We start from the raw sequence: 115,343 nt of genomic DNA, 5'->3' as shown, positions 1-115,343 counted from the left end.
TGGAGCAAAAGCAAGTGCAAGTGCACAAGCTGTAATTTCAGAAGCAGAACAATTCATAGGAGTACCATATGTTTGGGGAGGAGAAAGCCCAAGTGGATTTGACTGTTCAGGATTAATGCAATATGTATTTGGAGCTGAAGGAGTAAGCTTACCAAGAACTGCTGCTGCACAACAAGAATGTGGAACACCAGTAGCAAAAGGAGATTTACAACCAGGAGACTTAGTATTCTGGGGAGATCCAGCTTACCACGTTGCTATGTACATTGGTAATGGAGAAATAATAGCAGCACCTCACACAGGAGCTTATGTAACTACAATGCCATTATATCCATATACAAATGCTAGAAGAGTATTATAGTCTATAGGATAATTAGATATTAAAAAAGGCTGTCTCATATGGACAGCCTTTTTAATTAATTTTATAAATTAAATCTTCTTAAAATATTTTTATTAAAAAGTGATTATATTTAAAAATAAAAACAAGTAAAATCTATAAATAAAAATAGATAATTTAATATTACTTATTAATAAGTTTTTTCAGATGTACTAGAAAATGTTACAATTCTTTTAGTAAACATTGAGGATACAACTCTTACATAATCCCCAGCTTCAAAATAAGGTCTATGAGAAGTTGTAAAATGTAATTCTCTTTTATTTTTATAATCAATTACTGTAATTGTCCAGTACTCTAAACCTCTCTTATTAAAACTATAAACTTCAGTGCAATAGCCTTTTGTTTCTGTATAAAGACTAGTAAGATATTCAATTATTGTTATTATAAAATAAACTGAATAAATCATTCCTATTATAGTTATAGTTCTAGCTTCATTTCTGAAAAAGAAAAAAATAATTAATATAAATCCAAAGATATTTGGAGGCAATCTTCTATTCATAGGAAGCTTCACTCTTGGAGAAAACCAAAGCTTATATCTCCAAAAAATATTTCTATCTGCTGATTCTTCAGAAAGCCCAGACATCTTTTTTTGAAATCTAGTTTTATATTCATCTCTTTTAGCTTTAGCAAATTCAAGTCTTTTTAAATGTAAAATTGCATAAAAAGAATATGTCATTATACCAGAAGATATACTTATAATTCGCATATTAGCAAATATAACAAATGTTGAAAGTGTATATAAAACTAAAATTATAAGAAATACTTTATAAGGTAAAGTTTTTTCTTTTGAATATTCTATCTCATCAAAGTTAAATATATTAAGCGGATTTGCAAAAATCATAAAAGTTAATATGATACAAGTAAATAATGTAAAACTAACTATATTATGAATGTTTAATAGTAATCGTGATAAGTTCATTCTCCAAAAAATAGCTAGTATGTTAATAATTAAATTAGGAACAAAAGCAATTAATGGGAATAACATTGATACTCTGTTTTCTTCTTGATAATTCATAATCTTCCCCTTTTATACCTTTTTTTTATTACTTTAATTATAGAATAAATTTCTAAATATTGAAAGTTATAAATAAATATTTAATAATATAAAAATAAGTTGATAAATTAAGAGGTTTTAAAATAAAAAAGATATAGACTTATATATTTTCAGAAAAATTTTCCTTCAAATATAAAACAATTAATTCATTGTTTTTTATTCTAAAAATTTGTTTAATATTTAAAATTTACAAATTTATATATTGTGATAAGATACATTGGGGATTACAATAAAATTTATATATTTTGGGGGAAATATGAATAAACTAAAAAATTTAATAAAAATAATATGTTTTATTATATTTTGGCCTATAGGAATTTTCTTTATTATAAAGTCAAAGTATAAAAAGAAATCTAAGGTATTATTAGGAATTATAAGTTTCTTAATATTTATAATGTTTTGGGGATATATAGCAGGTTCGTCTAATCAACAAAATACAGTTGATAGTGGAAAAGCTACTGTTAATACAAAAGTAGATGAAAATTATAATGTAGCGAATAACTCAAATGATACTAGTAAAAATGCTGATAATAACGCAAATGACAGTAATAAAAATGTTGATAATAATGCTAATGCAAATAGTGATAGCTCAAAGAGTAATGAAAATATAGATAATTCTACTACTACTAAAGTTAATAATGATGTAAAAAATAATGAACCTAAAAAGGCTTCTAATGTAGAACATAAAACGAATCATAATGTTTCTAATGTAGAACATAAAACAAATAATCAAAGTAATGCAGAAAAAGTTCAAGCACAGAAACCAAAAGCACAAGAGCATAAAGAAAATGTTCAAAATCAACCAACAGGTAATTACGGAGTTATAAGTTTTAATAGTAGTACGAAAAAAGCTATATTGCATAGTGGACCAGATAGCCATTCAGGTGATATAGAGCATTTAGATAATGGTGAAAGAGTTGAAATCTTAGGTATGTCAGGAGCTTATTATAGAGTAAAAGCTAGTGATGGAAATGTAGGGTATGTTTCTGATAGATTTGTAAAATAATAAATTGAAAGTATCTAAAAATTATAGATTTTTAGATACTTTTTATTATTTATGTAGAATTTTTTATAAATGATAATATTGAAAAAATAGTAAAATTAACAAATGATACTTTATATTGAAGATATTATTTATATGTAAAAACAATGAAAGTAGATTGAATAGAATATTTTTAAATGGTAAAATAATCTGGAAATACTATAAAAAGGGATTGAGAATTTGTTTATGAGGGGGAATTGTTATTCAAATTTTGTTAGTTATAACATTAATATTTCTTATGATATTAATGGTCATAAGTGTTAAAGATTCTTATAAGTATAAAAAAACTGATATATCTACAATAGCAAAGGTAATTTCTAAAAGAAAAGAAAGTAATAGCTCTAAAAAATCTAAAGATAATAAGGAAATATTAGAAAATGAATATTATATAGTTTTTGAAGATGCAAATGGTAGACAACAAGAGTTTTCTGTTGGAAAAGAAGAGTTTAAGAGATTAAATAAAGGAGCTAAGGGTAAATTAAGTTTTAAAGGAACTGAATTTATTAAGTTTGAAAAAGGTGTTTAATATTAGAGCATAAATGAAGAGAGAAGTTCACTCTCTTTTTTTATTATTTAGATATATTAGTCTTACTAAGAAAAATTTCTTTTAAAATTGAATTAATTATTAATATGTGAATTAAAGTAATTTGAAAAGAATAACATAATTTTTGATAAAGAATTTATAAATGAAATTATACTAAAGATATTTTTATATATAAATTTTTTATTTATATATTTGTATAAATTAAGAACTGAGTTTTTAAAATATTAAAATAATAATTATTGACTTAGAGTTAGCTCCAAGGAGTATACTAAGTTACAGAAAGATAACTTTAGAAATAGTATAGGAGGAAATTATATGACATTAAACGTACTAAATAAAGTAAACGAACCAAAAGACTTAAGAGAACTTAGTAATGAAGAATTAAATACATTAGCAAGTGAAATAAGAGAAGTTTTAATAAAAAAAGTAACTACAACAGGTGGACACTTTGGACCAAACTTAGGTATGGTAGAAGCTACTATAGCTATGCACTATGTATTTAACTCACCAATAGATAAAATTGTTTATGATGTATCTCATCAATCTTATATACACAAAATGTTAACTGGAAGAAAAAATGCTTTTATAAATCCAGAAGAATATAAATCTATTACAGGATATACTTCACAACATGAAAGTCCACATGACTTCTTTACAATAGGTCACACTTCAACTTCAGTTAGTTTAGCTTGTGGATTAGCTAAAGCTAGAGATGTAAAAGGTGGAAATGAAAATATTATAGCAGTTATAGGTGATGGTTCTTTAAGTGGTGGAGAAGCTTATGAAGGATTAAACAATGCTGTAGAATCAGGAAATAATATAATAGTAGTTGTAAATGACAATGATATGTCTATTGCACCAAACTATGGTGGACTTTATCAAAACTTAAAAGAGCTTAGGGAAACAGAAGGAAAAGCTGAAAATAACTTTTTTAAAGCTTTAGGATTTGAATATCATTTTGTTAAAGATGGACATAATATTCAAGATTTAATCGAAACTTTTAAAAAGGTTAAAGATGCAGACCATCCTGTACTTGTTCACATGTACACTGTAAAAGGTAAAGGACATGAAGATGCAGAAAAAGATAAAGAACCTTTCCATTATATAATGCCATTTGATCCAAAAACTAATAAACCAAGAGTTATGACTGGAATTGAAACTTATGCAAGTGCAGCAAGTAAATTTTTATTAGAAAAAGCAAAAAAAGATAAAAAGATTGTAGCAATAACAGCAGCAACTCCTGCTCCATTAGGATTTATTCCTTTTAGAGAAGAGCTTAAAGACCAATATGTAGATGTTGGTATAGCAGAAGAACATGCAGTAGCATTTGCTTCAGCAATGGCTTCACAAGGAGCTAAACCAGTAGCTGCATTCTTCAGTACATTCTTACAAAGATCATATGACCAATTATCACATGACCTTGCTATAAATAATAATCCAGCAGTAATTTTAGTTTACGGTGGAGGAATAACAGGAGCAGATGTAACTCACCATGGATTATTTGATATTCCATTAATATCAAACATTCCTAATATAGTTTATCTTGCACCAACTAACAAAGAAGAATATTTAGCTATGTTAGATTGGGGAATTGAACAAGATAATCATCCAGTAGTAATACGTGTTCCTAATACAGCAGTAGTATCAACTGGAGAGAAAGTTGAAGCTGATTTCTCTAACTTAAATAAATTTGTTAAAGTTAAAGAAGGAAGTAAAGTTGCTATTATAGGACTTGGAAGCTTCTATGGACTTGGAGAAAAAGTTTATAATAAAGTAAAAGAAGAATTAGGAATTGACGCAACATTAATAAATCCTAGATTTATAAGTGGAATAGATGAAGAATTACTAAATGAATTATCAGAAAATCACGATTTAGTAATAACTTTAGAAGATGGACTTCTTGATGGTGGATTTGGAGAAAAGATTTCAAGATTCTATGGTGCTAAAGATATGAAAGTATTAAACTTTGGAGCAACAAAAGAATTTACAAATAGTGTTCCATTAAAAGAATTATATGAACGTTACCATTTAACTGAAGAGTTAATAGTTGAAGATATAAAAAATGCACTTAAATAATTAATTTAAAAGATGTCTAAAAGTAATAATTGCTTTTAGGCATCTTTTTGTATATGCCTTTGATTTAATTTATATATGATATAATATGAAAATAGCAAATTATAAAAAGAGGTATTTATGATAGAAAATCCAGCACTAAAGATTAGTAAGAGAGATAGAATAAAAATTAGTAATTTAAAAGATTTTAAAAAAGCTTTGAAAAATGAAAATTATAACATAAAAGCTACTGATAAAGAAAAATTTAAAGAAGAAATAAAAAAAACCTTTAATATTAATGATGATATTTTTGAAAGATTATATAAATGCTTAAATGAAGATATAGCTTATAAAGTTGATAATGCAGAAGATTTTATTGATTATATAAAAAAGATAATGATTTTTGAAGATAAACATGAAATTATATGTGAAAAATTAAAGAGCATAGAAAAGCTTTATATAAATAGAGAAGAGTATGAAAGAGAAAAAAGCACTAGAGATAATGTAGAACATATAATAGAAGTTATAGAAAAAACTAAAGAAAATGTTTCAAGAAAAATTTCTTTAGAAGAATTAGAAAGGCTTGAAGTTTTAGAAGAAGAATTAGAAGATAAATACCTTTTTGCAAAAGATATAGAATTTTTAAAGAAAATGATTTTAGGCAATTGTAAAAATGTAATTGAAACTTATAATGAAAAAACTAAAATAAAAACGTTAAAAATGAAAATACCAAAGGATATAGATTATATCTACATTAAGGCAAAAGAAGGTTCTGTAGAATATCATCAATATTTAAATAACAACATAGATAGAATGAATCGGTTAATAAAAAGTATAGATAAGTACATAGAACATTATAAAGATGATATTTTTAATATAAATCAAAGCTTAGCCCTTCAAGACTCTATAAATATTGCTTTAGCAACCTTTGATAATAAAGAGTTTAAAGCTATAAGTGGAAAAAATGATATTGAAGATTATTGTAAAGTAATACCTATAGAAAAAAGCAGATTTAAAAGCAGAAAGGTTAATAAACTTGGTGAATTAGGTATTGGTTATAATAGAGTTAATGATAGTGAGAAAAAAATATTAGAAGAAATCCATAAAAAAATAAAAAAGAAAATTTTAAAAGATAGAGGTAAACTTACTTTATATACGAAGTGGGAGCCGTGTCCAAGTTGTTATTTTGTAATTAGTCAATTTTCTGAAATGTATCCCAATATAAATGTTGAGGTTAAATATAATAAAAAGTATGGAGAGTAGTATTATAAATAATATTTTATAAAAATTATATGTGATAAAATTTATGTATATATGAAAATCTATATAAATTAAAAATATTACTAAAATTAGATAAAGAAATTTTAATTAATAAATATTAGAATATAGGGGAGATTAGATATGTATAACATGGATAATATAATATATGATTGCCCAGTAGAGGCGTTATCAAGTCTTTTAGGAAAAAAGTGGGTTGGAGTAATATTATGGGAATTACAAGATAAAAAAATGAGATTTGGTGAATTACAAAGAGCAGTAAAAGGTTGTAGTAAAAAGATGTTATCTCAGCAATTAGATTTATTAATAGAAAATAATATAATAACTAATGATAAAAAAATTGAGAATAACGCTGTAGAATCAACTTATTATTTAACTGAATCAGGACTTTCACTTCTTGAAGTTATGGAGAAAATGATATGTTGGAGTAATAGTAATATTTCTTGTGATAAATAGTGGTTACAAAAAAGTGCCTAATTGAGCAAGTGTTTTTTCCCTGTTATATTGTTTATAAAGATTAACGAATAAATTAAAGAGAGGAATTGATTAATATGATAAACAAATTTGATTCTATAATAATAGGATTTGGAAAAGCAGGAAAAACTTTAGCAGGAGATTTAGGAAATAGAGGAGAAAAAGTAGCCTTAATAGAAAAATCAGAAGAAATGTATGGAGGGACATGCATAAATAAAGCATGTATACCAACAAAATTTTTAGAAAATAAATCTAGCATTGTAAGAAGAGGAGAGATTTCTAATTATAGTGAAAGAGAATTAAAATATAAAGAAGCAATAGAAGAAAAAAATAAATTAACAAAAGCTTTAAGAGAAGCAAATTATAATAAATTAAACAATAATAGTAATGTTAGTATTTTTACAGGTGAAGGTTTTTTTGAAAATGAAAATACAGTAAAAGTAAAAATGCAAAATGGTGAAACTATTGTATTAGAAGGAAAGAAAATATTTATAAATACAGGTTCAAAAGCCTTTATTCCTAATATAAAAGGAATAGAAAATACAAATATAGTTTATACAAATGAAAGCTTAATGAATTTAAAAGAATTACCTAAAAAATTAACTATAATAGGAGCTGGATTCATAGGATTAGAATTTGCAGGAATATACAGTGCATTTGGAAGTGAAGTAACTGTTATAAATAATTTTAAGCAAATATTACCTAAAGAAGATGAAGATGATATAGAAGAAATAGTTAGGATATTAGAAAATAGAAATGTTAAATTCTTAAATGAAATTTCAATTGAAGAAATAAAAGAAGAAGATGGATTAGCTAAGATAATCTATAAAAAAGGTGATAAAGAAGAAAAAGTTGTTAGCGATATAATATTAGTTGCAACTGGTAGAAGCGCAAACACAGATGGATTACACTTAGAAAATACTAATATAGAATTAGATTCTAGAGGATTTATAAAAGTAAATGATAAATTAGAAACTAATGTTAAGAATATATGGGCGTTAGGAGATGTAAATGGTGGTCCACAATTTACTTATATATCTTTAGATGATTATCGTGTAGTAATAGATAATTTATATGGAAAGAAAAAAAGAAGAACTACAGATAGAAAAAATGTTTCAAGTGCATTATTTATAGATCCTGCATTTTCTAGAGTAGGATTAAACTTAAAAGAAGCAAAAGAAAAAGGACATAATGTATTAGTTGCTAAAATGGAAACTAAGTTTATTCCAAGAGCAAAACAAATAGGAAAAACAGATGGGTTTATAAAAATAATCATAGATAAAGATAGCAAAAAAATATTAGGTGCAACTATGATATGCGAAGAATCAAGCGAACTTATTCATTTAATAAGTATTGCTATGGATATGGAGGTTGAATACACATATTTAAGAGATAAAATATATGCTCACCCAACTATGGCAGAATCATTAAATGAAGTACTAGGAGCACAAAATATAAGAGAAGCTTAATTTAATCCAATTAGAATATAATAAAGGCTTAAAAGAAGGTATCGTAATGATACTTTCTTTTTGTATTAAATAATTATTGTTATTGAGCTTAATCTTTTTATTGGTATAATATGGATATATAGTAAAGAAAGGTTATAATATTCATATAAAAGGGTAAAGGGGAGATTTTCATAAAAGTAAATAAACATAAAATTATTATTTTATTCTTTTCGATACTAATAGTAATTGGAGCATTAGTATATTTTAAAGTTTATTATCAAACTTCTGATTTAAAATATTCTAAGGAGTATGTTGTTGGACAAAATAATATAAAAGGAAGTGTTGATATAGACTATTTTTTAGACAGAGGAAAAGAATTTGAAATAGGGGCAAATAAATATGGAGATGCAGTATTAAAAAATCCAACAGAAGCATTTAAAAAATTAAAAACTGATTATAAAGATGGACTAAGAATTATTAGAAAAGAATTTAATTTATTGCCAATAAATCAGTTGAATTATAAGTCATATGGAACTTATGGATGGCAAGTTACTACTGGTTCAAAAGAAGAAATAGAACAGGCTAGATTTATATCTTCATTTATTGATATATATGAAAATAGCTTTAATAAAAACTAAAACAAAGTGAAATAATATTAATTAAATAAGATGAATATTATAATATTAACTAAACAGTTAAGTGGACAACTCTAATTTGTCCACTTTTATTATGCTTACATATAAATTTTAGTTTAGATAATAATTAAAAGATATAAAAAGAGAGGTATTTTCCTCTCTTAAATAATTATATAAGTTATTTCGGTAGTATTTTATTAAACAGTATTTTTTTATAATTTCTTAATTGGGATACACTATGGCTTTCAGAATATATTCCAAAGAAAATTAATGTAAAGCCTAATCCAACACATAATCCTTTCATAAACTCTGGAAGTAAATTAGTACAATTTCCGAATAAAAAAATAACATTAAATAATACTCCGAATATTGTATAGATGTTTGTTTTTTTCATATAAAAACACCTCCATTACAGTGATATATATATATAGTATATACACAAAAAACATTTTTTTACCATTAAATGGAGAATTATATGTTGTAAGAGTATAAATTAAGATAATAATCTATTTTTATTACTAAGATTTATAATTATAGAATTAAATTATAAATTTTTACAATATTGATTTAATAAATAAATAAGATAATCATCTTTACTAAATAATCTTGTGCTATTAGGATTTCCACATTTTTCAGCTAATTTACATAGTGGAACTTCAAAGCTAATTTTTTGAGCTAATGAATTATTGTTTTTATAATTAGATAAAACTTTTTTTACTCCATCTATTTTTAAATTACCTAAATACCACCAAGGGTTAATTGAAGTAATATTAGGATATACATCAAAATCTTTTGTTACATAAAATACTGGTTCTTCTTCTCTTAAATCAATTGTTGATGTATCCTTTAAAAGTTCACTAAATAAAATTTTTTCTTCTATTCCTAATAAAGAGTGAAACTCTTTAGGTATTTTATATAAATCATCAGAAGTAATTCTTATATCATAAAGTTTTTCATTTTCACCATCACAGCTTCCTTGGTGTATAAAAAGTTCAAATGAATTATTTATTTTAAGACATCTTTCTTTAAGTTTCATTTTTTCACTTAATTTTATAACTTCTAAAATTTCATCTAAGTTATCTTTATTTACGAAAATTTGCCATCTAGGAGCAATATTATTTTCTAATAGAATTTCAGTTGCCGTAATTAATTCTTTAAAAGCTCCTTTTCTTCCAATGTAATAATCAGTTTTTTCTTCAAGACCAAAGAATGTTAGTTGACATTTCTTAACTCCAATATCATATGCCCATTTAACATAATCTAAATCTCGATTTATTCTCCAAAAGCTTAATAATTCAAATCTTTTAGGTTTAGTATTTTTGCTTAATTTATTTTCTAAATCCCAAAGTTCTTTATAGTTATCTTTAAAATCAGGTTCTCTGAACCAGCTATAAATTTCAAGATTATCTGTATAAGGACTAAAAGAATCTGCCATATATTTTAAATCTTTTATAGATAAATTTCCATTTGGAGAATGTCCAATCCAACAATGTTTGCATCTATTAGGACATCCAGCCATATCTAAAAGACTGGTTATTTTATTAAAATAAACTCCCATAAATTATACCTCTTTTATTTTAAAATCATAGAAGAAACTTTTCTAAAATCTCCATCTAGTATAGAATAAGTGCTTTTAAGTTCGCTATTAACATCTGGAGAAAGGTTTGAATGAATATAAAGGGAGTCTAGTCCACAATTAAAAGCTCCTTCAATATCACAAAGAAAATCGTTTCCAATCATAATAGAATTTTTTTTATCTAAATTAAATTTGTGAAGTATTGCATTATAAAATTGTCCATCAGGTTTACAGATTCCAAGGTCTGCCGAAAAAATTATTCCATCAAAATATTTTTCTATATCTAAAACTTTCATTTCGTAAGCTGTAAAGAGTGATTGAGCATTAGATAAAAGATATATTTTTTTATTTTTTCTTTTTAATTCTTCTAAAAATTCTATAACTCCATCATAAAGCCTTAAATATTTTATTGATAAAATTCTAAACATATGAGCAGTATCTAAAACTATATCCTTAGAAACTTTTACTCCTTTTTCTTCATATAAAGAAAGAAAAACTTTATCTAATGGAAAGTCAGGAAAATTTGTATTTTTTATTAGAGAAAGTTCTTTTTTTACTTTGTTTTTATAAGACTTTTTTAATTCTTCTTTTGAATATTTTGCTCCTTTAAATGAATAGAACATTGATAATTTATCCCAAAGCATAGGACTATCTTCATCAGTATTTATATCTACTAATGTTCCATATAAGTCAAAAATATAATTATTGTACATAAAAATAATCTCCTTTTCTATAAGAATTTATAAACTTTAAATTTATTTGTTTTAATATAGTAAAATTATAATTTGTAATATATGTTTATTTCTAGAAAAAATTATAAAGTCCTTTAAAAAATATAGCCTTAAAGTATATCTAAAAATTTTTTAAGATATATTTTAAGGCTTATTTTTTAATAAATTATTGTTCAGAAATAATTCTAGTATTTCTTTTTACATTAAAGTTAGTTACTTCCTCATCATGAAAACCTATTTTAGGTACTGATAAGAAGCCTATTATTGTTACAACTATAGATAAAAATATAACTGTATAAATAGCAAAATTTTCATTTATTCCCCATAGTAAACCTATTAAAGCACTTCCAACAAATCCCCCAATATACATAAACGCGTTTACAACACCATTTAATGAACCTCTAAATTCTGGTTTTGCAATTTGATTTGTAATTGTAGGTACTAAGTTAACAAGAATAAAGTAACCTGTAAAAGTAAATACACTTGATATTATAAGTAAAACTAATGAATTTTTAGAGCAAATTAGCATAGCATTTCCTACTACAAATAAAATACCTGAAAATACTGCAAGTTCTTTTGTATAAGATTTTTTTATAAATATAACAGAAATTTTCATAGCTACAAGACCAATTAGCATAGATGGAGTAAAAACCATCCAAAGATTAACTTCACCAACTAATTTGTCTGCATATTCTGGAACTAATACGAAGTCTGCCATAAACATAAATATTGAAAAGAATCCTACAAAGCAAAATCCTAAAAATTTAATATCTTTCAAAAATGACCATATGTATTTTGAAGTTTCTTTAGATTTTTTTTCTATAACTTCTTTAGAAATTTCTTTTATAGAATTACTGCTATTATCTTTAAGTGCGAAAAGAATTATTAAAAATACACAAATAACTAAAAAGGTTGCAATTCCATAAAGTTCTTGTACATTCCAAATGAGTATAAGAAGAGGACCTCCTGCTAAAGCTATAGCGGAAAAAGCTGATACTATTATAGAAGTAAGACCTATAGCATCTGCACGTTTTTCTTCTCCAACTTCACTTGAAATCCAAGAGAAAACTCCAGAAGTTATAGCACCAGTTCCTTGTAAAAATCTAGAGATTATAAAAATATAGGCATTAGTTGATACTGTAGAAAGAGCAAGTCCTAAAATTAATAGAAGCAAGCCTATTAATATCATTTTTTTATTACCAAATTTATCACACCAGTTTCCAAAAGGAATTTGAAAAAAAGCCTGAGTAAAACTAAAACCTCCTAAAGCAATACCACTTAAAGCTATAGTTCCAAATTTAAGACTTAGAGTAAAGTTTGAAATAAAAGGTGCAACAATGCTCATTCCAAGACTTCTAATTCCTAAAGCAACAGCTAATATAATTATAAATGTTAGCTGTTGCTTATTGAGTTGTGTTTTCATATATTTCTCCTTTCAAAATTATAAATAAAATTTTATTTAGTTCCATATTCTAAATATTATAGCAATAATTATGACATAAATAATAGAAATAAAATTAATAATTTGAGAATTATTAGGACAAATTATAAATAATAGAAATTCATAAAATCCTTATAGTATTAAATGATTAATTTAAGTAGGTGAGATTATTGGATAAGAGTAATTTTAAGGTTTATTATTTAGGCGGAGAAGAAATACAAGTTTCTGAAGAAGAAATAAAAAAATGTAATTTTTATTCTATAAAAACAGTAAAAGAAAAAGGAAAAAATATAAATCATCATATTCTACTTTTAGATGTTTCTTTTAGTATGGTAAATGAAATAGAAGGGCTTAAAGAAAGTGTAAAAAAGACTTTAGAAGCGTTAAAAGAAGAAAAAAATAATTATGTTTCTGCAATTATCTATTCAGGCCATGATGAAGCAATTAGAATTTTAAATGGAGTAAAATGTGATGATATTTCATATAAAATGGCAGATGTTTATGGAATAATTGATAAAGAATTATATGCAAGAGGAGTTACTGTTATTTCAGAACCTTTAGAAATGGCTATAGACATAGTTAAGAATCTTAGTAATATTTGTAATAAACATCACATTGCTCTTTTTACAGATGGATTTTTAGTTACTGATAAGTGGGAAATGGAAGAAGAAAAAGAAAAAATATTAAACTTAGCAAGGATATGCAGTGAAAAAGGAATATTTTTTAATGGATTAGGTTTTGGAAAGTATTATGACAGAAAATTTTTAAAGAAAATAGTTGAAGAAGTTGGGACAGGAAGCTTTAATCATATAGAAAAGATAAAGGATTATTATAAAAGCATTTTAGAGTTAACGAGTGAAATAAATAGAAGAAATATTTTTGACTTAGATATAAAAAATAAAGAATATTTTATTTTAGATACTTATAGTAAAGGAAAAGAAGGAAAAATAAGAACTATTGTAGATGGAGAAGAAACTATAATTTGTACTTTTGATGAAGAGATAGATATAGGAAATAATATTTTAAATAATAAAAAGATGAGAGAAAAGCTTCCAAGTGTAAAAGAAGATTTTCTTTATTCATTGGCAATAAATCATATAATAAATGAAGATATAGAAAGTGCCCAAATAGCAATAGCTCAAACAGGTGATGTAGAGGCTTATGAAAGTTTAGATAACTGTTATTCTTTTTTAGAAAAGGGAAGAGCTATATCAAACTTAAAATTTTATCTTAATAATAGAGAAGAAAGATTTAAAAAAGGGAAAAAAGATATAAAAGTAAATACTTTAAGAGAAGAAAGAATATGTCTTTTAGAAATTCTAGAGGATATTATGCTTGATGATGAATCAAGACTTCTTTGGGATTATAGTTATAGATATAAAAGAATTGGGAGAAAGACAAAGTTAGTTGAGGACAAATATGAGTTTATAAAACCTAAAGTTGGATATGGAAAAGTAGTTGATGTTTTAATAGGACGAAAGAAACTTAATGTAGGAGTTCGAGTTAAAGTAGATGGACAAATCTTAGATAAAGAAACTAATTTAAAGATAGATGGTCATGTTTTTAGGCATTTTAATTTAATTTTAAATGGAAATATAAATACTGAATTTATTCCTTGTGTATTATCTGATGAGCTTAAAGAAAAGTTTATGAAAGAAAAGATAGTAAGTGGAATTAATAAATATGGTAGAGAAGAGATAATAACTTTAGATTTAAGAAAATTAAAAACTACAAATAAAAGAATATTTAAATCTTTAGATATGAAAACAATTAGTGAGTATCTTTATAAGATTGAGCAATTAAAATGCAAAGTTTGGGCAATAAATAAAATACTTGAAAACTTAACTAAAGATAAAGAAGAAGAGCTTACTTTAACTGAACAAATTAGAGAAAATTATAGAATAGATGAAACAGGACTTTATAAACCTTTAGGAACAGAATTTGCAGATGAAAAGTTTGAAGTTTATGAAGCGAAAGTTTTAGAATGGAAAATAGAAAAATTTCCAAAGAAAAAAGAATGTGATGATGCTTTAGATTTTTATAGTAACTTTAAAAGCTTAAAAGACGAAGAAAAGATTGAAGAGTTAAAAAAAGAATTGTATAAAGTAAAAAAAGAAAAAGAAAAGCTTAATTATAAAGTTAATTTAGTTAGATTGTCCTGCGGATTAATTTCTAAGTCAGCTTTTGTTTGGGAAAATGAAGAAGAAAAAAGTAAAACAGAAGCAGATAGAGAAATTGGAGCAAATGCTGTTGTAGATAATAAAGTAATTATTTCAAAAAGAAAGATAAACAATATAAATATGAGACAAGACAGATATAATATTTTAACTAAATGCGATTAAATAATTAACCCCATCTTAAAGCTTAAGATGGGGTTATGTGTTTAGGCTATGTATTAAAAACTACAAAGATATAACATCCTTTGTTAATTGTAATTTCGTATTTATTTTTGAGTAATTATGAATAAAAAATATTTTGATAATTAAATATTTTATCTTTGGAGTTTTTAAATTATGATTGAATTATTTTTTGCAAATTAATTATATTCCTTTATTTATTTTAAGTAAAATAGTTAATTTTAATATGTATAATAACTAAATAAATATATAGAAGATAAAAACTAAAGAGAACATAAATACAAATATGTATTAATATTCTAGAGACCATAAGAATACAATTAATTTATAGGACTTTATTGTATGGAGGGGTGTATGGGAACTAGAAAAAATATTATGTTAAAAAAAGATGAGCTAAAGAATTTTTGTACTTATAGATTACTTTTTGGAATTAGCTATAGCTTAATGGTACCAGTTATGCCATTGTTTTTTGATTCTCTTGGAATATCAACTGTAGTTATAGGAACTATAGTTTCTCTTTATGGAATAAGTGAAATGCTTACACAAATTCCTTTTGGAATACTTTCTGAAAGTATAGGAGATACCTTAGCTTTAAACATTGCCATTGCAATAATTATGTTTATTCCTCTTGGCTATACTTTTATAAATAATGGATTTTTAGCAGGAAGTTTATATGTAATACAAGGTGGAATTTTTGGAATGGTGGCACCTGCGACCTTTTCTATATTAGCAAGGTCTGTTGATGAAAGAAGAAGAGGACAGTGTACAGGATTTGCTTCAGCAGTTTTTACTTTTGGAGGGGGAGTAGGAGCAGCAATTGCAGGTTTTATTGTTTCTAAATTAAATAATTATAATTTAGTATTTTATTTATCTTCAATTGGCATATTTATAACTTTAGTATATGTTATGTTTAAAATAAAAAGAGATAAGCCTAGAAGAATGGTAAGAGGTGAAGAGGATACTCTTATAGATATATTTAGAGAAATAAAAAGAAAAAGATTAACATATAAAATTATTGTTATATCTGGAATTGCTTTTTTAGGAGATTATATTTATGGATGTATTATAACTTTATTTCATTTTTATGGGAAAGATGTATTAGGAGCATCAACAGCATATACTTCATCTATTATATCTATATATCTTATTGTTTTTGGACTCGGAGCACCAATTGCAGGATGGGTAAGTGATAAGATAGGAAATAAAAAGCAGATATTATTATCATTTATAATAATGAATTTATCATTGATTGTATTAGTAATAACTAGAGATATTCCTATTTTTACGATATTTGTGATTGTTTATTTTATAGGAGCAACATTTCTTAATGCAGTTTTTCAAAGTTCTCTTTCAGAGTTTGGTAGTGAATATAAAATAAAAGGTTTTGTATTTGGATTTGTAGGAGCTTTAGAATCATTAGGTTTTGCTTTAGGACCATTAATTTCTGCATTTTTATATGATATAAATAAAGCTTTTTTATTTCCAGGATTATTAGCAGTTTCAGGGATTGTAACTTTCTTATATGTTATTTTTATAAAAAAGATACGATTATAAATTGCATAATAAAAAGCAAGTTAAATAATACTAAAGAAAAGAATATATTTAGGAGGTTATTATGAATATAAAAAATAATATCCTATTTAAGAAAAAAGAATTATTTAACTTTTGTACTTTAAGATTTATTTTTGGAATAAGTTATAGCTTTATGATTCCAATAATTCCTTTATATTTTTCATCTATAGGGATAAGCACAATGATTATAGGAATTGTCATGTCTTTATATGGAGTTGGAAAAGCACTTACACAAATTCCTTTTGGAGCTTTATCAGATTGGATTGGGGATAAGTTATTATTAATTATTGCCTTAGGGCTTATGGCTTTTGTCCCAATTGTATACATAATCACTAGTAATAATATTTTTGCAGAGGGAAATTATATTGTACAAGGAGCAGTACTTGGAATTGCAGCACCTCCAACTTTCTCTATTTTATCAAGGTCTTTAGAACCCAGTAAAAGAGGAGAATGTACAGGATATGCTTCAGCAGTATTTACTCTTGGAGGAGGAATTGGAGCTATTATAGGAGGCTTTGTAGCTTATAAATTAAATAGTTATAACACTGTTTTCGCTTTAGCATCTGCAGGTATATTTTTATCATTAATATTTTTAATATTTAAAATAAAGAAAAAAGAAAAATTTATAAAAGAATGTAAAAATGAAAATAAACAAATTCCCTGTAGGTCAAAAGTAATCTTTAATGAGATAAAAAAACATAAGCTTTTTCCAAGAATAATTTTATTAGGATCTATAGCTCTCTTAGGAGATTTTATTTATGGATGTGTAGTTTCAATTTTTCCTTTTTATGGGCAAGAAGTTTTACATGGAACAGATTTTTACACCTCCTGTATAATATCAATTTATCTTTTTGTATTTGGATTGTTTGCACCAGTTGGAGGCTGGAGTAGTGATAAAATAGGAGTTAAAAAACAATTATTTTTATCTTTTATGGTTATGAACATTTCTCTTTTATCCCTATCTATGATTAGAGGTAAAATATTATTTACAGGAATAATTATAATTTATTTTTTAGGAGCCACTTTTTTAAATGCAGCGCTTCAAAACTCTCTTTTGGAGTTTGGAGAAAATGAAAATATAAAAGGAATTGTTTTTGGATTTGTAGGAGCATCAGAATCAGCAGGATATGCTATAAGTCCAATAATTGCAGCTTATATATATGAATTAAATAAAGAAATGTTATTTATAGGTTTACTTTGTATGTCTCTTTTAGTAACCTTTATTTTTATAATTTTAAGAAAGAAAGCTTTTGATAACAAAGAAGAATTCTCTAATTAAATTTAGAGAATTTTTTTTTATTTAAAAGAATAAATATGATAAAGAATGATTAAAAAGAGGGAGAGAAAAATTATGGTTAAAGAATTAATGGAGCTTTATACAAATAGGTTTGATTTCTTTTTAGAACTAACTATAGAACATTTAAAGATAGCAGGCATGGCAATTATAATAGGAACTATTTTGGGGGGATTAATAGGTATTTTTATAAGTGAGTATAAAAAAGCTTCACCATTTATTCTTGGAATTACAAACTTTGTTTATACAATTCCATCAATATCTCTTTTAGGTTTTTTAATTCCTTTTTCAGGAATAGGAAATACAACAGCTGTAATTGCTCTCTCTTTATATGCTTTATTGCCAATGATAAGAAATACTTATACAGGAATAGACAATATAAGTCCAGAGATAATAGAAGTTGCAAAAGGAATGGGAAGTACAAAATTTCAAATTTTATATAAAGTAAAGCTTCCTTTAGCATCAGTAGTAATTTTAGCAGGTTTTAGAAATATGGTTGTAATGACTATAGCTCTTGCAGGAATTGCTTCTTTTATTGGAGCAGGAGGCCTTGGAGTAGCAATTTATAGAGGAATAACAACTAACAATGGAATAATGACTATAGCAGGTAGTTTACTTATAGCTTTATTAGCAATAATTTTTGATTTTATTATAGGAAGTATTGAGAGATTTATAAAAAGAAAATGGAGGCTAGGTTAATGAAAAAATTTATAAAATTAATAGGTGGTGTGTTAGGAGTTATACTTATAGCTTCTTTAGGAGGATGTTTTTCTAAAGAAGAAAAGGAAGTTATAAATATAGCAACCAAACCAATGACCGAACAGTTTATATTAAGTGAAATGCTAAAACAAATTATTGAAGAAGATACAGATTTAGAAGTTGAAATAACAAAAGGAATTGGTGGAGGAACAAGTAATATTCATCCAGCTTTAGTAAAGGGAGATTTTGATATGTATCCAGAATATACTGGAACAGGTTGGAACTTTGTTTTAAAAGAAAAAGATATTCCAGATGATAAAACTTTATATAAAGAGCTTAATGAAAAATATGAAAAAGAATATGATTTAAAATGGGTAGGCTTATATGGATTTAATAATACTTTTGGATTAGTTGTAAGAAAAGATATAGGAGAAAAATATAATATAAAAACATATTCAGATTTAGCTAAACATGCAAATGAATTAACTTTTGGAGCAGAATATGATTTTTATGAAAGAGAAGATGGATATGACGCTTTATGCAAAGCTTATGGATTTAAATTTAAAAAGTCAGTTGATTTAGATATAGGGCTTAAACATAAAGCAATAAATAATAAAGAAATAGATGTAATGAATGTATTTACAACAGATGGACAACTTTCAACTTCTGATGTAATACTTCTTAAAGATGATAAAAATTTCTATAACACATATTATTGTGGAACAGTTGTAAGAAAAGATGTTTTAGAAAAACATCCTGAATTAGAAAAGGCATTAATGAAAATGGAGAATATAATAACAGAAGAAGAGATGGCAAAATTAAATTATAAAGTTGAATCAGAAGGACTAGATGAAGTAAAGGTTGCACAAGATTTCTTAAAAGAAAAAAATATAATAAAATAAAGTTTTTCTAAGGAGAAAGATTAATGAAAAATGATGCTATAGTTTTTAAAAATATTACTAAAAGTTATGGAGAAAAAAATATATTAAAAGATTTTAGTTTAAATATAAAAAAAGGTGAATTCTTAACTATAATAGGAAGTTCAGGATGTGGAAAAACAACTGTATTAAAAATGATTAATGGACTTATAAAACCAAACAAAGGAAATGTTTTTGTTGATGGAAAAGATATTTCAAAAATAAATTTAATAGATATGAGAAGAAAAATTGGGTATGTAATTCAAGGAGTTGGATTATTCCCTCATATGAAAATAAAAAATAATATTTCTTATACGTTAAATCTAGAAAAAAAAGAAAATAAAGAAGAAATTTTAAGCAAAGTAAAAAAGTTAGTAAAAATTGTAGGATTAGATGAAGAGATTATAAATAGATATCCAAATGAGCTATCAGGAGGACAACGCCAAAGAGTAGGAATTGCAAGAGCATTAGTTGGAGAACCAGATATAATACTTATGGATGAACCTTTTGGAGCAGTAGATGAAATAACAAGAAAATTACTACAAGATGAAATATATAAAATATATAAAGAGTACAATGTAACAATAGTATTTATTACTCATGATATTAGAGAAGCATTAAAGCTTGGAACAAGAGTAATAGTGATGGATAATGGAGAAATAGTACAAAGTGGAACTCCAAAAGAAATAAGGGAAAACCCTAAAACAGAATTTGTAAGAAAGTTAATTGGGGGATAAATATTTTATATATTAAAGTATTTGAGGGGATATAAGTATTTTATTTTTATTAAAGTTTATTGTATAAATTAAGAATTATTGTGATGCTATATAAGAAATACTTTAGTTATTAATAAGAATTTAGGATTTATTATATGCTTTAATAAAATTTAATATAAAGTTCAAATTAGTCAATAAAAATTTTATATTGATTTTAATATTTATATTTATAGTAAATAATGTTTCAAAACAAAATCTAAATGTTAAAATTTTTAAAAATAAACTTATAAATTAAAAATTATTTTAGTAAAAAGTGTTTTTTATTGATAAAAATTCAATAAAATAATTACTAAATTAAATCAAATAAGCTTAAATTATGTAATTGAATGATAAAATAATACATTGACATTAGAATTTTCACAAACTATAATCAATATGAAAGTTTGATTTAAATCACTTTCAAAAACATTCAATTGAAAAATTTAATATATTAGGGGAGGCTCCTATATCAGATAAATGCTACTGCTCAGAAACATCGAAAGATGCCAATGAGTCAACAGGTATTGCCGAGTTAAGGCTTTACTTAACGTAGCTGAGTTAAGCTCAAAGCTATATAGTGCTAAAACCATATTACAAGATTTATTATGTTTGTTTTGGGTTTTTAGACTATTTCTAAAAACCCTTTAATTTTGTTTAAATTTATAAAAAACTATTACTAGGAAAAGATATATGTTAGGAGGAATGAGTTATGGACGCAGAAGAAGGTGGTAGTAGCTGAAAGAAAAAAGTAAAGGAGAATGATTTGTTATGAATATGGAAAAATCAATGGTGAACAGAAAATTTGGAGTAATTGATGTACTTATTTTCTTAGGTATTGCAGTTCTATTATATATAGCTTTAACACCAGCTATAAATGGAGATATAAAACCAACTGATGTTGGAAGTAGCATATCTACAAATATAAGTGCTATACCATTATATATGCTAAAATCTGTTGGAAGAATGGCAGCAGCATATTTATTATCTTTAATATTTACATTAATATACGGGCATATTGCAGCTCATAATAAAAAAGCAGAGAGGATAATGATTCCCATACTTGATATACTACAATCAATACCAGTATTATCATTTTTACCTGCTGTTTTATTAGGACTTATGGCATTATTCCCAAAATACAATATAGGAGTTGAACTTGCGAGCATAATTCTTATATTTACAAGTCAGGCTTGGAACATGACTTTTAGTTTTTATAACTCAATAAAATTAATACCTAAAGACCTAGACGAAGCATCAGATGTTTTTAGATTAAATAAGTGGCAAAAATTTAGAAAACTTGAAGTGCCTTTCTCAATGATGGGATTAGTTTGGAACAGTATGATGTCATGGGCAGGAGGATGGTTCTTCCTAATGACATGTGAAATGTTCACAATGAACGGAAAAACTTATGCACTTCCTGGAATAGGTTCATATCTTCAAGTTGCAGCAAATGAAGGAAATATGAAAGCTTTATTTTGGGGAATTATATCATTAATTATAGTAATAATATTATTAGACCAATTAATTTGGAAGCCTTTAAATGTTTGGGCAGATAAATTTAAAATGGAACTTACTCAAACAGAAGTTCCTCATTCAGCATTATTAACTCTTTTAAGAAGATCTGCTGTTATAGGATTTTTAGTTGAAAAAATATTTAAACCTATAGCTTCAATATTTGGAGAAAAACTAGATCAAGTAATAAATAAGAGAAATGTTAAGAAAAAAGAAAAAGTAAATAACAAATCTGGAATTGTTATTAAATGGATTATTAGAATAGTTGCAATAATTGTATTTTTATATGCAGCAATTAATGCAAGTAAGCTTATTATGAAATTATCAATGGATGAGATATTAGAAATATTCCCAGCAGTTGGAGCTACTCTTTTAAGAGTTTTAGCAGCACAAATTATTGCTATAATTTGGACAGTCCCTGTTGGAGTTGCAATTGGATTAAATAAAAAATTAGCAAGAATATTACAACCAATAGTTCAAATAGCAGCATCAGTTCCAGCAACAGCATTATTCCCAGTATTATTATTATTCTTAATAAATAAAATTGGTGGATTAAATATAGCAGCTGTAATACTTATGCTTATGGGAACTCAATGGTATATTTTATTTAATGTTATAGCAGGAGCTATGGCTATACCAGAAGATTTAAAAGCAGCAGCAAAAACTTTTGGTATAACAGGAATAAAGAAATGGAAAGTTTTAATTTTACCAGCAATATTCCCTTACTTAGTAACAGGAATGATAACAGCTGCTGGTGGATGTTGGAATGCAAGTATAGTAGCTGAATATGTTACTTTTGGTGGAAAAACAGTTACTACAGTTGGTCTTGGAGCTTTAATTTCAGAATCAACAGCATCAGGAAATTTTGCAATGCTATTATTATCAACTCTTACAATGGCAATTGTAGTTGTTGCATTTAATAAAATAGTTTGGAACAGATTATATAGATTAGCAGAAGAAAAATTTAAAATGGAATTATAAGAAAGAGGTGTGTAATTATGAAGAACGCAAAAGAATTTATTAAAGTTAATAATATAGTTAAATATTTTGGAGATTCAGAAAAACCAACTTTAGATAATGTAAATCTAACAATAAATGAAGGAGAATTTGTAGCTATTCTAGGTCCTTCAGGTTCAGGAAAATCCACACTTCTTAGAATAACTACAGGTCTTATAAAACCAGATGAAGGAGAAGTTATATTAGATGGAAAAGAGGTTACTGATGTAAGTTCATCAGCTGCAATAGTATTCCAAACATTTGCTTTATATCCATGGATGACAGTTCGTGAAAATGTTGAAATAGGATTAAAAGTAAAAGGATTCCCAAAAGAGTATACAAGAGAAAAAGCAGAAGAACTTATAAGTCTTATAGGTCTTGATGGATTTGAAGAAGCTTATCCAAAAGAGCTTTCAGGTGGTATGAGACAAAGGGTTGGATTTGCAAGAGCATTAGCTGTACAACCAAAACTTTTATGTTTAGATGAACCTTTCTCAGCTCTTGATTATTTAACAGCAGAAAACTTAAGAACTGAATTAGTTGATCTTTGGCAAGAAAAAAGAATGCCAATTAAGAGTATAATAATGATTACTCATGGTATAGAAGAAGCTGTTCTTATGGCTGATAAAATTATAATGCTTAGCAAAAAACCAACACATGTTGCAGGAGAAATAAAAATAGATCTTCCTCATCCAAGAAACAGAAAATCACCTGAATTTGAAAAATTAGTAGATAAGGTTTATAAGCTAATGATAGAAGGTAAGCTTGAAAATAATGATGAAGAGGAACAAGTTGTAACTTCAGAAGATAGAGGTAAAAAGCAGGTTTCAGAAAAGCCAGTTGCAATACCTTATTCACATGTTGGAGTTATGGAAGGGCTTTTAGAGCTTATAGATGATAATGGTGGAAAAATGGATATCTATCAATTAGGGGGAGACCTTTTAATGGAGATAGATGACTTATTCCCTAATATAGAAGGAATATCTATGTTAGGATTTGCAGAAGTTAAAGAAGGGGATATATTTATAACTCCTTTAGGAAAAGAGTTTGTTGAGCTAGATAAAGATGAAAGTAAAGATTTATTTAAAGAGAGAGTTGAACAAATATCAACATTTAAGCTTATATTAAATGTTTTAAATAACAAAGCAAATCATAAAATGAAAGAAGAATTCTTCAAAGAATTATTTAAAAAATATTTCAGTGCAGATGAAATAGAAAAAATGATGGATATAGTAATAGACTGGGGAAGATATGCTGAACTATTCTATTATGACCATGATGCAGAAGAATTATATCTTGAAGAAGAATAAAATATATTTAAAAGAATCAATATTTAATAAAATAAGTTTTAATTTATAAAATTATGTTTTTATTAATAAAGATTATAAGAAGATTAAATAATATTTGATTAATAAAAGAAAAGACTAATTAGGATTTCCTAATTAGTCTTTTTTTAATAAGTCATTTAAAAGTCATAACATAAGCATTTTAAATTCATAGAAGATTTTTATAATAACATCATAGAAAATAAGAGGGAGTTGTTTTTATGAGTAAAAGAAATAAAATGGTTATGTGTATAGTTATTGGGGCTTCAGCTCTTTCATTTTGTGGTGGATTTTTAGGAAATCAATATTTAAATAAAAAAGAAGAAAAAGATATTACAGGTATTAAGTATTCATCACAAATTAATGATGTGAATAATAGTAATGATGAAAAGGAAAGTGCTTCTAAAAATGAAGAGAAAAATTCAAATGAAAGCGATAGTAATGTAAATAAAAATAATGAAAATAATACAAATAATAATTCAAATGAGAATAGTTCAAATAGTACAAGTGGAAATTTAAGCACAGAAGAAATTGTAAAGAAAGTTTCTCCAGCTGTAGTTACAGTCCAAGTTACTACAGGAGGAACTAATAGTTATAGTAGTGTTCAACAAGGAGTAGGAACTGGGTTTATAGTTTCAAAGGATGGAAATATAGTTACAAATTATCATGTTATAGAAGGAGCTAGTAAAGTATCTGTTATATTTAGTAATGGAAAAGAAGTTAGTGCAAAAGTAATAGCAGTTAATGAAAAAGATGATTTAGCTATATTAGATGTAGATGATAGTGTAGAGATGCCAGGAATAGCTAAATTAGCAGAAAATGATAATTTAAATGCAGGACAAGAAGTTATAACAATAGGAAATCCTTTAGGAAAAGAATTTTCAGGAACTGTAACAAAGGGAATAATAAGTTCAACTAGTAGAACAGTTTCTATGAATGGAGAACAAAAAGAGTTTATTCAAATAGATGCTGCAATAAATCCTGGTAATAGTGGAGGTCCTTTAATAAATTTAAAAGGAGAAATAATAGGAGTAAACACAGCAAAGAAAAGTGGAGAAAATATTGAAGGAATGGGCTTTTCAATTAAAATAGCAAAAGTTAGAGAAATGATAAATAATATTGAAAATTATAAAGTAGAAAATAAATCAAATTCAACTGAAAATTATTCAAACAGTGGAGAAAGTGGTGATTATAGTGTTCCAAGTTATGGAGGTCAATATAATGCCCCAAGCTATGGAGAATATAGTAGTCCAGATAGTGATATAGAAGAATACTTAGAAAGATATTTTAGAAATTCTCAAAATAGAAATCAATATAGAGGAACTTATAAGTGGTCTTATAGACAATAAGATTTTGTATATTAGTAGAATTTTTTTATAATTTATAAAAGAGGATTTTTATAATTATAGAATTAAAACTCTATATAAATAGAAGAAATTATTTAAAGATAGATAAAATAACTATTGACCTTATCATTACGTAATCCTTTATTATAAGATTTATAGGAGGTGCTAAGAGTGGAATATACAATCAAAAAATTAGGAGAAATAGCAGGTGTAAGTACTAGAACACTAAGATATTATGACCAAATTGGATTATTAAAACCTTGTAGAATAAATTCTTCAGGATATAGAATTTATGGAGAAAAAGAAGTTAATTTATTACAAAGAATTATGTTTTATAAAGCTATGGATATGAAACTAGAAAAGATACAAGAAATAATTCAAAATCCTAATTTTGATATGGAAAAATCTCTTAGAGAACAACAAAGAATCTTAATTTCTAAGAGAGATGAATTAGATAAACTTATAGAAAATATTGAAAAGACAATTGCTTATAATAAAGGAGAAATAGATATGACAGATAAAGAAAAGTTTGAAGGGTTTAAAAAAGAAAAAGTTAATATTAATGAACAAAAGTATGGAAAAGAAATAAGAGAAAAATATGGAGATAAGGTTGTAGATGAATCTAATAAGAAGTTTCTAAATCTTACAGAAGAAGAGTTTAAATTAATGAATGAAACAGAAAATGAGATGTTTAAAGACTTATTAAAAGTATATGAAAATGGAGATTTAGATTCAAAAGCAGCAAAAAATGTTTATGAAAATCATAAAAAATGGCTAAGTTTTTCATGGCCAACTTACAAAAAAGAAGCTCATAGAGGACTTGCAGAAATGTATGTTATGGATGAAAGATTCTCTAAATATTATAATGATAAAGCGGGAAAAGAAGTTGTTAGCTTATTAAGAGATATAATTTTAAAATATACAAAATAATTTAAGGCACATGTAGAGAGTGATTTATCTATATGTGCTTTTTTATAAGTCATAAATAAGTCATAACTTTTATACTCTATAATCACAATTTTACTATTATATAAAGTTATAATTATATTACTAATACTAAAAAGAAAAATATTATTTTAATGGTTAAATTTAGTTTTAATGTATTTAAATAAGAAATTTTTTAAGTTATTATGTTATTAAAATATTATAATAATGGAGGGAAAGCATGAAAAATAAAACTATTTTAGTTGTTGAAGATGAAGTAAAAATAAATAAAATGATTTGTGATTATTTTAAATTTAATGGATTTAATGTTATTAAAGCAATGGATGGATTAGAAGCAATAGAAAAGTTTAATGATGATATTGACCTTATTATTTTAGATGTTATGCTTCCTGGTATAGATGGCTTTACTGTTCTTAGAAAGATAAGAAAAAAATCTAATGTTCCAGTAATAATGGTTACAGCTAGAGCTTGTGAAGAAGATGTTTTAATGGGATATGAATTAAAGGTTGATGATTATATTAGTAAGCCATTTAGCTTAGAAATTTTACTTGCAAAAGTAAAAGTTCTTTTAGATAGAATTGATTTTATGTTACATGAAGTAAAGGAAAAGAAAGATATTATAGAATACAATGGAGTAAAGATAGATAAGCTTAAAGTTAAGGTTTATATAGATGATGAAGAGGTAGAGTGCGAACTAAAGCAATTTGAAGTTTTAGAGTACTTAATGGAAAATAAAAATATAGTTATATCAAGAGAAAAGCTATTAGAAGAAAAATGGGGATATGATTATTTTGGGAATACGAGAGTTGTAGATGCTCAAATAAAAAAATTAAGAAAAAGCTTAAAACATAAATCCTATTGTATAAAAACTGTCTTCGGTGTGGGGTATAAATTTGAAGTTGAATAAGTTTATAAAAAAAAGTATATCATCTAAAATTTTCTTAATGAACTTAATTGTTTTAATTTGCATAATAGTAAGCCAGCTTATATTTCAAGCTCTATATTTTGAGAAATATTATTATAATGAAGAAAAGAAAATTTTAGAAAATGAAATAAATAATTTTAATAAATTTTTAGAAACAAATAATAATCCAAGAGACATAATGGATTATATACAAAATATAAAGAGAAAAGAAAATGTAGATATTTCATTGATGAATTCTAACTTTAAAACAGAAGTAGGAATGGAATCTTATATGGGAGGTTCATATATTGAAGTAAAAGGAAGTTCTACAGGAAAGATTTATAAAGTGCTATTAGATCAAATTTCTAATATAGAAGTAAAGAAAAATGATAAAATAACTGTCTATGGAATTATAGATAAATATGGATATGTAATTCCACTTGAAATTCATATAAATGGACATGATATTAATTCAAGTTATACACTTATTCCAGAAGTAGTACTTGATAAAACATCATCAATAAATACAAAAAATATTGTAGAGTTAAATGGGACTGTAGAAGATAAAATAGATGAAAGCCCAGGATATTTCACAATTAGTAATTTAGGAATGTATCTAGAAAATGTTGACAAGGGAAATATATATTTAAATAATGAATATATAGGTAAAATAAAAATACCTAATAGTATAAATGAATTCTTACTTGGAAGTAAAAAAATAAATAATGGATATATAATAGCAGTATCACCTTTAGCAGAAGTAAATGCTGTTTTAGGAGTTATGAACAATTATTATTTAATAGTATTCTTAGTAGCATTATTGGTAGTTGTAGTAATTTCATTTATATATTCAAAAATTTTAACAAAACCTTTAATTGAAATGAGTTCAATAGCAAAAAAAATATCTAAATGTAATTTTACAGATAAATATAAAGTTAAAAGTGAAGATGAATTAGGAGAGTTAGGAGGTGCATTAAACTTAATATCTAGCAACTTAGAGGAAAGTTTAAATGATTTAAAAAATGCAAATAAGCAGTTAAAAAGTGAAATGGAAATACAAAGAATTCAAGAAGAAAAAAGAAAAGAGCTTATAAGTAGCATTTCTCATGAATTAAAAACACCTATAACTATAATTCAAGGAAATATAAATGGAATAAAAAGTGGAATGTATTCTGAAAATGTATATAATGATATTTTAGAGGAAACAAACAGATTAAATGAATTAGTTATGGAAATGTTAGAAGTTTCTAAACTAGAATCACCAACATTTAAGCTTAATAAAGAACCTTTTGATTTAGGTGCAGTTGTATTAAAAGAAATAGACAAGTTAAAAGGTATTGCAAAAGAAAAATCATTAACTATAAATCATAATAATTATGATGAATTAGTAGTAATAGGGGACGAAAAAAGAATAACTCAAGTTGTACAGAATTTTTTAACTAATGCTATAAAGTACAGTCCAGAAAATGAAAATATAAATATAGATATAAAAAAAGAAAAAGAAAAATATATATTTAGTATAGAAAATTTTGGAGTTTCTTTAAATGAGGATGAACTTTCAAGAATTTGGGATTCATTTTATAGAAAAGAAAAATCAAGAAATAAAAAGTTTGGTGGAACGGGGCTTGGACTTTCAATAGTAAAAAGAATTTTAGAAATTCATAATAGTAATTTTGGTGTTGAAAGTGGAGTAAATAGTGTTAAATTCTACTTTGATATGGATGAATGGAAAGAATAATTTTAATTTAAGAAGGTGGACACCATTAAGATATCGGATTACAAAAGAGAAATATATGTTAATGGAATAAATATGACATATTATAAAATAGGACAAGGGGAACCACTTATAGTTTTACATGGAAACAGTCAAAATAGTAAAAACATGAAAAAAATCATAAATAGATTTAAAGATAGATTTGAAATTTATGCTATAGATAGTAGGGGACATGGATTAACTAAGCATGAAGGAAAAGAATATACTTTAGAAGATATGAGTAATGATGTTGTTGAATTTATAGAAAAATTAAATTTGAATAATGTAAATATAATTGGTTATAGTGATGGTGGAAATATAGCTTATAGAGTTGCAATAAGAATGCAAGATAGAATTAATAAGATTATATTATTATCACCTAATTATAGTCCTAAAGGAATGAATAAGTTTTTTATGATGTGGCTTGGTATAGCATCTTTTGTGCTAACAATATTTAGTTTTATAAAGTTTGTTAGAGATGTAAAATATAGAGTCTTATTAATAACGAGAGATGAGCATACTAAGGAAGAAGATTTAAGAAAGATAAATTGTGATACTTTATTGATTTATGCAGGAATAGAAATAATATTAAAAGAGCATATTGAAAGCTTTAAAAATAATATTAAAAAAGCACAATTAGAAAGAGTGAAAGTATCAACTCATTTAGATTTATTTAGTAGAACAAAAGCCATAGATAAAATAGAAGAATTTTTAATTAAGAAAAAACCACGATAAGATAAATATCGTGGTTTTCTTTATAAGATTTCTAAAACTTCAACTGTATAATCTTCACCAGGAGCTTCTACTTTAACTACATCTCCTACCTTTTTACCTGATAAAGCTTTACCTAAATCAGATTCAATACTAATAAGCATGTTTTCAGGGTCTAAGTCAAGAGTTGTTACTAAAGTTACTACAACTTCATCATCATCTTCAACAAATTTAATTCTTGCTTTGCTGTTTATTCCAAGAACAGATTTATCTAATGTGCTATCATCAATTACAGTTGCAGTTGAAATCATAGTTAAAAGATATTGTATTCTATTATCATTTTCTCTATAGTTAGCACAAGCTTCTTTGTATTCAGCATTTTCTGATCTATCTCCATGAGCTGCTGCTACTAATTTTTCTTTTGCTATTTCAGCTCTTTTTACAGTCATTCTATATTCTAATTCTTCTCTTAATTTTTTTATATTTTCTTCAGTTAATGTATTATTCATAAAAAAATCCTCCCCGCTAATATATTCTTTTAATATTATATACCATAGAGTAAAAAATAAAAATGCTTTACTATATCTATATAATTATTTAGAATTTTGAACTTCTTTATCTAAGAAATAAGAAATGAGTGTTCTTATAATAACTAACGCACCTAAAACAAGAATATCTTTTAAATCAGGTTTTACAATAGACTGAATTATATCACTAGCTATTAAAATTTCAAAAGATAATAAAATGTATGAAGCAAGTTGATTACGCAAAGTTTTATTATTTTGAGAAAGTAAATTTAAATTTTTAGTTTTTAAGCTTGTTTTAGTAAAATAATATGTAGCTAAAATTACACCAAAAATAAGAATAATAATTGCTATACAATCCATTATTAATATTATTTTTTCCATGATACTATTTATATTCATAAATAAATTTCACTCCAATTTTAATGTTTTAGTTATTGTTAGCAAAATTAAATTTATCTATTCAGTACATTATTTTAATAAATTAGAATACAGAAATTTTAAAAATATAATTTAATTAAAATACAGTCATAATAAATTTTCTATAAGTTAAATAACATTTGTAAAGTAAATTTATATTTATATTAAAAAATTATACATAAGTATATGATAATATTTTTTTAGAAATTTAATAGGCAAACCTTGGGAAACCTTGGGACGCAAAGCTAAAGGGACTAAAGTTTTAAACTATGTCAGCCAGTTGCCGAAAAGTTTTAATCTTTTTGATTAGTAGACTATCTTTCGGGGCTAGTCTATATTTTTTTGCCAAAATGGATTGGAATCTTTAGGGTAATAAATTTTGTATTTAGAATTTTTATTTTAAGGAGATGAAAAAATGAATAAGAAAAAAATAATGTCTGTAATATGTATAGCTGCAGTAACAAGTTATTCAATAACACCTGCATTAAGCAGCTATGCAACCACTTTAAGTAATAAACCAGTTCAAGTAGAAGCTAGTAAAAATGTTAATGTAGAAGCTAACAAAACTATTAATACTGAAGAAAATGTTAGTAAATCAATTCCATTAAAGGATTCTAATATAACTCTTTATGGAAACTGGGGAGGAATATATAAAGTTTTAACTTTAGGATTTAATCCTGATTCTATGAAATTTACTTCAACAACAAGTAGTAATCCAATATATTTTTGTGGTGCAACTTGGGCAGATGTTTATACAGTAACTTTATATAATAATGATGGAACAGTAGAAAGCACAAAAATATTCAAAGGTGCAAATACTAATAACCAATTTAATAGTTATATTAAAGGCTTAACATTTAAATATGGAGATTATTTAAAAATCCAATCTAATGGATTATTTATGAGTTTAAATGGGCAAGAAAAATCAAAAGATACAATATATGTTCAAATTGAAAAAGATGGATTAAAACCGGTAAAAAATGAAACTAAAAATTTAAAGGCAGTGTACGGAACAAATGGAACAGTAGTTACAGGAAACACAGAAGCTAATAAGAAAGTTTATATTATAGCAGATGGAAAAAGTTATAATACAACTTCAAATAGCAATGGAGATTTTTCATATAACTTACCAATCAATATAAAGTGTGGTTCTGATATAGGTATTCAACCAGAAGGAGCTATGGAAGAAACAATTAAATCTGTAATAAATACAAATGAATATAAATTAGCTACTAGTAAGTTAAATATTTATAATTGGTGGGGAACATTATCAGGAATCGTAAGCTTTAATCCTCTAACTAAAGAGATGAGTGTTTCTGGGTATAATCCATATTTAGGTCATACAGAAACACAATGTATGAAAATTTCTCTTTATAATTTAAAAAATTCATCAATAATAAAATCAGAAGTTATAAAAGGAAATGATACAACAAAAACTTTAGATGCTATGTTAAACAATCAAAGCTTTAATTATGGAGATGTTATAGGAATTAGTTTTGATAAATCACAAACAAGAGTTGATGTATTAAATAACAATAATAATATAGGAAATACAACTGGTAATGAAGAATATTTTAAAATAACACAAGATGGATTAGAAAAAGTAAATGGTGATATAACTGTAAATCCATTAAATATTTTAACTTCAAATAAAATAACAGAAACAAATGTTACAGGTAAAGCTAATCCTAATGCAAAGCTAAAAGTAACAGTTAATAATAAAGAATTTTTTGGACAAGCTGATGCTAATGGAAACTATAATATAAAAATAAATGATTCAGAAGGCTTTAATATTAATACAAAAATTATTGTTTCAGAAGAAAACCATATTCCAGTTGAAATTACACCAGGAGTAAGTACAGGACTTCAAATATCAAAAAGCTCTATAACTTTTAAAAATGCAAATAAGAGAAATGCAGTAAAGCTTACTTTTAATCCTATAAATATGAAAATAAATGCAAATGCTGAAAATAGTATATTTGGTACAAGCACATTAAATTATTTCAATATAAAATTAATTGGAAATAAATATGGACAAGCTTTAAAGGATATAAATGTTCAAGAAGGAAAAACTGATGAATTTGTAAAAGAGATTAATAATACAAGCTTTGATTATGGAGATATAATCGCTATTTCAGTTAATCAAGAAGTTGGACTTTCAATAGGAGAGCCAAGTGTTCAAAATGTAAATGGAGCTCTTAAAACAAATTGTGTTGGAAACACAGAATATTTCCAAATAACTAAATCAGGTTTAGAAGAGATACAAAATAAAGATTTAAAAGTAAATCCTATTTTATATACAGGACAAAGCACTACACAAGTAAGTGGTAAGACTACGCCAAACACTAAAGTTAATATTTGGTTTAATAATAAAAATCAAATAGTTCAATCAAATGAAAATGGTGATTTTACTACAACAATACCAACAAGTGATATTACAGTTGGTTCAGTTATAAGAGTATATGTAAATAAAGATAATGCAATGCCAGTTAAGGTTCAATATGATACTAATATTTATAACATTGTAAAAAATAGAATTGAAGTGGTGAATGATACAAATATACCAATGTGTAATATTACATTTGATCCATTACAAAAAACTATTTCAGCAACCAAGGAACCTCTTGATAAAACATATACAGGAACTTTTTATGGAAATGATTTAGATATAAAAATAATTAATCCTAATAATGGGGAGGTTATTTATAATTTCACATCAAATAAAATTGATGATTTAGATGGATTTATAAACAGTATAAATGGAAAAACATTTAATATGGGAGATATAGTTCAAATCTCTTATACTCAAGGATTAATAAAAGCAAATGTTTTTAATGATAATAAACAAATAGGGAATACAACAGGACAAAGGGAAGATTTTGTTATTACAAACAAAGGGTTAGAAAGTATACAAGATAAATTTATCAATGTTAACGGGTTAGATATTTTAGGTGGAGAAAAAGTAACAAGTACAAGTCTTACAGGGAAGGTTAGCCCTAATGAAGATGTTAATGTAACAGTGGATGGAAAAGTTTTTAGTGGAAAAGCAGATGAAAATGGAAACTTTAATATAAAAATAGAATGTAGTAACGGATTTAATCAAGATACAAAAATAATTGTTTCAGCAAAAGGATATATAAATACAATAGTTAAACCAAAATTAGAAAAAGATATAAATTTACAAAAAAGCTCTATAAATCTTTATAACAATGATGGTTGGTACGGAAAAATACAATCTAATATAATATTTAATCCATATACAATGAGAATAGAAGTTAACAATTATACAAATAGTTTTGGAAATGGACAAGAAAATTATTTAAATATAAAATTATATAATTCTAATGGAGAAGAACTTTTATCATCAGAAATAAATAATGGAAGTACAAGCAGTTTACAAGAAGCTTTAGGTGGTAAAAGCTTTAATTATGGAGATATAATTGGAATTTCCTATAATAATAAAATTTCTAAACCAGTAATTTTAAATGGAACTCAGGCTTTAGGAAATATATCTGGAGAATGGGAATACTTCCAAATAACTAAAGATGGATTAGTTAAAGTTAATTTTGGAAAACAAGCGAATACTACAAATGTTTATTGGGATAACGGAAACTTAGTAGTAAATTCTGTTTTAGCTAAAGGACAATCAAAAGATATACTAAATGGAAATAAACAAATTATAGTAAAAGACTCAAGTGGAAAAGTTGTTTATTCAAACGAAACACAAAGCTTAAATGAAAATGGACAAAGTGAACTACAAGGAATTATAAGCTCTAACTTTTTAAATGAAATAAAAGAAGGAGAAAACTATACTATTTTATTAGAAATAAACGGACAAGAATTTAATATTAAAGTTAGCTCAAACACAGAAAGTAATGGAGATTATGTAGTAAGTGCTAATAATGAAAATAATTTAAGCTTAGTAAAAGAAAATACAAGAGCAAATGGAGTAAATTTAACTAATTCAAATGAAATAAGTTCTTATGTAAATGGATTAAATAATAATTTAAATGTAAAAAATATAAATTTAAATAATATAAATGATTTAATAACTGGAAAAGTTCAAAGTTCTTTACTTCAAAAAGAATTAATTGATAGAGTAGGTGTTCAAAACCTTCAAGATTTCTTTAATAAGAGTGAAAGTAATAAGGATTTTATAAATTGGTTATTAAATAATAATACAGCTTTAACAGAATATTTAAATGGACCAAGTCCAGATGGAACAAATCTAGAACCAGGACAAAAAAGAGGAACAGATTTAGATGCTCTACAAGTTTGGTCAAATATTTGGAACACATACACAAATTCTAGAAGTGGATTTAATTTAAAACTTGCAATAGCAGTAGCTTTAGCAAATGCAACTCCAATTCCAGCATGGCCATGTAGTGGATCAGTTGGAAGTCCAGTAGAAAGATACAATATATTTGAAACATTAAGTTCAGAAGGTGGAATGTTACCAATATTTAAAACATTAGATGTTTCACATTTAACTTATATTGTTGACACTAGATTACCAAATTCAGAAATAGCAACTGCAAGAGCAATAATAATGCAAAATCATAATGCTTTTATAAATATAAAGGATATAAATGATATTGCATATACAATACATTACAATATAACTTATGATGGAAAAAGTGTATTCCAAAGTGGATTCTATGGAAAAAATCCAACTATATTAAATGTTTGGCGTAATGGTGGAGTTTGTGGTTCAACTTCTGAATTAGGAAGTATTGCATGTCAAGTATTTGGTTTACCTGCAAGATTAGTTGGACAACCAGGACATGCTGCATTTATTTATTATAATGACAATAAAGTTTGGACTATTGGAAACAATATATTTGGTTGGTCAAAAAGTACTGGATCAGATATGAGTGGTTGGTCAAAAGGAATAGCAACTAGCGGAAATGTAGTAAATTATGATTTATTATATGAAAAAGCAGATGACAATAATTTAAGAAAATCAAATGAATATTTATGGATGGCAAATTCACAAAGCTCAAATGAAAACAAAATGATATTAATAAATAAGGCAATAGAAGTTCAGCCTTTAAATGTTCGTGCATGGTTAGATAAAATAAATTTATTAAAATCAGAAAAAGATACAAATGTAGAAGATTATATAAATGTTAGCAATGGAATAATTAATTCTTTAAAAGATTATCCAATGCCAATGACAGATTTACTTTTACAAATAAAAAATGAAATATTAAATTATGGTAGCCAAAATCAATATAATGATTTTATAGACAATATAAAAAATGCACTTTCTATAAATGAAAGTCCTGACCAAAAAGAAACTGCAAAAAATCTATTAAATAGTTTAGAAGGTTTTGGTTTAATAAAAAATGTTATTTCACAAAAGAATATGTCTATAGCAGGATATTCAACAGAACAAAATGATACAACATATTCAATAAATAATATATTAGATGGAAATCCAGATACTACTTGGCAAAATATTTGGAATGGTTCTGATAAACATCCTTATGTAGAAATAAAATTGGATAAAGAATATAGCTTACAACAAATTTTATATCTTCCAAGACAAACAGGAAATACAAATGGAAATATTCTAGAATATAAACTTTATACAAGTTTAGATGGTAAAAACTTTACAGAAGCTGCAAGTGGAACTTTCGATTATAAAAATGGAGATAGAAGTGTTCAAACTATAAATTTAGATAATGTAAAATGCAAATATATTAAATTAGAAATTGTTAAAGGGGTAAGTGGATTAGCAACAATAGCAGAAATAAATATGGTAGGAACTGAAGTTAATCCTACAGTAGAACCTAAAAAAGAAGTTATAAATACACAAAGCCCTAAAGGAGATTCTACTAAAGCTAATACAGATAATAATATAGAAAAAAATAAAGCAGTATCTAAATCAGAGGCTAAAACAATAGAAAATACCTCAAAAGATTCAAAAGCAACTGAAAATACACAAAATGGAACTAAAGTAGAATCAAAAACAACTGATAGTACATCAAAGGACATAAAATCAGAAGTGAAATCAGCTGATAATACAAATAAAGAAATAAAGCAAACTGAAGGTAACCAAAAGGAATCAAATAAAGTAGAAAATAATAATACTTCAAGCAGTAGTACACAAAGTGGTTTCTTAAATTGGATAATTTCTAAAATAAATAAAATTAAAAATTTTTTTAGTAGCCTATTTTAACACTTAAATATATAAATCATATGAGAAATACATCTTAAATTTTAGGATGTATTTCTTATTTTTTATATAACTACTTTTGGAGAAACTTTAGAGCTAGAAGAATTTAGAATGATGTAAAGAAGTCCTAGGATACACTTTGATGTAGCCTAGGACTTTTTTATGCATATATTAATTAGTGTTAATATTTTAATGGAGAAAAATATGAGAGATATTAAAAATAAATTTAAAAGATATTTAAGAAATATGGCAATAGATAAAACACCAAAACTTTATCCAGCACTTAAAAATACTAAAGAAGGAAACCTTTATGGATATATAGATGAAACAGGAAAGATGATTATAGAGCCTAAGTTTACTACTGCATATGATTTTAATAATTGGGGATTTGCAGTAATTGAAGAAAATAATAAATGGGGTCTTATAAATACTAAAGGTGAATATAAAATTATGCCAATATATGATTATATAAGTGATTTTATAGAAAAGACTGCTTCTTTTAATAAAGGAGAGATTATGGGAGCTATAGATGAAAAAGGAGATATAATAACTAAAAGAAATTATAATTTTGTTGGGAATTTTAATGAAGGTAGAGCAGTTGTTGGGTTACCAACAAAAAATGGTGATTCTAAATATGGCTATATAGATGCTGATGGAAATGAAAGAGTAAAGATAGAACTTATTTTAGCTAATGATTTTAATGAAGGAGTAGCTATTGTTAAGTTTAATGAAGATGAATACAGCTTAATAGATAAAGAGGGAAATATTATTAATAATTATAAATATAGTTTTGTTTCTCAATATGGAGATGGATTAATGGTATTTCAAAATAAAGAAGGACTATATGGTTTTATTGATAAAGATGGAAATGAGGTAATAAAACCTATTTATAAAACTGCAAATGGTTTTGTAGATGGATTAGCTGTAGTCAGTGAAGAAGGAGAGTTTAATGGACCATTTGGGGCAATAAATAAACAAGGGAAATATGTTTATAAACCTATTTTTAGTGATATAAGACAATTAGGAGAAGAAAGAGTAGCATTAGGAATGGGGATAGGAAAAGATGAGAATATAAAAAGAAATATTTATGCTATTGGAGATACAAAAGGAAATAAGTTAACTGATTTTTTATATTTAGATGTAGGAAATTATAAAGATGGATTAGCATATGCATCAGATGAAGAAAATACTTTTTTTATAAATTCTTTAGGGGAAAAAGATATAAGACTTCCTATAGTTAGTGGAAGTGGACAATTAATTATAAAAGATAATCTTATTTATGCAGATATAGATTATTCTCCATATTATTTAGATAAAAATAAAAAAATTATTTATAAGCCAAATGATTTAATTGAGCTCGATAAACAATATAGTGTTCTTAAATTTAAATATAAGCCAAATATTAATTACTTAATTTATGTCCCAGTAATAAAAGGAGTAAAAAATAAAGAAGTACAAAATAACATAAATAAAAAATTAAAAGAGATGTCTCTGTTTATTCCAATTAATGATGAAAAGCAAACAAAAGAGTTAATTATAAATAAAGATGATGTATTAAATTATGATTATTTTGGAGATTTTTCTATAAAATATTTTAATAAAGATTTACTTGTTTTAAATCTTACAGGATATTATTATCTTTTAGGAGCAGCTCATGGAATGCCTATTTTAAAAACTCCAAGTATAAATTTAATTACAGGAGAATTCTATAATTTATCAGATCTTTTTATTCCAAGTATATATTGGGTTTCAGATATAAATAAAATAATTAAAGAAATGATAGATGAAGATAAAAAATATGAATATGTTTTTAAGGATACATTTAAAACAGTAAGATTTGATCAAGGTTTTTATATAGATAAAGAAAATTTATATATTTATTTTCCACCATATGAAATAGGTCCATATTCAGCTGGATTTATAACTTTTAAAATACCATTTTCTAAAATAGACAATATAATAAATAAAAAAGGAAGTTTTTATAAATCATTTAATTAATATAATACAATTAAATATTCGAAATAAAATAAGAAGGCTGTCTATTATATTAGGCAGCCTTTAATACAATTCATTACTTTTTTTCCAAATTAAGTGGAAAAAGATGAACTGTTCTTATATAATTAAGAAAGTTATAATAAAGACAAGGATTTGGTAATGGAAAAACAAGTTATTAAAATCCATAATAGAAGGTGAGTAAGGGTGAGAGAAAAACTAATATTAGATATGCTTAAGTCTAAAGAAAACGTTTGCGTGAAAAGCATGGCTTCAATGCTAAATGTTTCTGATAGAACTGTTAGAACAGAAATAAATTTACTAAACAAATCAGGAGAAATTAATGGATTTAAGGTAATCAACATTAGGGGAAAAGGGTATAGTCTAAAAATTAATAATGATGAGAAATTTAATAAATATATTAAAAAAATGAATAGCTTTTTTGAAGCAGATATTAATTTTGGATTAGAAGAAAGAACAAATAAAATATTAGAAATACTATTGATAAGTAATGATTATATAACTATTGATTATATAGCAGAAGTTATAGGATACAGTAGAAGTACAATAATAAAAGATTTAGAAGCAGTAGAGAAAAAGTTGAAATTCTTAGGATTAGATTTAAAAAGAAAATCTAATTTTGGATTAAAGATTATAAATGATGAAATAACAATAAGAAAATCTTTATCTACTTATTTATATAGTAATAATAGAGATTTGTTAATTGAAAATGAAAGAAACTTACAAACCTTTGGAAAAATAAAAAAGATTTTTATAGAAGAAATTGTTAAAAACAAAATTAAAATTAGTAACTTAGCAATTGAAAATATTTTTTGTCATTTAAAAATTTTAACATTAAGATTCAATAATAAAAATTTTATAAAATTAAATGAGTATGACAAATGTTTAGATTATAGATTTGAAGAAATAGCTTTAAAAATTTGTAATAGTATAGGATCTGATTTTAATATAGAAGTTCCAAAATCAGAAGTAAGTTATTTAGCTTCACAAATATATTATAAATCTAAAGTTGTTTCACAAAATGATGAAATAAAAATGAAGGCAAAACGAGATATAGAAGATATTTTAGAAAATATTGATAAAGTTAGTTATACGAACTTTTCAAGTGATATTGAACTTCAAAATAATTTATTGATTCATTTATGTGCATTAATTGATAGAGCTAGAACTAATACACAATTAAAGAATCCTTATTTTGATGAGGTTAATACAAGGTATTCAGCAATAGTGTCTATAGTAGTTAATTTTACAGATGAATTTTGTAAGAGATGGAATATGAATCTCTTAAAAGATGAAATAGCTTTTATAGCAATACATTTTGCAACTCATTTTGAGAAAGCAAGGCTAAAAGCACTTAAAAATATAAAGAGAATTGCAATAGTATGTCCTAGTGACGGAGGGATAGAATATTTCCTAAAAATAAGACTAGAAGAGGTTTTTGGAAATACAGTTATTGATAATTACACTCCTTTTAATTTAGAAGGAATAATAGAAAATAAATATGATTTTCTAATAACAAATTTAGATTTAAATTTAGATTTAAAATATCCTATCTTTAAAATAAATAATTTATTTGATGAAAATGAATTAGAAGATTTAGTTAGCAAGATTGAAAAAGATATAAGTGTTCAAAAAGGTGAAATAGAAGAAAAACTAGATGATGTTCTTTTTAAAAGAAGAAAAGGCGGAAAAGACATTAATTATAAAAACTTTTTAAGTGAAGAAGCCAAAATGCTTATTAAAATGAATATTGTTCCAGAAGATTTTGAAGAACTTGTATTATTAAGAGAAGAAAAGCTTAGTACAGCTTATAAAAATAATATAGCTGCTCCGCATGGAATTGAAATGAATGCTAAAAAAAATGTGTTAAGTGTAACTGTTTTTGATAATCCAATTGAATGGGTAGACAAAAAGATAACTATAGTAATTCTTATAGCAATGAAAAAAGGAAGTTTAAACTTACACAGAGTAATAGCTAATAAATTATTTAGGTTAATTAACGATGAAGAAGAAAGAAATGAAATTAGTAAATGTCAAAGTAGTGAAGAGTTTATAAAAGCATTTAATATATGATAGGAGAAAGAGATGAACAAGGAATTTCTTAAAAATTTAAGCAATGCAGATGCAATTGCAGCTAATGAAGGTGAAGTAAGAAATATTATGCATAAAGAGTTAAAAGACTTTTCTGATGAAGTTTTAACTGATAATTTAGGTAGCATAATTTTTAAGAAGACTGGACAAGCTGATGGACCTAAAATAATGATTTGTGCTCATATGGATGAAGTTGGCTTTATGGTTAGAAGCATAACAAAGCAAGGACAAATAATGCTTATGGAAGTTGGCGGTGTTAAACAACTATCAAAGTTTATGCAAAAGGTAAGGATAACAACAAAAGAAGGAAAAAAAATAAGTGGAATATTAAATGCTACTTATGAAAACGATAAGGGAATAAATCCTTATGTAGACATAGGAGCAGAAACAGAAGAGGAAGTAAATAGACTTGGAATAGAAATTGGGGATATGGTTACTTTTACAACAGAATTTGAAGAGTTTGAAGTAAAAGATACTGTAGTAGGAAAAGCATTTGATGATAGACTGGGTTGTTTTGTAATTGGAGAAGTAATAAAGAGATTAAAAAATGAAGAACATCCCAATATAGTTTATGGAGCTTGTACAAGTAGCGAAGAAGTTGGTATAAGAGGAGCTAAAACAGCTGCTTATAAAATAAATCCAGATGTAGTTTTTGTTGTAGATGTTGCATGTTTCTCAAATGAATTTGTAAGAGATCATAGAAATAAAAGACAAATCTCAAAAGGGATGATGTTAACTCATTTTGATAGAACTTTAGTTCCAAATAGAAATTTAATTGAATTAGTTAAAGATTCAGCTAAAAAGTTAAACAAGCCTATTCAATTAGATATGTTTTCTACAGGAGGAACAGATGGAGGCGAAGCTCACAAAGTATTTGAAGGTAAGCCAACAGTTGTAACTTGTTTACCTGTTAGATATGGTCATTGCGGTTATTCAATAGGGAATAACAAGGATATTCAAGATATGATTGATATATATGTTGAAATAATTAAAAATTTTGACATTGAAAAATATAAACAAAGTATTGGGTTTTTGGAAGGGGTATAAAAAATGAGTCAATTAGAATTAGATATTATGAATCTTATCTCTATAGCAGGAGATAGTAAAGGAAAGGCTTTTGAAGCATTAAAAAAAGTAAAAACTATGGATTTTGAAGGGGCAAAAAAATTATTAGAAGAATCAAGACAATTAGATTTAGATGCTCATAAAATTCAAACGAAATTAATAACAGATGAACTTGATCCAGAGAAGGAAAGTCAAGCAGTTTCATTGCTTATGGTTCATGCTCAAGATCATTATATGTCAAGTCAATTAGCAAGAGATTTAATTGAAACATTAATAGAAGTATTTGAAGTGCAAGGGGGAAATAAATAATGAGAATTTTATTATGTTGTGCAGGTGGATTTTCAACAAATATGTTAATGCAAAATATGAAGAAGGTTGTAAAGGAAAGTGCTAAGTTAAAGGAAGAGGATTTTAAATTTATAGCAATTCCAGCTGATACTTTAGAAAGTGAAATAGATAATTGGGATGTTGTAATGATAGGACCACAAGTTTCACACAAGGTAGATTTTATAGAAAGTATTTGTAAACCAAGAGATATACCATATTCAGTAATTGATAAAGATGTATATGGGCAAATGGATGGAGCAACAGTATTAAAGTTAGCTATCCTTACCTATAGAAAACATCAATTAGAGAAAAAATAATAAGGAGTTATTGAGAGGAGAGGGGAAATATGTTTGCAAAATTTGAAGCGTTAATGAATAAGTATATGATGCCGCTTGCTCATAAAGTAGACAAGCAAAAGCATTTAAGCTCAATAAAAGCCGCAATGGTAGCTATGACACCCTTTACTATACTTGGAAGTTTCTTTGCTATAATACCAGCACTTCCAAATATGATTGGTGAAAATAATGTTGTTAGTAAATTTATTTTAGATAATGCAGAATTACTTGACTTACCAGTTACGTTATCTATAGGCTTTATGAGTATATATGTAGTTATGTGTATATCTTATAATTTGGGTAATCATTATAAGCTTTATATACCAGGTTGTATTAGTTTAGCTACTTTTGGATTTTTATTTGTAGCAACAGAAATGGTTGATGGAAATCTTTCTTTAAAGAACTTTGGTTCAAAAGGGCTATTCTGTGCAATGTTAGTTGGACTTATAACAGTTGAATTATATAGATTCTGTAAAGAAAAGAATCTTACAATTCGTATGCCAGAAGGGGTACCAGATTTCGTATCAAAATCTTTTGAATTAATTCCAACAACAATAATAGTTGCAGGAACATTCATAGTAATTAGATGGTTATCATTACAAATATTTGATACATTACCACCACAAATATTAACAACTTTCCTTGAACCATTAGTAGGTTCAATGGATAATCCATGGTCAGTATTAGCTTTAAACTTCTGTATTTGTGTAATATTCTTCTTTGGAATTCACTCATCAGTATTTGGACCTATTACAAGACCAATAATGGCTACTTTTATTGCAGAAAACATTCAAGCTATGCAAGCAGGACAAGAATTGCCTCACTTCTATACAGCAGGAACTTCAAGTGCGTTCTTTGGATTTACTGGATGTGGAATAACAATTGGATGTGTTGTAGCATGTTTACTTTCAAAATCTAGTAGATACAGAAAGATAGGTAAAATATCTTTATTCCCATCTCTTTTTGGAATAAACGAACCAATATTATTTGGAGCACCTATTATACTAAATCCAATAATGTTTATACCATTTGTATTTGGAGGAGCTATAATAGGAACTTTACCAATGTTTATGATGCATTGGGGACTATTAGATAAGCCTTTCTTTGATCCTCCGTATGTTGGAGTATTTTTAGAAGCATTTTTAACAAATGGAGATTGGAGAATACTTATAGCGAATGGATTACAATTAGTTTTAGCAATTGCTCTGTACTGGCCATTCTTTAAGATAATGGAAAAGCAAGAAGAAAAAGAAGAGTTAGAAAGATTAGCTTCTAAGAAAGCTGATATATTCACAAGTGAAGATGAAGCTTTACTAGAGGATTTAGATTTCTAAATAATTAAAATAAAAAATATTAATAAGAGCAATATTTAACAAATAAGTTTTATATTGCTCTTTCTTTATAAGTGAGAGGTTAATTATGAAAGATAGAAGAGAAAAATTTAGAAAAATTTTATTAGAAAAAAATAAAGATGCAATTTTAATAAAAGGTAAAGAAAATAAAAAATATATAGGAGCATTAACTGGAAGTGGAGTTAAAGTTCTTATAACTAAAGATGATATATATCAAATAATGGATGGAAGATATACAAATGAAGCTAAAGAAAATACAGAAGGGTTTAATATAATAACTCATAGTCAAGATAAAAATTATATAGAGGTAGTAAAAGAGATATTAGGGGATAAAAAAGAACTTTGTATAGAATCTTCTAATACATTAGCAAAAGAATATTTAAAGCTACAAAAAGAAGGATTTAATATAGATTTATTAGAATATGAGCTTGAATTTGAAAGAAGATGCAAAGATGAAAAAGAAATAGATTTAGTAAAAAAAGCATGTGAAATAACAGATAAAGTATTTGAAGAATGCTTAAAAGAAATAAAAGTGGGAATGAAAGAAATAGAATTATCAGCTCTTATACAATATTTATCATTAAAAAATGGAGCTTCAAGTATGGCTTTTGACACAATAGTTGCAAGTGGTACTAGAGGAGCAATGCCTCATGGAAGACCAACTGAAAAAGAATTTAAAAAAGGTGAATTTATAACTATTGATTTTGGAGTTGTTTATAAAGGATATCAATCTGATATGACTAGAACTATTTGTATTGGAGAACCAAAGGAAGAGCTTAGAAAAATATATAACATAGTTTTAGAAGCTCAAGAAAAAGGAGTTCAATTTATAAAAAAGGGCGTAAAAGGAAAAGAAGTAGATAATTATGTTAGAAAAATAATTGAGGGTTATGGCTATGGAGAATATTTTACTCATGGATTAGGACATGGAATGGGAATAGGTGGTGGAGAGTTCCCTATTCTTAATAAGAGAAGTGAAACAATCTTAGAAGAAGGAATGATAATGAGTTGTGAGCCAGGAATATATATTCCTTCTTTAGGTGGAGTAAGAATTGAAGATGATGTAGCAATAATAAATGGTAAAGGTGTTCCTTTAAATAAAACAACTAAAAAATTAATTATTTTGGAGGCAAAATAAAATGAAATATGATTTTGATAAAGTTATAAATAGAAAGCTTAGTAAATGTCGTAAATGGGATAATAAAATTTTAGAAGAAAAGTTTGGATTAGCAGAAGATGCAATACCTATGGATATTGCAGAATTAGATTTTCCTTGTTCACCTTATATAACAAAAGCAATAGTAGATAGAGCTAGCTTAGGAGAGTATGGATATACTTACACTTATGATGAATATTATGATGCAGTTATAAATTGGAATAAGAGAAGATTTAATGCTCATATAGAAAAGGATTGGATTAAATTAGTTTTTGGAACTTGTAGTGCATTACATTATATAGTTCAGTGTTTTTGTGAAAAAGGAGAAGCTGTAATGATAAATACTCCAGCTTATGATCCTTTTGCAGAAGCTGTAAAAATGGGAGATGCAAAGCTTATTTGTAATACTTTAAAGATTAAGGATATGAAATATTATTTAGACTTTGAAGAGATGGAAAAACAAATAGTAGAAAATAAAGTTAAATTATTTATTTTCTGTAGTCCACAAAATCCTAGTGGAAGAGTTTGGACAAAAGAAGAATTAGATAAGTTAAGTAAGATTTGTATTAAGCATAATGTACTTTTAGTTTGTGATGAAATTCATAGAGATATAGTGTTTAAAAGAGAAGAATTTACAACACTTTGGAATGCTAATGATGAGATATGGAAAAATAGTATAATGTGTATTTCACCAAATAAAGGCTTTAATTTAGGAGGGCTTAAATCTTCTTATTTAGTTATAAGAAATGAAGAAATAAGAGAAAAGATGCTTAATTATCTTAAAAAAGTTTATGTGACAAGCCCACATGTTTTTGCAGTTCCAGCAATTATTGCAGCTTATAATGAAAGTGAAGAATGGCTAGATGAAGCAACTAAATATATAGCAGAAAACTTTGAAATTTTATATAAATGGTTTGAAAAACATATGCCAAAAGCAAAAGTAATGAAATCTGATTCTAGCTTTTTAGCTTGGATAAACATTGAGGAAGTATTTAAAGATGAAAAAGAGTTAAAAGAGTTTTTTGACAAGGCAAATGTTTCAATGGTAGTTGGAAGTTATTTTGTTAAAGATGGTTTAGGATGGGTTAGATTAAATATAGGAACACCTAAGAAAATTCTTTTAGAAGTTTTAAGTAGATTGGAAAAGGTTATTAATAAAAAAGATTATATATAAATTTAAGTAAAAAATTTAATGGAATAAATAATTAAATTTTTTATAAAGAAATAAAAATATGTTGGTATGTTTATTAGAGATATTGCTAAGCATGTCAAATAGCTTAGGTAATAAGCATTTCTATATAAATAAAATAATAGGTTATATTAATGTTTTAAAATTTTGAGAATTATATGAGGAGTGAGTTAGTTTATGTTATTGAAAGTTAAAGAACATCCAATAAGAGAGTTAGTTAATAGATATAAAAATGGAGAAAATGTAGGAATATTTTCAGTTTGCACTTCAAATGAGTATGTTATAGAAGCAGCTATGGAAAGAGTTATAGATAAAGATTTAGATTTGTTAATTGAATCTACTGCAAATCAAGTAAATCAAGATGGCGGATATACTGGAATGCAACCAAAAGATTTTGTAAATTATGTTTATAAAATTGCAGATAAAGTGAATTTTCCTAAAGATAGAATAATATTAGGTGGAGACCATTTAGGTCCATTAACATGGACTAAACTTGTTCAAGAAGAAGCAATGGAAAAAGCTAAAGTTTTAATAAGAGATTATGTATTAGCTGGTTTTACTAAAATTCATATAGATACAAGTATGCCTATATATGATGATTTAGAAAAAGGTGTATTTGGAGATGATTTAATAGCTGAAAGAGCAGCAATCCTTTGTAATGTAGCAGAGATAGCATATAGAGAGCTTTTAAAAACAAATGAAGATGCAATACATCCAATTTATGTTGTAGGAAGTGAAGTTCCAGTTCCAGGAGGAGTACAAGCAGAAGAGGCTGAAGAAGAAATAGAAAATGGAATAAAGGTTACAAGAGTAGAAGATTTCAAAAATACAGTAGAAGTTTTCAAGAAGAAGTTTAAAGAACATGGAGTAGAAGAAGCTTTTAATTATGTTGTAGGAGTTGTTGTACAACCTGGAGTTGAATTTTCAAGTGATACTGTTTGGAAATATGAAAGAGAAAAAGCAAAAGATTTATCAAAAGCATTAAAGGAATATGATAATTTAGTATTTGAAGCTCATTCAACAGATTATCAATCTCCAAAATCATTAAGAGAAATGGTATTAGATGGATTTAATATTTTAAAAGTTGGACCAGCTTTAACTTTTGGATTTAGAGAGGCAGCTTTTGCATTAAATAAGATAGAAGAGGAAATGTTTAGATTTAGACCAGATATAGAAGAATCAAGGTTTATTCAAACTTTAGATTATAATATGGTTAAACATCCTGAAAATTGGATTAAACATTATTCAGGAACTTCTGAAAATATTAGATTTTCAAGAATGTATAGTCTTTCAGATAGATGTAGATACTATATGCCAAATGAAGAAGTAGAATATTCTTTTAATAAGATGATTAATAATTTAGATAAGGAAGAAATTCCTATAGCACTTATAAGTCAATATATGCATAATCAATATAAAAAAGTTAGAGATGGAGAGTTAAAACCAAAAGGGTTAAACTTATTAAAAGATTTTATAGGTGAATATGTAGATGATTATATATTTGCTGTAGAAGACAAATAAGAATTTATTTTAATATAATTTTATTTATTGATTTAAAAAGAAAATAAAAATAGAAAACTTTTAAGCTGTAGATTTTTACTACAGCTTTTTATTTTAATAAAATTGTCTTTCTTGCAGAAAGACATTTACAGATTTCACTCACTCTCCTTCATATAATAGTAAAAAAACTATTGATAAATGGATTACATATGCTAAATGTATGATAGCTGGATATACTCTTAAAAAATGTGATCAAGAAACTAGAATAAGTTTAGCTACATCTTTTTATTGGCGACATAAGATACTAGATGGAGTTAAAAAGTTTCTTGGAACTGGCTCTGTAGAAGGTATTGTCGAATGTGATGATACGTTTTTTCGTGAATCCTTTAAGGGGTATCATACATAAAATTCAGTATTCAAAATGCCTAGAAAAGCATATAAAAGAGGAGTTAAACCAGACCAAAATGTTCTAGCTAAAGAAAAAGAGAGGTTTAAGTAAAGAGCAAATCTCTGTAATGGTAGCCTTAGACTGCTCTAGAAATATAATTTTCGAGCCAGTAGGTAGAGGTAAAATAAGTGCTGCCGCTATTCGCAGATTATTTGAGAATAAGATAGATAGTGAAGCTATAGCTTGTACAGACTTATGTAGAAGCTTTAAAAAGTTTGCAAGAGAATCTAATTTAGAATTGGTTCAGTTGCCTAAAGGCAAGAAAAAAGAGGGTATATATCATCTACAACACGTTAATTCTTTTCATAGCAAATTAAAGAATTGGATGACTAGGTTTAATGGTGTTGCAACAAAATACCTATCCGATTATTTAGCATAGTTTAGGTGGTTAGAATATTTTAAAACAGATAAAGATATAATCAAGGTTAGAAATCTATTGATACACTCTCACACCTCGCATACAACAAGTAAAACAAATGAATTTGGATTAAGAACTATTGGGTTTTAATATAGCAATTATTTATTTTATAGAAAATTTATATTGTTTGTGGTAATATTTGTTAAACGAAGTGTTTATATCATAATTAAAATACAAATCACTTTGTTTAAAGTATGGGAGGAAGAGGTTTATGGATTATTTAAAAATAAGACAATTTAAAAGTGAGGATGCAGAAAAAATATCTCAAATAATAAAAAGAAACTTTTTAGAAGTAAATATTAAGGATTATAATTCAGAAGATATGCAACAATTATCTAATGTATATAATTCTCAAAAAGTATTAGCTATTGCAAGTTATGCACATATGTATGTTGCATGTATTAATAATACTATTGTTGGGTGTGGAGCAATTTCAAGTTATTGGGGAAAAGAAGATGAAAGTATTTTGCTAACTATATTTGTATTGCCAGAGCTACATGGAAAAGGTATTGGAAGCGAAATAATTAGTACTCTAGAAAATGATGAGTATTTTTTAAGAGCAAAAAGAATTGAAATTCCATCATCAATTACTGGTTGTGAGTTTTATAGAAAAAAGGGCTATGATTTCAAAAATGGAATTAAAGAACTAGATGAAGAAAATCATTATAGACTTGAAAAATTTAGATAACTTACGTAATTTTATTAGAAGAGCAACACGAGTGTTGCTCTTTTATTGTTGTCTAATAACTTATGAGAACATTAATATATTTTAGTTTAGATTAAAAAAATTAGTTAAAGTTAATAATTTCAATATAAGTAAAAATAGAATAAGTTAGTAACTTTAAAATTTATAAAATATGAATAAATTTAATGAATAATTAATAAAAGATGATTAAATATTTAAGGTAAAATATGTTATACTTAGATAAAGAAAATTAAGAAAGGGTGGGGAAATGTTAAGAAAAAATATTAGATATTTAGATATTCTAATTTTTGTAATTGTTGCAGTTATTGGATATAAAATAGTAGATAATTATGATGTATATTTATCTTTCTTTAAAAAGCTACTGACTATTATAAGTCCATTTATATATGCCCTTATAATAGCATATATATTAAATCCAATAATGAAACTCTTTGAAAAAAGATTAAAATTAAAAAGAGGACCAGCAGTAGGATTAACATATTTACTTTTTATAGGGATTTTATTTATAATAGGGCTTTTTGTAATACCAACTTTAATAGATAGTATTGTCTCTATAGCAAAAGAAGTACCAAACTATGTGGAGACAGTACAAGGATGGATAAATACAGCTCTTAAAGATGAAAGATTATTTACTCTTGTAAATGATGCAGGTGTACTTCAAACTATAACAAGTTTATCTAGTAAAATAGGAGTAATTATTGTAAATATATTAGAAGGTTCAGCAACATCATTATTAAATATAACAGCAAATGTTGTTATGGTTGGTTTTGGATTTTTAGTTTCTATATATGTGCTTTTAGATAAAGAAAGACTTATATATAATACTAAATTACTTTTAGGTTTAATAATTGGAGAAAAGTATTCACTTAAAGTTTTAGAGGCACTAAGACTTTATCATAAAATGATAGGAATATATATTGGAACAAAAGCATTAGATTCTCTTATAATAGCAATAATTTCTTTAGTGGGACTTATTATTTTAAAAGCCCCATATGCAATTTTACTTGCTTTAATAGTTGGATTTACAAATATGATTCCGTACTTTGGACCTTTTATAGGAGAAATAGTAGCAGCAGGAGTATGTATATTTGTTTCACCTTGGAAAGCTTTAGCAGTATTTATATTCCTTTTAGCAGTACAACAATTTGATGCATGGTATTTAGATCCAAAGCTAATAGGTGGAAAAGTTGGAGTTAGACCATTTTTTATAATACTTGGAGTAACAATTGGAGGAGGATTCTTTGGGGCGGTAGGAATGCTTTTAGCATCACCAACAATTGCTACATTAAAAGTATATTATGATAGAAAAATGTACAAGTATACATCAGAGCATAAAGAATTTGTAAGTAGATTACAAGAATAAAAAAACACTCAGAAAAGTTTTCTTTTCTGAGTATTTTTATTTATATAAATTTTAGAGTATTGAGAGTATTTTTAAACCTTTTCAAAATGTCTTTAATAAAGTATATGGAAAATAGATTAAATTTAAAACTAAGAATGAGAAATTTTAAAGTATTAATTTAAAAAATACATAGTGCTATTAACATTAAAAAGATATTTTAAAAATAAGTATAAAAAAGTGTCCCAAAATTATTTTGAGACACTTTTTTTATTTATCTTTTTTATCTAAGGTGATATTACAGCTTCCGTTAGTCATATTTCTAGAAGCACAATTAGATTTTGAGCAACCTCCACAATTACAACCACCTTTAGCTGATTTCTTTATGTTTTTATATATTATGAAAATTGAGAATGCAACTATTAAAGCTGCAATAATTATTTGAACTACCATAATTAAAACCTTCTTTCTACATTATAAGTGAACCTATTCCGAATACTATTAATGAAACTACCCAAGCTAATGTAGTTTGGAATACGAATGAGAAAGTAGTAAGTTTTGCACCATATTCTTTTTTCATTGCTCCAATAGTTGAAATACAAGGAACATAAAGTAATACAAATACAAGGAATGAATAAGCTGAAACTGCAGTAAAGAATGTTGGTAATACTGTGTTTAAATCTCCAGCATAAACTATTTGCATTGTAGATATTACTGATTCCTTTGCAAGTAAACCAGAAAGAAGTGAAACAGCTGATTGCCAGTTTCCAAATCCAAGTGGAGCAAATATTGGTGATATAAATTGTCCAATTTGAGCTAAGAAGCTACTATTTACATCAGCAGCCATACCACTTGCATTAAAGTTTGATAAGAACCATATTAAAACGCTCATTGCAAATATAAGTGTTCCTGCTTTCTTTAAGAAAGATTTACATTTTTCCCAAACTTGTAGAGCAATTGAACTTAATTGAGGCATACTATATGAAGGAAGCTCAATTATAAAAGGCTCTTCTTGTTTTTTGAAAAGTGTTTTCTTAAATATTACACCAAGTATAAAAGCAATAAATACACTTAAGAAGTAAAGTGATGCAACTATTAATCCTTGATGTTCTTTAAAGAATATAGAAACAAAAACTGAATAAATTGCAAGTCTTGCATTACAAGACATTAATGGAACTAAAAGTGCTGTTAGCTTTCTATCTTTTTCACTTTCAAGAGTTCTTGCAGACATTATAGCAGGAACATTACATCCAAATCCAATTATTAAAGGAATAAATGCTTTACCTGAAAGTCCCATTTTTCTCATTATTTTATCCATTAAAAATGCTACTCTAGCCATATAACCACTTTCTTCTAAGAAAGTTATACAAGCAAAAAGAGTAAGAATAACAGGTAGTAAAACTATAATACTACCAACACCAGCTACTATACCATCAACTAATAAAGAACTAAACCAAGGTGAAGTTCCTGAAAGTAAATGGCTTAGGTAAGGAATTAAACTATCATTTAAAAGTCCATCTAACCAATCAGAAATTGGTTGTCCAACCCAAGCGAAAGTAAGCTGGAACATAAGGGCTATAGCTACTATAAATATAGGAAAAGCTAAGATAGGATGTAAAATAAACTTATCTAACTTTTCAGAAATTGGTTTTTTTATAGAAGCAGACTTATTAATTGATTTTTTTAAAGTGTTTTCAATAAATTTATAAGCTTCTTTTTCAGATTTAAAATCAAATCTTTCATTTGAAATAGAGTTTTCCCATTTTTTATTCTCTATAATGTCTGTAAGCTCTTTTAATCCGCTTTTTTTAGCAGCAGATATAGGTACTACCGTAACATCCATTTCAGATGAAAGTTTCTCAAAATCAATTTCGAATCCGTTGCTTTCTAAAACATCTATCATATTAATAGCTAATATTATTGGCTTATTAAATTTTTTTAATTGAGTTGTTAAATAAAGATTTCTATCTAATTTTGAACCATCAACTATATTTAATATAACATCTACATCATCTCTTAAAAGAAATTCTTTAGATACTATTTCTTCGTTAGAGAAAGTATCCATAGCGTAGATACCAGGCAAGTCTACTATCTTTATATCCTTAAAATATCCTTCTTTTTTTTCAACTGTAACACCAGGCCAGTTCCCAACATATTGATTAGAACCAGTCAAAGCGTTAAAAAGGGTAGTTTTCCCTACGTTAGGGTTACCCAGTAAAGCAACTGTAGTCATTATTAAATCTCCTCCAATATCTTTTGTAAAAATTGCCGTTTCATAAAAAATATATTTCTGAATATTATTTTAAAATTTAAAACTATATCTATAGAAAAATATTTATTTCTAAGCTAAAATTATATTTTTTGCATCATTTTTTCTTATAGCTAAATCGAATCCTCTGAAAGTAATTATTAATGGGTCTTTAAAAGGAGAACGAGCTTTTAATTTAACTTCTGTTCCTTCTAAGCAACCAAGAGCTAAAAGTCTTTTAGCTAGTTTTTCATTTCCACTAATAGATTGGATTACTCCAGATTGTCCAATTTTTAAATCGCTTAAACTCATATTACGCACCTCACAATGAAAATCACTATCATATTTCTTAATTTCAATATACGCCAAATGATAACAATTGTCAATAAAAAGTTTCTGAAAGATGAATAAAAAAAATAAAATAAGAAAATAATAAATAGTTAAAGAAAGAATAATATTTTTTATTAAGTTTATGAGATAATATAAACAATAAAAATCTTATAAAGAATTTATATACTAAGGAGGAAGTGGATATGGAAAAAAGAATAGCAGCATTTTTTGATATAGATGGGACTTTATATAGAGAAGGTTTAATAACAGAAGTATTCAAAAAAATGATAAGATATGAAATTATAGAGCAAGAAAGATGGTTTAATGATGTAAAACCTGAGTATACTAAATGGGATAAGAGACAAGGTGATTATGATAATTATCTTTTAAAAATGATTGAAATATATATGGAAGCTATAAAAGGGCTTACAAAAGACCAAATAGAATTCATAGCAAATAGAGTTATTGAACAAAAAGGTGATAGAGTGTATACTTTTACTAGAGATAGAATAAAATGGCATAAGGAGCAAAATCATCTTTTAATAACTATTTCAGGTTCACCAAGTGAGCTTGTTCGTGAAATGGCAAATAAATATGGTTTTGATGACTATAAAGGTGCTGTATATATTGTAGATGAAGAAGATAAATATACTGGTGATGTTATACCAATGTGGGATAGCGAAAGCAAAGAAAAAGCTATAAATGAACTAGTAGAAAAATATAATATAGACCTTTCTAAAAGTTATGCATATGGAGATACAGCTGGTGATTATACTATGTTTAAAAAGGTTGAAAATCCATTTTGCATGAATCCAACTAAAGAATTATTAAAAAAAGTTTTAGAAGATGAAGAGTTAAAAGAAAAAATAAATGTTATAGTTGAGAGAAAAGATGTAACTTATAAGTTAAAGGTAGATGATATTCAATTTAATTAGAAAAGAGTGATACTGTGATAATAAAAGAGAATCGGATAGAGATAGATGATGTTAGCCAAGAGTTTATGTTAGAAAGTGATGAGAATATAGGAGTTGAAGATGTTATATTTTTTGATTTAGAGCATTATGTATATAAAAAACCAAAATGTATTGGTGTTTTTGGAGCATGTGTATATGAAAAAGAAAGTAGAACTCTTTTAACTACTCAATATATGATTGAAAATAAAAGAGAGATAAAAGATCTCTTAAAATTAGCTTTGAAATATTTCAAGGATATGAAAGAAAAAGGAAAGAGGGCTATATCAACTTTTTCTGGAAACAACGATTTTACAGTAATCAACTATTTATTTAATAAGTATAAGATAGAATTTGATTTTGAAGATGAATTTAATTCAATAGATTTACAGAAGTACTATGAAAGAGAAATGGGAACCTCAATAGGACTTAAAAATCTGGAGAAAATATTTAATATTCATAGGCAAGGTGAAGTTATTAGTGGTTCTAACTTAGCTAAAACCTTTTATAAAGTCTTAAAAGATTCAGACTATATAAAAAGAATGCCTTATGAAAAAATAGAAAAAATTCTATTATACAATGAGCAAGATGTTGTTAATCTTTATTATATCTTTTTAAATTGGAAAAAATATATAACAAAAGAAGATAAAGAGGAAGACGAAAAAGAATTAGAAAGTTAAAAATAGTTAGATTAAGAGAGTGCTAAAATATTTAGCACTCTTTTAATTTACTTAAGTTTTTTAATTTCAATTCCATTGCTTATTAAAGTTATAGTAGAATCTTTATCTGTTCTGAATAATTTTATATTAAAAGAATTTAATAAATCTAGTACTTTTTTATGAGGATGACCATAGGAATTATTTTCTCCTAAAGAAGCAATAGCTATAGAAGGAGTAACTTTTTCTAAAAATTCTTTTGTTGTAGATGTTTTGGAGCCATGGTGACCAAGCTTTAATACATCTGAATCTATTGGATAGTTTTTACTTAATACATAATTTATGTTTTCTTTTTCTGCATCTCCAGTAAATAAAAATGAATTATCTTTAAATTGTATTTTAATTATAGGAGAGTAATTATTTAAATTATCATCTTTTAAATTTTCTTTAGGAGAAAAAACAGATACTTGAGTATTTTTTCCTAAGTCTATTGAGGAAGTACCATCTTTAAGAATATTTATTTTTAAATTTTTTCTTTTTAAAGCTTTAATCATTTTTTCAAATGATGTAGTGGTAGTTGTTACTTTAGGTGCATAAAACTTATTAATTTCAAATAAATCTATTATTTCATCCATGTTTCCAATATGATCTTCATGGGGATGAGTTGAAATTAAATAATCTATTTTATTTATGTTTAAGTCATTTAAGTATTTAATAATTTTATTTTCAGCTGTTCTAGAACCAGAATCTATAAGCATATTCATTCCATTTACCTGAATTAAAGTAGAATCTCCTTGACCTACATCAAAATAATGAACTACTAAATAATTATCATTATTTAAAGGAATACTATTTGAACATGAAAAAAATAAAAATACAAATAATAACGAAAAAATAAAGTATAGCAATTTAAATTTTGATTTCATAAATTTCTCCTAATTTTTTATTATATTATAATTATGTCCAAAATATTAAATTTGCGTTAATTTTATTTACATATTATAATTAAATAAAAATTATGAGGTGAAGATATGAGAGTAATAAAATTTATAAGATATGGTTTTTGTATGATAAGTCTTTGGGCAAAAAGCTTTAAATTTAATAAAATAAAAAAGAAATTTGGAGAAGAAGAAGCTTTTAAATATGCACAAAAAGTATTTTTAAAATGGAGTGAAGATACATTAAAAATAATAGGAATAGAAGTAGAAATTCATGGAAAAGAAAATATTCCAAATGAAACATGTGCTTTTGTTGGAAATCATCAAAGTATCTTAGACATACCAGTTTTAAAAACTGCTCTTCATGATAAGATGATTGGTTTTATAGCTAAAAAAGAAGCATTAGAATATCCTATTTTAGGTTTTTGGATAAAGAATACAAACTGTGTTCCATTAGATAGAGATAATCCTAGAGAAGCAATAAAGGTTATATCAAAAGGAGCACAATACATAAAAGATGGATATAATATGGTTATATTTCCAGAGGGAACTAGATCTAAAGATGGACAAGTTCATGAATTTAAAAAAGGAAGTGCAAAGCTTGCAACAAAAGCAAAAGCACCAGTTGTTCCATTTTCAATAGATGGAACATCAAAATGTTTTGAAGATAATAGAAGCTTTAGAGAAGGAAAAGTTACTATTGTATTTGGAAAACCTGTTTATACTAATGAGATAAGTAAAGAAGAAGAAAAAAATCTTTCAGAATATTTAGAAGAAAGAGTAAAAGAAAATTTAATAAAAGTAAATTAGAAATAAATATTATTATTATTTATATTATGTAAAAGGCTTTTTCAAAATGAAAAAGCCTTTTTTATTAAATTAAAAATTAATAAAGAGATAATTTTTAATTTAGAACAATATAATATAGAATTTTATTTATTTCTATAAAATAATTTATATTAAAAAGATATTTCGCAAAATAATATTATAAAATTAAATAAAATATATAAAAATGTTGCAAAAAGTTTACAAAAGATATAAAATATTAACATAGAATAAAGTTAAAGAAAAATTAATAGGGGGAGATATGAAAAAGTTATTTTTAGTAGTTAGCATTTTAATTTTTTCTTTAGGTTTAGTCGCGTGTGGCAGTAAAGAAAAAGAAGAAGCTAAGTCAAAGACAGAGTTATTTATGGGAACTGTTGTAAATATAAAAATATTTGATGGAGATGAATACGTTTTAGATAAAGCTTTTAATAGAGTAAAAGAAATTGAAGATTTAGTTAGTATAAATAAAGTTGGAACAGAGTTGGACAAGCTAAATGAAAATGCAGGAATTCAAAGTGTAAAACTAAGTGATGATAGCTTTTACATAATAAAAAAGGGTATTGAGTATTCGAAACTTTCAAATGGGGGATATGACATAAGTATAGGACCTTTAGTAAAGCTTTGGAGTATAGGACTTCCAGAGGCTAAAGTTCCAAGTGAAGATGAGATAAAAGAAAAGCTTACAAAAATAAATTATAAAGATGTAGAGATAAATGAGGAAACAAAAGAAATTTTCTTAAAGAAAAAGGGGATGATGTTAGATTTAGGGAGTATAGCAAAAGGATATACTGCAGATGAAATTGTAAAGATTTTAAAAGAAGAAGGGGTAAAAAAGGCAGTAGTTGATTTAGGTGGTAATGTTTATGTTTTAGGAGAAAAAGAAAAGGACAAGCCATGGAAAATAGGAATACAAAATCCATTTTCAGATAGAGGTGATGTTGTAGGAGCAATTTATGTAAAAGATAAATCTATTGTTACAACAGGAATATATGAGAGATTTTTAGAAAAAGGGGATAAAAAATATCATCATATATTAAATCCTAAAACAGGATATCCATATGAAAGTGAAATAGCAGGGGTAACTATAATTTCTGATAAATCTATAGACGGAGATGCGCTTTCAACTTTGGTATTTACAAAAGGGATAAATGAGGGGATGAAATTTATAAATAATTTAGAAGGGGTAGATGCAATATTTATTGATGTTAACAAGAACATTTATTTAACGGATGGTATAGAGGATAAATTTGAGCTTATAAACAAAGATTTTAAAGAAAAATAAGAGGGAAATTTATGAATATAGAAAGTTTAAGATACTTTTATGATGTTGTGGAGTTTAAAAGCATATCAAAAGTTGCAAAAAATTCTCATATATCTCAACCAGCTCTTAGTCATCAGCTTTTTAAATTAGAAAGAGAATTTAATGGAAAGCTTTTAGAAAGAAGTAATAAAGGAGTAGAGATAACACAAAAAGGAGAAGTAGTATATCAATATGCTAAAAAGATATTAGAATTATATGACCTTTTACATAAAGAGGTTAATAATGAAGGAATAGATAAAAATAGGTTAGATATAACTAATACAAGTATTTATTCTAATAGTATTTTTTTAGCTATTGCAGGGCAATTTGGGAGTATATTTAACAATTATAATGTTAATATGAATATGGAATTTATAAATGGAGAGGGACTATTAATAAATAAAAAATCAGATATAATAATTGGAAATGAAAAATTAGAAGACAAAAATATAAAATCTGAATATGTAGGGTCAGATAAGCTAGTATTAATTAGTAGAAAAAATATGACTAAAGAAGAATTAAAAGAAAGCAAAATTGGACTTTTAGATGATAAATTTACTAAAGAAATTGAAAAGAAATTAAAAGCTGAAAAAGTAGAGGTAGGTTTGAAAAGTAATTCTTTAAGTACAATATTAGCATTTTTAGAAAGTGATAATACATATGCACTAGTTCCGTATTCAGATGTTAGAGAAAGAGTTTTAAAAGGAGAACTTATAGTTCAAAATTTTGGTGAATATGAAATAGAATATAATCTTTATATCTCTTATAGAAAAGATATAGATGATAAATTAAGAGCCAAGATTAGATTATTAAAAGAAAAATTATTTAAAATATTAAAATAATAGCACTTTAAATATGAAAGGGGGTCATATAAAAAAGTTATATATAATGAAAGATTTTTATAGCGAAAAAGGGGGTAAATAAAAATATAGGGGGATAAAAGTCAATAGATTAGGGGCTTCACGTAAAAGGATAGTAATTTATACATAAAAAAACTAGGTATTTTGTGTAGTAGACAATAAGTTTTAATATATATAGAATTAATCCATGTGAAAACACAAGACTTTTATTTAGAAGGGATTGAAGAAAGAGTATGTCAACTAAAATAGTTATTTTAGGGGCTGGATATGCAGGTGTCCATGCAGCTAAAAAATTAGCCAAGAAGTATAAAAAGAAAAATGATGTGGAAATTACTTTAATTGATAAAAATCCATATCATACATTAATGACAGAATTACATGAAGTAGCAGGGGGAAGAGTTCCAGAAGAATCAGTTAAGGTTGAACTTTCTAGAATATTCCACAGAACTAAAGTTAATGTAGTTGTAGATTTAATAGAAAATGTAGATACAGATAAAAAGAAAATTAAAACTAAAAATGGCGAATTTGACTATGATTATTTAATGATAGGAATGGGAAGTGAGCCAGCTTTCTTTGGAGTTCCTGGAGTTAAAGAAAATGGATTTACTTTATGGTCACTAGATGATGCTTTAAGAATAAAAAGTCATATAGAAGATAGAGTTAAGGAAGCTTCATTTGAAAGAAATATAGAAAAAAGAAGAAGAATGCTTACTTTCGTAGTAGCAGGTTCAGGATTTACTGGAATAGAAATGGCTGGAGAACTTTTAGAATGGAAAGATACTTTAGCTAAAAAATATAGAGTTGATGTAAAAGAAATTAAATTATTAGTTGTTGAAGCTATGGGAACTATACTAAATATGCTTGATAGAAAACAAGCTGATAAAGCTGAAAAATATATGGTTAAGCATGGAGTAGAGGTATTAAAAAATTCTCCTATAGTTGAAGTTACTAAAAATACAATAAAGCTTAAGGATGGAAAGATTATTCCTACCGAAACTTTAATATGGACTTGTGGTGTACAAGCTAACAATGATTTATCAGAGTTAGAAATGGAAAAATCTAGAGCTGGAAGATATAAAACAAATAGCTACATGGAAGCAGAAGGAAAAGATGGTGTTTATGTAGTTGGAGATTTAGCTTACATTGAAGATAAAGAAGGAAAAGGAAATCCGCAAATAGTTGAAGCAGCAGAACAAACAGCAGTTACAGCTGCAAAAAATATAATTGCTTCAATAGAAAATAAAGAAAAAGTAGAATTTAAGCCAAATTATCATGGATTTATGGTATCTATTGGTGGAAGATATGGAGTTGCAAACCTAATGGGAATAAAACTTTCAGGGTTCTTTGCAATGGTTATGAAGCATCTTATAAATATGGTTTATTTATTTAGTGTAAATAATGTACATGCTGTTTATAATTATCTTCAACATGAATTCTTCGCAATGAAAGAAAGAAGATGTATAATGCGTGGTCATTTATCATCAAAAGGAAATAGATTATGGCTTGTACCTTTAAGAGTATATATAGGATTCCTTTGGTTATTTGAAGGACTTAAAAAGTTAATTGGTGAAGAAACTTGGACAAAAGCTTTTGATACAGCTCAAAGTGAAGCAAATTCAACAAATGGAGTAATTGATAGTGTTAGTGCTTATGCAAATTCTTTAAGTGATAACTTAACTATTGGTTGGGATAGTTGGATGAAAATGGGGAATGTGAAAATGCCATTTGAATGGCTTCAAGATACAGTTTCAGGTGCATCAGCAACTACAGATGCTGCAGTAAATATGCCAAAACCAATTTTTGAAACTATGCCAAAATTCTATGAATCAATTATGCAAATATTCATGCCAAATGCAGAAATTGCAGTTTGGGCTCAAAGAGTAGTTGTTTTACTTGAAATTGGAATAGGTCTTTGTTTAATTGCTGGATTATTTACTTTCTTAGCAAGTGCAGCTTCAGCTTTTATGACAGTAAACTTTATATTCTCAGCTATGGCTGGATTTGATATTCTTTGGTTTACTTTTGGAAGTATTGCATTAATGTGTGGAGCAGGAAGAACTTTTGGGCTTGATTATTATGTAATGCCTTGGATAAATAAACTCGTGGGTAATTTCTGGATGGGTAAAAGAGAGCCAATCTATGATATACATGGACATGGATTAAATGAAGTTTCAGCATATGACATAGAAACTATGGAAACATCTAATAATAAATAAGAAAATAAAATTAGAGCTTTAGGTTTAATAAACTTAAAGCTCTTGAAATAAAACGAGGGGGAAGAGATGAAAAGCTTTTGGAATAATTATCCTGAAATAGGTAGAGAAGTAGAGAAAATAAAAAAAAATATAATAAAAAATGCAAAATGTAAGGATAAAGTTATTGAAAATAGTATAGTAGAACTAGTTGAGTCTGGTGGGAAAATGTTGAGACCAGGTTTTACAGTTTTAGCCTCAAAATTTGGAGAATATGAAGAAGAAAGAGCAATAGCTCTTGGTTCAGTAGTTGAGATGTTCCATATGGCTACACTTGTACATGATGATGTTATAGATGACGCAGAACTTAGGCGAGGAAAAAGAACAATTCAGTCTAAATATGGTAAAAATTATGCAGTATACATAGGTGATTATTTATTTTGTCTTTGCTTTAAAACACTTGGGAGCACATCTTCCCTTAAAAGAGATATTCAAATGGATACAAAAGTTATGTCTAGAATTTGTTTAGGAGAAGTTGAACAATTAAATTCAAGATATAAAAAGGACATAACAATAAAAGATTATTTAAAAAGAATATCAGGAAAAACAGCGGAGTTATTTTCTCTAAGTCTTTATATAGGAGCAATTGAAAGTGGATGTGATAAGAAAACTTCAAGACTATTTTGGGAGATTGGTCATAACATAGGAATGGCATTTCAAATAATTGATGATATTTTAGATTTAACTGGAGATTCAAATAAAACAGGAAAAGCTGTAGGAAATGACCTAATGGAGGGAGTGTATACTCTTCCACTTCTTATAGCATTAAGAAATAATAAGGAAGCCTTTGATAAGATTCTTAAAGAAGAAGAGTATTCTAAAGAAGAAATTTTAGAAATAATAGATTTAATAAAAGAAAATGGTGGAATAGAAAAATCTATGGAAATAGCAAATAAGTATTCTAATAAAGCTTTTAAAAATATACTTAATTTACCTGAAAATGAATATAGAGACATATTGATGGAAATAACTAAGAATATGCTTAGTAGAGAACAATAATAGGTAAGAGTTTTGAATAATTATATTGTTTTTAAAAATATAAGTAAAAAATATAAAGAAACAGAAGCTTTAAAGAATATTAGTTTTGCAATTAAAAAAGGTGAGATAGTTTCAGTATTAGGACCAAGTGGAAGTGGAAAATCTACACTTTTAGAACTCATATGTGGTTTTGAGAAACCTGATAGCGGAGAAATAATTATTGATGGTGAAAACATAGAAGGTAAAGAACCGAGGGATAGAAATATATCAATGATATTTCAAAATTATGCTCTTATGCCACATTTAAATGTCTATGAAAATATTTCATTTGGAATGAAAATACGTAAAGAGAAAAAGAAAGATATAAAAGAAAAAACTCTTTGGGCGGCAAAGATTCTTCAATTAGAAGATGTGCTTTATAAAAAGCCTAAAGAACTTTCTGGAGGACAAAGACAAAGAGTAGCAATTGGTAGAGGAATAGTTAGAAATCCAAAACTTTTTTTAATGGATGAACCTTTGTCAAATCTTGATTATAAACTTAGGATGGAAACTTGCTCAGAAATTGTAAATTTAAATAGAGAAATAAAGGGAACAACTCTTTATGTTACCCATGATCAAGAAGAAGCAATTCTTATATCAGATAGATTAGTTATCTTAAATAAGGGGGCAATTATGCAAATAGGTACAGGAAAAGAAATTTATGATAGACCAAAGAACAAATTTGTAGCAGAGTTTATAGGAAAAACAAAAATGAATTTTTTAGATATAAAAAAAGAAAGTGATAAGTTTTTTCTAGAAGAAATAGGAACTATAGAAACAGACAAATTTTCATATATAAAAGATGGAAATTATATCTTAGGAATTAGATCAGAGGATATAGAATTAAAAAATGATTCAAGTATAAAAGGAAATGTTGTAGGTTCTGTTTATTTAGGTGGAGAATATATAACAGAGATAGAATTAAAAAACAAAATATTAAAAGTTAAAACAAATAAAGATTTAAGCTATAAACTAGGTGGAACTGTTGGTATAAGTTTCAACTTAGATAAAATAAATATTTTTGACCAAAATACTAATGAGAATTTAAGGAGAGATTAGGGGAATGAAAAAAAGGTTAATAACTGGATTATTATTATCAACTATGGTTTTTACAGGAGTTTTAGCTGGATGTGGTGCTAAAGAAGATGATAAAGAAGAAAAAGGGAAAGTAAAAGGAACAATTACAGTAGTTACAAGCAGAGTTGATGGAGAAAAAGTTTTTGAAGAGGTAGAAAAGAAATTTAAGGAAAAATATCCTGAAGTAGAAGATGTAGTTTTTGAATCATCAAGCGATTATGACAATCACATAAGAACTAGAATGAATACTAAGGATTATGGAGATGTGCTATTTATTCCATTTAGTATGAATGCAAATCCAAAAGAATATGCAGATTTCTTTGAGCCTCTTGGAAAAGTAGAAGAGTTAGAAAAACAATATATAGATGTTACTGAAGCAGATTATGATGGAATAGCTTATGGAATTCCAACAGCTTTAAACTCACTTGGAATCATTTATAATGAAGATGTTTTAAAAGAAGCTGGAGTAGAAAAAATGCCTACTTCATTAGAAGAAATGGTAGAAGCATGTGAAAAGATAAAGAAAAATACAGATGCGATTCCATTCTATACAAATTATAATAATACTCTTGGAGTATGGGGTGGTGCTTTAACTTCATATGGAGGAGAAAATTATAGAAAAGATACTTTAGATAAAGGAACAGCTTTTGAAAGTGGACAACCTATAAGACAGGTAATGGATTTATTCTACGCTTTAACTAGTAAAGGACTTACTGAAGAAGATCCTATTACAGGTGATTACGGAAAATCTCAACAAATGCTAGCAGATGGAAAAGTTGCAATGTTTATGATGGGTTCACAAGAGCTTGTTGAAATAAGAGAAATGGCTAAAAATAAAGAAAGTATAAAAATAGCTCCATTCCCAGTTAAATTTAATGGGGAAACAACTATTGCTTTTGGAGCACCAGAAGTTGTAGGAATAAATAAAAATAGTGAAAATAAAGAAACTGCAAAAGCATTTTTAGAATTCATATCTTCAAGCGAAAGTGGATATGCAGAAAATTTAGCAGGACTTTCTCCAAAAATTGATTCATTAGATAAAGAGCAATTAACTGCATTAAAAAATCATAATGTAGTATTGACAGCTCCACAAGTAGATCCAGAAGTTGATATGCAATATACAAAAATAGCTAAAGAAGCTGATGTAGCAAGATTAAATGGAGTACTTCAAAAAACTATAAATATAGGATTATATCCAAATGATAATGAAAGCTATGAGGAATTTGTAAAGAGTTCGGAAGTTAAGTGGGAAAAGGCTGTAAAAAATAATGAAAAATAGATTAAATGGAGAAAGAAAAGCATTAATTGCTTTTCTTTCTTTGCCTTTAATATTAATAATTTTATTTGGATTAATACCTATAATATGCTTGATTTATTATAGCTTTACAGAATGGAATGGCATATCTCAGACAAAAGAAATAGTTTATTTTGATAATTATATAAAAATTCTAACAAGTGAAAAATATTTAGAAGTTTTTAAAAACTGTTTTTATTATTTAATATCAGGATTATTGCAAATAGTAATTGGATTTATTTTAGCTTTGATTCTTTATTCAAAAACTAAATTTAAAGGATTTTTTAAAGGTGTATTTTTATTTCCAGTACTTATAAGCGGAGTTGCTATATCAATGATATTTAGAGTGTTCTTTGCTCCTAATGGAACTTTAGATGGAGTTTTAACATTAATAGGACTTGAAGAAAATATAAGATATTGGTTAGGAGATCCTAAAATAGTAAATTGGACTCTTTCATTTATTTCCCTTTGGAGATATACAGGAATGAGCTTTATACTGTATTTTTGTGCAATGCAATCTATACCAATAGAACAATTTAAAGTATTAGAAATAGAAGGAGGTGGAGTTATACAAAAAATTTTTCATGTAATAATTCCAAACATAAAAACCTCTATAAAAATAAATTTTATAATGCTTTTTATAGGAGTTGTTTCTGTATTTGATATTCCTATGATTATGACAGATGGTTCAAATGGTACAAGCACTTTTTTACTTAAAACAATGAAAGTAGCTTTTGAAGATAAAGAGTTTGGTATGGCTTCAGCTATGGCAGTTATTTTAAGTTTAATATTAATTTCAATAATGATTATAAGAAAAATTGTTGTTAAAGGAGATAAAAATGAAAAGTAAAAAAGTATTTTCTAATTTATTTAAATATGGAATATTGATTTTATGGACATTAATTATATTACTTCCTTTAATAACTGTAATATTTGGTTCTTTTAAATCTTATAGTGAATTTAATAGTACAAGTGGAATAGCTCCTCCAAGTAGCCTATCTTTTGAAAATTATAAACGAGTTTTAATAGAAGGAAAGCTTTTGAGTGGATTTTTTAATACATTTATACTTGTTATTTTTGGAGTTTGCGGAAGCGTATTTGTAGGTTCTATATTAGCTTTTGCATTAAATAGATTTAACTTTAAATATAAAAAATTGATTTTAGGAATATTTCTTTTAGTATCAATAGTTCCAATAGAAGTTTCACAAGTTGCAACTTTTAAGATAATAAATGGAATGGGACTTTATAACACACGTATTGCTCCAATTTTACTTTATATAGGAGCTGATATGCTTACACTTTATATTTACATGCAAATGTTAGAGAAAGTTCCAAAGGATATTGATAAAGCAGTCATATTAGAAGGTGGAAGTATGTTTTATTTATATAGAAAAGTAATTTTTCCTATAGTAAGGCCAGCAACATTTACTGTATGCCTTTTAAAGACAATAAGTATTTATAATGATTTTTATATTCCATTTTTATATATGCCAAAAGAAGGTTTAAATACTGTTTCAACAACTGTATTTAGATTTATGTCAACAAGTAAAGTAGAATGGAATGTAATATGTGCAGGGATTGTTTTAAGTATTATTCCAATGCTTATATTTTTTATATTTTTGCAAAAAAGAATATACAACGGAATAATGGAAGGAAGTGTGAAAGGGTAAATGAAAGATTTTTTTAAGAGAGTGTATACAGTTATAGAAATAAGAACTGGTTTTGCAACAGGGCTTCCAGTTTTAAGTGCAGGGCTTTTTGGAGCTTATTTAAAAGGGGATTTAAATATAACTTTATTATTTTTAATGTTTATATCTGGATTTAGTTTTAATATAGTTGCAAATATTGCAAATGAAATTAGAGGTTATTTAAAAAATGAAGAGACAGATGAAACTATGACAGGACATAAAGGAAGTGAAGGACTTGCAAGAGGAGATGCAAAGCTTATTGATGCAATAATTGCACTTTTAATTTTCTTTATATTAGGAGGAGCTTCAGGGCTTTTAATAGTTTTTATAACAAAAGATTTGCTTATACTTTTAATAGGTTTTTTAAGTGCTTTAGCTGCAATTTGTTATTCTTTAGGACCTAAGCCTTATATAGTTTATCCTGTAGGAGAACTTGTATCAGGAATATTTGTTGGTGGAATTAGTAGTCTTGTATCAGCTTATATACAGTTAGGAGAGTTAAATTTAGGAATAATCTTATATTCTGTAATAGGAGTATTTATGACTATATTTTTAATGGCGGCAAATAATACATCAGATTATAACAAAGATAAAGGACATAGAGTAACTCTTCCTCATGTTATAGGATTTGAAAATTCAATAAAAATAATATTACCAGAAGGAATATTAATGTTTTCTTCTTTAGTATCACTTATGGTATTAGGATATATAAATATAGTACTATTTCTTATAGGAACTTTTTGTATGTATTATTTTGGATATGTAAAATGGTATAAAGATTATAAAAAAATAAAAGAGCCATATAAAGAGATGGCTAAAGAATGGGGACCAAGACCACTACTTCTTATATATAGCTTTAATCTTTTAATGTCATTAGGATTTGTAATATTTTTAATAGGAGGATTAATATAATGAAAGTCTTTATAATAAAAAAGAATCCTTTAACAATACCAGTAGTTCTTTCAGAAGCTTTAGGTCTTTATAAAGAAAACAAAATAAATGTTTCTATAAAATATGAAGAGGATTTTTTATTTAAAGGAAAAAATCCTTATACTACAGATGAATCTGATTGTATGATGGGAGATTTAACATTTTTCTTTTATGCTTTAGAAAAAGGAATAGATTCAGTAATAACATCAAATTTAACTAGAACTATTCATTTGCTTTTAGGGAAAGGTAAATCATTTAAAGATGAAAACTTAAAAATAGGAGTAAATAGAACAGGACTTTTTAGATTATTTATGGAAAATGATTTAAAGGATAAGCTTAAAAATCCAGAAATAGTATGGATAAATAATACTTATGAAAGGATAGAAGCTTTAAAGAAAAAAGAGATAGATGGACTAATAGCAATAGAGCCATTTATAGATGAGCTTGAAAATAGAGATTTAGGTAAAAGAGTTTGGAGTTTAAAAAATTCAGATAAGAACTTAGTTATGTGGTGTTTTAAAAGAGAATACTATGAAAAAAATAAAGAAGAGGTTAAAATATTTCATAAAGTTTTAAGAGAAGCAAATAATATTTATAATAATATGCTAGAAGAAGAAAAAAGAAAATTTTTAAAAGAGCATATGAATTATGATGCAGAACACATAGAAATTGCTTTAAAATTTAAATTCGAAAACGAAGGACAAGTTAGAGAAGAAGATTATAATCTTTGTCAAGATTGGATGATTAAAACTGGAGAGATAAAAAATAAGTATAGTAATGCTTATTATAATAGGTCTTCTGAAATATTATAAGATAAAGTAGAGATTGCTAAAAGGCTATCTCTATTTTATTTATTAAAAAATATTATATAATTATTTATAAGATTATAAAGAATAATAATGTAATAACATTGTTAGAACTAGAGAGGAAGCTATATAAGTGTTAGAAATAAAGAAAAAATTTTTAAATTTACAAAATGAAGAAAATGCCAAAAATATGAAAGCTTATATGAAAAATAACTTTGAATTTTTAGGAATTAGGACAGCTGAAAGAAGAAAAGTTCAAAAAGAAGAATTTAAAAAAATACCTAAAGATGCAGAAATAGATAAAGAGTTTGTAAGAAGTTTATGGAATGAAGAGTGTAGAGAATTTCAATATGCTGCTTTGGATTATTTAATTAAAATGAGAAAAAAATTAAAAAAAGATGATATTTTATTTATAGAAGAATTAATAAGAAATAAGCCATGGTGGGACACTATAGACCCTATAGCTAGTTATTTAGTAGGAGAAATTTGTAAAAACTACCCTGAAGTTATAGATACATATATTATCAAGTGGATAGAAGATGAAAATTTTTGGATAAGAAGAAGTTCTATTATATTTCAATTAAAGTATAAAGAAAAAACAAATACTAATATACTTGAAAAAGCTATAAAACCTAATCTTAATGAAAAAGAATTTTTTATAAGAAAAGCAATTGGATGGGCATTAAGAGAATACTCAAAAACTAATAAAATTTGGGTTAGTGATTTTGTAGAAAATAATGATATGAGTGGATTAAGTAGAAGAGAAGCTAGTAAATACTTAGGTTAGTATTTACTAGTATTTTTAAATAAAAAATATAAAAGTAAAAATGATTTTTATGCTATAGATTTAATTTTAGATTACGATATAAAGATTAAAAGAGAATTATGGTGAAAGGGAGTTTAAAAAATGAAACATGAGTGGAGAAAACATGAAAAAGATATATATATTCCAAAAAAGAAGCCTGAAATTATAGATGTACAAGAGTTTAAGTATATTACTATAACAGGAAAATAAAAAAACTTAGACAAGTATTATGCAAGTCTAAGTTTTTTTAAATGTACTAAACAATAATTTGAGCATATTCCTATAAATATTCCTGTTATTATTCCAATAAAAGATAAAACAGGAAGATATAAAAATACTCCTATATTTTCTAAAATTAATGAAGCGACTATAAGTTGTCCAACATTATGGAAGAAAGCAGCAGCTGCGCTAACTCCAATTATTGATACTTTATCTTTAAGTACCTCTTTTAATATTATGGCTACTGTAAAGCTTAATATTCCACCAGAAATACTATATAAAAGTGTAGATAGTCCTCCACCAAACATAGTTGATAATATTATCCTTAGAACTAAAACTATAAAAGCTTCTCTATAACTATCTAGTGTATAGATACTTATCATTATTATAAGGTTAGCAAGTCCTAGTTTAGCTCCAGGAGTTAAAAATGGAGTAGGAATTGATCTTTCAACTGTAAAAAGTATTAATGCAAGTGAAATTAAAAGTGACATATAAACCATTTTTGAAGTTTTTCTTTTAAACATAATCTAATGTGAAAAAATCATATCATCATCTGAATGATTTTCTTCCTTTCCTCTAATTTCTACTATTAATTTATGCGGAAGACAAATTATACTTTGGAAGGATTTTGATATTGCTGGAGTTTTAACGCAAACATCATCCTTACAGTCAGCCTCTATCATAGAAACAACACCATCTTTAATTGATATAGTATTATTCCCAGAAGGCGTATTTATAATATGTTCTCCGTTTTTAGTTATATCTAATGTTTCAATTATTTTTCCATCAACAGAAATATTTATGTATTTAGCTTTATTCTCCTTTGAATATGCAATATTAAAGATAAAAAGGGGAGAAAAAGATAGTATAATCAAACAAATAATAATAATAATATCGAATTTTTTTAACAATTTAAGGCTTTTCAATGACTTTCTCCTAATAATATTAATATAATTAAATTTTATAATATAAATAATGATATGTGGTAATAGAAAAAAGCTATATAGCATAGAAAATATATATTAATATAATAGATTAGAATTGAGGTATAATCCTTAGTGTAAGTATAGTATACATAGGGGGAGAAAAAATGAAAAAGAAATTAGTATTAGTATTATGCTCAGCAATGATGGCTATGTCACTAGTAGCTTGTGGAGGTTCAGATAAGCCAGAAGAAAAACCACAAGAAGCTACAAAGCAAACTATGAAAGATGGAACTTATGAAGTAGACACTAAAGACGATAAAGATGGTGGAGCAAAAGTTTCAATAACAGTTAAAGATGGGAAAATAACTGAAGCTAAATATAATGAATTTACTAAAGAAGGTAATAAGAGAGAAAATAAAGAATATAATGCTCAAATGAAAGAAGTAGCTAAAACTAGTCCAGAAACTTTTGAAGTTGAATTTGAAAAGCAAGTGGTAGCAGCTCAAAATCATGAAATTGATGGAGTAACTGGAGCAACTGGTTCAACAGCTCAAGCTAAGCAATTATTCCAAAAAGCTATAGAAAATGCTGAAGCTGGTAAAACAGATAAAGAAACTATAGAAATAAAAAAATAATATAGATTGTTAAAGCAGATTTGTATATACAAATCTGCTTTTTTGTTTATGTAAAGAAAAATAAAAATATGAAATTTTGAAAATATTAATTAAAAAAGAGTACATAAAAAAAATTAGTTTAGGTTAAAATGTCAAATGTTGTAGTGTAAAGCTTTAATGTTAGAAAAATGCAAAAAATATATTCACAAACTTTCATAACTTATGATATAATTACAATAAATCGAAGAAAATAAAAGAAAAATGCAATTTTAAATAGATTAAAATTTCAAAAAGGGGGCATACGAATGCAACGAGATTTTTCAATGAGTAATGACAAAGTAATAATAAATTTTACAACTAAATACTGTTCTAATTTTGAATCACTTTTGGATAGTGAAGGATTTAGAAGAGTAGTAGATGCTTTTATAAAAAAAATAGAAAAGAAAAATACTTTAAGTTATAGATATTTAACAGAGGCTTTAGAAACAAATGATGCTGTAGAACTTAGAAGAGATTTATTAAAAATATTTAAGTATTTAACTGTTCTTGATTTAAAAGATATTAAAGAGTTAAATAATAAATATGGAAATTTTTTAGAAGATAAAGATAAAGCAATAGTATTAATTGAAGAATTATATTTATTCTGGAGAAGACTTGAAAGATATACTTTAATCCATGGTGGGAAAAAATCTTCAGGTTTAGCTGCTATGAGTTTTACTGAAGCAAATGATGGATTATCAAAGCTTATATTAAAGTTTTATAGAAAAATAGAAAAAAATATATTAGGAAAAGAGCCAAAAGTATTTAGACAAATACCAGCAGGTGGAAATTCATGTATTATGATAAATGAAATTTTATGGCCAGTTCCAAATGGATATGAAAAATTAGAGAGAATACCATTTATAGATAGTATACTTTTAGAAACTCCATTTATAACATATCCTAAAAGAAATACAAGAACAGGAATGTTTTCAGAAATAGATGAAAATCCATTAAAATATACAAAATTAGATAGAGACCACTGGTATTGCTATCCTGCAAAAGTTGGGGAACTTTTAGCTTATGTTTATTTCCACAGAGATTTTATGGCACATGGAATAACTATGTCAAACCTTTTTGAAATGGCTAGAAAAGATGAATGTAGAGGTAAAAAACCAGATTTAATTTATATTTATGGTGCTAAAGACAATGAAGGAGATGCAAAAACTGTATTCTATAATGATGAGAAAAATGACATCATGTTAGGATATGTTAATTACACAGAAGATGTAGATTATTTTGGATATTTAAAGAAAATGACATTAACTCTTCATAACTTAAAGATGATTAAAAATGGAAACTTACCAATACACGGAGCAATGGTTAATATAACATTAAAGAATGGAAAAACAGCAAATGTTGTAATAATGGGAGATAGTGGAGCAGGTAAATCAGAAAGTTTAGAAGCTCTTAGAACTTTAAGTGAAGACTATATTTCAGATATGACAATTCTTTTTGATGATATGGGAACTTTCAAATTAGAAGATGGAAAAATTAAAGGATACGGAACTGAAATAGGAGCATTTGTAAGACTTGATGACCTAGACCAAGGATATGCATTTAAAGAAATGGATAGAAGTATATTTATGAATCCAGATAAGGTTAATGCAAGACTTGTTATGCCAGTTGCACCATATAAAGAGATTATTAAAGGATATGAAGTAGATCTTTTCTACTATGCAAATAACTATACAAAAGTAGAAGAAGGAGATCCTTCAATTGATTATTTTAATACTCCAGAAGAAGCTATAAAAGTATTTAGAGCAGGAGCAAGAATGGCTAAAGGAACTACAAGTGAAAAAGGATTAGTTGAAAGTTATTTTGCAAATCCATTTGGACCAGCACAAAAAGAGAAAGAAACAGATATATTATTAGATAAGTATTTTAATGCAATGTTTAAAGGAAAAGTTAAAGTTGGTCAAATAAAAACTTGTTTAGGCGTAAAAGGACAAGAAAAAACAGGCCCAAGAAAAGCAGCATTAGAATTATTTGAAGAAATTAAAAAATTATAATATAAAAGAAAGACATCTTAAAAGAAATTTTAAGATGTTTTTTTATTAAAATTTATAATAAAAATCTAAAATAATTAAATGAAATGATTTTAGATTATGAAAATAAAATTAAAAAAATAAATATATAATATTTAAAAATTCTATTTAATTTTTATTAAGAAATAATATTGTAATTTTATTGTCAAATAGTGAATTTATAAATATGATAATCTAAAATTAGAGGTGAATTAAATGGTAAGAAATTCTTATATCATTTTTTTGGCTTTTGGTGTTTTTATTGTATTCTTAATATTTTTCATAATAATTCCAATTCGTTTGGTGAAGAAGGGAAAAAAGGAAAATAAAAAGAAATTCGAAATTTTAGGTTATATATTAGGACTTATTACATGTATATTCCTTATATCATATGTTTTATTTGAAGGATTTTATATTTATAAGATGGATACATATAAAACATTAAATAACGTTGGAAATTATAATTATGAAATTATATTAGGTGGAGGATTAAATGGTTATAAACCAGGACCTTTACTTCAAAAAAGATTAGATTTAGGAATTGATTATTTAGAAGAACATCCAAAGACAAAAGTTATATTATCTGGCGGAAAAGGAGCAAATGAAGTAATTCCAGAGTCAGAAGCAATGGAAAATTATCTTATTTCTAATGGAATATCTAAAGATAGAATAATACAAGAAAATAAATCTAAAAATACTGCTCAAAATATAGAATTTTCTAAAAGAATTCTAGATAAATTAGGAGCAGGAAATGAAAAAATTCTTATAGTAACAAATGATTTTCATCTTTATAGAGCACAGCTTATAGCAGATACATTAGGAATGAAAAATGCAGGAATAGCTTGCTGTAGCAATACTTCTCTTAGACTTGAATATACAGCTCTTGCATATCCATCAACTATAAAATCATTATTAGAAGTAGAATGGTATAAAAATCATAATAAAAATTATAAATAAGGTTTATAAAAAATTGATAGTAATTTATGATATAAGGTTATTAAACCTTTAATAATATGTATAAAAAAATGGTGATATTATATGTAAAAATTCTTGAAAAAACTTTTTTATTAGGCTCTGTTTTAAAATAATGTTGATAATATATACTGAATTTAAAAGACCAGTGATTTAGAAAGCATTGGTCTTTAGTTCGTAATATATTAAAATTGTATATTGAAAATATTGAACATTTTGCTTGAATACTGCTACATTCTAAATATATAACACATTTATTGTTATTCCTCTTTTTCCCACTTCGTATAGTTATATATTATTTGAAGTATAAATAAAATTATCAATATTAGTGGCATTATTCTAATAACAAATATTCCATTACCAAGAAAAACAATAATTCCAATCGATATAATAAATATAGGAATATACCACAAAGTCCTTATAAACTTCCTTCTATAACTTAATTTCCAATAGATTAATAGAAAGCCTTTATCTACTTTTTACCCATTTGAAATCCCACTAATAATTCATATTTTAATACAATTGACCATTTGAAATTATGTTTCATAAACTCAAGTTAAAGAATATATAAAAATACTATATGAATAGTTTTAAAATACATAATTATGTTTAATTATGAAATTATAAGTCATTTATATATCATAAATATGAAATTTTATTCTATTTATTTTGAAAAAATATTGAAATTAAATTTCACATATGTTAGTATAATATTATAGTAAACGATTTATATACTTACTAAATTCGGAGGTATTATATGAAGAAAATAGATTTAGAGAAATTAACGACAGAAAGTAGAAATCAAAATACATTAAATATAGATAAGGTTTCTACATTAGAAATGGTAAAAATGATTAATAATGAAGATAAGAAAGTAGCAGAAGCAGTAGAAGCAGAATTACCTAGAATTGCAGAGGCGATAGATGAAATTGCTATAAGAATGAACAAGGGGGGAAGACTAATATATATTGGTGCTGGAACTTCAGGAAGATTAGGTATCTTAGATGCTTCGGAATGTCCACCAACTTATGGAGTTTCAGAAGAGTTGGTACAAGGAGTTATTGCTGGTGGTCATGAGGCAATCTTTAGAGCTAAAGAAGGAGCAGAAGATTCAAAAGAATTAGCTCTTGAAGATTTAAAAAATAAGAATATAACTGCAAATGATATTATCGTTGGACTAGCAGCTTCAGGAAGAACACCTTATGTAATAGGTGGATTAGAATATGCAAATGAATTTGGAGCAATGACGATAGCTATAACTTGTAATGCTAGATCAGAAGTTTCAAAAGCAGCAAAGATTTCAATAGCACCAGTTGTTGGACCAGAAGTTGTAACAGGATCTACTAGATTAAAGTCAGGTACTGCACAAAAATTAGTTCTAAATATGTTATCAACAGGAACTATGATTAAACTTGGTAAGGTATATGGAAACTTAATGGTTGATGTAAGAGCAACAAATGAAAAGCTTGTTGAAAGGGCAAAGAAAATAGTTTGCGAAGCAACAGGAGTAACTAGGGAAAAAGCGGGAAAGTACTTAGAAGAAACAAACTCTGATGTTAAGCTTTCAATATTTATGATTCTTTCAAAGTTAGAAAAAGAAGAAGCTAGAAAGGTTCTTGAAGAAAGCAAGGGTTATATAGCTGAAGCACTTAAAAATATTTAATTAAATTAAATGGGGGAATAGGGTATGACAAATTTGGAAATTGCTAAAAATTTAGTTGAGTTAGTTGGTGGAAAAGATAATATAAAATCTGTTGCTAACTGTATGACACGTTGTAGAATGGAACTTTTTGATTATTCTAAGGTTGATATTGACGCTATTAAGAAGTCTGAAGGTGTGCTAGGAGTAGTAAATGCAGAAGGACAACTTCAAGTAATATATGGACCAGGTAAGGTAAATAAAGTAACAGCAGAAGTTAGTAAATTAGTAGGTAAAAAAGTACTTATAGGTGAAGATGCTGTTAAGGCAACTAAAGAAAAATTAAAAGCTAAAAATGATACTAAATTTAAAAATATATTAAAGAAATTAGGAAGTATATTTATTCCATTAATTCCATTATTCGTTGCATGTGGATTAGTACTGGCGGTTAATAATATTTGTGGAGTTCAATTTGGTGATGCGTATAAAACAACTACAGCAGCACAAATTATCGGTCTTATAGGTAACGGTGTATTTTCAATTCTTTCAATTTTAGTTGGTGTAAATGCAGCTAAAGAATTTGGTTCTGAAATGCCTATGATGGGTGGGGTTCTTGGCGGAATCTTATCATCATCAGGATTAGCTAACATTACTATTTTCGGTAAAGCATTAACTCCAGGACGTGGCGGAATTATTTCAGTTATTTTAGTAGTAGTTTTATCAGTTTATATTGAAAAGGTATGTAGAAAATTTGTGCCAGATGTATTAGATTTATTCGTTACTCCATTAGTAACTTTAACTATATCAGTTTTAGCAGCGTTATTCGTACTTCAACCAGTTGGTGGATTTATATCTGACTCAATTGGAATAATTGTATCTCAAACTATAGCATCAGATAATATTATTGTTTCAGTAATTTCAGGAGCTGTTTCAGGTGCTTTATTCTTACCATTAGTTATGACTGGAATGCACCAAGCTTTAACTCCAATACATGCAGACTTAATTGCAAATGTAGGATTTACAGTATTACTTCCAATACTTGCAACAGCGGGTATGGCTCAAGTTGGAGCAACTATTGCAGTTCTTAGAAGAACTAAGAATAAAAGATTAAAGAAAACAGCTAAGAATGGATTAGTACCAGGATTCTTAGGGATTGGAGAACCTTTAATATACGGTATAACATTACCATTAGGTAAACCTTTTCTTGGAGCTTGTTTAGGAGCTGGAGTTGGTGGAGCTGTTATGGCATTCCTCAAAGTTGGAGCAGTTGCTATGGGAGTATCAGGATTGCCACTAGCATTATTAATATCAGATGGAAAGATATTAGTATTCTTAATAGGTGTTTTAGTATCATACGTAGCAGGATACTTATTTACTGAAATGCTTGGATTTGAAGACCCAGTGGAATAATAATTTAGAATGAATAATGTAGAATGTAGAATTAAGGATGAAATTCAGCTAAGGCTGAATTTCTGAAAATAGATGATTTGTTTTAGGAAACTCAGGATTATCCTGAGTTTCATACATAATTATTAATTGTTAACTATGAATTGTTAATTGAAAAAAGATGTAGTTGATGGGGTATAGGTAATGGGTAATACCTATAACTACATTTTGCTTTATAATTAAGAAATTAAAGAATGATGGAGGAAATTCAACTCGTTGAATTTTTACCTTCAGCAGTTTGAAGCAGAAACAACTCTATTTTTAAATAAGGAAGTGATGTTATGAGTTTTGGTTTTTCGGTTTATTTTGGTTTAGATAATACAAAGGAGGAAAATATTCAATTATTAAAGGATGCACATAGATTAGGTTTTACTAGAATTTTTACTTCTTTACATATTCCTGAGGCTAATTATGATGTCCTTAAGGTAGAAGTTAGGGAGTTTTTTGATTTAGCTAAGAAGTATGATATGGATATTATAAGTGATATTTCTCCAAATACTTTTAGGTTTTTAGATTTAGAGAATATGGATTTAGAAGGTCTTCATAATATGGGAGTTAAGACTATTAGAATTGACTTTGGTTATACTGAAGAAGAAATTTCTATTATGAGTAAGAATACTTATGGAATTAAAATTCAATTAAATGCTTCTACTATTACAGAAGAGTTTTTTGAAATATTAGATAGTTTTTCACCTAATTATGAAAATATGGATGCTCTTCATAATTTTTATCCTAGAATTGGCACAGCTATTTCTGAAGAGTGCATGATTGAGAAAAATACTTCATTAAAAAGTAGAGGTATTAAAACTTGTGCTTTTGTACAATCTAATAATAGAAAAAGAAGTCCTCTTAATGATGGTCTTCCAACTCTTGAAGATCATAGAGGCTTAGAAGTAATAGAGGCTGCTAATCATTTATTTGCATTAGGAAATGAATCAGTATTTATAGGGGATTCACTACCAAGCTTAAAAGAATTAGAAGATTTAGCTTCATTAGATCCTAATGTTATTGAACTTGATATAGAAGTGAAGACAGAAGATAAAGTTATTTTAAGGTTATTAGATGAAGTATATTCTGCTAGAACAGATGAAGCTAGAGATGCAATAAGAGCAAGTGAAAGTAGATTAATTTTAAATGGAGATACAATCGAACCCTTCAATACTATAGATAAGAAAATAGGGGATATTACTATAGATAATAAGGATTATTTAAGATATATGGGGGAACTTCAAATACTAAAAGTTAAGAATGCTGCTGATAGTAGAACAAATGTTGTGGCTTCTATTTTACAAAAGGATTTTTATTTATTAAAATATATAAATGGTGGTAAAAAATTTCACTTTAATATTGCCAAATAAGATAAAGGATGGCGATGGGATATGAATGTTTTCCAGTATATTAAGCAAAATTTTGATAGTTTTACTGAAAGTGAAAAGCTTATAGCAGAATACTTATTAAATAATAAGAAAAGCATTATAGGGGTGTCAGCTAAAGAAATAGGGGATGCTACTAATACTTCAGCTCCAACAGTAGTTAGATTTTCTAAGAAGATAGGCTTTGATTCTTTAAATGAAATGAAGCTTCAGCTATCTGTAAATCTTCAAAGTGATGATGATAGTGAGGATTTTGAATATCTTCATAGTAATTTATCTACAACTAATATAATAAGGGGAGTTAAAAGTTCTATAGATTCTATAATGAATCAAACCTTAGGAGTTTTAAAAGAAGAAGAGTTAGAAAAAGCAATAGAAGCATTAAATGAAGCTAATAATATATATATATATAGCGTTGGTGTTTCTAGTTTAGTTGGGATGGATTTTTATTACAAATTAAGCAGAATAAATAAAAGATGTATAGCCCATAATGATACTCACCTTCAACTAACATCATCAGCTCTTATGGAAAAGAATGATGTAGCTGTAGCTATTTCTTATTCAGGAGAAACAAAGGAAGTTTTAAAGTGTGTTGAAAATGCAAGAATGGAAGGCGTTAAAGTTATATCTATAACTAAAGCTAGTATAGATAATACTTTAGCAGGTCTCTCAGATATAGTTTTAAGAGTTCCTTTTGTAGAGAAATCTTTAAGAGAAGGTGCTATGAGCTCTAGAATATCTCAATTAGCAATTATAGATATGCTATTTTTAGGTATGGCTAGAACGAACTTAAAGGAAGTTGAAGATAAGCTTAGAGCAACTAGAAAAGCAGTAGAGGATTTTAAAGTTAAAGATAAGAAATATGATTATATTAAACTTTAGTAATAACTAAAATGGAAAAATTGAGAATGAATAATTAATGAAAAAACTCTAAATAGAATTTAACAGATCATTTAAGTGAATAAATAGTAGTAAGTTTATAGGTATAATCATAGATATTTAAACTTTTATATTCAATATACTATTTAGTTAATTCTAGATGTTTATTTTTCATGAAAATTTGATATAATATAAGTGAGATTATAAATCTTTTATTTAATAGATTGAACTTATGTATAAGTAAATAAGAAATACAAAGAATAAAAAAAAGTAGAGTGTTGGCTCACTCTCATTTATACAAATATAGTTGCTTAGGCAACTAGTATCACTATATTTTATTAATTAAAATAGTAGCTTTACAATTCGACCTAGGGCTACTATTTTTTGATGTTTATTTTCTATAAGGCTCTGTTTTAAATAAGTGTTGATTATTGATTAAAATTTTCAGATAAGTGTATAATAATTAATATGAAGAGTTGTGGGGGTTTAATTATGGCAAATGTATTATCTATATTATCAGAAATTGAAAATTTATCTTTATATCAACAAACACAAATTTTAGCCCTTTTATAAAAACGTCTTATTTCAGCTTCTCAAGTTACTCAAATTACTAAAGACGTTAAGAAAATGAGATTTTCTAAGGGGAAAGTGTGTCCTTATTGCAAAGGGGAGGATATATTAAGAAATGGTAAATATAATAACAAACAAAGATATATTTGCAAAAATTGTAGAAAGACATTTACTGATTTCACTAACTCTGTAACATATAACAGCAAAAAAACTTTGGACAAGTGGATTAAATATGCTAAATACATGTTAAATGGTTATTCAATAAGGAAATGTGCTGAAATAGTTGAAATAAATATAGCAACAAGTTTTTTTGGAGACATAAATTTCTTAACTGTATAAGTGAATTTCTTGGTGTAGGCCTGTTGATGGCGTAGTTGAGGCAGATGAAGTTTTTTTGCTTATTCATATAAAGGAATTAAGCCTATAAATATGCTAAGACCTTCTCGTAAAAGATGAAAACAAGTTAAGAAAAGAGGGATTTCTAATGAACAAGTATGTGTCGGTATCACTCTTGATAGGCAAGGAAACTTAATTATAGAGTTATTATGCACAGGAAGAATTGAAAAAACTTTGTGCTAATTGCATAGGAGAAGACTCTATTCTTTGTACTGATAGTCATAAGAGTCATATACAAATTGCATGAGATATGGAATTAGGACATAAAAGAATTAAAAGAGGTAAGCATAAAGAAGATATATATCATATTCAACATATAAAAAGCCTTCATTCTAATTTAAAAAGATGGATGAGTAGGTTTAATGGTGTTGCAACAAAATATCTTAGTAATTATATGAAATGGCATAAATGGATAAATACATTTAGTTCAGAAAAAGAATTTATTAGAGTTAAAAACTTTATTGTTCATAGTAATATATCTCATAATTATACTAAAATAAATGAATTTAAAAATTTACCAATACTTATATTTTAAAAAATATGTAATTAAAATCTGGAATTAATGTATAATTAAAATATAAATTATTACGCAATAGTATTATTATAGGAAGTATAAATAGGAGATATTTATGATTGAAAAAAAGAATGTATTATTGCCAATGAGGTTTGACCCAAAATACAATGTTGATGAGATATCATTCCCATATTGTGAAGTAAATTTATTATATGGTGAAGAGAAAAAATAATACAAAAAGGTATTTTAACTACTGCAAAATATTAATATATTACGAACTAAGGGCTAGTGCTTTCTAAATCACTGGTATTTTAAATTAAGTATGTATTATCAATAGTATTTTAAAACAGAGCATTTTATTAAAGTATTATGTAAATATAGGAAGAATAATAAATAAAAATCCGAATTATACCTGTATAAGTTTCTAATATGGAGAAATGTTTCTACGGAGCACCTTAAAAAGCTCTACTATGGGTTAAATTTATAAAAAGGGAGATATGTTTTATGAATTATGATGTAATTATAGTTGGAGCAGGGCCAGGAGGAATTTTTACAGCTTTAGAGCTTAGAAGAAGAAATAAAGATAAAAAGATTTTACTTATAGAAGAAGGAAGAAGTATAGATAAAAGAAGTTGTCCAAAGATAAAAACTAATAAATGTGTAAGTTGTAAACCATACTGTCATATAACTGCTGGTTTTTCTGGAGCAGGAGCTTTTTCAGATGGAAAACTTTCATTAAATTATGAAGTAGGAGGAGATTTACCAGAACTTATTGGAGGAAAACTAGTTCAAGATTATATAGATTATACAGATAAAATATATTTAGAATTCGGTGCAGATGAAAGAGTTGAAGGAATTGATAATCCAGAAGCAGTAAAAGAAATAAGAAGAAAAGCAATAGAAGGAAATTTAAAACTTGTTGATTGTCCTATAAGACATTTAGGTACAGAAAAAGCTCAAGAGATATATTTAAAATTACAAAATTATCTTTTAGAAAATAATGTTCATATAGAGTTTGATACAACAGTTAAAGATTTAATAATAGAAAGTGGACAAGTTAAAGGTGTTAAGGTTGTAGATTCAGCTAAAAAAGATAATGAAAGAGAAATATTTTCAAATTCTGTAGTTGTTGCAACAGGAAGAAAAGGTGCTGACTGGCTTAAAGATATGTGTGTTACTCATAATATAGAACATAGAGCTGGAACTGTAGACATTGGAGTTAGAGTTGAAGTAAGAAATGAGATAATGGAAAGTGTAAATAATGTTTTATATGAATCAAAGCTTATTGGATATCCAGCACCTTTTAAAGATAAGGTTAGAACTTTCTGTCAAAATCCAGGTGGATTTGTATCTCAAGAAAATTATGATAATAATTTAGCAATTGTTAATGGACATTCTTATAAAGAATTAAAATCTCAAAATACAAACCTTGCAATATTAAGTTCACATAATTTTGAAGAACCTTTTAATAAGCCAATTGAATATGGTAAAAAAGTTGCAGAACTTGTTAACATGCTTGGAAATGGAAGTATTTTAGTTCAAAGATATGGTGATATTTTAAGCGGAAAAAGAACTTGGCAAAAAGAATTAGATAGATCAAATGTAAGATATACACTTCCAGATGCAGTAGCAGGAGATTTAACTTCAGCTATACCTTATAGAACAATGACTAATATAGTTAACTTTATAGAATCAATGAATAAAGTTGTTCCAGGTTTTGCAAGTGACGAAACTTTACTTTATGGACCAGAAATAAAATTTTACAGTAATAAAGTAATAATAGATAACAATTTTGAGACAAACATAAAAGGGCTTCACTGTTTAGGTGATTCAAGTGGGTGGACAAGAGGTCTTATGATGGCATCAGCAATGGGTGTTATGATGGGAGAAAAATTAAGTAAATAATTATTAAAAGACATACTTTTTAGTATGTCTTTTTTTTATCTTACATAAATGAAAGTATAATGTAATGAAGTTAAATAGGAAGATTTATTACTTTACCTTATAATTTAGTTATCAATTTAGTTCTATTGAAATTACTCATAATAAATTAAATTCAAGTAGAGTTTTATTTTAAAATAGATGGAATTAGATTTAGAAATAAAAAAGAATGTACAAGAGAATAAAAATTGATAATATTAGAAAATTGGGGGTAAATACATGAAAAAATTTATAAACATAATAATTATAATACTTATTCTATTAGTGGGGGTTGGAATATTTGTAAGAGAAGTGATTTTTCCTATTAAAGATAAAAAAATAATAGAAAAATATGCAAAAGAATATAATGTTAAACCAGAACTTATTGCTTCTATTATACATTTTGAAACAGACTTCAATCAAATACCATATAATAACGGAAAAGCTTGTGGACTTATGAAATTAACTGCTAAAACAGGAAAAGAATTAGCAAAAGAAATTGGAGATAAAAATTTTAAGCCTGAAGAAATAGTTAATAATGATAAAAATATTCAGTTGGGAACATATTATTTATCAAAGAGCAATGGGAAAAGTTTAAGAGATTTAGTTGGAAATTGGTCAATTAGAAATGGAGTAGAAAAAAATTCAAAAATTGATATGAAAGATTACGCAGAAAAATTCTATACTAAAAAAATAGAGAACAGAGAAAAAATATATAAAGTTTTATATTTTATGTTTTAAATTAAAAAGGCAAGTATTTTAAATACTTGCTTTTTTATTATATATGTATTATTCAATTTAGAAAATAAAAAAGTACTATCTTTTAGAAAGCACTTTCTTTATTTTTCTATTTATTTGTATAATCAAAATCGTCAGTATTTCCTAAAAAAGCTTTTCTTCTTCCATTGATTTTTTCCATTATTAAAGTATAAAGTGTAACACAAAAATCTAAAGAAAGATAAGTAACAACTATAATTGCAAGAAATCCTAAAACGTTAGATGTTATATCTCCTATAGATGATATTATAAAAGGATTTAACACTTTAACAAGGAAAACTGAAGCTAATCCCCAAGCTAATGAGAAGTGGAAGCATATACGTCCATGAAGATTAAAAGGATCTTCTGTATAATCCCACCATTTTAAAGCGAAAAATTTTTCAAGGAAAAAGCTTGTTGCATATTCAACTACAGATGTTAGTACTGAAGTAAGAATAAATAACCATATGAAGTTTAAATGTACGTCTGAAAGACATGTAATTATTAGCAATGCGCAAAATCCATATATAGGACAAAAAGGTCCGTTTAAAAATCCTCTATTTATAAAAACTTTATGTTTAAAGTATTGATAAACTACTTCTGTACACCATCCTAAAAAAGAATAAATGAAGAATGCTAAAACTATAGTATTAATATCCATAAATTCCTCCTAATATATTTCTATACTATAATTATAAATTCTGAACCTTAAATAAAACTTAATAAAAAATAAAGAATAAATGTATTTAAAATAAAAAAATAAATACTTTTTAATAATGTCCAGTAAATTCATTTTTCCCATTATTAAAAAGTATTATTCTTATTTTAAAATTATATTTATAAAGTAATGTTTCTATCAATGGGTTGATTTAAAGAAATAAATGTATCAGTTCTTTGAATTCCATCAATAGTATTAATTTTATGCATTAGAAGCTCTTGAAGATCACTTATATTCTTACAAATAACTTTTGCAAAAATTGAGTAAGCTCCAGTTGTTATGTGAAGTTCAACAACTTCTTTAATTTTTTGCATTTCATCAAAAACATAATTAAATGAAGAAGTTTTGTCTACGAAAATTCCAACAAAACAGCATACATCATATCCAAGTTTAGGTAAGTTTAGAATTATTCTAGTACCTTTTATTATCCCCATATCTTCCATTTTCTTCATACGTACATGAATTGTTCCACCACTAACGTGGCAAATTCTAGCTATTTCTAAGTATGGAGTTCTACAATCTTTAATAAGTAAATCTAATATTTGAAGATCTAGCTCGTCTAATTGTAAATTATTATTGTTAGCCATATTATCACCTCAATAATCTGATAAATATATAAATCGTATATTATTTTAACAAAAAAAATTAATTTAATAAAGTGAAGAATGTAAAATGTTCAAAAAATTTATTAAATATTATTATTTTGATAAAAATTTACAGTATAAGAAATCAAAAGGAATATATATGTAAAATAAATATAGAATGTATTGAAAAAATGTCCAATTTAAATTACTATATATAATATAAAGCGGTTTTAGGAGGACATATTTTATATGGTGAGCATAATTACAACAGTAATAAGTTATATTGTACTTTTGGCAGTATCAGTAGGACTAATATTTTTAGGAAAAATGTATGTATTTCCAAAAGTTAGAGTAAATAAATTTATTCCATTAGCAGTAGCTATTATATTACTTGTTATACAATTTACAGGGAAAGTTACAAATACTTGGATAGGAATAGTATTTACAATAATAATTTTAGTATCAGTTTTCTGGTTCCTAGATATATTACAAACAGGTGGGCCAAAAGCTAAAGAAAAGCAAATAAAAATGAAACCAAAAGCTAAGCCAAATAGAGTTAAGCATATGAAAGATAAAGGAAATCCAAAGGCATAATAGCCTTTGGTTTTTTATTTAACTTTTATTTATAACAGTAAATAATATTTTATAAAGGTTTATTAGTTATTTTAAAAAGATTGGTGAACTTAAGGCTATTTTATTTGTTTCTTCATAAACCTTTATTACATACCAAGTTTCTTTAACATTAGGGATATGATTATAGATATATTTTATTTTTTTTAATCCTATATTTTGAATTTGATGAACTACAACACCTTCATTTGAAATTATTTCAATTTTATTTATAGCATAGTTTTTATCTTCTATAACTATTGTAAAACGCAATTCTTCAGAATTATTTAATATCCCACCCATAAATGTATTGTTTATAAAAAATAATAATTTTAATGTTTTTGATTCAGTAGAGTAGGTGTGGCGTGATCTTATATTTTGTATAAGATTTTCTTTTGAGCCTTTTGGGCTTATAATACATGTTAAATTTTCTGTGTCACCAAAATTAAGTTTTGTTTCATTAATTCCATTTACACAACCAAGTTTCCAACCATTATCAAGAAGTTTAAAAAAATATTTTTCTCTTCTTAAATATCTTTCACTATTTCCACTAGTGACCTCTACACAGGAAATTATTTTATTTAAATTAAAATCATATTCTCTTAAGCAAATAGTTTTAAGAGGATTACTTATTATTATAAAAGCATTTGGATTATTAAGCATCCAAATCATAAGTACTAAAGGATTAGATACATTTCCAATAAAATAATTTTTTGAATTAATAATATTTAAATCTCCTAAAAATTCTGATTTACCTTCAAATCCGTAAAAAGAAGTAAATCCTTCACGTTTTTTATTGAATTTATGACATTGCTCTAATCCAAAATTCCACTTATGTTCTCTATTTAGAAAAAAGCTACTGTGGTCAGCTAATATTAAAAAGTCTAAGTTGTTTCTATAAGCATAATTATAACAATCAATTGGAGAGCCTTCACCAATTGAAAGAGAGCTATGTCCATGGAATCCACCGTAGAAAAATTTACAATTACTTATAATGGAATCTGTTAAATTTTTATTTGAAACTTTACTTGGCATAATACCTCCATTTTTATTTCTATATATTTATATATAGTTCATAGTGCTTTAAAATAATGACAATAAAAGATAGAAATGATAAAATAAAATTATAAAAATAGAGAGGTGATTTTATGATTCTCAAATTTGAAAATAAAATTCCAAGTATAGATGAAGATACATATATTTCAGAAAGTACAGATATAATAGGAGATGTAAAAATAAATAAAGGCTGTAGTATATGGTTTGGAGCTAGATTAAGAGGAGATATGAATAAAATAACTATTTTAGAAAATTCAAATGTTCAAGAAAATGCTTCAATTCATGTGGATACAGATTTTGATGTAAAAATAGGAAAAAATGTAACTATTGGTCATGGAGCTATTGTTCATGGATGCCACATAGATGACAATGTTTTAATTGGAATGGGCTCAATAATATTAAATGGTGCAAAAATAAGTAAAAATTCTATAGTTGGAGCAGGTGCGTTAGTTACAGAAAACAAAGAATTTGAAGAGGGTGTTTTAATTATAGGAAGCCCAGCAAGAGCTGTTAGAAAACTTAGGGAAGATGAAATTGAAAGAATAAATGAATCCTCAAAACATTATTTAGAATTAAGCAAAAAATATAAATAAACAAACCCTTAGGAGGAAAAATGATAGAAGTAGGAAAATATAATAAATTAGTAGTAAGCAAAGAAAGAGATTTTGGATTCTTTTTAAAGGATGAAAGAGGAGAAGAAGTATTACTTCCAAAATCATTATTAGATGGAAACACTATAAATTTAGATGATGAAATAGAGGTATTTGTTTACTTGGATTCAAGTGATAGAAGAGTAGCAACTATGAAAAAACCTATAATAACTGTAGGAGAAGTTGGATATTTAGAAGTTGTTTCACAAAGTTCTTTTGGAGCATTTTGTAACAATGGATTAGAAAAAGACCTTTTTGTTCCTATTAGAGAGCAAAGATTTAAGCTTTTAGATGGAAAGAAATATTTAATTCATGCATATATAGATAAAACTGGAAGAATAGCAGGAACAACTGAAGTTGATGGTTATTTAGATGTAGCCGAAGAAGGAAGCTTTAAAGTTGATGATGTAGTTAGTTGTATAACTTATGCTAGAAGTGGTGGAGAAACTTTAAAGGTTGCTATAGATGGAAAATATAGAGGTATAATTTTAGGAAATGAACATGATGAAGTTATATATCCAGGAGATACTGTAGAGGCTAGAGTTAAAAGAATATATGAAGATGGTGTTATAGGACTTTCTACTAGAAAGAAAAGATTAGATGCAAGAGAAGAGATAAAAGAAAAAATACTTTCATATTTAAAAAGAAATAATGGATTTATGGAATTTAATGATAAATCAAATCCAGAAGATATAAAAAGAGAATTTAAAACAAGTAAAAACTACTTTAAAATGGCTCTTGGTGGACTTATGAAAGAAGGAAGAATAGAGCAAGGACCAGAAGGAACAAAATTAATTAAATAAAATAATTTAAAATAGCTGTTTCAAAAATAAATAATTGAAGCAGCTATTTTTAAAGAGAATTATGGAGGAATATTATGGAGATTGGTAGAGTTAGAAACGGAAGCATAGGTAGAGAAAGAAATAAGATTTCAAATAAAAAAGATTTTTCACAAAGTTTCAATCAAGCAAGAGATAGAAAATCTGGAGAACAGCTTAAAAAAATGATTAGTGATATAAAGAAAAAAGGAAATAGATTAGTTATAACAAAAACTTATGCTGATGTTAGAGCTTATAAAAGAATGATAAAAGAATATTTAGAATCAGTTCTGTAATATATGTATGAAAACAAGAAAGATATAAGCTTTTGGCAAACTCAATACTTTATAACTGTAGAAACTATTGATAATAAATTAGAGGAACTTACAAATAAATTGTTAGAGAATGAAATAGAAAATATAAATATTGCTTCTACTATAGATGAGATTCAAGGGCTTGTAGTAGATATATATAAATAAAAATTTCTAATTAAAAATAAAAAGTATTATGGACAAGCTATTAAATAAGTAGTTTATATCAGATTTTTAAATTCTAATATTAATAAATTTAATTTGCTTAATTGAATAGAAGAAGCAAATTTTATAGTATTTTAGAAAATTTTAAATTTATATAAAATATTATCAAAATTGGTATAAAAGAAATAAATTATATAATGGAGATTAGCATAAAATATATTTAAAAAAGGTAAAATATAATAAAAGGTTGACTAAAAATATAAAAAGGATTAAAATTAATAAAAAAAGTTATACCCCTAAGGGGTATGGTAGGAGGAGATTAATATGACAATGCATATAAATGATACAAATTTTAATAAAGAAGTTTTAGAAGAAAAAGGAATAGTTTTAGTAGATTTCTTTGCTACATGGTGTGGGCCTTGTAAAATGTTAGCTCCAATTTTAGAAGAATTAGATGGAGAATTAAAAGATGTTAAAATAGTTAAAGTTGATGTTGATGAAAGTCCAGAAGTATCAACTAAATATGGAATCCAAAGCATACCAACAATGAAAGTATTTAAAGATGGGCAAGATATGCAAACATTAGTAGGATTTTTACCAAAAGATCAAATTATTTCAATGATTGATAGCAATAGATAATTAAAGGATATGATATAAATGGAAAGATATGATATTGCAATTATAGGAAGTGGTCCTGCTGGAATATCTGCTGCTTTAAATGCAAAGATAAGAAATAAATCCTTCATTATATTTGGAAGCAAACAAATAAGCAATAAATTAGCTTTAGCACCACATATAAATAATTACTTAGGTTTTAGTGCAATAAAAGGAGAAGATTTACTTAAAAATTTCCAAAATCATATGAAAGAAATGGATATAGAAATAGTTGAAGAGAGAATAAACAATGTTTATTCAATGGGAGATTATTTTACTTTAATGGTTAATCAAAAAATGTATGAAGCTAGAACAGTTATATTAGCAACAGGTATAGAATATACTAAACCTTTAGAAGGAGAAGAAAAATTCTTAGGTAAAGGTGTAGGATATTGTGCTACTTGTGATGCTCCTCTTTATAGAGGAAAAGAAGTTACTATAGTTTCATATTCTAAAGAAGGTGAAGAGGAGGCAAACTATGTAAGTGAGCTTGCGAATAATGTAAACTATATTCCTATGTATAGAGGAGAGTTTAAATTAAATGATAGTATAAACCTTATAGAAGATAAACCAAAGGAAATTTGTGGTGAAACAAAAGTTGAAAAGGTAGTACTAAAATCAGGAAATGAATTAAAAGCTGATGGAGTATTTTTATTAAAAAATGCAGTTCCACCAACTCAACTTGTACCTGGATTAGAAATAGAAGATGGTCATATAAAAGTAGATAGATTAATGAGAACAAATATAAAAGGATGCTTTGCTGCAGGAGATTGTGTAGGGAAACCATATCAATATATTAAATCTGCTGGTGAAGGAAATATAGCTGCTTTAAGTGCAGTAAATTATTTAGCTGAAAAAGGCTTCTAAAAAATGTGTCAGAAATTTCTGGCACTTTTTTTATTGACAAGTGTATAATAGAGAGTATAATAAAAGCTACAATGTACAAAGGAGAGGAAAAAAATGACAGATCACAGAGAAATAATAATAAATAAGATAGTTAAAGTATCTAATAAAAAAAGAGCTGAACTTTCAGATTTAAATTTTCAACAATTAAAAGCACTACTAGATAAATTAAACCCAGAAGCATAAAGGATATAATAATGAAAGAAGAGAAGTATTAAAAGGAGTATTTACTTGAATTAGTAATACTCCTTTTAATTTATGCAAAACAAAAAGAGCTGCTAAAAATAACAACTCTTTTTAAAAATTATTTTCTTTTTTTTGTAGCTACTTCTATATTAACTCTTCTACCATTTAATTTGATACCAGAACATTTATCAATAACTTTTTTATGAATGTCTTTTTCAACAGATACAAATGAGAAGTTTTCAAGTATATCTATTTTATTAACTTTAGATCCTTTAACTCTAGCTCTATCAGCTATAAAGTTTATTAGTAGCTTTTTAGTAAGGTTATCTCTCTTACCTATTGAGAAGAATAATCTTACATCACCATCTTCAGCAGAAGCTGATTTTAATGAATCATTAGTATATTCAAATGACATTTCTTTATCAAATTCCATTTTTAATAAAGCAGAAATTGCTTCAACTGGTTCAAAATTATCTAAAATATTTATAGCAAGTGGTAAGTATTTTTTATAATCCTTTTTGTTTAATGTTTCTTGGATTTGGAAGAACTTATTATCAAGCTTTTTATTAAGGATTTCTTTAACAGTTGGTAATTCACCTTTTATTATTTCAGCTTTAGTAACTCTTTTTATATCTCTAAGCATTGAATTTTCTCTTGGAGTAACAAATGAGTAAGCAGTTCCTTCTCTGTTAGCTCTACCTGTTCTACCAATTCTATGAACATATGATTCAACATCTTGAGTAAGGTCATAGTTTATAACGTGTGTAACACCATCTACATCAATTCCTCTAGCAGCAACATCAGTTGCAACTAAGAAGTTTAATGCACCTTCTTTAAATCTCTTTAATGTTTTAGTTCTATGCATTTGTGACATATCTCCATGCATACCTTCAACAACATAATTTTTTTCTTGCATGTTTTGAACTAATTCATCAACACCTCTTTTAGTTTTACAGAATATGATTGCTATTTCTGGTGAATCAAAATCTAAAACTCTACAAAGTGCTTCAAATTTATTTTTATGATTTACAAAGAAAGCAACTTGCTTTATTTTTGAAACTGTCATAGCAACTTTCTTTATTTCAACATGTTTTGAATCTTTTTTCATGTATTTATTAGCAAGCTTCTTTATTTGTGGTGGCATTGTAGCAGAGAAAAGAAGTGTTTGTCTTTCCTCAGGAAGTTCCTTTATAACACTTTCAATATCATCAATGAATCCCATATTTAACATTTCATCAGCTTCATCTAATACTAAAAATTGTACTTTATCAAGATGAAGTACACGTCTTTTTATAAGATCAAGAACTCTACCAGGTGTTCCTACTACTATATCAACATGGCTCTTAAGAGCTCTTATTTGTTTTTGGATTGAATCTCCACCATATACAGGAAGAACATTAACTTTTTCATATTTAGAAAGTTTTTTTAGTTCTTCAAAAACTTGTATAGCAAGTTCTCTTGTTGGTGTAAGAATTATAGATGCGATTCCATTAGTTTTTTCTAAGTTGTTTAATATAGATAATCCAAATGCTGCTGTTTTACCAGTACCAGTTTGCGCTTGACCTATAAGATCAAAACCTTCAGAAGCTAATGGTATTGATTTAGCTTGGATTTGTGATGGCTCTTCATATCCTAAATCATTAATAGCTTGCAATAATGATTGTTTAAGGCCTAAATTTTCAAATTTTAAATTTTCCATGTAAATTTCCCTTCGTTTATATGTATTTTATATAAAATTATTAATATCAAAATTATTAATCTTTTTTTTCTCAACTTATTAAGTATATCTTATATAAGTGTAGATTGTAAAGGAAGCAAATGAAAATAAAATTTTCCAAAACATTAAAAGCCTTAAAAATACATAGTTAAGAAGAAGATTTAAATTTTATTACAAATAAAAATAAATTATATTAGTTGACGAAAAAGATTAAAATTTGTATTCTTATAGAAGACAATTTTGTATGAAAAGGACAGGTGAGGTATGGTGATCGTTGTTGGCGGTATGATTGGTCTTGGAAAAAGTTCAGTAGCAAAGATTTTAGGAGAACATTTTAATTCAGATGTATTCTATGAAAGTGTAGATGATAATCCTATATTACCTTTGTTTTATTCTGAAACAGAAGAAGAGATACAAAAAAATAGATACCCATTTTTATTACAATTATATTTTTTAAATACTAGATTTAAAAGTATAAAAGAAGCCTTAGTTGAAAATAATAATGTTTTAGATAGATCTATATATGAAGATTGGTATTTTGCAAAGAAAAATATGGAGCTTAACAGAATATCTGAATTGGAAATGAAAATTTATGAAGACCTATTAAATAATATGATGGAAGAATTAAAAGAACTTCCTAAAAAGGCACCAGATATAATGATATATTTAAAAGGATCTTTCCAAACAGTTTTAAATAGAATAAAACTTAGAGGAAGAGAATTTGAATTAAATGAAGATTTAAAAGAATACTATGAGTTTTTATGGAAAGATTATGATGATTGGGTTATGAATTGTTATAATGCATCAGAAGTTTTAATAATTGATATGGATAAAATGGATGTAGTTAATAATAAAGAAGATAAAAAAGAACTTATAAGATTAGTAGAAGAAAAATTAAATGAAGTAAGATAAATTAAAAAGCTATTTCATATATATAAATTGAAATAGCTTTTTTTATTTTAATTAAATAAATTATTTATTTTTATTTATAAAAAAGAATTTGGTGATGCATCTGATGGCATTTTTAAATCTCCTCTAGGACTAAGAGAGATTGAACCAACTTTAGGTCCATCAGGAAGAGCACTTCTTTTAAATTGTTGAGAGAAGAATCTCCAAATAAATTTATCTAACCATTTTAAAATAGTCTCTTGGTCATAGTCATCTTTAAAAGCTTCTTTAGCTAGGAAAAGTATTCTTTCTTTTGAAGAACCATTTTTCATAAAGTGATATAAGAAGAAATCATGAAGTTCATAAGGACCAACTATATCTTCTGTTTTTTGAACTATATTACCTTTTGAATCAGAAGGCAATAGCTCTGGACTTACTGGTGTATCTAAAATATCTAGTAAAGTTTCAGATACTTTTTCTGTAGATTCATTTTCAGCTACATATCTAACAAGATATCTAACAAGAGTTTTGGGGATTGATGGGTTAACAGAATACATAGACATATGATCTCCATTATATGTACACCATCCAAGAGCAAGTTCTGAAAGGTCTCCAGTTCCAATTAAAAGTCCACCTTCTTTATTAGCTAAATCCATAAGAATTTGAGTTCTTTCCCTTGCTTGAACATTTTCATAAGTAACATCATGAATATCTTTATCATGACCAATATCTTTAAAATGTAGTAATGCAGCTTCAACTATATTTATTTCTCTTAAATCACAACCAAGTTCTTTACAAAGAGTAAGTGCATTAGTATAAGTTCTATCTGTTGTTCCAAAACCTGGCATTGTTATAGTAATTATATTTTTCATAGGATATCCTAAAAGTTTAAATGTTTTACATATAACAAGAAGAGCTAAGGTTGAATCAAGTCCACCAGAAATTCCAACTACTGCTTTATTAAGTCCAGTATGTTCTAATCTTTTTGCTAAACTTGATGCTTGTATATTAAATATTTCCATACATCTTTCATTTCTCTCACGAATGTTTGAAGGAACAAAAGGATGTTTATCTATATATCTATCAAAGTTTTTAATTTCTGTATTATCAAACTTAAATTTAATTATATTAGGTTTTACTTTAAGAGATTTTATAGCATCTCTAAAGCTAAGATTTTTCATTCTTTCAGAATTTAATCTAAAAAGATCTATAATAGAATAAATAACTTCATTTTCACGATTAAATCTTTTATTCTCTTTTAAAATAGAACCATTTTCTGAAATAAGTAAATGCCCACTAAAAAGAACATCAGTTGTAGATTCATGTACTCCAGCAGAAGAATAAATATAAGAGGACATACATCTAGCACTTTGATTAGAAATTAAATTTTTTCTGTAATTACTTTTAGATACTAATTCATTAGATGCAGATAAATTTCCTATTATATTAGCTCCCATAAGAGAAAGATATGAACTTGGAGGAATAGTCACCCAAAGATCTTCACATATTTCAAAAGAAAATTTAGCATTTCCAGATGAAAAAATAAGATTTGTTCCGAAAGGAACATTTTCTTGGAAAGGTAAATCTATTATTTTATCAATAATGTTTAATCCTTCAGTAAACCAACGTTTTTCATAGAATTCACTGTAATTAGGTAAATATGATTTTGGCATAATACCTAAAACTTTTCCCTTAAATAAAACGTAAGCACAATTATATAAGGCATTACCTTCTAAAAGAGGTGCTCCAACTGCAATTAAAATATCTAAATCCTTAGTTTTTTCTAATAAATTTTCTATTCCAGAATAAGCTTTATTTATAAGTGTGCTTTGAAGAAAAAGGTCAGCACAAGTATAAGATGTAATACAAAGCTCAGGAAAAACTATAAATTTAGAATTATTATTAACAGCATCGTTAATACAGCTTAATATATTAGTAAGATTATAATCTATGTCGCAAACTCTAGTTTTAGGGCATGCTGAACTAACTTTTATAAAATCCATTTTTAAAATCATCTCCTAAATCAAGATATACTTTTTATTTAGTATTCCCATTATATATAACAATAATAAAATGAAAATATTAGAAAATCAATGAAAAGAGAAGATTTGGTAAGGGGAATTATTTTAAATGGTATCTAATATTATTTAAGGGGGTTTTTAATAAATTGATAAATAACAAATAAAGGAATATAATGAAATTAAGAAAAATATAAAGAGAAAGGAGAGTTAAAAGATGATAATTTGGATAATTATTGGAGTAATCGCACTTGCAATAGACATCTTTACAAGCGCATTTTTATTCTGTTGGTTTGCAGCAGGAGCTTTAGCAGCATTAATTTGTAATTTACTTGGAATGAGCTTAGGGGTACAAGTGTTAGTATTCTTTATAGTCAGTGCAGTATTAGCAATAATCTGTTATCCAATTGTAAAAAGAAAAATAAAAGAAAGTACAATACCTTTTAAAACCATGGAAGAAAACTATATAGGCAAAACATACTTTGCAAAAGAAGAAATAAATAAAAATTCAGAAGGGCGTATAAAAATTTCTGGTATTTATTGGATAGGAATAAATACTGGGGAAAAGATAAACAAAGGTGAAGAATTTATAGTAACAGGTATAAAAGGAAGTAAATTAGAAATTAAGAAAAAATAATATTTTAGGGGAGTGAATATTAATGTTAGGATTGATAGTACCAATAGTTATTGCTCTTATTATTTTAGTAGCAATATTATCATCAATAAAAATAGTAAATACAGGTTATCTTTATGTAGTAGAAAGATTTGGACAATTTCATAGAGTTTTAGAACCAGGATGGCATTTTACAATACCTTTTGCAGATTTTGTTAGAAAAAAAGTTTCTACAAAACAACAAATTTTAGATGTACAACCACAAACTGTTATTACAAAAGATAATGTTAAGATTTCAGTAGATAATGTTATATTCTATAAATTATTAAATGCAAAAGATGCAGTATATAATATAGAAGATTTTAAAGCAGGTATAGTATATTCAGCTACAACAAATATAAGAAATTTAATTGGTAATATGACTTTAGATGAAGTTCTTTCAGGAAGAGATAAAATAAATCAAGATCTTTTAACAATAATAGATGAAATAACAGATGCATACGGAATAAAAATACTTTCTGTAGAAATTAAAAATATAATTCCACCAGCAGAAATTCAACAATCAATGGAAAAACAAATGAAAGCAGAAAGAGATAAGAGAGCTATGATTCTTCAAGCTGAAGGACAAAGACAATCTCAAATTGAAAAAGCAGAAGGGGAAAAGAGAGCTAGAATCTTAGAAGCTGAAGCTCAAAAAGAAGCTCAAATTAGAAGAGCAGAAGGTTTAAGAGAATCACAACTTTTAGAAGCAGAAGGTAAAGCAAAAGCAATTGAAGCAATAGCAGAAGCAGAATCAGAAGCTATAAGAAAAGTAAACCAAGCTATTATAGAATCTGGAACAGATGAAAGAGTAATTGCATTAAAACAAGTTGAAGCTTTAAAAGAAATGGCTAATGGACCAGCTAATAAGCTTATTTTACCAACAGAAACTGTTTCATCATTAGGAAGTATAGCTGCAATTGCAGACCTTTTAAAAGAAAATAAAGCTGATTGTAAAAAATAAATAGGATAAAATTTAAAATAATAAAAAGACTTTTTCAGAAAAAGAAAAAGTCTTTTTTATTTGTTGAAAAAGGGAAAATTATAATTATGGCGAATAGAGAAATTAAGGTTTAATAAAGGGAGAAATGGGTATGAGAAAAATATTAATAATTGAAGATGATAAAGGAATAAATAATGGGATATGCTTTAATTTAGAATTAGAAAACTTTAAAGTTTTTCAAAGTTTTAATTTAAAAGCTGGAGAAGAAATATTAAATAAAGAAAATATAGATTTAATAATTTTAGATGTAAATCTGCCTGATGGAAATGGATTTGATTTTTGTAAAAAAATTAGAGAGAAAAGTAATGTTCCAATAATATTTTTAACTGCAAATAATTTAGAAGTTGACCAAGTTATAGGATTTAAAATTGGTGGAGATGATTATATAACTAAGCCTTTTAGTATAATGCTTTTAGTTGAAAGAATAAAAGCAATTTTGAGAAGAAGAGTAGAAGATAAAAAGGATGAAATATTAAGGAGTGGAAAATTTTCATTAGATTTAAGAAATCTTTCATTTTATAAAGAAGATATTGAAATACCTCTTTCACAAATTGAATTTAAGATAATGAAGAAATTTATGGAATCTGAAAAGAAAAATTTAAAAAGAGATGAACTTTTAAAAGAGTTATGGAATGATGATTTAGGATTTGTAGAAGAACATACATTAACAGTTAATATAAATAGATTAAGAGGAAAAATAGAAAAGGATAAAAAGAATCCTAAGCATATAAAAACTGTATATAAAGTTGGATATGTATGGATTGGTGAAGAGGATGAGTAGAGAATCTATTATCTTTATTATAGGGATTATATTAATAGGTTTTAATATTATTTTTTATATTAAAATAAGAAAAGAAATATGTTTATTTACTGATAGAATGGGATTTGTTTTAGATAAAGTACTAGAAGAAGAATATGTTGATTTTAATTTAAATGAAGAAACTGTTCTATCTAAATTAGAAAGTAAAATTAAGTTATTACAAGATTCAGTAAATTTGAAAAATGATGAAATAAAAAAAGAAAGAGACAATGTACAGAAACTAATAGGGGATATATCTCATCAAATAAAAACTCCATTAGCTAATATGAAACTTTATACAGAAACAGTTCTTTATAGAGATTTAGAAAAAGATAAGAGAGATGAATTTTTAAGACGAGCTATTGATAATATTGAAAAATTAGATTGGCTTATGGATTCACTTGTAAAGTCATCAAGACTTGAAAATGGAATTATAGAAATAAAAAAAGAAGAGGTTAATTTAAAAGAGATATTAGAAAAAGCTTTAAAAGATGTAGATAGCTTTAGAAAGTCAAAAAAGATAAATATAAATTTAGAATGTAGTGAAAATATAAGGGTTTATGGTGATAATAAATGGCTTGTAGAGGGGATTTTTAATATATTAGACAATGGAATAAAATATAGTGAAAATAATAAAAGTATAGAAATTAAAGTTATAAAAAATGAGATATTTACTGAGATAATGATAAAAGATGAAGGGAGAGGAATAGAATCAAAAAATATAAATAATATTTTTAAAAGATTTTATAGAGAAGCAGAAGTTTATGACATAAGCGGAGTTGGAATTGGATTGTATCTTTCAAGAGAAATTATAGAAAGATGTGATGGATTTATAAAAGTCCAATCAGTAAAAGGAAAAGGTTCTACTTTTTCAATTTTCCTTTTAAATTCTTTAAATATAACAAAACTGTGATAAAAAAAGAGATGAATATAACAGTTCTGTGAGTCCTTTTATAAAAAAGGACTGTAAAATTAAAGTATAGAAAGAATTTATGAGGAGTTGTTAAAATGATATTAAAAGTAAATGGGTTAAAAAAATATTATGGAAAAGATGAAAGTTTAGTAAAAGCTTTAGATAATGTAAACTTAGAAGTTAATAAAGGAGAATTTTTAGCAATAGTAGGAACTTCAGGTTCAGGAAAAAGTACTCTTTTAAATCTTATAGGAGGATTAGATAAAGAAACATCAGGAGAAGTTATAATAGAAGGAAAAAATATTTCTAAAATGTAAGATAACAAAAAAACTATTTTTAGAAGAAGAAATATTGGATTTATTTTTCAAAGCTATAATCTAATTCAAATATTGAATATATATGAAAATATAGTTTTACCTTTAGAATTAGATGGGGAAAAAATAGATGAAAATTATATAAACTTAATTTTAGAGACATTAGGGCTTAAAGATAAGAAAGATAGATTACCTGATAGTCTTTCAGGGGGACAAAGACAGAGAGTTGCTATAGGAAGAGCTTTAGCATCAAAGCCTTCTATAATTCTTGCTGATGAACCAACAGGAAATTTAGATAGCAAGACAGAAAATGAAGTTTTAGGACTTTTAAAATTAACTAGTAAGAAATTTTCTCAAACTATAATAATGATTACTCACAATGAAAAGATTGCTCAAATGGCAGATAGAGTTATAAGAATTGAAGATGGAAAAATAGTTGGAGGAAATTAAAATGCTTTTAAATAATAATAATGGAATTAAAGTATTAACTAAAAAAATAATGAATAGTGATAAAAAAAGAAATTTATATACTGTGGTGTCTATAACATTAACAAGTCTTTTACTTTCTATTGTAAGTTATATAGGAGTGGTTTTTTATGAAGGAAGTAAAGCATTAATAAAAGTTGATAAAGCTAGAAGTTTTTCAATAGTAGAAATGTATAGTTTTGCATTTTTAATTTTTATAGTGATGTTTAGTGGATACCTTATAATTTATAATATTTTTTACATTTCTATAGTTAAAGATATTAGATTTTATGGACAATTAAAAACTATAGGTTGCACAAAAAAGCAAATAGAAAAAATTATAAGTTTTATAGTTATAAAGATTTCTTTAATTGGTATTCCTATAGGAGTGATATTAGGACTTGTGTTAGGAAGATTAATTGGAAATATGATATTAAAAGAAACAATAATAGGTGAATATATAAATTTAAATAATTACTTAATTCCATCTATTATAGCAATTTTATTTACTTATTTAACTCTTTATAGGAGTATTAAAAAACCAGTTAAATTAGCTTCAGAAATATCTCCAATAGAAGCATTAAAGTATAATTCAACAGATATAATATCTTTTAATAATAAAAAGAAAACTAGAAAAGGAATTAAAGGTGGAAAAATAAAAAATATGGCATATGCTAACATAGTTAAAAATAAAAAAAAGGTAGCATTGTCTATTGTTTCAATAGCATTAAGTTCAACATTATTTATTTTTGCTTTAGTTTCAGGACTGGGGTTAGATGTTGATGAGCATAGCAAAAGATATAATATTGGGGACGTAAGTGTAAGTGCTGATTCATCTACTTTAGAAAGTGGAATTGATGAGGAAAAAATAAAAGAGATAGAAAATTTAAATGGAGTTAAAAAAGTTGAAAGTGTATATGAAGGAACTGAAATGAAACCAGGGATACCTTTTAGTACTTATCCTACTTTAAAATTATCAGAAGAAGCAATAAAGGAATTTGAAAATTATACAGAATCATATGATATGAGAAAAGATATTCAGAATAAAGCTATACAAGCTTCAGTTAAAGGATTTAATGAAGAAGAAATAGAAAAACAAATTAAAAGAGTAAAAATAGTAGATGGTAAATTTGATAAAGAAAAATTTAAAAGTGGACAATACCTTATATTAAATAGAGGAATGTCAGAGGTTACTAATGGATTAAAAGCAGGAGATAAAATAACTATTGAAATTAATAATAAAAAAGAAGAATTTGAAATAATGACAATAATAAAAGATTATGATGAAAATTATATAAAAACTAATTTTGGAATATTAACTTTAGAAAAAGAAAGAGTAAAAGAAATTTTTAAAGATAAAGCTGTAATATCAAGTATAGATATATTTACAGATAAAACTAAAATAAGAAGTGTTGAAGAAGAAGTGAAAAGCATATTAAATAGCCCAGATTTAAATATAAAAAGTAAAGAAAGCTTTAAAGATGGAATAAGTTCATTAAAAGCAGGTATAATAAGTGGAGTTTCAATAGGGGCTTTAATATTTGGTGTAATAGCCATACTTAATATAATAAATATAATAACAAGTGATTTATTAACTAGAAAAAGAGAATTTGCTATGCTTGAAGCAATTGGAATGGAATTTAAAAATCAAAAGAAGCTCTTAACATATGAAGGAGCATATTATGTACTATTTAGTCTTATTCTTATAATTCCTTTGGGATTAATAGCTTCATTAATAGCACCTAAATTTATTCCTATTTATGGAGGATTTAATTTATTAGCATATTTGATTTCAGTTTTAATAGTAATTTTTATAATAATTCTTTTAACTATGGTACTACCTAGAAGATTATTAAAAGGAATGAAAGATAAAGAATCTGTAGTTGAAAGATTGAAAGAGGAATAAAAATACTAAAATTTCATTTATGTTAAATAAGAGAGAGGAAATATATAATTATATATGTAGAATAGCATGGTATAGTACATTTTTAATAAATAATTCATAAAAATTATAAATATTAATTAAAATATTAATTCTAAAAAAAACCTTGGTTTATGTAAATAAACTAAGGTTTTTTATTAATATTTAGTTAATAAAAAGAATAAAAGTTGAAATAAAAGGTTGAAAGTCATAAAATAGTAATTGATTGGGGGCAGTGGCTGTGAGTAAAAAGTTAATAGTATTAATAATTTTAATTTTATTTATAGTTGTAGGAAGTATTACTTATAAAACAATCAATGATGATAAATATAAAGCATATCAAAACAATAATAGCGTAAGCTCCAAAAAAACTATTGAAGCAGTAACAAAAGAAATTAACTTGGAAAATTCAAAAAATTTTAATGTAGCAAAATAATGAGAATTTTACCAATAGCTATGTACATAATTTTATTTTCAAAGAGTTTAAAATGAAGATAAGAGTTATTTAAGGAAGATAAGCCTTAAATAACTCTTATTTTTTTATTTAAAAATTAAGAATAAAAAAATATTGACAGCAGAAAAGAAAAATAATATATTATAAATATAAATGATAATCAGTATCAATAAGGAGATGGAATTATGAAAGTAAATATAATTTATTGGACAGGAACAGGTAATACAGAAGAAATGGCAAATCTTTTAGCTAAAGGAGTAAAAGAAGCAGGAGCAGAATTAACAATAAAAACTGTAGGAGAAAGTTCAAAAGAAGATATAACAAATTGTGATTTAGTAATGCTTGGTTCACCAGCAATGGGATCAGAAGTTATAGAAGAAATGGAAATGGAACCTTTTGTTGAAGAAATAAAAGAAGTAGTTAGTGGAAAAGATATGATTCTTTTTGGTTCTTATGGCTGGGGAACTGGAGAATGGATGGAACTTTGGGAAGAAAGAATGGAAGGTTATGGAGCTAATTTAGTTAAAAATGGAGTTATAACAAATGAGTTTCCAGAGGGAGAAGAAAGAGAAAAGTTAATTGAAATAGGAAAAAGTGTAGTTAAATAAATTGTTAGGAGGAGTTATTGATGAGTAAAAAAATATTAGATTTTTATAAAAAAATAGGTGGGATGGATACAAAAGAGAGCTTAGAAAAATATTTGTTGTTTACATTATCACCAGTGATAGGTGGGTTAAAACCATCCTCAACAATAACTCTTTCTTATGATAAAAAAGAGTATTCTATATGGAGTAACTATAAAAAAGAATTTTTAGAAATATTAAAGTTAAAAGAGATTGTACTTAGAAAAGGGACAAAAGCAGAAATAATTTTAATATATAATGAAGAAAATTTATTAAACTGTATAAATAAAAAAGATAATAGGGAATTTCTTAATAAATTAGGATATGATTTAACGTTAACTTTAGAGGAAAATTTAGATATTTTAGTTTATAGATATGAAAAATATCATTGTCCACATGAATTAGGAGTATTTTTAGGAATTCCTATAGAAGATGTTATAGACTTTATGGAATGTTCAGATAAAAAATGTTTAATGTGTGGGTATTGGAAGGTATTTAATAATTATAATAATGCTAAAGATATTTTTAATAAGTATGATATATCAAAAAACATTATGATAAAAAGTATTGAAGAAAATAAAGCATTATTAAATATAGTAGATATGTTTAATAAGAACATTAAATTTAGTATAAAGCTTTAAGGATAGACAAAAGTCTATCTTTTTTTATTTGAGCAGATAAAAGTTTAAAAGGGTAATAATTACATATTTTATTTGTTAAAATATTTTGGATATAATTGTTTAAATAATATAATAAATGTTAAAATATATTTATTGAGCAAAGATGAATTTATAAGAGGAGTGATTAATAGTGTATATTGGAGGAATATTAGGATATTTAGTAGGTTTAGCTTTTATAGGATGGATTTTATATAATATATGTTATCTTATTCCTGAAAGACAAAGAAAAATACAAGATAAAATGAGTTTACATTTTCAAGAAATTAATATAAAACTTGATATATTAGAAGAGTTAATTAAGGAAAAAAATAATAAAGAATAATAAAGAAAGGAATTGTCTTTTAAGATAAAGACAATTCCTTTTTATATAATTGACTGAATGGATATGTTATAAGGGGATATAACTATGGGGGGTTCAGTCAAATATAGCAATATTAAAATGGTAGATTATCACTTGAAATAAGTTCTAAATCTTCATCACGTTTTAATATGACTTCATCATTATTTTTTCTTCTTGAAGAATTAATAAATTCAAAGCCTTCTGCGAGAACAGTTGTGTTATATTCTGTAATATTTTTTTGTTCATTTACATATGGGTTACGTTCAAGTTTTCCAAATATACCTATGTTACTTCCTTTTTTAGTGAATTCACATATAGCTTCTGCATTTTTGTTGAAAATAACAAAAGGAATAAAGTAAGTTGTATCTTTGATTCTATCATTTACTGCTAATGTACCTTTTGTATAAGGGGTACCTTTTTCTTTAGAGTATTTTAATTCTAAATCATTTGTTAAACGACCTGTTAATATAACTTTATTCAAAAAATCAACTCCTTAATGCTGTTCTCATTAAAGAGTATTGACAAGTTTTAAAATGTTATACAATTAATATTTGATTTTTATCCATTTTTTCTTATTTACTTTTACATTTTTATATTTTCTAAAATAAGCTATAAGTATTTCGGGCATTTCAATTTGGATTTCTTTTAAAACTTTACATTCTTTAAAAAATTTATATCCAGAAACTCCGCTAGCTCTATAATTATTCATAACTAAAGAAAATGTATCTGTATTTTTAATTTCTTTTTCTTTATATTTAAATGAAGAAACTCTTTCAGCACCTGTTTTATTTAAATCAAAAGTATATTCTATATTTGAAAAATAATCATAATTGTAATGTGCAACTTTTGGTTTTAGAAAATTTTCAGAAATAGATATATTTCCATTTTCTAATTTAAAATACTCAGAAGATCTGATAAGAGCTTTTTTTAATATTTCTCCTGTAACTTCTAAAACTACAAGAGTATTAGGATAAATATATGTAGAAACTATATCTCTAATAGTAACTTCTTTATTAAATCCTTTAATTGAGTTTGCAAAAGACGTACAAGATATATCTGCTTTTGAAATCTCCAATTGTACATCATTTACAAAGTTAGCTAAATAACTTCCTTCTATAGCCATTTCTAAATGAGATTTTGGGATAAGTGGAATATCTAAAAATCCAACTGGCGTATCAAGCCATATTTGAACATCTTTTTCTAATGGAAGAAGTTTTTCTAAACATTCATTATTAGGATTAATTTTAGGAGTTATTAGCTTTGAAGTTATATATTTTTTATTTTTAGCTATATCTACATTAATAAGAGCGTATTTTTTAGCATTATTTGAAGGTTGAACTATATGAGTATTAAAAAGTTCTTTATTTTCAATTTCCATGTGTTGATGTCCTGTTAAAATAAGATCAAATTTAAGCTCTTTGCATATTTTATAGGCTATATTTTCAGTTGTTTTACTTAATGATTTTCCTGTATCTATATCATTTTCAAATCCACCATGATAGACAAGTATTAATAAATCAACTTTATCTTTTAATAAATCATGATATTTTTTGCAAGTTTCAAAAGAGTTTAATATATCTATATTTATAAGATTCTGAGGATTTTCCCAAATTGGAATAAATTCTGTAGTTAAACCTATTAAACCTACCTTTAAACCATTTTCTAAAGTTTTTATTGAATAAGGTTTTATAGGAAGTTTGTCTTGTTTATCTAAAACATTAGAACATATACATTCACAATTTAATCCATTTAAATATTTTTCTAAATAAGAATAACCATAATTAAAATCGTGGTTTCCAAGGGTAATAAAATCATATTTACCAATATTCATAACTAAGCTTAAAGGATGATCTTTAAATTTTTTATTAGATAAAAATGTTATAAAAGGTGAACCTTGTATAGTATCACCACCATCTATTATTAATGTGTTAGGATCTTTTTTAAATTCATTTATTATGTTTAATAATCCAATATTTTTTAAATTGTTATCTTTATAATCAGTTGGATATATGAATCCATGTGTATCAGAAGTAAAATAAATTTTTATATTTTTCATAAAAAACACCTCAGATAAAGTATATCAAAAAAATATATTTTAATTAATAAAACTAAAATCTAAAATAAAGAATATTCTGAAAATTAAAATGATTGAAAGATATTGTTAAAAAAATTGTATAAAAAACAAAATATAATATTGAATTGTGAATAAAAGGTTGGCTAAATTTCAAAATGCATAATTTTTTTAGGGTAATTTGAATAAATTTTTGAACTATGTTATAATTTTATTAAAGTATTAAACAAAAACAGAGAAAAATTTAAAAATGTTAAATAAAATGAACAAATGACGAAAGAATTTTAGGGGGAGTATACATGGAAAAAACAGATGTTATTAGAAATAATACAAAAATGAAACATCCGCCGGGGCTATATCTTTTATTTTTTACAGAAATGTGGGAAAGATTTAGTTATTATGGAATGAGATCTTTATTGATTTTATATTTGACAACTAGCTTTGTGCAAGGTGGACTTGGGTTTTCTGTCAGCACAGGAGCTATGATATATGGATTATATACAGGATTCACATATTTTACTCCAATAATTGGAGGATTCTTAGCAGATAGATTTTTAGGGCAAAAGCTAGCTATAGTAGTCGGTGGAGCAATAATGGTTGTTGGAAATTTAGTTTTATTTGGAATTCCTGGACACATTGGATTATTCTTAGGTCTAGCACTTTTAATAATAGGAAATGGATTCTTTAAACCAAATATATCAACAGTTGTTGGACAACTTTATCCTGAAGGAGATAAAAGAAAAGATTCAGCTTTTACAATATTCTATATGGGTATCAATGTAGGTTCTTTAATAGCTCCAATTATTTGTGGATTATTAGCTGAAAATATTTTTGCAGAGAAAGTAAATGGAGCAATAGTTCAATATGGATTTAAATATGGATTCTTAGCTGCTGCTATAGGAATGATACTTGGACAAATTATCTTTGTAATTTTCTCACCTAAATATTTAGGACATATAGAAAATAAAAAAGTAGAAAAGAAAGAAAAAGTAGTAGAGAAGAAACCTTTAACAAAACAAGAGAAAAGAAGAACAATTTCAATATTTATACTTGCAGCATTTGTTATATTCTTCTGGGCTGGATTTGAACAAGCAGGAAGTTCACTTACAATGTTTGCTGAAAAATTAACTAATAGAAATGTATTAGGAATGACAATTCCAGTTTCATGGTTACAATCACTTAACCCAGTATTTGTACTTATACTTTCACCAATATTTGCGAAAATTTGGTTTAAGCTTGCAAATAGAGAAAAAGGTGATTTAAAAGTTCCAGTAAAAATGGCAATAGGTATGATAGTATTAGGTATTGGATTCTTAGTAATGGTATTTGCTACAATTTCAGTTGGAAATACAGAAAATCCAGTAGCTAAAGCTAGTATGTGGTGGCTTGTAATAACTTATTTCTTTAATACTACTGGAGAACTTTGTCTTTCACCAATTGGGTTATCAATGGTAACAAAAATAGCTCCAGCAAAACTTGCATCACTTTTAATGGGAATTTGGCTTGCAAGTACAGGAGTTGCTAATATATTAGGTGGATTTATAGCATCTAACTTAGAATCATTTGGAGCAAAAGATATATTCTTAATGATTTCAATAGTATGTATAGTTTTAGGAGGAGTATTACTTCTTCTAAGTAATAAAATTTCAAAAATGATGGAATAAAATAAAGTTAAAAAGGCAGATTTTAAAATCTGTCTTTTTTTTTTATTTTAGGAAAAAGTTTTTTATATTAAAATTTCTTAACTGTAATTATAAAAAAGTTATAGTAAAATAAATACATAAAAGGGCTAGATAACAAAATTAAAATTTGAAAATATTATAATTAATAATGAAAATTATGGGGGAGAATATGTATTATGAAGAAAAAACATATAAAAGTTTTATACTAATATTAGTTTTAACTTTTATAGTGGCTATAGGAGCTATATTTATAATAAGAAATTTAGAAATAGAAGAATATATAGCTATAAAAATAATGTTTTTGATAATTACAAATTCGCTATTAATAATATCTAATATAATTTATAAAAAGGAAAGATTGTATTGGATAAATAAGTATACTTATGAGAATGTAAAAAGTATGAGTAAAGAAGAAAGAAAACAGATAGCTAAAAAATTTTATAATAAATTTAAGTTTTTTTGTTTAATATTAGTTATTTATTGTATAATTGGGTTATTTATAAAAACTCATATATTTTTAGATGTATTAGTTTATATAACATGTTTAGTTATTGGAGCAGCAATATCAACTTATAATTAAAATAAAAGGCACTTTAATTTTAAAGTGCCTTTTTATATAAAATGATATAATTAAATATATGTAAAAAGGAGTGATAAATTTTGAAAAAACCAGTTAAAAGAGCACTTATAATACATAGCCTTTGTGCAGTAGGAAAGGCATCCTTAACTAATATACTTCCAGTTCTTAGTATTTTAGGAGTAGAAGGATGTCCAATTCCATCAACTATTCTTTCAAGCCATACTGGAGGATTTAAAGAAATAGAAAAAGTTGAAATAGGTTCATTTATAGAAAAAAGTATAAATAGCATAGAACATAATGAGATAAATATGGATTTGGCGCTTATAGGATATTTAGGAGATATTAAAAATTTAGAGTTTATAAAAAATTATATAAGAAAAAATTTTGAAAAAGAAAAAATAGTGTTAGACCCTATTTTAGGAGATAACAATAAATTATATAAAGGGTTTTCAGAAGAACATGTTCAAAATATGAGAGATTTAATTAAAGGCTGTTTTCTTATAACTCCAAATCTTACAGAGGCATTGTATTTAACAGGCAGAGATGTAAGTTTGGCTAAAAATATGAATGATGATTTAATTAGAGATATTTGTATAGATTTAAGAGAACTTGGAGCAAAGAATATTATAATAACATCAGTTACTACTAAAAAAGATAAAGTTGGAGTTTGTATATTTGAGGAAGGAAAACTCTATACAGCTTATTCAGATAAGGTAGAAAAATCTTATCCAGGAACAGGAGATATATTTACATCAATAGTTTCTGGAGAAGTTTTAAAAGGAAAAAGCATTTATGAAAGCGTAAAAATTGCAATGGACTTTTTATATGAAACTATAAAATATAGCAGTAATTTTAATTATGATACTAAAGAAGGCGTTTTACTAGAAGATAATTTATATAAATTAATAGAAAAAAGATAAAATTAGAGCCTTATTAGAAATTACTAATAAGGTTTTAATTTTTTGTGATAAAATAATATAAAAAACAAAGGAAAGAATGACATGAAAATTGATAAAAAATTTATGTTAATAATAGTAGCTCTTATATTATTAATATCTGCTAAAATTATAATTGTTAAAAAAACTAAGAATATAAATCAAAATAATCAAACTCCAGCACAGAAAAGTGCAACTCTTTATCCAACAGAGAAAGACGCACAAGAACATAGTTATAACTAATATATACATAGCTAATTAGAATACTTTTATTTTTCTATGGGAATACTTTTAAAACAAGAGTGTTTAAGAAATAAAAGGAGAAGCTATATGGCTATAATAGAGAAGAGAGAGGTTACTTTAGAAAAAGACTTAAAAGGAGTATATTTTAAAAATTTTATATTATTTGTAGTTACTATAATATTTTTAGAAATATATATTCCTTTATCAATATGTAGTTTTATTTTTTTAGTGATTGGTCTTAATTTTCAGAGAAGAAAAACAGAAAAGTTTGCTTTTAAAAAAGAATATTATGAAAAAGATATATTTTCTCAATTGAATGATGGATATCATGTTTTTAATGATATAGTTATTGAAATAAAGGGGAAGAGAACTAAACTAGGAACTATAATTGTAGGAAATAACGGAGTTTTTATAATTGAAATTAAAAATGTAAAGGGAAATATTATTGGAAGTATAAGTGATAATAATCTTATTGTTGAGAGAAATATAGCAGGTTTAAATTATTATAGAAATATATATAATCCATATAAGAAAGTACAAAAACATGCTGATATATTTAATAGATATTTAAAAATGAATAATATAAGATGTCATGTAATTGGATTAGTATTTTTTAATAATGATGATTTAATATTTGAAAAAAATATTGTAAATATAGATAATTCCAAAGGTTTAATTTTTGATAATTCTATTGAACTTTTAAGAAAAATAAAATTAGTAAATTTAAATTATACTGAAGAAGAAAAAAAAGAAATTATTAGTGCTATAAATATTTCAAAATACTTATAAATAGAGTCAATTTTTAGAATAAATATGTTATAATAAATAGAAAATTATTATTTATTAATATATAGAATTTTATTAGAGTTATTCAAAGCTATTATTACATTTTATATGTAAATTTTAGGAGGAATTATTGTGAGATATAAACCAATGACAATGGAACAATATAAGGGATATTGTATTATAAATGTTATTTTAGGAATCTTAACTATAATAGGATGTTTTATTTCTAGAATAGTCTTTGATATGCAATTTTCTATGTTGGTTCAAGTTATAATTACAGTGATATTTTTAATATTAAATTTCTTTTTAAGTTTCAAGATGAATAAATACAGATTATAGAATAAATACATATTCTAAATAATAAAATATATATAAGTAGTTTAAATAAGACGGTATAATTTATCGTCTTATTTTTATAGTAAATATAATAAAATTTATATAAAAAAGGTTTAATAGATTATTTTAAATAAATAATCTATAGTTTATAATAAAATTAACAATATTTATAATATTTAGAAGATTTAAAAGGGTAAGGGTGAGATTATGGAGGCTGTTATTGAATTTGTACCTGTTGTATTAACATTACTATTGGGAGTAGTAATTGGAGCAGGAATAGGAATTACTATTAGAAATTTTTCTAATAAAAAAAATAAAAATAATAAAAAAATCAGAATTAAAAAATAAAAATTTTAAAATTAAAAATAAAACATTATGGTTTAAATTCTATAATGTTTTATTTTTTTTATAATTATTAAGAAGGATTTTGTGAATATTTGTAAATGATTTTTGTTTATTATATAATCCAATTAATAAGGGTATTTATTAAATAAAGAAGGGGATTTATTTAGAGAGGGGAATATTAATGAAAAAAAATATTTATAAGATAGTTGGGGTTATTTTATTTATTTTTATTGGAAATTACTTTTTAAAAAGTATTGTAAATATAAATTTTTCTCCAAAAAATCCAAGTGGAAAATTAGTATATTCATATAAAGAAAATGAATTTAGTGATATTAAAAAAGTTAATTATATAGATAACGAACTTTATTTTACTCAAAAAGTTTTTGAGGTTACTAAAAATATGAATATTAAAGATGAAATTATTTTAAATGATGAAAATACATATGGTCGTGCGGTGAAAATAGGAAATAAATATTATGGTATTAATTATGATAGAAAAGATGACTTAAATTTTAAAGAGATAAATGTAAAATTAAATAAAGATAATTCTTTAGAAGAAGTTAAAAATGATAAATATGATTTTTCAAATAATGAGATAATTAAATTTTATGAAAATAAAGATTTTATGAAGGAAAAAAACATATTAAATGAAGAAGAATACAAAAATTTAAGTGAAAAAATTGAAAAAGAAGTTAGTAAATTAAAAGATAACTTAAATTCAGAGTATATAATAAAAGAGATTAAAAATATTATGTGTTCTAATAAAACAGAATTTTTAGTTGTTTTAGGGAATTATAATAATGAAAATAAGTTAGGTATATATGATTCAAAAAATAATAAGTTTTATGTAGAAGACACTTATTCAAATTATTTAATTAACGATATATTTAAATTTGATAATTATATATTTAGTATAACTAATGAAGGAGAAATAATAAAACTATATAAAGAAAATGAAAATATTAAAATAGATAAAGTTTCAAATGGACTAAAGAATGGTAAGTTATTAGGAGTAAAAGATAATTATATTTATATTAGAAATAATTATAAATTAGTTGGATTTAATATAGAAAAGAATGAATTAAAAACTATTTTTAAGGATAGTTCAACCGATATGAATAGATATGGAATAGACAATCTTAGTAACTTTTATGATGGATATATAGTATTTAAAGTAAAAAGAAAATATATGATTGGGAAATTAGAAGAGGATAAGATAGTTAGATTAGTTGATAATGTGGAAATCTCAGATACTTCAACAAGTTATATTACTTATAGTAATGGACATTGTATTATTTTAAATATTAATTTAGATAGTGAGGGAATTCCGAAAACTAGAATAGATGTGTATAACTTATATTAAAGTAAAGAACTCAAAATATTATAATTATTTTGAGTTCTAATTTTTATATAAAAAATATATTAGTAATTAAGAGTAATATATTTAATAGTTTAACAAAGAGAAATAAAAAAATTTAAAATTAAAGACTAGAAAATATACATTGTTAATTAAATTTTAATAATATTAAAAAAATAAATAGTTTTTATATTATCAATAAGAAAAAAATGAATAAATACATTAAATGTTAAAAAAATAAAGGCTTTATATGGTGATATAATTTACTTAATAATTGTTAAATAAAAAGGAGATTAGTGGATGACTACTATAGGGGAAATATATTTAATAAGTTCAATATCAATAATTTTTATAGCTTATTTACTATATTTAAAGTTTAAATCAGTAAGATTTATCATTATATTGTTAGGATTAATTTCATCTTTAGTATACATTGTCTGGAGATTTACTGTAATTCCTACCTTTGGTTTATCATTAGTTATGGGGATTCTTTTAGTGGTAGCAGAACTTATTGGAATTATACAATTTTTTGATTTTGAATATTTTTCTACAAGGAAATATAAATTAGAAAAGAAAGTATTAATAAATCCTACATCTAAATGTGTTCCATCTATAGATATATTAATTTGTACTTATAATGAACCAGTAGATTTATTAAAAAAAACAATTATAGGTGCAATAAAGCTTAACTATAATAAAGAAAAGCTTAATGTATATGTTTGTGATGATGGTAGACGAGATGAGGTAAAAAAATTATGTGAAGAGTATTCTGTAAATTATATAACTAGAGATACAAATGAAGGCGCAAAAGCTGGAAATATAAATAATGCTTTAAAATATATAAAAAGTGAATTTGTTTCAATATTAGACGCAGATATGATTGCAAAACATAATTTTTTAAAAGAGACAATGCAATACTTTTTAGATGATGATAATTTAGCATTTGTACAAGTTCCTCAAAGTTATTATAATGCTGATATGTATCAATATAATATGATTACTAATATTCCAAATGAGCAAGATATGTTTATGAGAGATATTCAGGAAGCGAGAGCTTCATTAAATGCTGTGTTACATGTAGGAACTAATGCAATATTTAGAAGAAAACATTTAGATTCTGTAGGAGGATTTCCTACATTTTCTATAACTGAAGATATGGCTCTTGGGATGAAGCTTCAATCTAAGGGATATAATTCTATATTAGTAAATGAACCATTAGTATTAGGATTAAGTGCAACAACTCTTGAAGAGACTATAAAACAAAGAAAGAGATGGGCTAGAGGAAACCTTCAAGTTTTTAAAAGGAATAATCCATTATTTATGAAGGGGTTAAAATTAAGTCAAAAAATTGCATATATAGATGGACTTATTTATTGGTTTTCAAGTTTGCAGAAAATTATTTATATAATAGCGCCAATTGCTTATCTTTTATTTGGTATATTATCAATAAGGGCAAGCTTATGGGAATTGTTACCTTATTATATTCCGTTTTTAGTATCGCAAATGATAGTATTTAAAGTATTATCACCAGGAACAAGAAATTTAAAATGGTCACATTTTTATGAAACTGTTATGGCACCAAGTATCAGTGCATCAATTCTTTCAGAACTTTTTTCTTTAAAAGCAGTTGGATTTAAAGTCACATCAAAAGATATAACAAATGAAAAAGCATATTTTCAGCTTAGAGTTATATTACCACATATAATTTTACTTATAGGAACAGTTGTATCTTGGTTTATTTGTGGGTATTTGATAAAATTTGGAAAAATTCTTCCGAGCTATGTTATATTAAATATAATTTGGAGTATATATAATGCAGTTGGTATTATTGTTGCTATAAAAGTAGCTTATCAAAAGCCTATGTTTAGAAGCAGTGAAAGAATAGAGATAAGAGATAATTTTATAACTAAATTATATGTTAATGAAAAAGAATATAATATTAAAGTACACGATATTTCAGATAAAGGATTAGGCCTTAAAATGATAGACTACATAAATATAAATCCTAATGATAAAATAAAAATAAAAATAAATGATTTATATATAAAATGTAAATTAGCAAGAAAAAATAAAACATTTATTGGTATACAGTTTGAAGAATTAAATAAAGAAGAAACTATTGAAATAATCAATTTATATATAGAAAATTTAAAACCATTTTATGATTTAAAACGTGATTTAAATAATTTTATATAAGAACAAGAAGAAAATAATCACAGTCATCATAACTGAGAAATAATTAAAAAACATCCTAAAGAATAATAAGTTCTTTAGGGTGTTTTTTTACTAGAAAATAAATAATAAATTTGTAATATTTACAAAAAAAGTTTATTTGATAATATGATATAATTTTATTATATTATTGATTAAATAACTAATTAATGAGCATAATTAATAAGAAAAAATAAGTGGAGAGGTTTGATGAAAAAGGTTTTAAAAATAATAGGTATAATTTTACTTGGAGTATTAATAGCAATTGGAATAGTTTTATATCATTTTAGAGGTCAAATTAAATTTTATATAAATGCAGCACAAGAATATTCTGCTTTAAAAAATAATTTAGAATCAGTGGAAGTAACTAAAGATTTAAATATGAGTAAAGATATGGATTATAAAGATATTGAATATAAAAAATCAAATGGAAAAGCTGTAACTTTAGATATTTATGAAGCTAAAAAGAAATTAAAAGGTGGTTCACCTGTTATACTTTATGTTCACGGTGGATCTTGGATTTATGGTAATAGTCAAATTCCAGAATTAATGGAACCTCTTTTAAATGTATTCAGAAATGAAGGATATGCAATAATAAGTGTAAATTATAGACTTACTACAAATGAAATAGATTTTTATAAACAAGTATCTGATGTTAAAGATGCAATAAGATGGGTATATAAAAATAAAGATAAATATGATTTTAATACAAATGAAATAGGATTAGTTGGTGCTTCAGCAGGAGCTCATTTATCACTTTTGGCAGCTTATTCTGGAAATAATGAGTTTAAAGATGATAAAGCTTTAGATAATTATTCATCAAAAGTTAAATGGGTTGTAGATTTGTTTGGTCCTACAAATTTAAATAGCTTAAATATGAGCATTGCAACAGGTCAGCTTGAGACAGCTGTAAAAAATAGAGAAAATAGCTTAAGAGGAAAACAAAGTATAGAAAATTATATGAAAGAATATAGTCCTATAAATTATGTAAAACCTGATCTTCCACCAACGCTTATAATTCATGGAACAAATGACAAAATGGTTCCATATAAAGATTCTTTAGAGTTATATGAAAAAAGCAAAAAGGATGGAAATAACGTAGAATTATTAACTCTTGATAATGGAGGACATGATTTTTCTAATATAAATAAAAAACAGATATTGGATTTAGGAGTAAAGTTTATAAACTTTATAATATTTAATACAAATTTAAATTAGTAAAAAGCAGTCTTTTTAGGCTGTTTTTTTTATTATATAAATTAAGTATTAATTACAAATACTAAATTATAAGGATATATAATTCTAAATTAGGAGAGGATATTATGAAGGAATTTATTCCAACTAAAATATTTTATGAAGAGTCTATAAAAAAATATGAGTTAGGAAGAGAACTTTTAAAAAAATATAGTTTTATTGAAAAAGAATCAATAGAAGCTCATCATAAACTTAATATAGATAAAGATATTAGTGAGTTTAATAATATAAAAAGAACTTTAACTATTGGAGTTAGAAAAAGTATTATTTTAAGAAAAGATAATAAAAGTTCAGATTTCATAGTTCCATTTACTTCATCTGGATGTTCTGCTAGATGCTTATATTGCTATCTTGTACATAATTTTAAACTAAATTCAAATTTAAGAATTTTTGTTAATAGAGATGATATGATGAATAAAATAATAAAAAATATAAATAAGATAAATAAAGATGCGGTTTATGAAATAGGATGTAATTCAGATATGATTTTAGAAAATTCTATTACTGGTAATTTAAAATGGGCTATTGAAGAATTTAGTTTACTAAAAAATGCAAAACTAACTTTTGCTACAAAGTTTAATATGGTTGATGACCTATTAAATATAAACCATAATGGAAATACAAAGATAAGAATTTCTGTAAATCCAGAAGAGATAATAAGAAAGGTTGAGTTTAATACATGTAATTTAGAAGAAAGAATAGAAGCAGCAAATAAGATGTTTAGAGCTGGATATGAAGTAGGATTAAATATTGCACCAATAATAATAGTTGAAAATTTTGAATATATATATGAAAAAATGTTTATTAAACTTTATGAATTATTAGATGAAAAATTAAAAAATAATTTATTTATAGAAGTTATATTTATGACTTATAGTATGGAAAATTTAAATATAAATAAGGTTAACATGAAAAATTCAGTTAATCTTTTTATAGATAATAAATTTTATGAGAAAAGTAAGGGAAAATATACATATAAATATTTATATAGAAATGAAGCAGAAAAAATAATAA

103 protein-coding genes, 4 pseudogenes and 3 riboswitches (1 of these 110 running past the window's edge) are annotated in these 115,343 nt (G+C 25.6%); of the genes and pseudogenes, 87 read left to right on the top strand and 20 right to left on the bottom strand.

All coding sequences use genetic code 11. From position 1 onward, the window contains the following. Positions 1-358, top strand: partial view of a C40 family peptidase gene (locus CLTHE_RS14035; RefSeq protein ID WP_080024009.1) — the 3' portion only. 902 nt of this gene lie to the left of the window's left edge; 358 of the gene's 1,260 nt are visible here — the last part of the coding sequence; its start codon lies beyond the left edge, outside the window; its stop codon occupies positions 356-358. A 166-nt stretch (positions 359-524) separates the two neighbouring features. Here the strand turns inward: CLTHE_RS14035 and CLTHE_RS14030 are convergent, their stop codons facing one another. After that, positions 525-1,409 (bottom strand): hypothetical protein, encoded by an 885-nt coding sequence (locus CLTHE_RS14030; RefSeq protein WP_080024008.1) that lies wholly within the window; start codon positions 1,407-1,409, stop codon positions 525-527. Between the two features lie 295 nt (positions 1,410-1,704). On the opposite strand from CLTHE_RS14030, the gene CLTHE_RS14025 reads away from it, so the two are divergent. The 7 genes from CLTHE_RS14025 to CLTHE_RS17165 all read left to right on the top strand — a co-directional run bounded on the left by CLTHE_RS14025 (position 1,705) and on the right by CLTHE_RS17165 (position 8,924). Next, on the top strand, positions 1,705-2,454 hold the full coding sequence (locus tag CLTHE_RS14025) for an SH3 domain-containing protein (protein WP_080024007.1): 750 nt from the start codon (positions 1,705-1,707) through the stop codon (positions 2,452-2,454). Positions 2,455-2,701: 247 nt separating this feature from the next. Beyond that, a complete protein-coding gene (locus tag CLTHE_RS14020; RefSeq protein ID WP_080024006.1) occupies positions 2,702-3,016 on the top strand; it encodes a DUF2500 family protein in 315 nt (104 codons plus the stop codon). Positions 3,017-3,349: 333 nt separating this feature from the next. Next, positions 3,350-5,110, top strand: coding sequence for a 1-deoxy-D-xylulose-5-phosphate synthase (locus CLTHE_RS14015; RefSeq protein ID WP_080024005.1), 1,761 nt, complete (start codon positions 3,350-3,352; stop codon positions 5,108-5,110). A 117-nt stretch (positions 5,111-5,227) separates the two neighbouring features. After that, positions 5,228-6,349: a deaminase domain-containing protein gene (locus tag CLTHE_RS14010; protein WP_080024004.1), complete on the top strand. Its 1,122-nt coding sequence runs from the start codon at positions 5,228-5,230 to the stop codon at positions 6,347-6,349. A 138-nt stretch (positions 6,350-6,487) separates the two neighbouring features. Further along, positions 6,488-6,820 (top strand): winged helix-turn-helix transcriptional regulator, encoded by a 333-nt coding sequence (locus CLTHE_RS14005; RefSeq protein WP_080024003.1) that lies wholly within the window; start codon positions 6,488-6,490, stop codon positions 6,818-6,820. 95 nt (positions 6,821-6,915) lie between these two features. Continuing rightward, positions 6,916-8,307 (top strand): dihydrolipoyl dehydrogenase family protein, encoded by a 1,392-nt coding sequence (locus CLTHE_RS14000; protein ID WP_080024002.1) that lies wholly within the window; start codon positions 6,916-6,918, stop codon positions 8,305-8,307. Between the two features lie 491 nt (positions 8,308-8,798). After that, the gene (locus CLTHE_RS17165) at positions 8,799-8,924 is read left to right on the top strand and encodes a hypothetical protein (protein WP_278320308.1); all 126 of its coding nucleotides are present in this window, start codon (positions 8,799-8,801) and stop codon (positions 8,922-8,924) included. A 175-nt stretch (positions 8,925-9,099) separates the two neighbouring features. On the opposite strand, the gene CLTHE_RS13990 is transcribed toward CLTHE_RS17165, so the two are convergent. The 4 genes from CLTHE_RS13990 to CLTHE_RS13975 form a co-directional block, all read right to left on the bottom strand. Further along, positions 9,100-9,315, bottom strand: coding sequence for a hypothetical protein (locus tag CLTHE_RS13990; RefSeq protein WP_080024000.1), 216 nt, complete (start codon positions 9,313-9,315; stop codon positions 9,100-9,102). 150 nt (positions 9,316-9,465) lie between these two features. Continuing rightward, complete coding sequence (locus CLTHE_RS13985) at positions 9,466-10,479, bottom strand: radical SAM protein (RefSeq protein WP_080023999.1); 1,014 nt, start codon at positions 10,477-10,479, stop codon at positions 9,466-9,468. Positions 10,480-10,493: 14 nt separating this feature from the next. Next, positions 10,494-11,210 (bottom strand): HAD family hydrolase, encoded by a 717-nt coding sequence (locus tag CLTHE_RS13980; protein WP_080023998.1) that lies wholly within the window; start codon positions 11,208-11,210, stop codon positions 10,494-10,496. Between the two features lie 184 nt (positions 11,211-11,394). Continuing rightward, positions 11,395-12,651 carry an MFS transporter gene (locus CLTHE_RS13975; RefSeq protein ID WP_080023997.1) on the bottom strand — a complete coding sequence of 419 codons (1,257 nt, stop codon included), beginning with the start codon at positions 12,649-12,651 and terminating at the stop codon, positions 11,395-11,397. Positions 12,652-12,839: 188 nt separating this feature from the next. Between CLTHE_RS13975 and CLTHE_RS13970 the strand changes: the two genes are divergently transcribed. The 13 genes from CLTHE_RS13970 to CLTHE_RS13910 all read left to right on the top strand — a co-directional run bounded on the left by CLTHE_RS13970 (position 12,840) and on the right by CLTHE_RS13910 (position 29,779). Then, positions 12,840-15,011 (top strand): vWA domain-containing protein, encoded by a 2,172-nt coding sequence (locus CLTHE_RS13970; RefSeq protein ID WP_080023996.1) that lies wholly within the window; start codon positions 12,840-12,842, stop codon positions 15,009-15,011. A gap of 369 nt (positions 15,012-15,380) precedes the next feature. Further along, on the top strand, positions 15,381-16,580 hold the full coding sequence (locus CLTHE_RS13965; RefSeq protein WP_080023995.1) for an MFS transporter: 1,200 nt from the start codon (positions 15,381-15,383) through the stop codon (positions 16,578-16,580). Positions 16,581-16,641: 61 nt separating this feature from the next. Next, positions 16,642-17,877, top strand: a complete 1,236-nt coding sequence (locus CLTHE_RS13960; protein ID WP_080023994.1) for an MFS transporter — start codon at positions 16,642-16,644, stop codon at positions 17,875-17,877. A 72-nt stretch (positions 17,878-17,949) separates the two neighbouring features. Beyond that, positions 17,950-18,591: an ABC transporter permease gene (locus CLTHE_RS13955; protein ID WP_080023993.1), complete on the top strand. Its 642-nt coding sequence runs from the start codon at positions 17,950-17,952 to the stop codon at positions 18,589-18,591. Next, the gene (locus tag CLTHE_RS13950; protein WP_080023992.1) at positions 18,591-19,493 is read left to right on the top strand and encodes a glycine betaine ABC transporter substrate-binding protein; all 903 of its coding nucleotides are present in this window, start codon (positions 18,591-18,593) and stop codon (positions 19,491-19,493) included. Before CLTHE_RS13955 ends, CLTHE_RS13950 begins: the two co-directional genes overlap by 1 nt. Positions 19,494-19,516: 23 nt before the next feature. After that, on the top strand, positions 19,517-20,245 hold the full coding sequence (locus tag CLTHE_RS13945) for an ATP-binding cassette domain-containing protein (protein WP_080023991.1): 729 nt from the start codon (positions 19,517-19,519) through the stop codon (positions 20,243-20,245). Positions 20,246-20,703: 458 nt separating this feature from the next. Further along, positions 20,704-20,869: riboswitch (M-box (ykoK) riboswitch) on the top strand. Between the two features lie 162 nt (positions 20,870-21,031). Then, complete coding sequence (locus CLTHE_RS13940) at positions 21,032-22,756, top strand: ABC transporter permease (protein WP_080023990.1); 1,725 nt, start codon at positions 21,032-21,034, stop codon at positions 22,754-22,756. Positions 22,757-22,773: 17 nt separating this feature from the next. After that, complete coding sequence (locus CLTHE_RS13935) at positions 22,774-24,081, top strand: ABC transporter ATP-binding protein (protein WP_143324085.1); 1,308 nt, start codon at positions 22,774-22,776, stop codon at positions 24,079-24,081. A 236-nt stretch (positions 24,082-24,317) separates the two neighbouring features. Beyond that, positions 24,318-25,445: a S1C family serine protease gene (locus CLTHE_RS13930; RefSeq protein ID WP_080023988.1), complete on the top strand. Its 1,128-nt coding sequence runs from the start codon at positions 24,318-24,320 to the stop codon at positions 25,443-25,445. Between the two features lie 168 nt (positions 25,446-25,613). Beyond that, positions 25,614-26,372, top strand: a complete 759-nt coding sequence (locus CLTHE_RS13925) for a MerR family transcriptional regulator (protein WP_080023987.1) — start codon at positions 25,614-25,616, stop codon at positions 26,370-26,372. Between the two features lie 235 nt (positions 26,373-26,607). Further along, positions 26,608-27,294, top strand: a complete 687-nt coding sequence (locus CLTHE_RS13920) for a response regulator transcription factor (RefSeq protein WP_080023986.1) — start codon at positions 26,608-26,610, stop codon at positions 27,292-27,294. After that, the gene (locus CLTHE_RS13915) at positions 27,281-29,029 is read left to right on the top strand and encodes a sensor histidine kinase (protein ID WP_080023985.1); all 1,749 of its coding nucleotides are present in this window, start codon (positions 27,281-27,283) and stop codon (positions 29,027-29,029) included. Before CLTHE_RS13920 ends, CLTHE_RS13915 begins: the two co-directional genes overlap by 14 nt. 72 nt (positions 29,030-29,101) lie before the next feature. Beyond that, complete coding sequence (locus CLTHE_RS13910; protein WP_080023984.1) at positions 29,102-29,779, top strand: alpha/beta fold hydrolase; 678 nt, start codon at positions 29,102-29,104, stop codon at positions 29,777-29,779. 20 nt (positions 29,780-29,799) lie between these two features. Here the strand turns inward: CLTHE_RS13910 and CLTHE_RS13905 are convergent, their stop codons facing one another. After that, positions 29,800-30,264, bottom strand: coding sequence for a GreA/GreB family elongation factor (locus CLTHE_RS13905; RefSeq protein ID WP_002598224.1), 465 nt, complete (start codon positions 30,262-30,264; stop codon positions 29,800-29,802). Between the two features lie 84 nt (positions 30,265-30,348). Beyond that, positions 30,349-30,663 (bottom strand): DUF1622 domain-containing protein, encoded by a 315-nt coding sequence (locus tag CLTHE_RS13900; RefSeq protein ID WP_242945654.1) that lies wholly within the window; start codon positions 30,661-30,663, stop codon positions 30,349-30,351. Between the two features lie 240 nt (positions 30,664-30,903). After that, positions 30,904-30,987, top strand: a riboswitch (cyclic di-GMP riboswitch). A gap of 127 nt (positions 30,988-31,114) precedes the next feature. Between CLTHE_RS13900 and CLTHE_RS13895 the strand changes: the two genes are divergently transcribed. The 13 genes and pseudogenes from CLTHE_RS13895 to CLTHE_RS13830 all read left to right on the top strand — a co-directional run bounded on the left by CLTHE_RS13895 (position 31,115) and on the right by CLTHE_RS13830 (position 50,843). After that, on the top strand, positions 31,115-36,883 hold the full coding sequence (locus CLTHE_RS13895; protein WP_080023982.1) for a discoidin domain-containing protein: 5,769 nt from the start codon (positions 31,115-31,117) through the stop codon (positions 36,881-36,883). A 201-nt stretch (positions 36,884-37,084) separates the two neighbouring features. Beyond that, the gene (locus tag CLTHE_RS13890; protein ID WP_143324084.1) at positions 37,085-38,878 is read left to right on the top strand and encodes a WG repeat-containing protein; all 1,794 of its coding nucleotides are present in this window, start codon (positions 37,085-37,087) and stop codon (positions 38,876-38,878) included. A gap of 201 nt (positions 38,879-39,079) precedes the next feature. Continuing rightward, the gene (locus tag CLTHE_RS13885; protein ID WP_080023981.1) at positions 39,080-40,966 is read left to right on the top strand and encodes a BglG family transcription antiterminator; all 1,887 of its coding nucleotides are present in this window, start codon (positions 39,080-39,082) and stop codon (positions 40,964-40,966) included. Positions 40,967-40,978: 12 nt separating this feature from the next. After that, positions 40,979-42,031 (top strand): aminopeptidase, encoded by a 1,053-nt coding sequence (gene ypdE / locus CLTHE_RS13880; protein WP_080023980.1) that lies wholly within the window; start codon positions 40,979-40,981, stop codon positions 42,029-42,031. A gap of 3 nt (positions 42,032-42,034) precedes the next feature. Beyond that, entirely contained in the window at positions 42,035-42,358 is a 324-nt protein-coding gene (locus CLTHE_RS13875; protein WP_080023979.1) for a PTS sugar transporter subunit IIA, read from the top strand. Then, positions 42,358-42,693, top strand: coding sequence for a PTS sugar transporter subunit IIB (locus CLTHE_RS13870; RefSeq protein ID WP_080023978.1), 336 nt, complete (start codon positions 42,358-42,360; stop codon positions 42,691-42,693). Before CLTHE_RS13875 ends, CLTHE_RS13870 begins: the two co-directional genes overlap by 1 nt. Before the next feature lie 29 nt (positions 42,694-42,722). Continuing rightward, complete coding sequence (locus tag CLTHE_RS13865; protein WP_080023977.1) at positions 42,723-44,045, top strand: PTS sugar transporter subunit IIC; 1,323 nt, start codon at positions 42,723-42,725, stop codon at positions 44,043-44,045. A gap of 85 nt (positions 44,046-44,130) precedes the next feature. Then, a complete protein-coding gene (locus CLTHE_RS13860; protein ID WP_080023976.1) occupies positions 44,131-45,201 on the top strand; it encodes an aminopeptidase P family protein in 1,071 nt (356 codons plus the stop codon). A gap of 1 nt (position 45,202) precedes the next feature. Further along, positions 45,203-46,393 (top strand): MalY/PatB family protein, encoded by a 1,191-nt coding sequence (locus CLTHE_RS13855; RefSeq protein ID WP_080023975.1) that lies wholly within the window; start codon positions 45,203-45,205, stop codon positions 46,391-46,393. 192 nt (positions 46,394-46,585) lie between these two features. Then, a complete protein-coding gene (locus CLTHE_RS13850) occupies positions 46,586-47,929 on the top strand; it encodes a class II D-tagatose-bisphosphate aldolase, non-catalytic subunit (protein WP_080023974.1) in 1,344 nt (447 codons plus the stop codon). 470 nt (positions 47,930-48,399) lie between these two features. Beyond that, positions 48,400-48,735, top strand: a pseudogene (locus CLTHE_RS13840) (IS1595 family transposase); the annotation flags it as partial. Between the two features lie 250 nt (positions 48,736-48,985). Beyond that, positions 48,986-49,462, top strand: a complete 477-nt coding sequence (locus tag CLTHE_RS13835) for a GNAT family N-acetyltransferase (RefSeq protein ID WP_080023971.1) — start codon at positions 48,986-48,988, stop codon at positions 49,460-49,462. A gap of 265 nt (positions 49,463-49,727) precedes the next feature. Beyond that, a complete protein-coding gene (locus tag CLTHE_RS13830) occupies positions 49,728-50,843 on the top strand; it encodes an AI-2E family transporter (RefSeq protein WP_080023970.1) in 1,116 nt (371 codons plus the stop codon). Positions 50,844-51,089: 246 nt separating this feature from the next. Here CLTHE_RS13830 and CLTHE_RS13825 read toward each other — a convergent pair whose 3' ends face one another. The 3 genes from CLTHE_RS13825 to CLTHE_RS13815 form a co-directional block, all read right to left on the bottom strand. Further along, the gene (locus CLTHE_RS13825) at positions 51,090-51,272 is read right to left on the bottom strand and encodes a FeoB-associated Cys-rich membrane protein (RefSeq protein WP_080023969.1); all 183 of its coding nucleotides are present in this window, start codon (positions 51,270-51,272) and stop codon (positions 51,090-51,092) included. Positions 51,273-51,288: 16 nt separating this feature from the next. After that, on the bottom strand, positions 51,289-53,052 hold the full coding sequence (gene feoB / locus CLTHE_RS13820; protein WP_080023968.1) for a ferrous iron transport protein B: 1,764 nt from the start codon (positions 53,050-53,052) through the stop codon (positions 51,289-51,291). Between the two features lie 108 nt (positions 53,053-53,160). Further along, positions 53,161-53,379 (bottom strand): FeoA family protein, encoded by a 219-nt coding sequence (locus CLTHE_RS13815; protein ID WP_080023967.1) that lies wholly within the window; start codon positions 53,377-53,379, stop codon positions 53,161-53,163. 221 nt (positions 53,380-53,600) lie between these two features. Between CLTHE_RS13815 and CLTHE_RS13810 the strand changes: the two genes are divergently transcribed. Together CLTHE_RS13810 and CLTHE_RS13805 are read left to right on the top strand one after the other, a co-directional pair. Continuing rightward, a complete protein-coding gene (locus CLTHE_RS13810; protein ID WP_080023966.1) occupies positions 53,601-54,332 on the top strand; it encodes an HAD-IB family hydrolase in 732 nt (243 codons plus the stop codon). A 14-nt stretch (positions 54,333-54,346) separates the two neighbouring features. Further along, positions 54,347-55,027, top strand: coding sequence for a ribonuclease H-like domain-containing protein (locus CLTHE_RS13805; protein WP_080023965.1), 681 nt, complete (start codon positions 54,347-54,349; stop codon positions 55,025-55,027). A 47-nt stretch (positions 55,028-55,074) separates the two neighbouring features. Here CLTHE_RS13805 and CLTHE_RS13800 read toward each other — a convergent pair whose 3' ends face one another. After that, a complete protein-coding gene (locus CLTHE_RS13800; RefSeq protein WP_080023964.1) occupies positions 55,075-55,929 on the bottom strand; it encodes a ComEC/Rec2 family competence protein in 855 nt (284 codons plus the stop codon). Positions 55,930-56,034: 105 nt separating this feature from the next. On the opposite strand from CLTHE_RS13800, the gene CLTHE_RS13795 reads away from it, so the two are divergent. From CLTHE_RS13795 to CLTHE_RS13740, 12 genes are all read left to right on the top strand, one after another. Then, a complete protein-coding gene (locus CLTHE_RS13795) occupies positions 56,035-56,751 on the top strand; it encodes a lysophospholipid acyltransferase family protein (protein WP_080023963.1) in 717 nt (238 codons plus the stop codon). Between the two features lie 277 nt (positions 56,752-57,028). Then, entirely contained in the window at positions 57,029-58,051 is a 1,023-nt protein-coding gene (locus tag CLTHE_RS13790; protein ID WP_080023962.1) for an FAD:protein FMN transferase, read from the top strand. Between the two features lie 11 nt (positions 58,052-58,062). Further along, positions 58,063-58,911 (top strand): LysR family transcriptional regulator, encoded by an 849-nt coding sequence (locus tag CLTHE_RS13785; RefSeq protein WP_080023961.1) that lies wholly within the window; start codon positions 58,063-58,065, stop codon positions 58,909-58,911. Positions 58,912-59,162: 251 nt separating this feature from the next. Then, positions 59,163-61,145 carry an FAD-dependent oxidoreductase gene (locus CLTHE_RS13780; protein ID WP_080023960.1) on the top strand — a complete coding sequence of 661 codons (1,983 nt, stop codon included), beginning with the start codon at positions 59,163-59,165 and terminating at the stop codon, positions 61,143-61,145. Between the two features lie 66 nt (positions 61,146-61,211). After that, a complete protein-coding gene (locus CLTHE_RS13775) occupies positions 61,212-62,180 on the top strand; it encodes a polyprenyl synthetase family protein (protein ID WP_080023959.1) in 969 nt (322 codons plus the stop codon). A 12-nt stretch (positions 62,181-62,192) separates the two neighbouring features. Next, entirely contained in the window at positions 62,193-63,257 is a 1,065-nt protein-coding gene (locus tag CLTHE_RS13770) for an ABC transporter ATP-binding protein (protein WP_080023958.1), read from the top strand. A 4-nt stretch (positions 63,258-63,261) separates the two neighbouring features. Beyond that, positions 63,262-64,554: an ABC transporter substrate-binding protein gene (locus CLTHE_RS13765; protein ID WP_080023957.1), complete on the top strand. Its 1,293-nt coding sequence runs from the start codon at positions 63,262-63,264 to the stop codon at positions 64,552-64,554. Then, positions 64,544-65,419, top strand: coding sequence for a carbohydrate ABC transporter permease (locus CLTHE_RS13760; RefSeq protein WP_080023956.1), 876 nt, complete (start codon positions 64,544-64,546; stop codon positions 65,417-65,419). The genes CLTHE_RS13765 and CLTHE_RS13760 overlap by 11 nt, the downstream gene beginning before the upstream one ends. After that, on the top strand, positions 65,409-66,239 hold the full coding sequence (locus CLTHE_RS13755) for a carbohydrate ABC transporter permease (protein WP_080023955.1): 831 nt from the start codon (positions 65,409-65,411) through the stop codon (positions 66,237-66,239). The genes CLTHE_RS13760 and CLTHE_RS13755 overlap by 11 nt, the downstream gene beginning before the upstream one ends. After that, entirely contained in the window at positions 66,240-67,169 is a 930-nt protein-coding gene (locus CLTHE_RS13750; protein ID WP_080023954.1) for a prenyltransferase, read from the top strand. It abuts the gene before it with no gap. Beyond that, positions 67,169-67,999 carry an ABC transporter substrate-binding protein gene (locus CLTHE_RS13745; RefSeq protein WP_080023953.1) on the top strand — a complete coding sequence of 277 codons (831 nt, stop codon included), beginning with the start codon at positions 67,169-67,171 and terminating at the stop codon, positions 67,997-67,999. The genes CLTHE_RS13750 and CLTHE_RS13745 overlap by 1 nt, the downstream gene beginning before the upstream one ends. Before the next feature lie 127 nt (positions 68,000-68,126). Beyond that, the gene (locus tag CLTHE_RS13740) at positions 68,127-68,780 is read left to right on the top strand and encodes a DNA alkylation repair protein (protein ID WP_080023952.1); all 654 of its coding nucleotides are present in this window, start codon (positions 68,127-68,129) and stop codon (positions 68,778-68,780) included. Positions 68,781-69,025: 245 nt separating this feature from the next. On the opposite strand, the gene CLTHE_RS13735 is transcribed toward CLTHE_RS13740, so the two are convergent. Both CLTHE_RS13735 and CLTHE_RS13730 read right to left on the bottom strand, forming a co-directional pair. Next, positions 69,026-69,541 (bottom strand): Gx transporter family protein, encoded by a 516-nt coding sequence (locus tag CLTHE_RS13735; protein WP_080023951.1) that lies wholly within the window; start codon positions 69,539-69,541, stop codon positions 69,026-69,028. A gap of 3 nt (positions 69,542-69,544) precedes the next feature. Continuing rightward, a complete protein-coding gene (locus tag CLTHE_RS13730) occupies positions 69,545-69,943 on the bottom strand; it encodes a NusG domain II-containing protein (protein ID WP_158082745.1) in 399 nt (132 codons plus the stop codon). 164 nt (positions 69,944-70,107) lie between these two features. Between CLTHE_RS13730 and CLTHE_RS13725 the strand changes: the two genes are divergently transcribed. The 10 genes and pseudogenes from CLTHE_RS13725 to CLTHE_RS13680 all read left to right on the top strand — a co-directional run bounded on the left by CLTHE_RS13725 (position 70,108) and on the right by CLTHE_RS13680 (position 83,073). Continuing rightward, the gene (locus CLTHE_RS13725; RefSeq protein ID WP_080023949.1) at positions 70,108-70,578 is read left to right on the top strand and encodes an FMN-binding protein; all 471 of its coding nucleotides are present in this window, start codon (positions 70,108-70,110) and stop codon (positions 70,576-70,578) included. Between the two features lie 284 nt (positions 70,579-70,862). Next, positions 70,863-72,608 carry a phosphoenolpyruvate carboxykinase (ATP) gene (locus CLTHE_RS13720; protein WP_080023948.1) on the top strand — a complete coding sequence of 582 codons (1,746 nt, stop codon included), beginning with the start codon at positions 70,863-70,865 and terminating at the stop codon, positions 72,606-72,608. A 258-nt stretch (positions 72,609-72,866) separates the two neighbouring features. Continuing rightward, entirely contained in the window at positions 72,867-73,580 is a 714-nt protein-coding gene (locus CLTHE_RS13715; protein WP_242945653.1) for a YdcF family protein, read from the top strand. Between the two features lie 772 nt (positions 73,581-74,352). Continuing rightward, positions 74,353-75,258, top strand: a complete 906-nt coding sequence (murQ, locus tag CLTHE_RS13710; protein ID WP_080023946.1) for an N-acetylmuramic acid 6-phosphate etherase — start codon at positions 74,353-74,355, stop codon at positions 75,256-75,258. Between the two features lie 24 nt (positions 75,259-75,282). Next, positions 75,283-76,644 (top strand): PTS transporter subunit EIIC, encoded by a 1,362-nt coding sequence (locus tag CLTHE_RS13705; RefSeq protein ID WP_080023945.1) that lies wholly within the window; start codon positions 75,283-75,285, stop codon positions 76,642-76,644. Positions 76,645-76,961: 317 nt separating this feature from the next. Continuing rightward, positions 76,962-78,038, top strand: a complete 1,077-nt coding sequence (locus CLTHE_RS13700) for a DUF871 domain-containing protein (protein WP_080023944.1) — start codon at positions 76,962-76,964, stop codon at positions 78,036-78,038. A 21-nt stretch (positions 78,039-78,059) separates the two neighbouring features. Beyond that, positions 78,060-78,935 carry a MurR/RpiR family transcriptional regulator gene (locus CLTHE_RS13695; RefSeq protein ID WP_080023943.1) on the top strand — a complete coding sequence of 292 codons (876 nt, stop codon included), beginning with the start codon at positions 78,060-78,062 and terminating at the stop codon, positions 78,933-78,935. A gap of 489 nt (positions 78,936-79,424) precedes the next feature. Then, positions 79,425-80,433: pseudogene (locus tag CLTHE_RS13690) on the top strand (IS1595 family transposase). 371 nt (positions 80,434-80,804) lie between these two features. Beyond that, positions 80,805-80,903, top strand: a riboswitch (purine riboswitch). Between the two features lie 13 nt (positions 80,904-80,916). Then, complete coding sequence (locus CLTHE_RS13685) at positions 80,917-82,317, top strand: NAD(P)/FAD-dependent oxidoreductase (RefSeq protein ID WP_080024025.1); 1,401 nt, start codon at positions 80,917-80,919, stop codon at positions 82,315-82,317. Positions 82,318-82,572: 255 nt separating this feature from the next. Then, positions 82,573-83,073, top strand: coding sequence for a transglycosylase SLT domain-containing protein (locus CLTHE_RS13680; protein WP_080023942.1), 501 nt, complete (start codon positions 82,573-82,575; stop codon positions 83,071-83,073). Positions 83,074-83,179: 106 nt separating this feature from the next. Here the strand turns inward: CLTHE_RS13680 and CLTHE_RS13675 are convergent, their stop codons facing one another. Then, positions 83,180-83,749, bottom strand: coding sequence for a putative ABC transporter permease (locus CLTHE_RS13675; protein ID WP_002598178.1), 570 nt, complete (start codon positions 83,747-83,749; stop codon positions 83,180-83,182). 176 nt (positions 83,750-83,925) lie between these two features. Further along, positions 83,926-84,393 carry an Lrp/AsnC ligand binding domain-containing protein gene (locus CLTHE_RS13670; protein ID WP_002598177.1) on the bottom strand — a complete coding sequence of 156 codons (468 nt, stop codon included), beginning with the start codon at positions 84,391-84,393 and terminating at the stop codon, positions 83,926-83,928. Between the two features lie 246 nt (positions 84,394-84,639). Here CLTHE_RS13670 and CLTHE_RS13665 point away from each other — a divergent pair, with 246 nt between their 5' ends. Continuing rightward, positions 84,640-84,984: a hypothetical protein gene (locus tag CLTHE_RS13665; RefSeq protein WP_002598176.1), complete on the top strand. Its 345-nt coding sequence runs from the start codon at positions 84,640-84,642 to the stop codon at positions 84,982-84,984. Between the two features lie 66 nt (positions 84,985-85,050). On the opposite strand, the gene CLTHE_RS13660 is transcribed toward CLTHE_RS13665, so the two are convergent. After that, positions 85,051-86,034 carry a hypothetical protein gene (locus CLTHE_RS13660; protein WP_080023941.1) on the bottom strand — a complete coding sequence of 328 codons (984 nt, stop codon included), beginning with the start codon at positions 86,032-86,034 and terminating at the stop codon, positions 85,051-85,053. Positions 86,035-86,147: 113 nt separating this feature from the next. Between CLTHE_RS13660 and CLTHE_RS13655 the strand changes: the two genes are divergently transcribed. The 6 genes and pseudogenes from CLTHE_RS13655 (at position 86,148) to CLTHE_RS17160 (ending at position 89,742) form a co-directional block, all read left to right on the top strand. Continuing rightward, positions 86,148-86,648: a gamma carbonic anhydrase family protein gene (locus CLTHE_RS13655; protein WP_080023940.1), complete on the top strand. Its 501-nt coding sequence runs from the start codon at positions 86,148-86,150 to the stop codon at positions 86,646-86,648. A 20-nt stretch (positions 86,649-86,668) separates the two neighbouring features. Next, positions 86,669-87,508, top strand: coding sequence for a CvfB family protein (locus CLTHE_RS13650; protein WP_080023939.1), 840 nt, complete (start codon positions 86,669-86,671; stop codon positions 87,506-87,508). 74 nt (positions 87,509-87,582) lie between these two features. After that, positions 87,583-88,002 (top strand): annotated as a pseudogene (locus CLTHE_RS13645) (YaaR family protein). A 321-nt stretch (positions 88,003-88,323) separates the two neighbouring features. After that, positions 88,324-88,638: a thioredoxin gene (gene trxA / locus CLTHE_RS13640; protein ID WP_080023938.1), complete on the top strand. Its 315-nt coding sequence runs from the start codon at positions 88,324-88,326 to the stop codon at positions 88,636-88,638. An 18-nt stretch (positions 88,639-88,656) separates the two neighbouring features. After that, entirely contained in the window at positions 88,657-89,520 is an 864-nt protein-coding gene (locus CLTHE_RS13635; RefSeq protein ID WP_080023937.1) for an NAD(P)/FAD-dependent oxidoreductase, read from the top strand. A 93-nt stretch (positions 89,521-89,613) separates the two neighbouring features. Beyond that, entirely contained in the window at positions 89,614-89,742 is a 129-nt protein-coding gene (locus CLTHE_RS17160; RefSeq protein ID WP_002598169.1) for a hypothetical protein, read from the top strand. A 118-nt stretch (positions 89,743-89,860) separates the two neighbouring features. Here CLTHE_RS17160 and CLTHE_RS13630 read toward each other — a convergent pair whose 3' ends face one another. Beyond that, entirely contained in the window at positions 89,861-91,441 is a 1,581-nt protein-coding gene (locus CLTHE_RS13630) for a DEAD/DEAH box helicase (RefSeq protein WP_080023936.1), read from the bottom strand. A 282-nt stretch (positions 91,442-91,723) separates the two neighbouring features. On the opposite strand from CLTHE_RS13630, the gene CLTHE_RS13625 reads away from it, so the two are divergent. Then, a complete protein-coding gene (locus tag CLTHE_RS13625; RefSeq protein ID WP_080023935.1) occupies positions 91,724-92,371 on the top strand; it encodes a deoxynucleoside kinase in 648 nt (215 codons plus the stop codon). 74 nt (positions 92,372-92,445) lie between these two features. Here CLTHE_RS13625 and CLTHE_RS13620 read toward each other — a convergent pair whose 3' ends face one another. Further along, a complete protein-coding gene (locus tag CLTHE_RS13620; protein ID WP_080023934.1) occupies positions 92,446-94,350 on the bottom strand; it encodes an NAD(+) synthase in 1,905 nt (634 codons plus the stop codon). 232 nt (positions 94,351-94,582) lie between these two features. Here CLTHE_RS13620 and CLTHE_RS13615 point away from each other — a divergent pair, with 232 nt between their 5' ends. The 10 genes and pseudogenes from CLTHE_RS13615 (at position 94,583) to CLTHE_RS13570 (ending at position 102,511) form a co-directional block, all read left to right on the top strand. After that, positions 94,583-95,002, top strand: coding sequence for an NfeD family protein (locus CLTHE_RS13615; RefSeq protein ID WP_080023933.1), 420 nt, complete (start codon positions 94,583-94,585; stop codon positions 95,000-95,002). A 22-nt stretch (positions 95,003-95,024) separates the two neighbouring features. After that, positions 95,025-95,981, top strand: coding sequence for an SPFH domain-containing protein (locus CLTHE_RS13610; RefSeq protein WP_080023932.1), 957 nt, complete (start codon positions 95,025-95,027; stop codon positions 95,979-95,981). A gap of 130 nt (positions 95,982-96,111) precedes the next feature. After that, positions 96,112-96,801: a response regulator transcription factor gene (locus tag CLTHE_RS13605; protein WP_080023931.1), complete on the top strand. Its 690-nt coding sequence runs from the start codon at positions 96,112-96,114 to the stop codon at positions 96,799-96,801. Then, positions 96,794-97,732, top strand: coding sequence for a sensor histidine kinase (locus tag CLTHE_RS13600; RefSeq protein WP_158082744.1), 939 nt, complete (start codon positions 96,794-96,796; stop codon positions 97,730-97,732). The genes CLTHE_RS13605 and CLTHE_RS13600 overlap by 8 nt, the downstream gene beginning before the upstream one ends. A 95-nt stretch (positions 97,733-97,827) precedes the next feature. Continuing rightward, positions 97,828-98,496 (top strand): annotated as a pseudogene (locus tag CLTHE_RS13595) (ABC transporter ATP-binding protein). Between the two features lies 1 nt (position 98,497). After that, positions 98,498-100,417, top strand: coding sequence for an ABC transporter permease (locus CLTHE_RS13590; protein ID WP_080023929.1), 1,920 nt, complete (start codon positions 98,498-98,500; stop codon positions 100,415-100,417). Positions 100,418-100,673: 256 nt separating this feature from the next. Next, entirely contained in the window at positions 100,674-100,868 is a 195-nt protein-coding gene (locus tag CLTHE_RS13585; RefSeq protein ID WP_002598158.1) for a hypothetical protein, read from the top strand. A 200-nt stretch (positions 100,869-101,068) separates the two neighbouring features. After that, positions 101,069-101,494, top strand: a complete 426-nt coding sequence (locus tag CLTHE_RS13580; protein ID WP_040413654.1) for a flavodoxin — start codon at positions 101,069-101,071, stop codon at positions 101,492-101,494. A gap of 20 nt (positions 101,495-101,514) precedes the next feature. Beyond that, the gene (locus tag CLTHE_RS13575) at positions 101,515-102,150 is read left to right on the top strand and encodes a DUF3793 family protein (RefSeq protein WP_080023928.1); all 636 of its coding nucleotides are present in this window, start codon (positions 101,515-101,517) and stop codon (positions 102,148-102,150) included. A 169-nt stretch (positions 102,151-102,319) separates the two neighbouring features. Next, complete coding sequence (locus CLTHE_RS13570) at positions 102,320-102,511, top strand: hypothetical protein (RefSeq protein ID WP_080023927.1); 192 nt, start codon at positions 102,320-102,322, stop codon at positions 102,509-102,511. Positions 102,512-102,623: 112 nt separating this feature from the next. Here the strand turns inward: CLTHE_RS13570 and CLTHE_RS13565 are convergent, their stop codons facing one another. Next, the gene (locus tag CLTHE_RS13565; RefSeq protein ID WP_002598154.1) at positions 102,624-103,010 is read right to left on the bottom strand and encodes a single-stranded DNA-binding protein; all 387 of its coding nucleotides are present in this window, start codon (positions 103,008-103,010) and stop codon (positions 102,624-102,626) included. Positions 103,011-103,073: 63 nt separating this feature from the next. Continuing rightward, entirely contained in the window at positions 103,074-104,585 is a 1,512-nt protein-coding gene (locus CLTHE_RS13560; RefSeq protein ID WP_080023926.1) for a bifunctional metallophosphatase/5'-nucleotidase, read from the bottom strand. 314 nt (positions 104,586-104,899) lie between these two features. Here CLTHE_RS13560 and CLTHE_RS13555 point away from each other — a divergent pair, with 314 nt between their 5' ends. From CLTHE_RS13555 to CLTHE_RS13515, 11 genes are all read left to right on the top strand, one after another. Beyond that, complete coding sequence (locus tag CLTHE_RS13555) at positions 104,900-106,264, top strand: peptide MFS transporter (RefSeq protein ID WP_002598153.1); 1,365 nt, start codon at positions 104,900-104,902, stop codon at positions 106,262-106,264. 187 nt (positions 106,265-106,451) lie between these two features. Then, a complete protein-coding gene (locus CLTHE_RS13550; protein ID WP_080023925.1) occupies positions 106,452-106,862 on the top strand; it encodes a hypothetical protein in 411 nt (136 codons plus the stop codon). 80 nt (positions 106,863-106,942) lie between these two features. Continuing rightward, positions 106,943-107,782 (top strand): pyridoxamine kinase, encoded by an 840-nt coding sequence (locus CLTHE_RS13545; protein WP_158082743.1) that lies wholly within the window; start codon positions 106,943-106,945, stop codon positions 107,780-107,782. Positions 107,783-107,863: 81 nt separating this feature from the next. Then, positions 107,864-108,040: a hypothetical protein gene (locus CLTHE_RS16805; RefSeq protein ID WP_158082742.1), complete on the top strand. Its 177-nt coding sequence runs from the start codon at positions 107,864-107,866 to the stop codon at positions 108,038-108,040. An 87-nt stretch (positions 108,041-108,127) separates the two neighbouring features. Then, positions 108,128-108,829, top strand: a complete 702-nt coding sequence (locus CLTHE_RS13540) for a nuclease-related domain-containing protein (RefSeq protein WP_158082741.1) — start codon at positions 108,128-108,130, stop codon at positions 108,827-108,829. Positions 108,830-108,958: 129 nt separating this feature from the next. Continuing rightward, a complete protein-coding gene (locus CLTHE_RS13535; protein ID WP_080023922.1) occupies positions 108,959-109,165 on the top strand; it encodes a hypothetical protein in 207 nt (68 codons plus the stop codon). A gap of 204 nt (positions 109,166-109,369) precedes the next feature. After that, a complete protein-coding gene (locus CLTHE_RS16800) occupies positions 109,370-109,510 on the top strand; it encodes a hypothetical protein (protein WP_158082740.1) in 141 nt (46 codons plus the stop codon). A gap of 178 nt (positions 109,511-109,688) precedes the next feature. Next, positions 109,689-110,870 (top strand): hypothetical protein, encoded by a 1,182-nt coding sequence (locus tag CLTHE_RS13530; protein WP_080023921.1) that lies wholly within the window; start codon positions 109,689-109,691, stop codon positions 110,868-110,870. Between the two features lie 294 nt (positions 110,871-111,164). Next, complete coding sequence (locus CLTHE_RS13525; RefSeq protein ID WP_080023920.1) at positions 111,165-113,060, top strand: glycosyltransferase family 2 protein; 1,896 nt, start codon at positions 111,165-111,167, stop codon at positions 113,058-113,060. A gap of 225 nt (positions 113,061-113,285) precedes the next feature. After that, complete coding sequence (locus tag CLTHE_RS13520; protein ID WP_080023919.1) at positions 113,286-114,293, top strand: alpha/beta hydrolase; 1,008 nt, start codon at positions 113,286-113,288, stop codon at positions 114,291-114,293. Positions 114,294-114,397: 104 nt separating this feature from the next. Continuing rightward, on the top strand, positions 114,398-115,343 hold a 946-nt coding region (locus CLTHE_RS13515; protein ID WP_080023918.1), incomplete at its 3' end, for an SPL family radical SAM protein.

The sequence above is a fragment of the Clostridium thermobutyricum DSM 4928 genome (assembly GCF_002050515.1).
In the GTDB taxonomy this organism is placed as follows: domain Bacteria; phylum Bacillota; class Clostridia; order Clostridiales; family Clostridiaceae; genus Clostridium; species Clostridium thermobutyricum.
Note: the sequence above shows the minus strand (reverse complement) of the source record. Positions and strands in the feature narration are given on the sequence as shown.

Coding starts and splice junctions, on each gene's coding strand:
- CLTHE_RS14030 (WP_080024008.1), bottom strand. CDS start 1,409: ATGAATTATCAAGAAGAAAACAGAGTATCAATGTTATTCCCATTAATT.
- CLTHE_RS14025 (WP_080024007.1), top strand. CDS start 1,705: ATGAATAAACTAAAAAATTTAATAAAAATAATATGTTTTATTATATTT.
- CLTHE_RS14015 (WP_080024005.1), top strand. CDS start 3,350: ATGACATTAAACGTACTAAATAAAGTAAACGAACCAAAAGACTTAAGA.
- CLTHE_RS14010 (WP_080024004.1), top strand. CDS start 5,228: ATGATAGAAAATCCAGCACTAAAGATTAGTAAGAGAGATAGAATAAAA.
- CLTHE_RS14005 (WP_080024003.1), top strand. CDS start 6,488: ATGTATAACATGGATAATATAATATATGATTGCCCAGTAGAGGCGTTA.
- CLTHE_RS14000 (WP_080024002.1), top strand. CDS start 6,916: ATGATAAACAAATTTGATTCTATAATAATAGGATTTGGAAAAGCAGGA.
- CLTHE_RS13990 (WP_080024000.1), bottom strand. CDS start 9,315: ATGAAAAAAACAAACATCTATACAATATTCGGAGTATTATTTAATGTT.
- CLTHE_RS13985 (WP_080023999.1), bottom strand. CDS start 10,479: ATGGGAGTTTATTTTAATAAAATAACCAGTCTTTTAGATATGGCTGGA.
- CLTHE_RS13980 (WP_080023998.1), bottom strand. CDS start 11,210: ATGTACAATAATTATATTTTTGACTTATATGGAACATTAGTAGATATA.
- CLTHE_RS13975 (WP_080023997.1), bottom strand. CDS start 12,651: ATGAAAACACAACTCAATAAGCAACAGCTAACATTTATAATTATATTA.
- CLTHE_RS13965 (WP_080023995.1), top strand. CDS start 15,381: ATGGGAACTAGAAAAAATATTATGTTAAAAAAAGATGAGCTAAAGAAT.
- CLTHE_RS13960 (WP_080023994.1), top strand. CDS start 16,642: ATGAATATAAAAAATAATATCCTATTTAAGAAAAAAGAATTATTTAAC.
- CLTHE_RS13955 (WP_080023993.1), top strand. CDS start 17,950: ATGGTTAAAGAATTAATGGAGCTTTATACAAATAGGTTTGATTTCTTT.
- CLTHE_RS13950 (WP_080023992.1), top strand. CDS start 18,591: ATGAAAAAATTTATAAAATTAATAGGTGGTGTGTTAGGAGTTATACTT.
- CLTHE_RS13945 (WP_080023991.1), top strand. CDS start 19,517: ATGAAAAATGATGCTATAGTTTTTAAAAATATTACTAAAAGTTATGGA.
- CLTHE_RS13940 (WP_080023990.1), top strand. CDS start 21,032: ATGAATATGGAAAAATCAATGGTGAACAGAAAATTTGGAGTAATTGAT.
- CLTHE_RS13935 (WP_143324085.1), top strand. CDS start 22,774: ATGAAGAACGCAAAAGAATTTATTAAAGTTAATAATATAGTTAAATAT.
- CLTHE_RS13930 (WP_080023988.1), top strand. CDS start 24,318: ATGAGTAAAAGAAATAAAATGGTTATGTGTATAGTTATTGGGGCTTCA.
- CLTHE_RS13920 (WP_080023986.1), top strand. CDS start 26,608: ATGAAAAATAAAACTATTTTAGTTGTTGAAGATGAAGTAAAAATAAAT.
- CLTHE_RS13910 (WP_080023984.1), top strand. CDS start 29,102: ATGACATATTATAAAATAGGACAAGGGGAACCACTTATAGTTTTACAT.
- CLTHE_RS13905 (WP_002598224.1), bottom strand. CDS start 30,264: ATGAATAATACATTAACTGAAGAAAATATAAAAAAATTAAGAGAAGAA.
- CLTHE_RS13900 (WP_242945654.1), bottom strand. CDS start 30,663: ATGGAAAAAATAATATTAATAATGGATTGTATAGCAATTATTATTCTT.
- CLTHE_RS13895 (WP_080023982.1), top strand. CDS start 31,115: ATGAATAAGAAAAAAATAATGTCTGTAATATGTATAGCTGCAGTAACA.
- CLTHE_RS13890 (WP_143324084.1), top strand. CDS start 37,085: ATGAGAGATATTAAAAATAAATTTAAAAGATATTTAAGAAATATGGCA.
- ypdE (WP_080023980.1), top strand. CDS start 40,979: ATGAACAAGGAATTTCTTAAAAATTTAAGCAATGCAGATGCAATTGCA.
- CLTHE_RS13875 (WP_080023979.1), top strand. CDS start 42,035: ATGAGTCAATTAGAATTAGATATTATGAATCTTATCTCTATAGCAGGA.
- CLTHE_RS13870 (WP_080023978.1), top strand. CDS start 42,358: ATGAGAATTTTATTATGTTGTGCAGGTGGATTTTCAACAAATATGTTA.
- CLTHE_RS13865 (WP_080023977.1), top strand. CDS start 42,723: ATGTTTGCAAAATTTGAAGCGTTAATGAATAAGTATATGATGCCGCTT.
- CLTHE_RS13860 (WP_080023976.1), top strand. CDS start 44,131: ATGAAAGATAGAAGAGAAAAATTTAGAAAAATTTTATTAGAAAAAAAT.
- CLTHE_RS13855 (WP_080023975.1), top strand. CDS start 45,203: ATGAAATATGATTTTGATAAAGTTATAAATAGAAAGCTTAGTAAATGT.
- CLTHE_RS13850 (WP_080023974.1), top strand. CDS start 46,586: ATGTTATTGAAAGTTAAAGAACATCCAATAAGAGAGTTAGTTAATAGA.
- CLTHE_RS13835 (WP_080023971.1), top strand. CDS start 48,986: ATGGATTATTTAAAAATAAGACAATTTAAAAGTGAGGATGCAGAAAAA.
- CLTHE_RS13830 (WP_080023970.1), top strand. CDS start 49,728: ATGTTAAGAAAAAATATTAGATATTTAGATATTCTAATTTTTGTAATT.
- CLTHE_RS13825 (WP_080023969.1), bottom strand. CDS start 51,272: ATGGTAGTTCAAATAATTATTGCAGCTTTAATAGTTGCATTCTCAATT.
- feoB (WP_080023968.1), bottom strand. CDS start 53,052: ATGACTACAGTTGCTTTACTGGGTAACCCTAACGTAGGGAAAACTACC.
- CLTHE_RS13815 (WP_080023967.1), bottom strand. CDS start 53,379: ATGAGTTTAAGCGATTTAAAAATTGGACAATCTGGAGTAATCCAATCT.
- CLTHE_RS13810 (WP_080023966.1), top strand. CDS start 53,601: ATGGAAAAAAGAATAGCAGCATTTTTTGATATAGATGGGACTTTATAT.
- CLTHE_RS13800 (WP_080023964.1), bottom strand. CDS start 55,929: ATGAAATCAAAATTTAAATTGCTATACTTTATTTTTTCGTTATTATTT.
- CLTHE_RS13795 (WP_080023963.1), top strand. CDS start 56,035: ATGAGAGTAATAAAATTTATAAGATATGGTTTTTGTATGATAAGTCTT.
- CLTHE_RS13790 (WP_080023962.1), top strand. CDS start 57,029: ATGAAAAAGTTATTTTTAGTAGTTAGCATTTTAATTTTTTCTTTAGGT.
- CLTHE_RS13785 (WP_080023961.1), top strand. CDS start 58,063: ATGAATATAGAAAGTTTAAGATACTTTTATGATGTTGTGGAGTTTAAA.
- CLTHE_RS13780 (WP_080023960.1), top strand. CDS start 59,163: ATGTCAACTAAAATAGTTATTTTAGGGGCTGGATATGCAGGTGTCCAT.
- CLTHE_RS13775 (WP_080023959.1), top strand. CDS start 61,212: ATGAAAAGCTTTTGGAATAATTATCCTGAAATAGGTAGAGAAGTAGAG.
- CLTHE_RS13765 (WP_080023957.1), top strand. CDS start 63,262: ATGAAAAAAAGGTTAATAACTGGATTATTATTATCAACTATGGTTTTT.
- CLTHE_RS13760 (WP_080023956.1), top strand. CDS start 64,544: ATGAAAAATAGATTAAATGGAGAAAGAAAAGCATTAATTGCTTTTCTT.
- CLTHE_RS13755 (WP_080023955.1), top strand. CDS start 65,409: ATGAAAAGTAAAAAAGTATTTTCTAATTTATTTAAATATGGAATATTG.
- CLTHE_RS13750 (WP_080023954.1), top strand. CDS start 66,240: ATGAAAGATTTTTTTAAGAGAGTGTATACAGTTATAGAAATAAGAACT.
- CLTHE_RS13745 (WP_080023953.1), top strand. CDS start 67,169: ATGAAAGTCTTTATAATAAAAAAGAATCCTTTAACAATACCAGTAGTT.
- CLTHE_RS13735 (WP_080023951.1), bottom strand. CDS start 69,541: ATGTTTAAAAGAAAAACTTCAAAAATGGTTTATATGTCACTTTTAATT.
- CLTHE_RS13725 (WP_080023949.1), top strand. CDS start 70,108: ATGAAAAAGAAATTAGTATTAGTATTATGCTCAGCAATGATGGCTATG.
- CLTHE_RS13720 (WP_080023948.1), top strand. CDS start 70,863: ATGCAACGAGATTTTTCAATGAGTAATGACAAAGTAATAATAAATTTT.
- murQ (WP_080023946.1), top strand. CDS start 74,353: ATGAAGAAAATAGATTTAGAGAAATTAACGACAGAAAGTAGAAATCAA.
- CLTHE_RS13705 (WP_080023945.1), top strand. CDS start 75,283: ATGACAAATTTGGAAATTGCTAAAAATTTAGTTGAGTTAGTTGGTGGA.
- CLTHE_RS13700 (WP_080023944.1), top strand. CDS start 76,962: ATGAGTTTTGGTTTTTCGGTTTATTTTGGTTTAGATAATACAAAGGAG.
- CLTHE_RS13695 (WP_080023943.1), top strand. CDS start 78,060: ATGAATGTTTTCCAGTATATTAAGCAAAATTTTGATAGTTTTACTGAA.
- CLTHE_RS13685 (WP_080024025.1), top strand. CDS start 80,917: ATGAATTATGATGTAATTATAGTTGGAGCAGGGCCAGGAGGAATTTTT.
- CLTHE_RS13680 (WP_080023942.1), top strand. CDS start 82,573: ATGAAAAAATTTATAAACATAATAATTATAATACTTATTCTATTAGTG.
- CLTHE_RS13675 (WP_002598178.1), bottom strand. CDS start 83,749: ATGGATATTAATACTATAGTTTTAGCATTCTTCATTTATTCTTTTTTA.
- CLTHE_RS13670 (WP_002598177.1), bottom strand. CDS start 84,393: ATGGCTAACAATAATAATTTACAATTAGACGAGCTAGATCTTCAAATA.
- CLTHE_RS13665 (WP_002598176.1), top strand. CDS start 84,640: ATGGTGAGCATAATTACAACAGTAATAAGTTATATTGTACTTTTGGCA.
- CLTHE_RS13660 (WP_080023941.1), bottom strand. CDS start 86,034: ATGCCAAGTAAAGTTTCAAATAAAAATTTAACAGATTCCATTATAAGT.
- CLTHE_RS13655 (WP_080023940.1), top strand. CDS start 86,148: ATGATTCTCAAATTTGAAAATAAAATTCCAAGTATAGATGAAGATACA.
- CLTHE_RS13650 (WP_080023939.1), top strand. CDS start 86,669: ATGATAGAAGTAGGAAAATATAATAAATTAGTAGTAAGCAAAGAAAGA.
- trxA (WP_080023938.1), top strand. CDS start 88,324: ATGACAATGCATATAAATGATACAAATTTTAATAAAGAAGTTTTAGAA.
- CLTHE_RS13635 (WP_080023937.1), top strand. CDS start 88,657: ATGGAAAGATATGATATTGCAATTATAGGAAGTGGTCCTGCTGGAATA.
- CLTHE_RS17160 (WP_002598169.1), top strand. CDS start 89,614: ATGACAGATCACAGAGAAATAATAATAAATAAGATAGTTAAAGTATCT.
- CLTHE_RS13630 (WP_080023936.1), bottom strand. CDS start 91,441: ATGGAAAATTTAAAATTTGAAAATTTAGGCCTTAAACAATCATTATTG.
- CLTHE_RS13625 (WP_080023935.1), top strand. CDS start 91,724: ATGGTGATCGTTGTTGGCGGTATGATTGGTCTTGGAAAAAGTTCAGTA.
- CLTHE_RS13620 (WP_080023934.1), bottom strand. CDS start 94,350: ATGGATTTTATAAAAGTTAGTTCAGCATGCCCTAAAACTAGAGTTTGC.
- CLTHE_RS13615 (WP_080023933.1), top strand. CDS start 94,583: ATGATAATTTGGATAATTATTGGAGTAATCGCACTTGCAATAGACATC.
- CLTHE_RS13610 (WP_080023932.1), top strand. CDS start 95,025: ATGTTAGGATTGATAGTACCAATAGTTATTGCTCTTATTATTTTAGTA.
- CLTHE_RS13605 (WP_080023931.1), top strand. CDS start 96,112: ATGAGAAAAATATTAATAATTGAAGATGATAAAGGAATAAATAATGGG.
- CLTHE_RS13600 (WP_158082744.1), top strand. CDS start 96,794: ATGAGTAGAGAATCTATTATCTTTATTATAGGGATTATATTAATAGGT.
- CLTHE_RS13590 (WP_080023929.1), top strand. CDS start 98,498: ATGCTTTTAAATAATAATAATGGAATTAAAGTATTAACTAAAAAAATA.
- CLTHE_RS13575 (WP_080023928.1), top strand. CDS start 101,515: ATGAGTAAAAAAATATTAGATTTTTATAAAAAAATAGGTGGGATGGAT.
- CLTHE_RS13560 (WP_080023926.1), bottom strand. CDS start 104,585: ATGAAAAATATAAAAATTTATTTTACTTCTGATACACATGGATTCATA.
- CLTHE_RS13555 (WP_002598153.1), top strand. CDS start 104,900: ATGGAAAAAACAGATGTTATTAGAAATAATACAAAAATGAAACATCCG.
- CLTHE_RS13550 (WP_080023925.1), top strand. CDS start 106,452: ATGTATTATGAAGAAAAAACATATAAAAGTTTTATACTAATATTAGTT.
- CLTHE_RS16805 (WP_158082742.1), top strand. CDS start 107,864: ATGAAAATTGATAAAAAATTTATGTTAATAATAGTAGCTCTTATATTA.
- CLTHE_RS13540 (WP_158082741.1), top strand. CDS start 108,128: ATGGCTATAATAGAGAAGAGAGAGGTTACTTTAGAAAAAGACTTAAAA.
- CLTHE_RS16800 (WP_158082740.1), top strand. CDS start 109,370: ATGGAGGCTGTTATTGAATTTGTACCTGTTGTATTAACATTACTATTG.
- CLTHE_RS13530 (WP_080023921.1), top strand. CDS start 109,689: ATGAAAAAAAATATTTATAAGATAGTTGGGGTTATTTTATTTATTTTT.
- CLTHE_RS13525 (WP_080023920.1), top strand. CDS start 111,165: ATGACTACTATAGGGGAAATATATTTAATAAGTTCAATATCAATAATT.
- CLTHE_RS13520 (WP_080023919.1), top strand. CDS start 113,286: ATGAAAAAGGTTTTAAAAATAATAGGTATAATTTTACTTGGAGTATTA.